Origin of the sequence: Sphingopyxis sp. P1IMeth2 (genome assembly GCF_900185685.1) — a bacterium.
In the GTDB taxonomy this organism is placed as follows: domain Bacteria; phylum Pseudomonadota; class Alphaproteobacteria; order Sphingomonadales; family Sphingomonadaceae; genus Sphingopyxis; species Sphingopyxis terrae_A.
Map to the genome: position 1 here is coordinate 958,616 of NZ_FYAT01000001.1, position 114,366 is coordinate 1,072,981.

A 114,366-nucleotide genomic window follows, 5' to 3' on the forward strand; every position below is an offset into this window, starting at 1 on the left:
GATATTGGGTCCGTCGATGGGAATGCGGTCGATGCCGCTGGCGGAATTGTTCAACCGCAGCCTGATGCCTTTCGTCCTCATATACGGATTTTATGCCTTGGCGCTCGGCCTGCGGCTTAGCGAGAATGCGGTTCGGGACAGCGCGAGACGCTTGGTCGAGGCGCGCAGCGCGGCTCAAGGCGCTGAACTCGCCGCCCTGCGATTCCAGCTCAACCCGCATTTCCTGTTCAATACTCTCAATTCCATTTCATCGCTCATTGTCACGAATGCGTCGGCGGAAGCTGACCGATTGACGATGCGGCTGTCCGACTTCCTGCGCCTGACCTTCGAGGCCGACCCCGAGGCCGAGGTGACGCTGGTCGAAGAATGGGCGATCGCGCAGGCCTATCTGGATATTGAAGCGGCTCGCTTTCCCGGGCGGCTGCAGGTGACGTTCGACTGCGAGAGCGCTCTTCTCGACGCGCACGTGCCGACATTTCTTTTGCAGCCGATTGTCGAAAATGCCGTCAAGCACGCGGTGCAGACTTCGCGCCGGCTGGTTACGCTCAGTGTCCGTTGCCGTCAGGTGGACGACCGGCTGCATTTGATGGTCGAGGACGATGGGGGCAGAGCGGCCGCCCTCCCATCCGAAGATAGAGAAGGGAGCGGATCGGGGCTGCGAAACGTGCGGGGCAGGATGGCGGCCTTTTATGGCGACGATGCCGCGGTCAATATCTGCGCGAGCGACAGAGGGTTCGCTGTGGAGCTGACCCTTCCGCTGCGGCGGGCAATGAAAAGGGCGACGGCGTGATGCGTATATTGCTGGTCGATGATGAACCTCTTGCTGCCGCGCGGCTGCGCGTGGCGCTCGATAAGATGGACGATGTCGAGGTTGTCGGAAGCGCCTCCGATGGCGAGGAAGCAGGGCGTCAGATCGCGCAGCTCGATCCCGATATGGTCCTGCTCGATATACAGATGCCCGAAGTCAGCGGGATGGAGCTGGCACATCGCCTGGCCGATGCGCCGCGCCGGCCCGAACTTGTGTTCGTTACGGCCTTCAACGATTTCGCAATGGAAGCTTTCAACGTCGACGCGGTCGACTATCTTCTCAAGCCAGTCAGCTTTGACAGGTTGCGAATGGCGATCGATCGCGTCCGCCGTCGCCGCGCTCTGCCGGATCCCGACGCCTTCGTGCGAGCGGATCCCGCCGGGACGGATCGGGGTGATGGGGGCCAAGCTGGCTATGACGATGGAATATGGGTCCCTGGACGGGGAGGCGCGGTGCGTGTGCCTATCGAGGCGATCGACCGGATCGAAGCGGCGCGCGATTATGTGCTGCTCAACACGGCGACCAAATGCTATATTTTGCGGGCGCGAATGACCGAAATCGAACAGCGTATCGACCCGAAGATCATGATCCGGATCCATCGCTCGCATATGGTCCGCATTGATAGTGTCGTGGGTATCGAGCGGCCCGGCAAAGGGGTGTTGCGCCTGCTTCTGAACGATGGCGCCGCGCTTCAGGTCGGATCCAACTTCCAATCCAACGTCGTCCGGGCCCTGCGGCTTTAGCGCTTGACCTTGGTCCCGCGACAATGCTTGTCGCGGGGCGAACGGGGCTGGTCGCAGCGCGGTTTACGTCGCGGCGAAAGTAAGGCCGGTTGGGGGAATGGCGCATGTCACCCCATTCCGAAGCGGCGTTGGATTATTCACTCGTACGCTGTCCTTTTCCGTCCTGCCGCTTGTCGTCGCATACGCTTTAGCCGCGGAGCCCGGCGCCGATCCTGTCGATCGGATGATCGCGACTGAGCTCAGTTTTGCGGCCGACGCGCAGCGGATCGGCATCGCACCAGCGTTCCGCCGCCATGCCGCGCCCGATGGCATATTGATGCGGCCCGACCCGGCGCCAGCGCTCGAAGTCCTGCAAGGCAATGTCGATACGCCGGATGTGCGTCTCGAATGGAAACCTGCAATCGCGGGCATGTCGCTCTCGGGCGACCTTGGCTTCACCACCGGACCTTATCGTCTGTTCCAGGGTGCCGAGGTCATGAACGGCGACACGCTGACCGTCTGGGTGCGTGGCGCTGATGGCCGGTGGGGCTGGCTTCTCGATCATGGGCTGCTGCCGATCAAGGCGTCTGCGCCGGCCGGTCTGCCGGGTGAGGTCGCAATTATGCGCCAAGGGCAGCCCGGCCCTCGTCGACGACCGTCGGGTGTGATCGATGCCGATGCGGCGCTGAATGCGGAAGTCATCGCGCAGGGGACTGCGGTAATTCCTGGCCATCTCGCAGACGACGGATTCGTCTTACGGCTGCAGCGAGGAAGGGTTCCAAAAGCGGCGGCCGTCGACGCCGTCGGAGATAATCTGCGCGTCTCCACAGCTCAAAGATTCGGTATGCGGGTTTCGCGCGCCGAGGATTTGGCAACCACATATGGTCGATTGACCTTCGATGGCGCGCAACCTTCGCGCAACTATGTCCGCATCTGGCGCCACGACGTGAGCGGTTGGCAATTGCTGGTCGACCTCATCAACTGATTTCCCTCCCCGGGAAAGAAGGGTGCGCAGCTTGCCGCGACGGTGATCCGCGCACCCTTCATCTGTTCCTGCTTGAATTTGCGCCGGAATTTTCATCGCTGGCTCGTCCGGATCGGTCGCAAAAGCGCGGCCTGCACCCTTCGCTTCATCCTAGCGGCACGGCGAGCGCCTCGCGCGCGTCCAGCTTCAATGCAATCGAACCGAAGGATGTTTCCAGTGAACCGTATCAATTCCGCCGCCCTTTCTCCTCGCCGCGGCAGCGCAGCAATCCGCGGCCGGGCCGCGCTTCTGCTCGGCGGCGCGCTCGTCCCCCTGATGATGGCGGCGTCTGCCCGGGCGCAGGATCAGACGGTCGTTCTGGAAGAGGGGCAGGCCCCGGTCGCGGTCGAGCTGGGCGCGGGCAACGACCGGGTCGTCGTCGACATCTCGCGCGTCAATGCCGACACCGGCGTCCTCGACCTGACCGGCCTGACGACCGGCCCGCTTACCGATGCGGGGGGGCGCGACACGGTGTGGCTCCGTGCAAATTCCAGCCAGACGCAGAATGTCGTGTTCACCGAACCGAAGGGCAATACGACGCAGCAGTTCGTGCGCGCGGATTCGGCGACGGGCACGCCATTCGACGGCGGAACGGTTTATGAAGCGTCGGGGAATGACACGGTCCTCACGCTCGAAAATCGCTCGCGCTCGCCCATTCCCAGCGATCCGTCGAAGCTTCCCGACAACGCATTTATGAACCTGCGTCACGGGCCGCTTCAATTTGCCGGTGACGGCACGATCGTGCTGACCTTTTCGGTGGCGGCGGCCGATCAGCCCAAGGAAACACAGCAGGCGATCCGCGTCCTGTCGGGGTCGACGTCGCAGGACCAGGGAGCTGGGGGCGACGGCAAGCTCTCGCTCATTATCGAGGGCGACGTTGGTGGTGGAAGCACCTTCAGGGGTCTGATCGACGTGACCAACGCCGAATCGCTGCGGCTGAGGAATAATTCGCGCGTCCAGATTCTGGAAGGCACCGCGATTGTCGGCGGCAATGCGGATATCTTTCTCGAAGCCAATACCTGGGTCAATTCGACCAATGCGGCTTTCCCGAACGTGACGCTGATCAAAAGCTCGGGCCGGGTCTTCAATTCGACGAAGATCAGCGTGGGCGGGCAATCTGGCAATTCGGATGCCTCCGGCGTCGGGGTCCGGCTGGACGACGGGAAGCTTTATAATATCCTGACCGAGAATAGCAGTGGAACGGGCGCGGCCAGTGGCGGTTTTGGCAACATCATCGGTGGCACCAGCGGCGTTCTCGCCGCCAACGGCGACAATTATATCGAAAATGTCGGCGACATCAGCGCCAATACCGGCGCCGCGGTCGAAAGCCTGCGCGGCACGATGGTGCTTCGCAATACCGTATGGAACTTCTCGAAAGGCGGCACCCGCGCCGGAACGATCACTGGCGGCACGGTCGACGGCCGCCGCATCGCCGTTCAGGGCGGCGATGGCACCGACATGGTGGTCAATTCGGGCACGATCACCGGCGACGTCGATCTTGGTAATCGCGAAGACATGTTCCTCTATACCGGTGCGACCAATGGCGTGACCGGCACGATCGAGGGCGGCGAAGGTCTCGACGGCTATGGCCGTTCCTTTGCCGCAAGTGCGACCAACACGCTGTCGAACGACATTCTCGGCAACGGCAACAGCGGCTTCGAAATGCACGGGATCGAAGCATCGGGCGCCGATACCATCGTCACCGTCGCGGCGTCGCAGACGCTCGACGCCGGGCTGATGCTCGTCGGCGATGGCTCGGTCGTCAACTCAGCGAAGATCAATGCTGATGGTTTCGGCGTCTATCTGCGCGACATTGCCAACGTGACGCGCGGTATGCGCTTTACCAACAATGCCGATGTGGTCAGCACCAAGGGCGTCTATGGCCGGGCAGGCGTCACCAGCTTCCTCAACACCGCGCTGATCCGCGCGACCGACGGCGATGGCGTTTTCTTCAATGTCGGCGACCTCGGCAGCTCGGTGAAAACGCTGGAGTTCCGCAACGAGGGAACGATCGAAACGACATCGGACTATGATCATGCGGTGGGGATGCAGTTCGATGCCTCGAACTCCGATGGTCCGCTTGCCAACGTCGTGAACACGGGGACGATCCGCAACAGCGGCGCGCAAGAAACATTCTATGATTACGAGCAATACGGCGTCCGCCTCTATGACATCAGCTATGAGGTCGACAACAGCCTGCGCTTCCGCAACGAAGGATTGGTTGAAACGACCGGTCGCGGAGTGAGCGGCGTTTCGCTCGACAGTGCCCACAATGAGGTGGTGAACAGCGGTACAATCCGGGTCGACGGGATGGGTGGACGAGGCGTCCTTATCGTATCGCGCCTTGATCCCGATCAGCCGATGCTGGTGTCGTCATTGGTCAACAGCGGCCTGATTTCGGCCAATGGCGGCGCATGGACGAATTCGGATGATGGCACCGTCCGTTTCAACGCGGCCGTCCTTATCGGGCTGAATGGCGACACCGCCAAGGGACGTGTCATCAACAGCGGCACCATCGAGGCGATGGGCGCCGGCTCCAGCGCCGTTATCGTCGGCGGCGACGGGGCGGCAGGCGCGGCCTTCGAGCTTGAAAATGACGGAACAATTCGCGGGCACGCGGAAACATTGTTCCGCGAGGATCAGGGCGTAGCCGAGGCCTATCGCCGCCTGGCCGGCGCCGTTCACACTGTGGGCACGACCGACAGCATCACCAATCGCAACCTGATTCAGGGCAATGTCGATCTGGGCGATTATGACGACCAGTTCCGCAATTATGGCAAACTCGATGGCGATCTGCGGCTTGGCGAAGGCGACGACACCTATGTGTTCGGCGGCGGCAGCAGCCTGACCGGGTCGGCCTATGGCGGCGACGGGAACGATATCATCGCGGTTGATCTCACCGGCGACATCGCGAAGCGCATCAATGCAGGCCAGTTCTTCGGGTTCGAGGCGCTGACCCGGCTGCAGGGCACCGCAGGGTCGGGCAAGGTGTCGATCTTTGGCAATATCGACTCCGATTCGCTGCAGCTTGCCAATATCGCCGTGCACGTCGATGCCGGGGACAGCGTTTCGTCGGCGAGCGGCAACAGCGGCTATACCTTCACCGGAACCGACCAGGACGAACAGATCGTCAACGCCGGAACGATCGCGGGCGGCGTGTCGATGGGCGGCGGTAACGACAGCCTCGAAAACAGCGGCACGATCGGCTGGGACGTCGACATGGGGGCGGGTGACGACGTCGTCACCAATTCGGGCCGGATCGAGGGGAATGTGAACCTCGGCGACGGCGACGATCGCTATATCGCATCGGGCGGCGGGATCGTGACCGGCGACATCGACGGCGGCGCCGGCAACAACACCTTCGTCTTCCGCTTGGAAGGAAGCGAGGGAGAAATTCCGGGATCGGTCCTGAATTTCAGCTCGTTCGGCGCCTATGGTCCGGGCACGCTGACGGTCAACCTCGACAAGGGACAGAGCTATACCAATCTCGAACTGCTCGAAGGGGCGGATCTGGTCCTCACGGGTTCGAACGGCTCGGTCGAAAATGTCATCGGCGATGACAGCGCCCAGAATGTGACGATCGACGGCGCGTTGACCGGCGGCGTTTCACTGGGCGGCGGCGACGATGTTCTGACGCTGAACCTGGGCGGTGAGCTGTCGGGCGCGCTCGATGGCGGGGCCGGCACCGACACGCTCAATCTCAAGCTGACTGCGGCCTCGACGGTCAACGACCTGTTCAATTTCGAAGTGGTGAATGTCGCCGGCAGCGCGTCGTTGACGCTCGCGGGCACGCTGGGTGCGGGCCAGTCGATCAATTTCGACGAGGCGGACAATCTTTTCATCGTCGATACGGAGGCGACCTTCAACGGACGCGCTGATGGCGGTGCCGGCACCGATACGATCGAAATCAACACCGGCGCCGAGAGCAACCGCACGATCATCGCGGGGCAGCTGGTCTCGTTCGAGCGTCTGATCACCGGCGGCGACGGCACGCTGGCCCTGAACGGCGAGAGCTACAGCTTCGAGTCGGTCGACATCGCCGGCAACCTCAGCATCGGCGACGGCGCGTCGCTGTCATCGGCCAGCGGCGTCAATTTCAGCGAAGGCAATAACAAGCTGACGCTCGAAGGCACAGGCAATGTGAGCAGCCTTGTCGACGGCGGCGACGGCACCGACACGCTGGCGTTCAAACTGGCGCAGGGTCAGACGCGCAATCTGAGCTCGACCGGCAATGTCACCGGCTTCGAACAGCTTGCCGCCGAAGGCGCGGGCATGCTCAACATCGACCAGAGCACCGACGGCTATCGGCGGTTGCTGCTCGGCGACGGCGCGACGGTGTCGCTGGCCAACGAAGATGGCGGTAACGCCAGCATTGCCGAAGGCGTCACCTTCAGCGGCGATATCGGCGGCAACAATGGTGCGAACACGCTGACGCTGAAGGCCGGCGCCACGGTCGACGGCAGCGTCTATATGAACGGCGGCAACGACGTCGTCACCAACGCGGGCACGATCGATGGCGATCTCGATCTTGGCGATGGCGACGATCGCTATATCGCACGCGGCGGCGGCACCGTGACCGGAACGATCGACGGCGGCGCGGGGAACAACACCTTCGTGTTCAATCTCGACGGCGGCAACGGCTCGATCCCCGGCTCGGTGGTCAACTTCGACTCGTTCGGCGCTTATGGCCCGGGCACGCTGACGGTCAATCTCGACGCGGGGCAGACCTACAACAATCTCGAACTGCTCGAAAATGCCAATCTGGTGCTCACCGGCAGCAATGGTTCGGTTCGCAACGTGATTGGCGACGACAGCGCGCAATCCGTGACCATCGAGGGCGCGCTGACGGGCGGCGTTTCGCTTGGCGGCGGCGACGACACGCTGACGATGCAGCTTTCGGGACTGCTTGAAGGCGCGCTCGATGGCGGGGCAGGCACCGACACGCTCAACCTCAACCTGACCGGTGCATCGTCGATCGCGGGCATGTACGGCTTTGAAATCGCGAATGTGTCGGGCGCATCGCCGCTTACCCTGACTGGCGATCTGGGTGCGGGCCAGCAGGTCAACTTCACCGGCGATATCGATAATGAGCTGATCATCGGCGAAGGCGTGAAGTTCGAAGGCACTGTCAACGGCGGCGCGGGTCGCGATCTGCTCCGCGTCCAGTCGGGCGCGGCCGATAGCCGCACGGTGGTCGCGTCGCAGATCATCTCGTTCGAGGATCTGGTGTCCGAAGGCGAGGGGACGCTGGCGCTAACGGGCGGCAGTTACAGTTTTGAAACGGTGAATGTGAAGGGCGGGCATTTCGAACTTGGCGAGGACACCCACCTTACCGCGTCGGGCGTGATCTTCGACGATGCCGACAACCGTTTCACCCTGGGCAGCGGCGCGACCGTCGCGGGCGTTGTGGCCGGCGGCGAAGGCAATGACACGCTGGCGCTGATCCAGAATGCCGGCACGACACGCCTGCTCAGCAGCCTGCAGCAGAGCGGGTTCGAGCGGCTGGAAGCGTCCGGTGCGGGCGAGCTGCGCATCGACGAGGACGCCGCCCACACCGGCGGCGTGTTCCTGAACAACGGCACCGTCAATATACTGGCGGGCAAGCAATTGATCGCTGATGTTACGGGCGGCGCGGGGGCGGACACGCTGATCGTCGCCGGGTCGATCGAGGGCAATGTCGATCTGGGCGACGGCGACGACACGCTCACCCTGACCGGTCTCGACGGCATCTCGGGCACCGTCACGGGCGGCGCCGGCACCGATCGCCTGCGTTTCGACACCAGCGGTACCTATGCCTCGCCGACCGCGTTCGACGGATCGAATTATAGCAGCTTCGAAAAGTTCGACGTCGCGGGCGGCGTGGTCTCGATCGCGGGCACCGGCAGCTGGGACAATGTCAGCATCACCGGCGGACGCCTGATCGGTCAGGCCGGCAGCGTCATCTCCTCGAGCAGCGCGATCGAGGTGGCCCATGGCGCGACCTTTGGCTCGGCGGGTATCGTGAACGCCGACATCAATGTGGCGGGCACGCTCTCGCCGGGCGCATCGCCGGGGACGATGACCGTCAACGGCAATGTCAACTTCGCGGCGGGTTCCAACCTGCTCATCGAAGTCTCGCCGACGGTCAGCGACCTGCTCAACATCTCGGGCAAGCTGACCATCGCGAACGGCGCCGCGATCGACATCACCGGCGTACTGCAGGGGACGCCGGGCAACACGCTCGACCTTGTCGTGGCGCAGGGCGGTATCACCGGCCGCTTCACGACGATCAACAAATCGGCGGACGTCTTCGGCTTCGTCGTCCAGAATGGCAACAAGCTCCAGATTCAGAGCGAGTTCCTCAACGACGATGCCTATCCGACCAACATCCACGCCAGTGTCGATTATGCCAACGAGGTGCTGCGCGGCGGTTATGGCGTGCAAGCCTTCACGGCCGGGCTGCCAGTGCTCGTCGACGCGCAAGGCGTCGTCAACCAGGCGGCGTTCCGCCAGCTCACGCCCGAAGCCTATGGCTCGGCGCTGCAACTCGGGATCGAGAACAGCCTGTCGCTGGTCGATGGGGCTCAAAGCGCCAAGGCGGCCAAGGCTGGGCATAGCGGGCTATACAGCTTTGGCCAGTTCCTCACTGGAAGTGCCGACGTCAATGCCAGCGGCGGCAACACTGGCGCCTCGCACAGTCATCTGACCCGCACCGGCTTCTTCGGCGGCGTCGGCTACGGCTTCGGGGAAGATGCGCAGGTCGGCCTGTTCTTCGGCGGCCTGAACAGCGATCAGACGATCGGTGGCCTGGGTGCGAAGACCGATATGGATGCGCTGGCTGGCGGTGTCTTTGCCGACGCGGCGCTGGGCGGCTTTGGCATCCATGGGCTGCTGGCGGTCAGCGGCGGCAAGGCCGAGACCCATCGCCGGCTGTTGGTGACCGACAGCGAGGCGAAGGCGAAATACGACCTTAATAGCTGGGTGGTCGATCTGGGCGTCGACTATCAGGTGCAGCTGGGTTCGTGGTCGATCGCACCCAAATTGGGCGTGACCTATGTCCGCACCAGCCGCGGCGCGGCGGTCGAGCAGGGGGCCGGTGATTTCGGTCTTACCATCGACAAGGGCAGCAGGAGCAGCCTCTTCGGTGAGGCGGCTGTCAATGTGTCCGGCCGCTTCCAGACCGGGGGCATCGGCATCACGCCCTATGCCCAGCTGGGCGTGCGCCAGATGCTGAGCGATGGCGACGTCCTGGTCTCGGGCCAATTCACCGGCGCCGGCAGCGCGATCGTGGTGAACGGCATCGAGCGCGAGAAGACCGCGATGCGCGTCGCCGTCGGCCTTGGTCTCGACTTCACCGACAGTGTCCGCGTCCAGGCCGGATATGCCGGGGAATTCGCGGGCACGAAGCGCAATAGCGTCATGGGAGGCCTCACGGTCCGCTTCTGACGTCTCTCCCCTTGGGGATTAGTCCCACCCCAAGCGGGTACGATAGCACGGTCTGGATGAAAATCCGGACCGTGCCATTGGCGTTTGAGCGGGTTCATTCATCAAGGTTGCTGATCGCGATGTCGGTTTTACCATAGCGGGCGTCGCGGCAGGAACCGACCAAAGACCAGAGGATATGCGCGATGCGGATTTCGGGCAGCACGAGCCGGCGTAAGAGCAAAAGGGTGCCGCGCACGCTCGCGCTCCTCCTTGCAGCCGCCGTCGGCACCTGGGCCACCCCAGCGCTTTCCGCGCCCCGTCCCGATCCGATAGACTTGATCGTCGGCCGGCAAATGGAATTGAACCACATTCCCGGCGTGGCGGTCGCGGTCGTCGAGCAGGGGCGGATCGTGAAGATCGCGGCCTATGGCACCGCCAATCTTGAATGGTATGCGCCGGTCGGGCTCGACACGCGGTTCCAGCTCGCTTCGGCAACCAAGATGTTTACCGGCATGCTGCTGATGCGGCTCGCCGAACAGGGCAAGCTCGGTCTCGACGACCCCGTGACGCGCTGGCTTCCGGACGCGCCTGCCAGTTGGTCAGCCATCCGCGTCAGGCAATTGGCCGATCACACATCGGGGCTGGCTGAGCAACGCGGCGCGACGCGCGATGCGACGCTTGAGAGCATTCTCACCACCACGATGGCCGCGCCGCTCGCTTATGTCCCGGGGAGCGAGGCGCGATATGGATTTACAGATTTTGCGGTGCTGCGCGTCATATTGGAGAAAGCGGGCGGCGACAGCTTGCCGCGGCTTTTGCACAAGCAGTTGTTCGAGCCGCTGGATATGCGCGCAACGGCGTTCGCCAATGCGAGTGACGACGGCACCGTGCGCATCGGCGACCTGCTGCCGCGACGCGCCCAGATCTATGGCCTGCGCGACGACAGGCTGACGACGAGCGATTTCTTCTTTGCACCGCAAGGATATGGCGCGGGCGGCCTCTATTCTTCAATCGAAGACCTCTCCAAGCTGTTCGCAGGTCTCGATGCTGGGCGCGTGCTGAAACCCGAAAGCATCCGTGAGCTCGAGAAAGCGGCGACGTTGACCAACGGCCGCCGCGCGCCTTTCGGCCTGGGCTGGATCGCGCGCCCCTATCGCGGCGTCACGCTGGCGGGGCATAGCGGTGGGCCGGCGCTTGCCGACATCTGGCGCATCGAGGATCGCAAGCTGACGGTCATCGTGCTGACGAACCAGCAGGTCCTGCACCCGCTGATCGCAGAGGCGATCATCGACACCTTGTTGCCGCCATTGGCGCCGGAACCCGTAATCGCGGATGATCGCCCGGCGATCGCGGCAAATATTCGCGTCGCGGTGACAAAGGCCGCAGCGGGCGATACCGGCGCGGCGGCGGCGTTCGCTCCGACCGGGCAGGATGCCGCATCGAGTATCGTCTCGCCATTCGCGCGCGCGATGCTGCGCGGCATGGGCCCGCTGCGAACGGTGGAATTGCTGGAGGTCAAAGCGGACGGTGAGCGGCGGTACAGGCTCGCGTTCCAATATAAGGCGGTCGTCTGGACCGCATCCGCCGCTGCCGATGGAAGGCTGACGCGCTTTCGGCCCGAATAGACTGGCGAATTTATCTGCGCACCCGGCGATTGATCAGAAAGACGTCGTTCCGGGCAAGACTATCGCCGCTAATTACGTGCAAAAAAAGGGGGGAGGCGATAAACGCCGCCCCCCAGCTGCTGGGTACCGAACTCCTAGAAGTCGAGTTTGGCGCCGATGCGGAAGTAGCGGCCCATGATGTTCGGGCCCGCCCACGCCGGGTTGTAACCGTAAATGCCATAGGCCGCGTTCGGATCGAACGGCGCCGTGGTGTCGAACAGATTCAGGACATTGGCATAGAGGGTGAATTTGTCGTTCACTTTTTGCGACGCGGTCAGATCGACGTTCCAGATCGACTTCGACTTGCACATCACCGGGCTTCCATCGGGATAGGCCGCTGCACCCGCATCTACCGCGCTTGCGCAATCGCCCGGCGTCGCGCCGAAATCGACTTGCGAGACGTGATAGCCGGCGGTGTAGTAAGCCGTTACCGAAACCGTCGTATTGCCGAACGCCAGCGTGTTCTGCCACGTGGCGCGCCACTTGGGCGAACCTGAGCAGGACGTCGTGTTGCAGGGGCTGAGCGTCCCCTCGAACTTTTGCGGATCCTGGGCTTCGCCCGTCAGCGGATCGACCAGCGTCAGATGGTTCCTGTCGAGATAGGACGCCTCGAACGCGCTCGTCAGGCGCAGATTGTCGGTCAGGTCGAACCGTGCGTTGACGCCAAGATCGACACCCTGAAGTTCCTGCCGGTTGGCATTGGCATAAGAGGCAAGGATGGTGCCGATGTGCGGCAGCGCGCTGGGGTTTGCTTGGTCGACAACGCCGGGAGTCACGGTGAAGCCCGGAATATTCACTACCCCGTTGTTGGCATAATAGGCAGCGATGACCGGGCCGATGTTGCTGACGCCGACGATCTGGTCGCGGACCTTGATCCGCCACAAATCGATCGTGAAACTCAGGTTCGGAATCGGCTCGAAAATTGCGCCAAGGGTGATATTTTCGGACCGTTCCGGGGACAGTTTCGGATTGCCGACGTTGGTCAGGCCCACCGAAAACGGCGAGGTGGCATAGGCGTTGTTGCCATGCGCGGCGCAGAATGCCGCATAGGTCGCACAGAAGGTGCCGCCGCCCTGCGATACGAAGCCGGTGGTCGGAGTACCGAAGGATTCGTTGAAGCTCGGAATGCGGAAGCCCTTTGACCAGGTGCCGCGCAGAGCGATCTGCGGGATCGGCGTGACCTTGACGCCCACCTTCGGCGAGAAATTGCTCTGTCCGGTGGAATAGCTGTCGTAGCGTCCCGACAGATTGACTTCGAGCTGATCGAGGATCGGCGCATTGATTTCCCCGAAGCCGGAGAAGACGTTGCGGCTGCCCGATGTGCCGACGGCATTGATCACATAATAGCGATCATAGGGATGGGCGTCGTTCTGCGGATTGGCGCTGGGCGCATCGATCGATTCATGACGATAGGCCAAGCCCAAAGCAGCTTCGAGCGTGCCGCCCGGCAATTCGAACAGCGAACGGGTGAGGTTGGCGGTGGCCTGCCACAGGTTCGATTCCGATCGCGTGATGTTCGTCGGCATGACATAATCCCACACCGCCTGCGAATTGGCTTCGGGATTGGCAAAGTTGAATGTCCCGCGCGCAACGACGTCCATGATCCGCTGCGGAATCGCATAGCCGTTCTGGACGCGGGTGAGCTGTACGTTAGACGCCGTGAATTCTGCCGAATAGCGCCAGCTGTCCCCGAAGGAACCCGACAGGCCGATCGCACCGCGCAGAGAACGCCCGGACGTCTCGTCAGTTGTTGGACGATCCGGCATGAACTGGATCTGGGCAGTCTGCCCCGCGCCCGCATAGGGGTTGTAAGGATTGAGCACACCATTGGTGGCGTTGCACCCGGTTCCCACGCCGTTGAGCGTGCCGACCCCCGTGGGGCAGACATAGACGGGCGCGATCACATTATAGACAACCGCGCCGCTGCGTGGAACGGTCGGACGATCGGTCCAGCTGCGCGGTGCCGACGATGAGAAGGTATTGGTCTGATAGAAATTGCCCTGCGCGTAAAGCTGATGATCCTCGCCGAGGTTCGCTGTAAAGCGCGCGGTGAATCCATAGCGTTCAATATCGGGCTGCAGCATCGAATATTGGCCCGTCGGATTATAGGTGCAGACACGGCCGTCGGCCGGCGCCGTCACCGCTTCGTCGACCTGCGCGGGTGTCACCTGGATGGTGTCCCAACGTCCGCATCCCGCCGCCGGATTCAGATAGGCGAAGCGGCCGGAGCCGATGCTTGCCCCGTCGGTCGTCACGGGACGAACGGCGGCTACGCCCGGAACGGCCGAGAAGCCGTTGAAGTAGCCGTCGGGGCTTACGCCATTCGGATTGAGGTTGGGCAGGCAGGAGCCCGCCGCGTTGCAGATTCTGCTCCAGTCGGAGGTGTTGTAGGGATAGCCGCGGTCGCGGGCCCATAGCGCATCCTGCTTCAGATATTCGCCGCTGACATAGACGTTGAAGCCCTGATCAGCGAGGCTGCCATAGCCATAGGTCGCGTCGAACCGGACCTCGCCCGCGTCGCCGCGCTGCGAAACCCCGGCCGATCCATTGGCATGCAGGCCCTCGATCTGCTTTTTGGTGATGACGTTGATGACGCCGGCGACCGCGTCAGCGCCATAGGTCGATGACGCTCCGTCGCGCAGGACTTCTATGCGCTCGATGACGGCGTTCGGAATCGTGTTGAGATCGACGAAATTGCGCTGGCCGTCGTCCGCGAGCGGATAAGGCGCCATTCGCAGTCCGTCGAACACACTGAGCGTCGATTGGACGGTCAGTCCGCGAAGCGCTACGGCATTGGCCCCGGCGGCAAAATTGTTCCCCGAGTTCCAGCCCTGCGTCATCGTGCCCGCATTGCCTGCGGTGACGCGCTGAAGGGCTTCGGCGACGGTGTTGAAACCGCGCTGCTCGAGCGTTGTCGACGAGAGCACTGTAACCGGCGAGGGTGTTTCGGTGTTGGCGCGGCGAAACAGTGAACCCGTGACGACGATTTCTTCGCCCGTCTCTGCCGCCTCGCCGACGCCGACAAGCTGCTCGGTTTGGGGCGATGGTGTATCGGCCGCCGGCTGGCTCTGGGCATAGGCTGGCGCCACAAAAAACAAGCTGCTCGCCGGCAACAGAACGCAAGCAGCGCTTGAGCTGCCCAGCAAGCTGGCCATCATCATATTTCGTTTTTTCATAAGTTGCCCTTTTTCCCCGCCCTCCACCTGCGCACCTCTGAGCGTCGAGTGTTGGCGGGCCTCCTGAGTTGATGGCGCGGAAGGGGGCAGGGAGCATCGACAACCCAACCCCGGGCAGCTTGGCGCAATCGCCTTGCCGTACCGCGCCCGTTTGCGGCAGGCCGCAGCGCGATTGGTAGGTCACGCCCGGCGAGGCACTCTATGAAAGCGACGGAAGTCGCCCGCGGTGCGACGGAGCCGTCTTTTGGGGTTCTGAGTTAAAGTCGGCAGTCGCGCGGCGGATTGAACGCCCTGGCGAGGCGCGGCGACTGAGCCGCTCTCACGCCCGGCCTGGCCGGGCGGGATACCCACTAATGGGCATATATATGCCCCTGGCATGGAATTGGCCTTTGCCGCTCCAGCCTCGAATCTGCTGGCTTGCGGGGAGGTGGCATGGCAGCGGCGAAAGAGGAAACGCATCGGCGACCGCGCCTCGACTTTCCCGGCTATGCCCAGGAATTTCTTCGTCGCAGCCCGGATTATTGCAGCCAGTACGCCCGCCTGATCGCGCAGCGCGACGCGCGGCCCGGGTCGCAGGAGGTGATGGCCCGGCGATGGGGACTCAGCTTTCCCGCTCGACCCCCGCGTGCCGGCCGTCGACGCGCCGGCCTTCTGGGACGCGGCGCTCTGCCCCTATGTCGTCATCCTCGATGCGGCGTCTCCCGGCATCCCGGCCACGCCGCGCTTCGATCCGGCCTGCTGGCCGCAACCTGCGCACCGGTATAGCGGGCCCGAGGGGACGCACCTGGTCCTCGGCGGCGGTGCATCATTTTACCGGGTCTGGCTGCGCGGCGCTCGGCGGGATGGCCCGCTCGCCGCTATCGTCCCCTTCGATGCGATGACCGCGATGCGCCTCGCCGCTCTAAGCGATTTCGACCGGTGGCGGCGCGGCGCATCCGCGCCTGCCGCGGTCCCGCGTCCGACTGCTTACCAGGCGCTTCGGCTCGACCTTCTCCTCTCGATCCTCGACCTGCGGCAGGCCACCAGGGCCACGAGCCACGCCATCGCCAGTCGGCTCGTTTACCCTCGGCTGGCGACCGGCCGCGGCGCGGTATGGAAGGCATCGCCCGAGCGCCGACGCACCCAGCGCCTGATCCGCGAGGCTGAGGCGCTCGCAGCCGGCGGCTACCGCGCTCTGCTGTCGGGCCGTGCGGTGCGACAAAAATAGCCGCAGAATTCAGCCGCTCCCCCCAGCCTCATGCTTCACGCCATGAGCCGACACCGCCCGCCGGCCAGCGCTCTTCGATCCGGCGTCTGAAAGGAGCTTACCATGGCAACCCGCCACCCGCCGCGCTTTCTCACGACCCCCGAAGCCGCAAAACGCGTCGGCCTTTCGAATCGCACGATGGAGAAGCACCGCTGCTACGGAACCGGACCGGTCTTCCGCAAGGTTGGGGGGCGTGTGCTCTATGTGATCGAAGAACTCGACGCCTGGGTCGACCTTGGCCGCCGCACATCGACCTTCGATCCCGGCATCAGCACGGTATATCCCGCGCGGAAGCGATCGCGCTGATGTGCGGGCCTCCTTCTTTTCCATGTTCGATCCTGCTGTCGGACCGGAGGCGCGCGAACCGCGCGATGCTTGGCTCGAGCGCCGCGGCGGCGACGCTGTTCGGCGCGCTCTTTACCGCCATTTGCTGGCTGGAACCGGCGCCGCGTCTCCTCTGGAATGCAAGCGCCAGCGCGGCGGTAGGCCTCTACTGGATCCATGTCGGCGCAGCGCCCGAAACCGGCGACCTTGTCGCGATCGTGCCGCCGCCCGAGCTTGCGCGCTTCCTCGGCGCGCGCGGATATCTGCCGCCGGATGTGCCGCTTCTCAAGCGCGTCGCCGGACGCCCCGGCGCGCTCGTCTGCCGATCGGGCACCTTCGTGACGATCGACGGGGTGGGCGTCGCCCGCGCGCTGGCGCGCGACCGGGCGAACCGGCCGCTCCCCATCTGGACCGGATGCCGCGCCGTCGCGCATGGCGAGATATTCCTGATCAACGCAGCGCGCGACAGTCTCGACAGCCGCTATTTCGGGCCGATCCCCGTCTCCGGGCTGATCGGCACGGCGCAGCCGCTCGTCACCCGCGGTACATCGATCGACCCGCGCGCCGGCGCTCCTCGCGACTCCATCCCGCCCATCTTCCAATTTGGGGAAGCAATATCGAGCAGCTTCGAGCCATTCGGCCGCCGGCGCGACGCGAGCAAGGCCGCCGCGCGTTCCTTGCTTGCGCGCGGCGCCGCCGATCGATGACCGGCTCCACGCATCTTCGCGGTATCATTCTTGCGCGCGCCTTGGGCCGCGCCGCTCACGCGGGTGCCGCCGCAGCCGCGCTTGCCGCGCCAGTGCCGAGCATCGCGGCGGCAGCCGAAGCGCCGCTGCCTGTGCATCCTTACGCGGCCTCGGTGTCCGATGCGGCGCGGCGCTTCGGCATCCCCGAGGAATGGATCTGGCGCGTCATGCATGCCGAAAGCCGCGGCAACCCGCGCGCCGTCTCGCGAGCGGGCGCGAGGGGCCTGATGCAGATCATGCCCGCGACATGGGCGATGCTGACGGAAAGGCATCGTCTCGGGCCCGACCCCTTCGACGCCCGCGCCAATATCCACGCCGGCGCGGCTTATCTGCGCGCGATGTGGGATCGCTATCACGACCTTCGGTTGATGCTCGCCGCCTACAATGCGGGTCCCGGGCGCGTCGACGCCTATGTCGCCGGGCGCCGGCAATTGCCCGCCGAAACCCTCGCCTATGTCGCAGCGATTGCGCCCGACCTCGAAGCCGGCTCGCGCGCTCGCCGCGCCGAAGCTCGGCTCCCCCCAGCGCCCGGTTGGCGCGGCGCCGATATTTTCGCTGTCCTCACGAGGGGCTTGGAGAATGACCCCGGCGCTGCATCGTCGCCCGGTTCGGACGCGCCGGGGGACGATGGCCGCGCGCCTGGCGCCGGTCCCGATCGGCTTTTCCCGCTGCGGTCACGAAAGGCTCGGTGATGGCCGATCGCGCAATCCACTCGCATTCGCGCGCGTCAATTCACCCGGTATTGGCGCGGCGCTCCTGCCGCCCTGGCGCTGCCCGTCGCAGCGCGCAGGGCGGCAAGACCGACGAAGCCATAGCCGCCGAGATCTATGGGGCCGATGACCGGCAACGGGCGGCAGCAAGGGAGCGGTCATGAGCGAGCCCTACGACCGGCGGCTCCATGCCGAGACGCTACGCCGTCATCTTCGCTTCAGCCAGGCGCGGCGTTTCAAACGGCACATCGCCATCATGCTTTCGTCGATCGCGCTTGGCGGCCTGGCCGCGCCCTATCTGATGCTCGATCCGCATATCGTGCAGGATACCGGCACCCATTATCATGCGAAAATCTTGTCATGGTTTGCCGGCAGCCGAGGCGACCCCGGGATCGTGATCCATTACGAAGGGAGAGACTATCTGACCCCGGCTCGCACCGTCGCGGCCGACCCCTATTTTGTCCGACGGGCCAGTATCACCAAATCTTTCATCCTGCGCGGCAGCCTGCTCGGCTTTCTCGCATGGCTGGCGGGCCTCTCTCTCCTTCGTGACATCGCGGCGCGGCACCGCGAGGGGGCGCTTCGGGATCATGTGCTTGGCGGCACCAAGGTCGCCAGCGAGACAGAGCTTGCGAAACAGGCGCGGGCCGAAGCCGGCACGCATCCGCTGGCTATCGGTCGCATCCCCTTTCCCCGCCGCCTCGAAACCCGGCACATGGCGATGGTCGGCACGACCGGCAGCGGCAAGACGACGGTGCTGCGCCAGCTGCTTGACGGGATCGCGGCGCGCGGCGAAGCGGCGCTGGTCTATGATACCAGCGGCGAGTTCATTGCCCATTATTACCGCCCCGAGTGCGGCGACATCATTCTCAACCCGTTCGATGCCCGCTGCGCCTATTGGTCGCCCTTCGCCGAGATCGCGCACCCCGCCGACGCCGATCGCATCGCGCACCAGCTCATCGCCGAGGCCAGTGACAAGGCCAAGGACGTCTGGCTTGAAACCAGCCGCATCCTCGTCGCCAACATGATCCGCGAACTGTGGAAAGAGGAAAGATGCACCCTCCTCGATCTTCTCGAAGCACTGAAGACGCTCGACAAGGACGACCTCAAGAGCTGGCTGAAGGAAACTTCGTCGGCCCGCACCTTCTCCGACGACGCCGACCGAGCCACCGGTAGCGTGCTTTTCATGCTTACCAAGGCCGCGAACCTGATCCAGTTCCTGCGCATGCCCGAGGAGGGCGAGGCGCCCTTCGCCTTTCGCGAATTCATCGCTGGCCTTGACGATCGGAAGGGCGCGAAGCCCTGGATCTTCGTGCCCCGGAAGGAGGAACATTTTTCGGCGCTGAAGCCCTTGCTCGCCTGCTGGCTCGAATGCGCCGCGAGCGCCATGCTCGCGCTGCCTCCGTCGCCGGTTCGCCGTGTCTGGTTCCTGCTCGATGAGCTGGCCGACCTGCCGCGCGTCGATAATCTCACGCGCCTGCTGCCCGAAGGGCGCAAGTTCGGGGCGGCGGTCGTGCTGACCTTCCAGGCTATCGGGCAGATGCGTCATCGCTACGGCGACGATCTTGCCGAATCCATGCTCGGCTGTTGCAACACCAAGCTTTTCCTCCAGGTGACCGACGGCGAGTCCCGGCGCTGGGCGAGCGAGACGATCGGCACCTGCGAGGTCGAGGTTCGCACCATGACAAATGCGCTGGGCGACGGCGATGACAAGCCGCGGATGACGCTTGGCCGGCAGCGCCAGACCCGGCCCGCGGTCTTCGAAAGCGAACTCCGCCTTGCGCGCCATCAGGGCTATTTGCTGTTCCCCGATGGCTTCCCCGTCGCGCGCATCGGGCTTACCGCCGATCATATCGCGAAGCGCGGCAAGCCGCGCCAACCGGCGTTCGTCGAGGCCCATGCGCAGGCCACGCTTTGGCATCAATCGCTGGAGAAGGCGCCTGCCGAACAGTCCGGCAGGGGCGAGCCCGCACCGGCCGAGAAGGCGAAGCCTGCAAGGAAGCTGCCGCCGCCCGCCGCAAGTCATGGACCACTCTGATAGCGACGCCGGTATCGGCGCTAACCAGCTCGGCGCAGGCGAGCAGCTCTCATGAAGCCGGTGCGGGGTTCCCAAATGGGGGCGTGGCTGGCGCCGGTTGCGGCGGCTCCTGCGGGCGGTCGATACGATGCCCGCGCCGCCGCATTGGATCGGCGCGGCGACCGTCTGCAAGGTAAGGATCAAGCTCGGGACGGTCGTCACTAGAGCAACAGCTACGGGGCGCCTCCTATCAATCTTCGCCACCCGCAAAATAGGCCACCAGCCGGTTTCCGAGGTCGGGTGCCAGCCGGATGAAGTTACGCCTTCCGTCGGCCTGGTCAGGCTCGCGCGTCACCAGTCCCATATCGCAAAGTCGCTGAAGCAGCCTCAGCGCGCTGCTCATCGGCAGCCCCGAGCCGATACAGAGCGAACTGGTCGACACGGGCTTTCCCTCCGCCTCATGAATGAACAGGTCGATGAGCATGTCCCATGCCGGTTCGCCGAAGAGCTCCCGCGCCCCCACCAGCTGGCGCCGTAGCAGCCGGCGCCGCGATGTCCGCTGGGCATTGGCGAGCGCCCGGCCCGCATCGGGGGCGCTCGACCAGTCGCCGCCCTCGTCACGGAGGATGATCTTGGGTGAAAGCCGCGCGCCTGCGGACGAGCCGCCTGCCAGGATCATCCGGTGGTCGCTCGCGGTGACGACGATATGCTCGAGAAGTTCGACATCGAGCAGGCTGCCGATCTCCGCCAGCCGCTCGGTAGCCGCAACATCGCATTCGCTCGGCGCGGAATTTCCGCTCGGATGGTTGTGGACGAGAATGATCGCGGCGGCACCGAGTTCGAATGCCCGATAAAATATGGTGCGCGGATAGAAGGCAAGCTGCCGGACCGTTCCATGATGCAATTGTTCATCGGCGATCAGATGGCGCGATGCATCGAGGAACAAGACGCGTAGCGTCTCGTCGGCCAGCGCCCCCATCGATACGCGCAGATATTGCAGCAGATGCGGGTCGACCGGATCGATCGCACGGCGGGCAAAATCACTGCGCATGGCCTCCAGCGAAAGCGCACGCGCGGCGACGAACATCGCCGTGACCTGGCTGTTCTCCCCCAGCGTGCGCGCCAGCGCTTCGGGAGGGCGCGCGAGCAGCCGCGCGAGCGAGCCATGCTTTGTCAGCAGCTTTTCGGCTAGGGCGGCGCTGTTGTCGGGGTCGACGGCCGCGATGAACTCAGCCAGCATGGCTCGCTGATGCCGCGTGCCAGCCGACGCTGGTGCCGCCAGGTTGCGAGGATGAGGATGGCCGGTACCGGCCATGAGGTCGCCACCTGCATCGCGAGATATGCCGCCGGATGCATCCCCGCGCTCAACAGGCGGCTCGTATGGGCCAGCAGCGGCATCAGATGCAAAACGGCGATGCAGAGCGGCCAGAAACGATGCGCCAGGAGCGCAAGTGCGACCGTGGAGCCGGCTCCAAAAAGGTCGATGACGAGATGACCTGTGTCGAGCGACACGAAATTCGGCGGAATGAAAAGGTGGAGTAGTTTGTCCAAGCCCACCATTGTCAGTGCGATCGCTGCCATCACCCGTTCCGGCCCCCCGCCTTTCCAGACGGCATAACCGGCGGCAATGGCCAAGAAAGCTAGAAACAGGGCGACACGCACGCTGCAAAACTTTCATGGCCATTGCTCGAGGTCAACCGGGGTCAGGCCGCAGCGCCCTGCACCCTGGTTCCGGCCTGTGCCACCGACGGGCATTCATGCAGATCATAGCCCGCGGTCTCGCGCCCGATCTCGGCGAGCGCGCCATGAACCCGCAGGATGTCGCCGCTGGCGTCGACCAGAGCGATCTGCGCCTTCAACAGTCGCCGGATCGTCGCCTGACCCTTCGTCGCCGGGACGCCAACGACATCCCGGCGGGCGGCCACCGCGCTCGTCATCAGCGTCGACACCGCGATGAGTGCCTCGTCGAGCCTGAACTCGGCCGCTGGCACGTCGCGCGCCAGGCGCGCGGCCGAAATTGCAATTTCCTTGGACATGACTTCTCCTCAGCCGGAAGCATGAACCCCGGCGCCTTGCTGTACGGGATGAAAGAATCAGCCGGAGATCAGCCGTGTCAGCGTTTCGCCGATCGTCACGCCCGCCAATATGAGCAGGACCAGAGCAACAAACATTGCCGCCATGATCCAGGCCCTGCTCAGGCGGGGGTGATCGTGCCTCCAGAGACCCTTGGTCGGAGCATCGGCAACATCAGCCCGCTCGGTGAGCGATGCGCTGTGTGCCAGCGCCAATGCAGCCGACTCTCCGTCCGGAAAATCGGATGGCAGCAGTTCGGCCTGCGGGGCTAGTATGACCGCGTCACATGATATTCGATCATAGGTCTGTTTGAGGCGCGCATAGCGAACCGCCGCCGCAGCCCGGCTGTCTGCTCCCATGATGCGCCGCGCGGTCGTGAGCCTCAAATCGACGGCCTGCTTCGAGATATTGAGGTGCCGCGCTATCTGCTTCGAGGTCTGATGCGCAAGCAGCAGATCGAGACAAGCACGCTGCTTGTCCGTGAGCCGCGCCCAGCACGCGGCATCGTCGGACGGATGCGACCCCGAATCAGTCATAATTACACTCTTGTCAAAATGGAGCGCGGCACAAGCCCCACGCCGCGATTCGGCGGCTGCTGGCGGCCGCTTCGCTTCGGGGCGCCTACGCCAGCGCCTGTCTTTCTACGCCACAGTACGCCGCGCGCATTGCGCTGTTGATTTTGCGCCTTTCATGCGTCTCTTACTCGACCCCGCCGCGCCGGGCGCCCTTGTCCGGCCAGCTGGAACGGGGTTGCAATGGGCACAGATTCTGCCGGGCTCGAAGCACAGCAACGCAGCGCGCGCATGCTGCGCACCGCGATGGGCGCAGCGATTGCCGAATGGCTTGGCGACCCCGAGGTTGCCGAAATCATGCTCAATCCCGATGGCCGGCTCTGGGTCGACCGGCTCGGCCAGGGAATCGGCGACAGCGGCGAACGGCTGAGCTTCGCCGATGGCGAGCGCATCATCCGTCTCGTCGCGCATCATGTCGGCGCCGAGGTGCACGGCGCGGCGCCCCGTGTCTCGGCCGAGCTTCCCGACGGCGGCGAGCGCTTCGAGGGATTGCTGCCGCCGGTCGTCACGGCGCCCGCATTTGCGATCCGCAAGCCGGCGGTCGCGGTCTTCACGCTCGGCGACTATGTCGCCTCGGGCATCATGCCCGCAGATGCGGCGGATGTCCTGCGCACCGCGGTGCGCGGCCGGCTCAACATATTGGTCGCAGGCGGCACCGGCACTGGCAAGACCACGCTCACCAACGCGCTGCTTGCCGAGATTTCAGGCAGCAATGACCGGATCGTCCTGATCGAGGACACGCGCGAGCTGCAATGCAACGCGCCGAACCTCGTCGCGATGAGGACGAAGGACGGAGCCGCGTCGCTTTCCGACCTTGTCCGTTCGTCGCTGCGCCTTCGCCCTGACCGTATCCCCATCGGCGAGGTGCGCGGGGCCGAGGCGCTCGATCTCCTCAAGGCCTGGGGGACCGGACATCCCGGCGGCATCGGCACGATCCATGCCGGGAGCGCGCTCGGCGCGCTGCGCCGCATGGAGCAGCTCATCCTGGAGGCGGTGGTTACGGTGCCGCGGGTCCTGCTGTCCGAGACGATCAACCTTGTCGCCGTCCTCACGCGAGACGGCAGCGGCCGCCGCCTATCCGAGCTCGCGCGCGTCGACGGGATCGATGCCGCGTCCGGCGATTACCGCCTCATCCCGCTTGTCACTCACGAAGGAGAATCCCGATGACCCATGCCCTTCGGCATGGCGCGCGCTGCGCCATGCTTGGTTCAGCCGCGCTGTTTGTCTCGCTTGCCATGTCCGCACCGGCCTGGGCGGGCGGTTCGTCGATGCCCTGGGAAGCACCGCTGCAGTCGATCCTCGAGAGCATCGAGGGACCGGTCGCCAAGATCATCGCGGTCATCATCATCATCGTGACCGGGCTCAGCCTCGCCTTCGGCGACACCTCGGGCGGCTTCCGCCGGCTCGTCCAGATCGTGTTCGGTCTGTCGATCGCCTTCGCAGCATCGAGTTTCTTCCTCTCCTTCTTCTCCTTTGGCGGCGGGGCGCTCGTCTGATGGGCGGGGAAGGAGAGGTGCCCGGATATTTCGCGCCCGTTCACCGGGCGCTGGCCGAGCCCATCCTGCTCGGCGGCGCCCCGCGCAGCCTGGCGATCGTCAACGGTACGCTCGCGGGTGCCGTGGGCCTCGGGCTGCGGCTCTGGGTCGTCGGCCTCGCGATCTGGGCGGTCGGGCACGGCCTCGCGGTCTGGACCGCGCGCCGCGACCCCCAATTCGTCGACGTCGCCCGTCGTCATCTCAAATATCCCGTCTGGATGCGCCCATGATGAACCTTGCCGAATATCGATCGAAATCCGCCCGCCTCGCCGATTTTCTCCCTTGGGTCTGCCTGGTGGCGGAGGGCGTGGTGCTGAACAAGGACGGCGCCTTCCAGCGCACGGCGCGCTTTCGCGGGCCCGACCTCGACAGCGCCACGCCCGCCGAACTCGTCGCGGTCACTGCGCGGCTCAACGGCGCGCTGCGGCGACTGGGCTCGGGCTGGGCGGTGTTTATCGAGGCGCAGCGCGTCCCGGCCCTGTCCTATCCGGTGTCCGAGTTTCCCGATGCTGTATCCGAGCTGGTCGATGCCGAGCGCCGCGAACAATTTCGCGAGGAAGGGGCGCATTTTGAAAGCTTCTATTATCTGACCCTCTTGTGGATGCCGCCCGCCGAGGAGGCGGCGCGGGCCGAGGCCTGGCTTTACGAGGGGCGTGCCAAGTCCGGGGTCGATCCCAAGGAACTGCTCGCAAGCTTCATCGATCGCACGTCGCGCATCCTCCATCTCGCCGAGACCTTCATGCCCGCGGCCGAATGGCTCGATGACGGCGAGACGCTGACCTATCTGCACAGCTGCGTTTCGACCAAGGTCCAGCGCGTCCGCGTTCCCGAAACCCCGGCCTATCTCGATGCACTGCTTGCCGACGAAGCGCTTGTCGGCGGGCTCGAGCCACGGCTCGGCGATCATCACCTGCGCACGCTCACCATCACCGGCTTGCCGAGCGTCACCTTTCCCGGGCTGCTCGACGAACTCAACCGCCAGGCCTTCGGCTATCGCTGGTCGTCGCGCGCGATCATGCTCGACAAGAGCGATGCGACCAAATTGCTGACCAGGATCCGGCGGCAATGGTTCGCGAAGCGCAAATCGGTCGCTGCGATCCTCAAGGAGGTGATGACCAACGAGGCCTCGGTGCTGATGGACAGCGATGCCTCGAACAAGGCGGCCGACGCCGACATGGCGTTGCAGGAACTTGGCGCCGACGAAGCGGGCATCGCCTATGTCACCGCGACGATCACCGTCTGGGACCGCGATCCCGCGCTCGCTGCCGAAAAGCTGCGGCTGGTCGAGAAGATCGTCCAGAGCCGCGATTTCACCTGCACGGTCGAAGGCGTGAACGCGCTCGAGGCCTGGTTCGGGAGCCTCCCCGGCCATGTCTATGCCAATGTCCGCCAGCCCCCGATCTCCACTCTCAATCTCGCGCACCTGATCCCGCTTTCCGCCGTGTGGGCGGGGGCGGAACGGGACGAGCATTTCGGGGACGCCCCCTTGCTTTACGCCAAGACGGAAGGCTCGACGCCGTTCCGTTTTTCGCTGCACGTCGGCGACGTCGGCCACTGCCTCGTCGTCGGCCCCACGGGCGCCGGCAAGTCGGTGCTCCTCGCGCTGATGGCGCTGCAGTTCCGGCGTTATAAAGGCAGCCAGATCTTCGCCTTCGATTATGGCGGTTCGATCCGCGCCGCCGCGCTCGCAATGGGCGGTGACTGGCAGGATCTTGGCGGCGCGCTCCACGACGCCGACAGCAGCGGGGCTGTCGCGCTCCAGCCGCTGGCGCGGATCGACGAGGCAGCCGAGCGCGCCTGGGCCGCCGGGTGGCTCGCGGCGCTGCTCGTGGGCGAAGGCGTGAAAGTCGATCCTTCGGCCAAGGCGCATATCTGGTCGGCGCTGACGTCGCTCGCCACGGCGCCTGCCTGCGAACGGACCCTCACCGGCCTTGCGGTGCTGCTCCAGTCGCAGGAGCTCAAGCTCGCGCTCGCGCCCTATCTCGTCGGAGGGCCCTGGGGCCAGCTGCTCGACGCCGAGGCCGAGCATCTGGGGAATGCGCGCGTGCAGGCGCTCGAAACCGAAGGCCTGGTCGGCGCCTCTTCTGCGGCGACGGTGCTCTCCTATCTCTTTCACCGCATCGAGGGGAAACTCGACGGCTCGCCGACGCTGATCATCATCGATGAGGGCTGGCTCATTCTCGATCAAACGGCCTTCGCGGCGCAGCTGCGCGAATGGCTCAAGACGCTGCGCAAGAAGAATGCGAGCGTGATCTTCGCAACGCAGAGCCTCGCCGACATCGAAGGGTCGAGCATTGCGCCGGCGATCATCGAAAGCTGCCCCACACGCATCTTCCTGCCGAATGATCGCGCCGCCGAACCGCAGATCGCGCGGGTCTATGAGCGCTTCGGGCTCAACGACCGGCAGATCGAGATTTTGAGCCGGGCGACGCCGAAGCGCGACTATTATTGCCAGTCGCGTCGCGGCAACCGGCTGTTCGAGCTCGGCCTTGGCGAGGTCGCGCTCGCCTTCACCGCCGCCTCCTCGAAGTCCGACCAGGTCCGCATCGGCGAACTCATCGCCGCGCACGGCCGGCAGCAGTTCGCGGCGGCGTGGCTGCGCCGCCGCGGCCTCCCATGGGCCGCCGATCTTCTCGGCAACCTCGAAATCGCAGCCCCCTGAAGGAGAGATCTGATGACGATGTCTATCTATCGCAGCGCGGCATTTGCGGGCCTGCTCGCGATTGTCATCTTGCCAGCGGGGTCGGTCATTGCGCCGGCGAGCGCGCAGATCGGCGGGATCGTTCATGACCCGCGCAATTATGCCCAGAATATCCTGATCGCAGCCCGCACGCTCGAGCAGATCAACAACCAGATCAAGCAGCTCCAGAACCAGGCAACCTCGCTCGTCAACGAGGCGCGCAATCTTCAAAGCCTGCCGACATCGACGCTGCGGGAGCTGCAGGACCAGGTCGATCGCACCCGCGCGCTACTCGGCGAAGCTGAGCGCATCGCCTTCGATGTCGGCGATATCCAGAACGCTTTCGGCGCGCGCTACAAGGGCTCGGCGCTTTCAGGACCGCAGGCGGCGATGGTCGCCAATGCGGAGGCTCGCTGGGCCGACAGCGTCGCCGCCTTCCAGGATGCGATGAAAGTGCAGGCGGGCGTCGTCACCAATATGGGCGCCGCGCGCCAGTCGATCGGGACCCTGGTCACCGCGAGCCAGACGGCGACCGGTGCGCTCCAGGCGGCGCAAGCGGGCAACCAGCTGCTCGCGCTCCAGTCGCAGCAGCTCGGCGATCTCACCGCCGCAATCGCGGCACAGGGGCGCGCCGAAATGCTGGATGCCGCGCGCGCTGCGGCCGCGGAGGCCGAAGGCCGCGAACGCTTCCGCCGCTTTCGCAAGGGCCATTGAGATGGGCCGGGCGGGCAGGCTCATCGCCGGAGCAATCGCCGGCGGCATGGCGCTGGGGCTCGCACTTCTGGCTGCGCTCGGTCCACCCGCGCCCCCAGCGTCCGTTCCCCCGCAGATCTTCGCAGCGGACGCACGGCCGGGTCTTGGCGTGACGCTGCGCCGCTGCCGCACCGTCACGGTCGCCGACGACGCATGCGAGGCAGCATGGGAAGCCAAGCGGCGCCACTTCTTCGGCCAGGAAAGGCGTGCGCGATGAACGATACCGGGGTCATCGACCAGTTTCTGTCGGTCTTTTCCACTTACATCGACAGCGGCTTCGGCCTGCTGGGCGGCGAGGTCGGCTTCCTCTCCTCGACACTGATCGTCATCGATGTGACGATCGCCGCGCTCTTCTGGGCGTGGGGCGCCGACGAGGATGTCCTCCAGCGCCTCGTCAAGAAGACGCTCTACATCGGCGTCTTCGCCTTCATCATCGGCAACTTCCAGAGCCTGGCGACGATCATGCTCGAAAGCTTTGCAGGCCTTGGTCTCGAGGCGAGCGGCGGGGCGATGGCGATCGGCGACTTCATGCGCCCCGGCGTCGTCGCTGCCACGGGGCTCGACGCGGCCCAGCCCTTGCTCGACGCAACCGCCGATCTTCTGGGACCGGTCGGGGTCTTCACCAATTTCGTCCAGATCATGATCCTGCTCGTCGCCTGGGTGATCGTCGTTCTCGCTTTCTTCATTCTCGCGGTTCAGGTCTTCGTCACCATATTGGAATTCAAGCTCGTCACCCTCGCGGGCTTCGTGCTCATCCCCTTCGCTTTCTTCGGGCGCACCGCCTTCATGGCCGAGCGGGTGCTCGGACATATCATTTCCTCGGGGATCAAGGTGCTCGTGCTTGCGGTGATCACCGGCATCGGGACGACGCTATTCGATCGTTTCCTCAACGCAGGCATCGGGCCCGAGCCCGACATCGAGCAGGCGATGGCGCTCGCGCTCGGGGCGCTGACGCTCCTCGGGCTCGGCATTTTCGGCCCCGGCATTGCCAATGGCATCGTCGCAGGCGGACCGCAGCTCGGCGCCGGCGCAGCGGCAGCGACCACCGTCGGGGCGGGCGCGACCCTTGCCGCGGGTGCTGCCGGCGCGACGCTGGCGGGCGGCGCAGCCGCAGCGGCGGCGCGGAGTGCGGCTGCTGCGGGCGCTCGAGGTGCCGGAAGCGCCTCGGCCGCCTATGCGGCGGGAACGGAAGGAAAGCGCGGGGCGAGGGCAATCGGGTCCGGCCTTGCCAATGTTGCCGGCACCGCCGCGAGCCGCGCCAGCTCGCCGCGACCCGGCACGTCGGACAAGACCCGCGCGAGCAGCGCCGACGCACCGCCTGCATGGGCCGCCGCCATGCGCCGCCGCCAGATGGTGGCGCAGGGCGCCGCCCTCGCGGCGCACAGTCTGAAGGGCGGGGACAGCCACGGCGGCGGCGGGGTCCCAGACATCAGCGAAAAGGACTGATCGATCATGTTCAAGAGACCGCATAATCATTACGGCCGCGCCCCCGAGCCGGTCACCCCCTACCAGCGCGCGGCGCAGGTCTGGGACGAGAGGATCGGCTCGGCGCGCGTCCAGGCGAAAAATTGGCGGCTGGCCTTCTTTGGCTGTCTCGCCTTGTCGGGCGGCCTTGCCGCAGGACTTGTCTGGCAGTCGGCGCGCGGGACGGTCACCCCCTGGGTGGTCGAGGTGGACAAGTTTGGCGAAGCGAGGGCGATTGCCCCAGCCGACGCCGACTGGACGCCGGCGGACCCGCAGATCGCCTTTCACCTCGCGCGCTTCATCGAGCATGTGCGCAGCATTCCCGCCGATCCGGTGGTTCTGCGCAAACACTGGCTTTCCGCTTATGATTTCACGAGTGCGACCGGGGCGCAGGCACTCAATGATTACGCCCGCAACAATGATCCGTTCGCCGAGGTCGGCAAGCTCCAGGTCTCGGTCGATGTCTCGAGCGTGATCCGCGCGTCGAAGAACAGCTTCCGCATCGCCTGGTCCGAACGCCGCTATCAGGACGGCAGCCTCGTCGAGACCTCGCGATGGTCAGCGATCCTGACCGTGACCCTGACGCCCCCGCGCACGCCAGAGGCGCTGCGCCGCAACCCCGTCGGAGTCTTCGTGTCCGCTATTTCATGGTCCAAGGAGCTTGATCAATGATCAGAATTTCCGCCATTTCGCTGGCTCTCGCGCTGGCGATCCCGACCGCTTGGGCGAGCGAGCCCGCCGACCCCCGGCAGCAGGTCGGGCGCGCCAACGCGAACGCGCGCGTGGAGCCCGACCGGCAGGCTTTCCGAAACGCGATCCAGCAATATGCATGGACCGATGGCGCGCTCTACCAGGTCTATGCCGCGCCGGGGCAGATCACCGATATCGTGCTGCAGGAAGGCGAGCAGCTGGTCGGACCCGGGCCGGTCGCCGCGGGCGATACGGTGCGCTGGATCATCGGCGACACGGTGAGCGGCACCGGCGCGAGGCGCCGCGTTCATTTGCTCGTAAAGCCGGTGCGCTCCGACATCACGACCAACATGATCATCAACACCGACCGGCGGACCTACCATGTCGAGCTGCGCGCGACGCCGTCCGCCTATATGGCGTCGGTCTCATGGACCTATCCCGCCGACGAACTGCTGGCGGTGAAGCGCGCCGAAGCGGAGGCGGCTCGGTCTGCGCCGGTTGCTGCCGGCATCGCGCTGCCGTCGCTCAGCTTCGCCTATAAATTGTCGGGTGATCGCGTGCCGTGGCGCCCGGTACGCGTCTTCGATGACGGCCGGCAGACATTCGTCGAGTTCGGCGAGAGCATTGCGGCGGGTGACATGCCGCCGCTCTTCATCCTGGACGAAAAGGATCAGGCGGAGCTCGTCAACTACCGGGTCGAAGGCCGCTATATCGTCGTCGATCGCCTGTTCGAGCGCGCCGAGCTGCGGCTCGGCGCTGGGCGGGCCGCTAAATCCGTTCGCATCAAGCGCGGACGGAGCGCGTCATGACCGGCAGCCAGCGGCAGATCCCGGCGGCGGACTTGCCAGATCCAGACCCCGCTGCCGCCGAACCCTTTCGGCTTGCCGCCGACCCGCCGCGCGTCATGCGCCTGTCGCGAAAGGCGCTGGTGATCGCGGGCGGCGCGGCGGGCGCCGCGATCGGCGGCGCGCTTCTCTACGCGCTTAGGCCGACCGCACATGAGACGCCGGAAAATCTTTACGATGCGGCGGCCAGCAGCCGCTCCGAGACCGTAACCGGGGCGCCGAAAGATTATACTGTCATGCCGAAGCTCGGGCCTCATCTGTCCGGCGATCTCGGGCGGTCGATCATATCGGCGCAGCGCGATGGAAAGTCGCTACCCGAGCCGGCGACAGGACCGGTAGAGCCGCCTCCCGATGCAGGTCAGCAGGCGCTTCAGCGGACACAGCAAGAACGAGAGACGGCGCGGTCAAGTCGTCTTTTCGGCGCTGCGACGGGGACTTCGGCTCCCGTGCCTGGATCGACGGGGCTCGCGGAACCGGATGTTTCATCAATTGCGCCCGCGGGAAGAACCGGGTTCCTTGCGCCGCGCGCGGAACATGCCGAAAGTGCTGAGCGGATCCGCACCCCGGCTTCGCCTTATATATTGCAGGCGGGCAGCGTCATTCCGGCCGCATTGATCACCGGCATCCATTCGGATCTGCCGGGTCAGATCACCGCGCAGGTTACCCAGAACATCTTCGATAGCCCGACGGGACGCCATCTGCTCATCCCGCAGGGGGCGAGGCTAATCGGCACCTATGACAGCGAGGTCGCGCCCGGCCAGAGCCGGGTCCTTCTCGCATGGGATCGGCTGATCCTTCCGGGCGGGCGCTCGATCATGCTCGATCGCCAGCCGGGCGCCGACGCGGCCGGGATGTCGGGGCTCGCCGATCGAACCGACCATCATTGGGGCAGGATGCTGCGAGCGGCCTTCGTTTCGACCTTGCTGGGGGCTGGTGCCGAACTTGGATCGGGCCGAGATGATGAACTGGTCCGGGCGGTCCGCGAGGGCGCACAGGACAGCTTCGGCCAGACCGGGCGCAGGCTCGTCGAGCGCGAGCTCGCAATCGCGCCGACCATCCGGATACGGCCGGGCTTTGGCTTCCGCGTGATCGTGACCCGCGATCTTATGTTCGAGCCAATGGAGGAGGGTCGATGAGGCGGCTGCGGCTCGGCTCCGTCGCCGCGGAAAGGCCGTTGAGGCTTTCGGATCTGCAGTCGGCCCGATCCAAAATTAATTTGAGTGTGAAAAATCGCCTGTTTCGGGCATCGACGATGCGATCGAGGCTTCGGAACGGGCGGGATGGCTGGCGAACAAAAGATTCTGATCGTTGACGATCACCAGATCACGCAGGCCGGCTTGCGGATGCTATTTCAGGCCTATCCCGAATATATCGTCGTGGGTGCCCTCGATCGCGGCGCTACGGTGGCGGCCTTCGTCCAGTCGCAGCCAGTCGATCTGGTCATCCTGGACCTCAACATACCCGATGTGAAAGGCATCAACATCCTTGCTGAGATCGTTGGTTCGCGCGACATGACGGTGATCATCCTGACGGGCGAAAATGCTTATGGCGAGGTAGAATATGCGCTGAAACTCGGCGCTCGAGCCGTGGTGAGCAAAGCGGATCCGGCCGAAGAAGTCATCGCTGCTTGCGAGGCGGCGCTCGCAGGCGAGCTCTATATTTCTCCGCACATGCGGGACGCGCTCGGTCGCTATCGCCAGCCCCCCGTCACCCTTTCTTCACGGCAAATGGCGATTCTTCATTACCTGGCCCAGGGCGAGAGCAACAAGGAAATTGCCTACCGACTGTCAATCGCGCAGCCGACTGTCTCTTTTCACATCGCCGAACTCCGGCGCAAGCTCGAGGTGGCCAACAACCGCAAGATCGTCGAACGCGCGCAGGAGCTAAACATTCTCTGATCTCGCTGCAAAAACGGGGTGGCCAAGCAACTCGCGGCAAATTGGCTTGATGATCATCAAGCCGACCTGATTTCTCAGCCGGCTGCGCGTGACCGTTGTGTCGTCATAGCTCAAGGCGATTATCTGCCGCTTCGCGACGGTCGCGGCGGCCAGCCCGGTTTCGAACGCTGCGCGCTGGTCAAAGTCGAGAAGTTGCCAGTCTGGAAGGCCTGCCTGGATCGTCTCTGCGTCGCACGGCGTCACCTCCGGCCAAGCGCAGGGCAGAAGAATTCGGATAAGGGTTCCGCTCGAATCCGAAGACAGGATTTCCAGCGAACCCGACAGACGTTCGATGAGCCGCTTGGCGGACCGAAATCCCGAGCCGGTGCCGCCCACATCTGCATGCCCGCGCAGCCGCCCCGTGTCGTCGCCGTTCAGCGCGTGCAAGATCGCCGGGGACATGCCCCGGCCGCTGTCGCGGATATGGATTGCCGCGCCGCTCGCTTCCGTACCGATAGTCAGGCTGGCGCCACCGCGCTCGGTATAATGATAGCAATTGCTGAGCAGGTTTGCCAGCGCGCGCATCAGCAGAGGCTTGTCGGACACCAGGGTCACCTCTCCTTCGACTTGAACGGTCAGTGTCAGCTTTTTGCCCGCAAAGGGGGTGCGGAACATCATGGCCAGCGGCTCGACGAGCGCCTGCGCCCGAAAGCTTGACAGCGCGAGGAAGTCGGTGTCGTCCCCGACGATATTGGCACCCGAGATCGTCGTCGAGACGATCTCGTTCAGATAGTCGGCAGAGCTTTGCAGCATGGCCGTCAATTCGCCATGCGCACTCGCGCCATCGCCGCGCTTCAGCACGCCGATCGCGCTGTTGAGCGCGAGGATTACCTGGCGGCTGTCATGCCCCGAGGCGTGCAAAAGAGCGTTCTGGCTGTTGACCGTCTCAAGCGCGAAGGCTTTTTCCTTGGCCAGTCGCGCCGCTTGCTCGCTAATCGCCACGCGTTCTTCCATCGAGCGAGCATAGTTGGAGTCAGCCTCTAGCTTGTCGCCTTGAATCTTCTTGAGATTGAGCCCGAGAGCAAGTGTTACCATCAGCGATTCGAAGAGCCCCACGGGCCCCGAAAGATGCCAGTTGATCGGTAGCCACGAGAAAATCCCCATCGAAGCCACGGCGGCATAGATGATGAAAGCGGCGAGGCTGCCCCAGCCGACAAACAGCGGCCAGAGCTGACGCCCCAGTTGCTTCATGGCGGCGAAGCCGATGAAGGGCAGGAACAACGCCACCGCGACCGCGACAAACCAGCCGCCGATGTGGAGAGCACTGCGCAGGCCCGGTGGATAGAGCCAAAGCCCGGGCTGGAGCAGCATGATCGCAAGCGCCGCGCCGATCAGGGTGCGAAGCACAAGATCGCGCTTCGGAAAGCGCTGCCGGGTGCCGACGAAGCTGCGGCCGAACTGAGCCATGGCGGCAGCGAAGCCGCATTTGAAGATCTCCTCAATGGCGACCCCAAGGAGCGGGTTGTCGGCGAGGAAGAAGATGGTGAAATAGCCCTCCGAATGGACGGTGTTGAGGGCGAAAAAGGCCTGCGCGATCGCGAGCCAGATGAATTCGCGGTGACCGGTGATCGAGAAGAAGAGAAAATTGAGCAGGATCAGCACGACAACCGCTATCACGACGCCCGACACCATTGCGATATTTTCGCGTCTCGCCTTGAAGAAGCTGCCGTAGGTTTCGATCCTCAGCGGCATGTAAGTCGAGTTTTCGGACAGAAAGTCGATGACGAGGATTTTCTCCTGGCCCGGATCGAGCACCAATTCGCTGCTGAACGCCTGATAGGTTCGCAAGTTGCGGCTCGCTGAAGCGGCGTCGGCACCATCGACAGTCAGATCGAAGCGTCCGTCCTGAACCTCGTAGAGCCGAAAATATTTGAGCGAACCGCGCCCGGTCGTGAATATCCATGCCGCACTCTTGTCCCCGGCATTACGCACGCGAAGAAGGGCCGTAGTCTTGGTTCCCGGCGGGCCGAAATGGGTCGCCTGTCCGCGGATCGGCACGAGCGGCGAGCCGAGCAGACGGTCAAGGCCGATTGCCGCCGGATCGCCGAGATTCCTGGCATAGCGGACATATGGGGTGAGCGATGGCGCGTCCTTTTCCGCCTGCAAATCGAGAAGCGGGAGCTCGGCTGCGCGCGCTTCGGTAAACCCGAAAGCGGCAAGCAGCGCGAGCAGGTGGAGGATGGCGCGAAATCGGTGTGGCATGATTGACGTTCGTCGCCATCTGTTAAGTCAAAGTCAAATTTCATTGAAATCAATGTGGTGGCGTGTCGCCGCGGTTTTCCGCGCCTGGCAAGACGAACGTCCCTCACGAAACCGGCGACCCTAAAAAACATTGGGTAGACGCTCGCTCCCGCGGTCCCCTAGCTGGCCTCGTAAAGGTCGAAGGCGAGGCGTCATTCGGCCATGCGGGGCGCATGAACATGGTGGAGGGTTATACACGGTGACGCTGCGCGTCCGCCGGCACCCCTTCGCGCACTATGGTGAACCAAGGGGAATTCCAGATGGTATCGAATAATTCAAAATCGCGCCTGCTCGCGACGAGCGCGATCGCCGGACTTTCGATCCTGCAACTGGGCGCTGCCGCCCATGCGCAGGAACAGACCCCCGCTTTCGGCGTACATGTGGACCAACCCGGGACGGTCGAGATCAATGTCGGCGAGGACGAGGAAATCGTTGGTAACGACATCGGTATCTACGCGGATAATGGCACAGTCATCGTCGACAATGCCGGGACGATCCGCGGCAACGGCTTTTCGCCTGCGGGGCTGGACAGCCGGCCAGCCGGTGGCATCGTCATCGCGCAGCCGGGATCGGTCATTACCAACAGCGGTGAAATCAGCGGCGCCGCAAACGGCATTGCCACTTCCTATTTCTTCAGCGAAGACGCAAACGACGACGCATTGCCGCCCGAAGCGCGCGCCGCCGACACAATCGTCGTCAACACCGGCCTGATCAGCGGCGAAGCTGGCGCGGGCGTCTCGCTCGTCGGCGGCGGCAGCGTCACCAACGATGGCACCATCCGCGGCGCCAATGGCGCGCCGGGCAGCGGGATCAACGGCATCGGCGTCGCGATCGCCGAATTTCCCGACCGGATCGCCGAGGGGGTTGCGGGCGTCGGATCGATCGTCAACAACAGCGACGGCGTGATCGAGGGGCAGACGTTCGGGGTGGTCCTGTCGGGCGGCGGAACGATCGAAAACAGCGGCATCATCCGCACCACGGGGCAGTTTAATCCGGCCATTCCGGGTGCCCAGACGCCGATCGCCATCGTGATGGGAGCGACGCCGGCCCAGGAAGGCCGCAGCGCGACGTTGACCAACACGGGTCTGGTGCAGGGTTTCCTTGGCATCGTCGCGACGGGGTCGCTCGAAACCGTCACGATCGAAAACAGCGGCACCATCAACGGACAGGTACTGGGTATTCTGGGCTCATCGGCCGGGGCGCTTGTCATCGACAATACCGAGGACGGCCAGATTCTGGCCGGGGGCAATGCGGTTACGGCCGGACCCAGTACGCTGACCCTCACCAACGCCGGGCTGATCCAGAGCCAGAGCCAGATCGGCGTCAACATCCAGAGCGCCGATGCCGTCATCAACAACAGCGGCACGATCAGCGGCAAGACCTTTGGAATTACGACGAACGCGCTTCAGACCGCGCCGGGCGTGTCGGTGCATGATGCCGTCAATACCGCGGTAACCAACAGCGGGCTTATCCGCGGCGAGACCGACGATGGTGTCCGCCTGATCGGTGGCGGCAGCGTCACCAACAGCGGCACGATCGAAGGCGTCGCCAGCACGCCCTCGACGCTCGCCGACGGCGTGTCGATGTTCAGTTTTGCCGGGCAGGATCTGTCGGGGGTCACGGCCATCGGTACGATCGCGAATAGCGAGGACGGCACGATCCGGGGCGATCGCTTCGGCGCGATCATTTCGGGCGGGGGCGTCGTCGAGAATGAAGGGCTGATCAACGGCAATACGGGCGGCCTCTTTATTCAGACCAATACCGTGGAGGAAACGGGCAAAACCGCGTCGGTGACGAACAGCGGGACGATTTCGGGTGGCAATGCCATCACCTTCGGCGGCAACCTCGAATCGTCCGAACTCGTTAACAGCGGCAGTCTCGTGGGGACGACGGGTTATGCTGTCGCCAACGGCTCGTACGGCCGCCTCTCGATAATCAATTCCGAAGACGGAATGATCGAGGGTGCAACGATCGGCGTCCACGACGACGAAGGAGGCATTGATCTGGTCAACGCGGGTACGATCCGCGGCAATGGCAATTACGACGGCTTCGACGCGTCGCCCCATGCCGGCGTCACCCTCGCGGGGGCTCCATCGACGATCGACAACAGCGGCACCATCTCGGGCGCCGGCGCCGGTATCACCACGGCCTATTATTTCAACCCCGAAACCGGACAGCTTGAGGGTCGCGCGACCGATACCGAGATCGTCAACAGCGGCACGATCGCAGGCGAGAGCAACGACGGCGTCCGCCTGATCGGCGGCGGCAGCGTGACCAATTCGGGCACGATCAGCGGCGCCGGCCGCGTCGACGCCGACGGCGTCTCGATGTATGGCTATGCCGACCAGGCGAACGAGGATTATGCGGCTAGCGTGACCAATCAGGACGGCGGCTCGATCGCCGGGCAGCGCTTCGGCATCATCCTGTCGGGCGGCGGTTCGGTCGATAACGCGGGCGAGATCGTCGGCGTCGTCGGCGGCATGTTCATCCAGGGGACCGCACTCAATAGCGCGCCGGGCGAGGATCGCAGCGGGCTGACGGCCAGCGTCGTCAACAGCGGGCTGATCCACGGCACGGGAGACCTGGGCGGCAGCGGCGGCGACGGCTATGGCGTGGGCTTTGGCAGCGACATGTCGAGCGCCACGCTCGAAAACAGCGGCACGATCCTCAGCGACTTCGGTGCCGCGGTTTCGCAAGGATCGCGTGCCGACGCCATCGTTACCAATCTGGAAGGCGGAACGATCGAGGGCGCGACGTCGGGCATCTATTCCAATGCGACCGGGACGCTCGCGGTGGACAATGCCGGGACGATCCGCGGCAACGGCAGCTACGACGGCTTCGCCGCCGCGCCCGACGCCGGGATCACGATCACGACCGCAGCGTCGAGCGTGAAGAACAGCGGCACCATCTCGGGCGCGGGCGCAGGGATCACCACCGCCTATCAATTCGATGACGATATTGGCGATCTGGTCGGCATCGCGATCGGAACCACGGTCGAGAACAGCGGCACGATCAGCGGAGAATCGAACGATGGCGTCCGTCTGATCGGCGGCGGCACCGTAACCAACAGCGGCACCATTACCGGTGCGGGGGCTTCCTTTGCCGATGGCGTGTCGATGTACGCCTATGACGGACAGGATGGCGAGAGCTTTGCGGCCAATGTCGTCAACAGCGCGAGCGGAACGATCGGTGGCGACCGGTTCGGTATCATCCTGTCGGGCGGCGGCACCGTCGACAATGCGGGCACGATCACCGGCACCACCGGCGGCGTCCTCATTCAGAGCGACCTTGCCGATACGCCCGGCCTGCTCGGCAATTTCATCAACAGCGGGACGATCACCAGCACCGATGGCGCGGCGATCATTGCCCATGTCCAGTCGAACGTCACCAATGCGGGCACGCTGAGCGGCGGAAATGGCGTCGCAATCCAGCTCGATGCGTATGACGATGTGGTGACGCTGAAGACCGGGAGCGCCGTCGATGGCCTGATCGATGCCGGGGCGGGCGAAGACAATCTGGTGCTCGATGGCGACATCCTTGAACTGACCGAGGCGCAGCAACTGACTGCGGTATCGGGTTTTGAAGCGCTGACGGTCGCTGCGGGCTATTGGTCGACCAGCGGCATGGTCGGCGAATTCGGCAACGTCGTGATCGATGAAGGCGCTGCGTTGCAGGTCAATGAAGTGGTTGGCGAAGACGGCGCGGAATCGCCCATCCTTACCCCGGCGGTGACGACCAACGGCTTGCTCGTGCTCAACTTCGGCGACGATGAGACCGTCTCGAACCTTGACGAACTGACGATCAGCGGCAGCGGCAAGCTGCAGTTGATCGGCGATGCGGTCTTTACCGTCGATACCGATACGGTGGCGCACACCGGCGGGACGATCGTGTCGAACGGCGGCCTTGTCCTCACCGGCCTGCTTCAGGGCGATGTGAAGACCGAGGGCGACGGCTTTTTCGAACTCGGCGCGGGCGGCACCGAAGGCAGCTTCGCCGGCGACATCGTCAACGACGGGCGTTTCGTTTTCAACCGTTCGGACGACTACGACTTCCTCGGCGCCTTTTCGGGTAGCGGCACGCTCGACAAGCTGGGTGATGGCACGCTGACCTTCATGGGTGACTATGGCTTCCAGGGCGTGACCAACATCTTCGGAGGCGCGGTGCGGATCGGCGGGACGATCGACCCCGGTACCGACTTCAATCTGGGTGAAGGCGGGTCGCTCGACATCACCGGAAAGGACCAGACGATCGGCGGCCTTGCTGGCGAGAGCGGCGCCCAAGTCGAGCTTGGCGACAATCAACTGACCGTCGATCAGGACGACAACAGCGAATTTGCCGGCACCATTTCGGGAAGCGGCGGCTTCGTCAAATCGGGCGACGGCACGCTCAACCTGTCGGGCGACAGCGATTATACCGGCCCGACGACCGTCGATGGCGGCAAGCTTGCCGTCAACGGATCGATCGTCTCCGACGTCACCGTCAATGCGGGCGGCGCGCTGGGCGGCAACGGCAGCGTCGGCACGACGACGATCAATGGCGACGGCAAGTTGACGCCGGGCAATTCGATCGGGCGCCTTACCGTCAACGGCGATCTCAATTTCGCAGCCGGTTCGGTCTATGAGGTGGAGGTCAATGCCGCGGGTGCGGGTGACCGCGTCGATGCGACGGGCCTCGTCACCATCGACAGCGATGCGAGCGTGGCCGTGCTTGCAGAGGACGGCGACTATAACGGCCGCACCGACTATGTGATCCTGACGGGTGCGGGCGGGATCGACGGCACCTTCGGTTCGGTGACCAGCGACCTGGCCTTCCTCGATCCGCTGCTGCGTTACGGCGCCAATTCGGTGACGCTGTCGCTCTATCGAAACGACGTCGATTTCGCCGACGTGGCGATCGGCTTCAACCAGGCCAGCGTTGCCGCGGCGGTCCAGTCGCGCGGCATCGACGATCCGCTGTTCGAAGCGGTGGTCAACCAGAATGCCGCCGGCGCGCAGGCCGCCTTTGGTGATCTCTCAGGTGAAATTCTTGCCAGCACGCTCAGCGGGCTGACCGACGATAGCCGGCACCTGCGCAATGCGTTGTACAGCATGTCGGGTCCGGCCGAGGCCGGCCTCTTCCTCTGGGGTTCGGCCTTCGGCGGCTGGGGCGATTTCGATGCCAAGGGTGGACGCTTTGGCATGGATACCGACCACAAGGGCTTCGTTACCGGCTTCGGCTATGGCGGCAACGGCTTCGCGGCGGCAATCTCAGCAGGGATCGGCGACAGCGATTTCCGTCTCGGCGGCCGCAACGACCATGCACAGGCGGACAGCAAATATCTGGCCGCGCATGTCAGCTATGGCACGGGTGAGGGCGCTCGCGCCGCCGCCGGCCTTGCCTATGGTTGGCACGATATCGACACCAGTCGTTCGATCAGCGTCGCGACGCTGGCGCAGACGCTGACGTCGAAGCGCGATGCGGACACGATGCAGATCTTCGGCGAACTTGGTTATGACGTGCGGACGGGCAACCTTGCACTGACGCCCTTCTTCCGTCTCGCCCATGTCCGCACCAAGAGCGACGCCTTTGCCGAAGCCGGCGGCAATGCCGCGCTTTCGATCGCGGCGGCGAAGCAGGAAACGACCTTCGTCAGCCTGGGCGGCCGCGCACGGTTCAACATCGGTGAGGGCTTCCAGCCCTATGTGTCGGCCGCGTGGAACCGGGCTTCGGGCGACCGCGGTGCGCCGGTGGCCGCGGCCTTCACCACCGGGGGCGGCAGCTTCGCCCTGATCGGCACGCCGATCCCGAAGAATTCGGCCGAGATCGAAGCGGGCTTCGATTACAGCGCGGGCAATTTCCGGATCGGCGCCGCCTATAGCGGCACGCTGGCCGGCGATCGCAACACCCATGGCGCACGCGTGACCGCGCGGATCGCCTTCTGATCATTCTACCCCGATCAAAGGCAACATGCAGCTGGGGCCGGAGCAGGGTCAAAATGCTCCGGCCCCGATTGACAATAGACGATATTCGAAGCTCGTCGCGACCCCGAGCGGAGAATGGGTTCACGGCAGTGATTGTCGGGAATCCGAAAGGGCTCGCCCTCGGGCGAGCCCTTTCTTTGTTGAAAGGAGCTGGGTCTGGTGCCGCCTAGCGCGAAACAGCATGTCGCCGGCGAGCCGTTACGCTGGACAAATCCTACCGGCGGATCCGGTCGCCATGACGGCGAAGCGGTTTCTGTGCAGCGCTCAAAGCCGCCTGGCCGCAAATCGCCAACTCGAGCCGAATAGCAGCGGGACGGCAACGCTCCCGATTTCGGTCGTTCAGCTGCTCCATCAATGATGCCAGAACCCGCCGTTGGCTCGCTAGAACCGGGCAATATGATGACTGGAACCAGCTTGGCCATTGGTGGTCGAAACCTGCGCTAAAGGCCCGGTTTCACGCTGGCATTGCCATAACCTCATGCCTTCAGGCAAAAATATCGTGTCGCCAGGGAACCGGGCGGCGGACATCGGGGTATTCCCGGCGAGCTTCAAAACGATAAGGGTTTGAGTGCTTTCCACCGGGCCGCGCTCTCGCGCGGTCCGGACTATCTTCGGCAATTCTTGCGTTAAAGTTGGCGTCGTCCGACGTCCGCATCGACCGGCGCGAGCGGTTTTATATTCGCATCGCAGAAGGCTCCGAGATCGTCGGTGCGGCGGCTTGTGATGGTCATTCCCTGATCGACCCGGCGTAGGCGATATCCGTCCGAACAGAGGTAGCTTGTCCTGCATTTGGCTTTGCGAGACCCGCTTTTCACGAGCGGCCGCCCGGATACCGAAAGGCAGTGGTCGGCCGCCGGGATTGGTGGCTCGAATAGGACCGCGACTGTCTTATCTGGAGCGGGTTCGATTACTGCCTCGATGCCGGCGAAGGCGTCGACGATCGCCTTCGCATGCGCCAAAGCCGATCGGTGAGGCTCGACGACAAAAGAAAAGGGGCCGGTTTGCACCGGCCCCCTTCGTATTTCCGTATCGCCGCCGCGATCAACTCGGGATGATCTGGAGGTCCAGATGGTCCGAATCGAAGCCGTTCTCGCCCGGAACCGCGGCGATCGGCCGTTCGCGGATTCGCGGGCCGGTTGCGCGGCTCAGCACTGCCTGGCCTGAACCGTTGAGCAGGATTTCGTCGCTGCCGGCGATGATGCGCGTCCCGACGAGAGTGCCCGGTGCATAGCTGACGATCAGCTCATAGCCCGTGGGCGCGTTGCAATATTCGCGGAACGAGCCGAGCGACACCGCGTCGCCCTCGATCGCGCCGAAGCCGGTCAGTTGATGATTGACGGTGCAATTGACCGCCACCGTCGCAAACAGGTTAAAGCCGTACGAGGCGGCCAGCGCCGTCGTCGGTACTGCCACGAGCGCGGCGCCCGCGAGAGCAATCGAAAGTTTCCGTTTCATTCGCCACCCTTTCCGCCCGAATTGGCCGAAGTGTTGGATGGTGATTAGCCGCTCACATCTAATATTCAGTTAAGTGCCCACGCGAACAGGCGCCGGAAACTGGCGCTTTCTGCGCATGAAGATCGGAAATTTAAGTGCTTAGCGCGCGGTGACGGAGATCGAGATCACGTCGCTGTAGGTCCCGGCACGGCGATCGCTGACATCGCCAATGATGAACTGGATCGGCAGCGAATCGCGGCGGTAGCCATTGCCGGTCGGCCCCGACAGGCGGCTGGTGCCGGCCAGATTCACCGCGGTTCCGCCCACCGCGATTGTATAGGGCACCGTCCAGTCGCTGGCGCCGAGGCGCAGCTTGCCCGAATTGGCCGATGTCACCTGCAGATCATATTGACCGGTGCTGCTGACGCGCAGCTGCAGCGGCACGGGCGCGACCCCGGTACGCAGATCGCCGAGGTCGACGACGGCGTGGCCGTCGCTCATCGAATAGGCGCCCGACAGGCCCATGCGCGCCGACGGCAGCACCTCGAGGCCGAGAACGACCTGCGTCCCGCCGAGCGACCGGAAGCTGCGGTCCTGCGCCTCGATGCTGACGTCCTGGGTGAAGGTGCCCGAATCGCGGACGTCTTCGGGATTGGCGACGAGCTTGTAGAGAAGCGTCTTCGATTCATTGGGGGCCAGCACCAGCTCGCGCTGCGAAGGCGTGCGCAGCGAGCGGCCGGCGCGCGGCGTCACATCCTGCGAATCGGTGAGGTTGACGAGCGCATAGCCGATGCGCTTGCCCGTCCCCTTCGACAGGCCGAACGGCGGCTGCGACAGGTCGAACAGCGGCGCAAAGCGGCATTCGGACCCGCCGTCATTGATATAGGTGACGCTGAACGTCCCTTCGGGCAGCGAGCCGCCATAGGGATCGTAGCCGGAGATCATCCAGCTCGTCGGCGCGGCGTTCATCCGCACCATGCAATCGGTCGGACGCGCCGAATTGGCCGACTGGGCAAAGGCGGGAGCGGCCATCAGCGTGGCGGCGAGCAAAAGCGATGCGCGAAGCATGGAAGCCTCCTATTTGAACGAGCCCGACTTCACGGTACCGAGATTGACGAGACCGGTCGTATCGGCCGGAACGGTAAATTCGAATGCCTTGTCGACCGTGCCGTTGGGACCATAGGTTTCGACAAGATAGCGGCGGCCGGGCAGCAGGTTCGATACCGCAAAGCGCCCGACCGAGTTGGTGAAGAAAGGCGTCGGCTGCGGATTGTCGCCTTCCTTGACGTCGAGCAGCGTGACGCGCCCACCGATCAGCGACACGGGCTTTTCGACCGTGAGCATCAGCGTGCCCATTGCGCTTGCAAAAGCGTCGGTGCCGACACGCGCGGCATAGCCGCTCTTGTACGGCGGGTGGACGCGGAACACGCCGGGCCCGGTGTCATACCCCGGTGGCGGATCCTGCACATCATACTGCACCGATTGTGTGGAATATGAGCCGAGGAAATTATGCACCGCCGCACCGAGCGGACCGCTGCGCGCGATATAGTTGTTCTGCGCGAGCGACTGGCCGACGACTACATCGCGCTTGCCGAGATTCTCATGCGCCTTGAGCAGCATGAAGCTGTCGTTGATGCGACGACCCAGCCCGACCATACCGCCAGTATAGGCGATCGTTGTGCCGACGCGCAGTGTCGTGGCGTTGATGTCGGCGATGCTCGATAAGCCGGGACCGAAAGTTGCGTGGCTGAGCGTGGCGTCGAAGCGGTTGGCCGAGTAGCTGACGTAACCGACCGCCTGCGCAGAATTGTCTTGACGAGTGAGGACACCGCCAAAGCCGACGCTGTTTAGCTGGTTAAGCCCGCTCTGGTTGTAGGACAACTCCGCGAGATTATTGCGGCTTTGATACCGCGCCTCTGCACGTCGGCGATAATCTGGTTGGAAAACTAGCCCGACCAGAACGCTAAATCCCGTTGCGCTAGAGGATGTTTGGAACTTGGTATATTCAACGCCAGCGCGAAAAGTCCATTCCGGGTTGAACCGATAATAGCCGTTCGTGGCAATTCGGTAACTGTCTCCGCGGGTGCCTCGTCCCTTGATATAGGAAGCGGTTGAGCTGGTCAGGAATTTTTGGCTGAATTGATGCGTGTATTGCGCTGAAGCAGTGACCGACGCCGAGTTGATCCCCTCAATATTACTTACGGTGGAGAAATCCGGGGACGTGTAGTCCACCCGCAAGGTCAAGCTATCAGACAAGCCGCCCCGATCGAAATAATGTTCGTAGCTCGCTCCACCAGTAAAGCCCACGCCGGCTACCTTCGAGTGGCTTCCAGCGGCATCGAGCAATATACGTCCGCCGTTGCCGAGGACGAATTGGGTTTGGCCCGTCAGCGTCTGAACGTCTTTGCTCACTTGGAGACCGACACCGACCGCTGGGGCATTAAAAAACGCCTTGCGATAGAAACCCGAAAAAACGACCGGGCCCTTGTAATCGGGCGCGTAGCCGAACCTTTTGCTCATTGGCCCGAGATAGGCGCCATATTCATAGTCGCCTGGATCCAGATCAATCGGATCCAGATATTGCTGATACGAAAGATTTTGGACCGCACCGCTGTTGTCGGTGACCTGAATTTCGATGTCGTTGCTTCCCGCAACAAGCGGCAAGGAACTGAAGTCGTAACGTCCAGGTTGAAGTCGCAGCTCGCGATAAAGCGAGCCGTTGCGCAGGAAACGCACGGTCGATTCACGCTGAAGAATCAGTTGCCGATCAGCTTGCAGGATCGCGGAGCGAAAAGTGTTGAAGCGCCGCTTCTGACGTAGAACGCCAATGCCGCCCATCTGCGTATAAGCTTGTTGGCCGCGAATTTCGACATCGAGATCGCCAATGAACCAGCGCCGATACTGTTCGGGTTGATCATAGACAAGACGCGCATAATTACGCTGAAACTTGTAGCTTTCGCCATTCAGCGTAAACTGTTGGCCCAGTTGGGCGTCGCCTTCGAACACGACCGGCCCGACGCGCACCGCCCCGTCGAAATTTATCGTTGGGGGATCGGCGTGTTTGCTGCCTTCCCAAATATAGGTCTGGATGAGGCTGAGATTCAGAAAGGCCGAAAAGCTTTCCGGCTGCAAGGTGATATCATCGAGATCGTCTTTGGGGGGAGCAAACAGGTCCACTGTCGAGCGCTGGTCAGCCCCAACCTGCACAACGACGACCGCCAATGTGCTGGGATCGTAGGTGAGGCCAACCCCGGTACCGCTGAGATCTTCCGGGCCAAATTGCGTCTTGCCTGCCAAATGCTCGGTCAATTGAGCATGTGCCTCATCATTAAGGATCGGCTTCAGCAATTTGAGAAATGTCGACGTTTCCAGCAGAAACCGGTCGTCCGCAGTCAGCCGCATCGGAATGTCGCCGAGGCTGCGATTGAGGAAGGTCAGCGGCACCGTCATGTCGATGTCGCGGTCGTAGGGATTGATGTCGGGCCGTCCGTATGGCCCCATCGGCACCTGCGGCAGGCCGAGATCGGGCTCGGTCGGCGTCGGGGCTGGCGTCGGTGTCGGCGCGCCGGGCAGCGGGATGCTGGTCGGCGGCGTGCTCGGTGCTGGAGTGGGCGCGGGCGCCGGCGCTGGCTGGGCCGTTCCCGGCCGCTGGGGCAGGGGAATCGAAACTTGCGCGGCGGCGGAGCTGGCCCAAAGGGCCGCCGAAGCGACCGAGCAAAGCGCCGCACGCATCCTCATTTTGCGAAAGTCAGCTTGATCGGGCCGGGGCCGAAGCCGGGGACCGGCAGGTTGAAGGTGCGCTCGCCCTGCGCCGGAACATAGCCGGTGCCGACAACGCGTGCCAATTCTTCGGGTGACACATCGACGCGCAGGAACTTGCCGTCCCGGTCGGTGCCTTCGAGGTGCCAGCCGAAATTCGACATCATAGCGTGCCGGCGGCCGTCGTTGCGTAGCACCACCTCGACCCCGTCCTGAAGCGGCGGCTGTTCGGTCGCACCGGGCGGCGCGGGCGGCTGATAATTGACCTGGCGCACCGATGCAGCCTTGACGTCGGGCTTGGCGCCCGGCGGTGCAACGACGACGAGCGCGCGCATATTATAGAGTACCTGTACCTGCGCCGAGGCGGCGTCCTTGCTGCCGGGTTCGAAAGCGACGGGAAGCTGTTCGACCGAAACATAATAGGCTTGCGACGTTGCAAGCTGGGGGTCGCCCACCCATTGCAGACGGATCACCTGGCGCCCGCCAGGCGGCAACGCGCCCTGCGGCGGGAAGATCAGAAACTGATCGTCGGCCGGGGTTTCGGTGATCTTGCCGTCCTTGTCGATTTCCATGCGAAAGACGCGCGTCTGGAAAGCGAGCTTGCCGGCATTGATATTCTGGACTTCGATGCGGGCCACAGCATTGGTGCCCTGCGTCTCCATTTCGACGACCATCGGCGAAACGCGCATCGCATAAGCCGTGGGGACAAGAATGAACAGCGCGGCAATCGCCGCCAGCAGCGCCTTCGACTGACGCTTCAGCACGGACATGATAGCCATGATTCCCCTTCCCCCCTGAATTTCACAGAATAATTGCATTCATTCATGAAGAAAGGGGAAAGATTGCTCTTCCCCCTTTCCCTGATTTTACGCTGAGGCTTAGAGCGCCTGGAGCGTCAGCGTGGTCGTCCCGGTGTAGTTGCCAGCGACCAGGCCCTTGCTCGTGACGGCAGGAGCGGTGAAATTGATCGTCATCGCCGAACGCCACGCGCCCTGTTCGATGGTACCTTCACCGTCTGCGTCGGTCGAGGTGACGACAAGGCTCTGCGGCGAGCCGTTCGCGACGACGTCCTTGGCAACACCGGTCCAAGCCGCAGTCACGGCGTAGGGGATGTTGTTCTGGAACTGCAGGTTGTCGTAGCCGCTGCTGTCCTGGTTCACCAGGCCAAGCGGGTTATTCTTGGCGATCTTCACTTCATTGTTGAAGTTGCAGCCAGCCGTCAGCGTTTCGATGTTGGCGACAGCCGGGCCGACCATTTCGAAAGCGTTGTTGACGTTTTCGTTGTTGCCGGTGCGGACACCGATCACGCCGAAGTCGATTTGCGTCGCGCTGCCGTTGTTGCCGGCATAGAACGAGCAGTCCTTGTTCACCGAACCCGACAGGCTGAATTCGACGTTGACGGTCGGGGTCGCGGTTTCGCTATCGCTCGGCGCATCGGCGACGGCGGTGTAACGCGTGCCCACCTGGAGGGCGATACCAGCTTCGCCAAGGGCTTGGCCGACGTTGACGTTCACGGGCGGCAGAAACGGGAACGGGTTAATGTTAACCGGCTGGGGATTGGTGATCGTATAATTGACCGGAGCCGAAAAATTGATCGGGCCGACATTGACGTTGACCGTGCCTGTACCCGCGTAGTGACGCTGGTTGGTCTGCGCAGCGGCCGGCGAAGCAACGCCGACAAGCGCGATGGCGGCAATAGCGCCGGTAAGAATCTTCTTCATAACCTTCTTCCCTCATTTTTGAACCGCGCCCCCGTCGCGGGGAGACGGCTGTTCATATGCACCGGCTGGTCGGAGAGCCGAGGGGATCGGTGCCACCCCCAGGGCCTGATCCGTCCGCGAAGTCGCCCCTCGCGAAGGAATCTCGTCAGGTCGGAGAAACGGTGATCGTGATCGTCTCCGAATAATCGCCTGCCAGCAGCATCCCGGCCTCGCCCGTGGGCTGACCCAGTTCGACCGCCAGCGTCATGCCGTCGGTGGCGATCCCGCCGTTGCTGGAAATCACGCCGCCGGCCTGAAGCTGGGCGCTGCTGAAACTTTTGCTGATCGTCTGCGACGACGGAAAACGCACCGGCATCTGCACCGCCACATTATACGGCAGTTTGCCGCCATAGGGGCCTTGGCCGTTCGGCATGGTGGTGTGGGTCAGCGCGCCGTTGGCGCCTTTGATCGTCATCGTGAAGGGGACATTGCAGTCAAAGGCGACGCGCGTCTGAGCGCCCAACCCGCGACGTTCGAGGTTGCCGAAATTCATGTCGGCAATGTTCCCCATGGCGCAGTGCTGGCGAATCGACCCGCTGACCGCGATGTCGATCGACCGGGCGTTCTCGATTTCGCCCGCGAAGGCGGGCGAAGCGAATGCAAACGCAGCAAGCGCGATAAGCAGCGGACGCATGGCTCTCCCCTCAAAAAAACCTAGAACGGCTTTCGACCGGCTCATTGGCGGTCTCGGGCACGGGATGCCCGGGGAAGTCGCGACCCGACTAACCCCCCTTTCCGTTAAGAGGGATTTAATACGATGGTTCAGTTAGATGTGAACCCTCAAAATGGCATCTTGGCAAGATTCGACATTGCCGATGCCATTGGAAGGATTGAGAATTACCGGATTTGCGGGGATTTCGAGGGTTAATCCGAAAATCGGCTCTGCGGATCACCTTTGCGGCCGTCCTGATATGAAACAGCGGCGGTTAACTTCTTAACAAAAAAGTGAACGACATTTGACGCCGTATCGGTGCTCTTCTGCGCCGCGGCGGGGCAAGCGTGCGGTGAGTCGCGGCAACAAAGCGCGGCTTTCGGCCGTTTCTGTCGGTCGCCATTCCGGTTTGCGGGGTGCAAGAACAGAAAGTCGCCATGTCCAGCCTGCCCCGGCGTGCATCCGCGCCCCGAAGTCCCGCGGGACCGTCCGCCGGCCCCTTCGCCCGCGTCCCCGGCTCGCCCCAGTTGCCGCACGAATCGGATGAGACGAGCGTGCGCATTAACCCCTCGCTTACCCTGCGCTGCGACAAGCAGCCGCCTATGGTCATTCACGGAACGATGGTTGAGCCCCCCGCGGGCGAAGGGCAGCAACGGGCGGATCGCCTGCGTCTCAATCTTGCGGTGGCGGGCGCGGTGGCGCCCGGTCAGGGCACCGAGGTTATCGTCCACAATCTGTCGGTCAGCGGCGTGCTGATCGAAACCGCCGCCGATCTTACGATGGGACAGGATATAACGATCGCCTTGCCCGAGGCCGGCGACGTCGTCGCCGCGGTCGTTTGGCAGAGCGAGCGGCTCTATGGCTGCCGCTTTCGCCAGCCGCTGCCGCGCGCGGCGCTCAGCGCGGCGCGGCTGCGCAATCCGCTCCCCTCCGATTTCGATCCCGCCGACCGGGCTGAAGCCGACGCCGCTGCCGATGCTGAGGAGACGCTCGGCGCGCGGCTGCGGCGGCTGCGGCAGGCGCGCGGGCTGAGCCTCGCGGGGCTCGCCCAGGCGGCCGGTCTCAGCAAGCCGAGTATCTGGGCGTGGGAAAATGGCACCACCGCCCCGCGCCGCACGAGCCTGCTCGCGCTGGCGCGTGCGCTCGATGTTCCCGAGCAGCAGCTGAGCGGTGTCGCCGCGATGGTCGGCCTGCGCGCCTCGGCGCGTGCCGAGGCGGATGCCGAGAGCGACATGCTGAAAATGGAAATTGCCGCGGCACGCCGCCGCATCGCGCTCGCCGCGGGTGTCGATGCCGACAGCGTGCGGATCATGATCGAACTGTAACGCTGCCGCGGGCGGCTCAGGCTTACGCATCGGGTGCCCCGCCCTCTTCCTCGCGGCGCAACCGGCGCGCCAGCCGCTCGTTGCGGATCGCCGCCTCGCGCAGCCGCCGCGCCAGAAACGGGTCGTCGCTCGCGTCGGCCTTAAGCCGCGCGACCCGGGCGAGTTGCTCGTAATAAATGGCGTCGCGAATCGGTTCCACGCCGCCTCGTTAGCATGATCGCCGCCCGCGCCAGCAGCGACCGCCCTCGTAACTGTCGCCTTTTGGGACAGGGATCGATCTAGGCTGCCGTGTCGGGGCGCCAGCCGCGATAGAAGGTTTCGACCGCGGCCTCGACGTCGGCCTGCAGCCGCTCGACATCGTCGGGGTCGGTCATGCCTAGGATCGCGAACTGATAGAGTCCCGACTGGCAGAGGCCCGAAAAATGCTGGACGGCGCGCATCGGATCGCCGGGGCGCAGTTCGCCGCGCGCCATCTTCGCCGCCACCCAGTCGGCGGCGCGCGCCTTGCCCCTGCGCGGCCCGCGATCATAGAATGTCTTAGACAGGTGCGGAAAACGCTCGGCCTCGCCGACGACCAGGCGAAACAGCGACAGTAGGGGCGTCGCGGTCAATTTGGTCATCAGCACATTGCCGAACCGGCGCAGCACGTCGGGCACCGGCTCGTCGAGCGGCAGGTCGATGGCCAGCGCGTCGCCATAGCGTTCGACAATATCGTCGACCACGGCTTCGAACAAATCCTCCTTCGACGGAAAATAGGTCCACAGCGTGGTTTTCGAGCCGCCGACCTTGCTGGCGATTGAGGACATGGTGGTGCCGGCATAGCCATTGGCAAAGAAGAGTTCGCGCGCGGCATCGACGAACGCCTTGCGGCGCGCGGTCGCGGCGTCATCCATCACAACCGTACTGTCTGGTATCATTTCCGTTGACAAGCCATCCTCCGAAGTCCAATGGCGCATGATACCAGCTAGTATCGTTGGAAGCCATGCCCCGATCATTTTTCCTCTCCACCGTGGTTTTCGGCCTGTTGGCGGGCTGTGCGAGCGTCCCCGATCTTGGGCAGAAGCCCGCGCCGGTCGCCGCCGCGGCGCTCGATTCGCAGGCGACACTTGCCGATCAGGCGGGCGCCTGGCCGGTCGAGGGGTGGTGGCAGCGCTTCGGCGACCCGCAGCTCGATGCGCTGATCGATGAAGGACTGGCGGGATCGCCCGACATTGCGGCGGCGGCAGCGCGGGTCCGCGCCGCCGAGGCGCTGGCGCAGCAGGCGGGGGCGGCGTTGCTCCCGCGCGCCGGCATCCAGGGCAGCGCAGGAGGCGTCCAGCAGAGCAAGAATATGGGAATCCCGCCGGCTTTCGTGCCCGACGGTATTCAGGATACCGGCAGCATTGCCGCGACCTTCGGCTTCGATCTCGACCTCTGGGGCAAGAACCGCGCGGCGCTGGCGGCGGCCACGTCCGAAGCCGAAGCGGCGCGCGTCGATGCTGCGCAGGCGCGGCTGATGCTGACGACCGGGATTGCCACCGCCTACGCTGATCTGGCGGGCTATTATGCCGATCTCGACGTCGCGCAGGACGCGATCCGTATCCGCGGCGCGAGCGCCGACCTGTCGGTGAAGCGCACCGCCGCCGGGCTCGACAATCAGGCGACGCAGCGGCAGGCCGAAAGCCGCGCCGCCTCTGCGCGCGGCGATGTCGCCGCGATCGAGGAGGCGATCGCGCTCACCCGCAACCGCCTTGCCGCCCTGCTCGGCGCCGGACCCGATCGCGGCCGGAGCATCGCGCGTCCGGCGCTCGCCGCGCCGTCGCTCGCACTGCCGCCGCAGGCGGGGATCGACCTGGTCGGCCGCCGGCCCGACATCGTCGCGGCCCGGCTGCGGGCCGAGGCGGCGGCGAAGCGCATCGACGTCGCGCGTGCCGCCTTTTATCCGAACATCAACCTGTCGGCGCTCGTCGGGCTCCAGTCGCTCGGGCTGTCAAACCTGTTCAAGACCGGGTCCGAATATGGCAATGGCGGCGCCGCGATCAGCCTGCCGATCTTCGAGGGCGGGCGGCTGCAGGGCCAGTATCGCGGGGCGCGGGCCGATTATGACGGCGCCGTCGCCAACTACGACCGCACGCTCGTCGCCGCGCTGCGCGATGTCGCCGACATCGTCGCCAGCCGTGACGCCATAGCGCGCCAACTTGCCGACCGGCGCGACGCGCTGAAGGCCGCGGCCGACGCCGCCAACCTTGCCGGGATGCGCTACCGTGCCGGCCTTTCCAACCAGCTTGCGCAGCTCACCGCGGAGGACAGCCAGGTCGCGCTCGCGCGCGCGGTCGCCGACCTCGAAGCGCGCCGGCTTTCGCTCGACATTGCCCTGATCCGTGCCCTGGGCGGCGGATTTACGGCCGCATCGCCAACAGGAGACAAGCAATGACCGATACTCCCGCGGTCGACAGCGAAACCCCCGCCGCCGCCGAGGGGCGCCCGGCGACGCGCCGCAAGGCGCTGCGCATCCTTGCGCTCGTCGTGGTGACGATCGCGGCGCTGTGGGGCATCTGGTATTTCCTGACGCAGGCCGGGCGCGTGTCGACCGACAACGCCTATGTCGGCGCCGATTCGGCCGCGGTTACCGCGCTCGTCTCCGGCCCGGTCAAAGAGGTGCGCGTCAGCGGTACCCAGGCGGTGAAGAAGGGCGATATCCTCGTCATCCTCGACGATGCCGATCAGCGCATCGCGCTTGCCGATGCCGAAGCCGCGCTGCGGCAGGCGCGCCAGCGCTATGGCCAGGCGAGCGCCAATGCCGATGCCGCGCGAGCGCGCGTTTCGGCGCGCGGCGCCGATATCGCGCAGGCCCGCGCGCGGCTGCGCGACGCCGATGCGGCGGTGGCGAAAGCGCGTGCCGAACTCGCGCGCCGCGAAGGCCTTGCCGGAACGGGTGCGGTGTCGGGCGAAGAATTGACCGCGGCGCGCACCGCCTTTGCATCCGCCAGCGCGACGCGTGATCTTGCTGCGGCGGCGATCGCTTCGGCCGAAGCGACGCGCGGTTCGGCGAGCGGCGATCTTGGTGCCGCCGAAGCGGTGGTGCGCGGCACGACGATCGAGACCGCCCCCGATGTTGCCGCGGCGCAGGCGCGGCTCGAGAAGGCGCAACTCGATCTTGAGCGCACGATCATCCGCGCGCCCGTCGCCGGCATCGTCACCAATCGTCAGGTCCAGGTCGGCCAGCGGATCGCGGCTGGCGCACCGATCATGGTGATCGTTCCGATCGCCACCGCCTATGTCGACGCCAATTACAAGGAAAGCCAGTTCCGCAAGATCCGCATCGGCCAGCCGGTCGAGCTCACCTCTGACTATTATGGCGGCGATGTCGTCTATCACGGCAAGGTGATCGGGATTGCGGGCGGCACGGGCGCCGCCTTTTCGCTGATCCCCGCCCAGAATGCGACGGGCAATTGGGTGAAGGTTGTGCAGCGCCTGCCGGTGCGCATCGCGCTCGATCCCAAAGAATTGCAGGCCCATCCGCTTCGCGTCGGCCTGTCGATGGAAGCGACGATCGACACGCGCGGAAAGTGAGCTGAACGATGGCCAGCGCCGCCGCATCCGCTGCATCGACACCGGCCGGGCCGCAGCCGCTGAGCGGCGTCAAGCTGCTCGCCGCGGCCTTCGCGCTTGCGCTCGCCAATTTCGTCGTCGTGCTCGATTCGACGATCGCCAATGTGTCGGTTCCCCACATCGCGGGCGGCCTTGCCGTATCGCCGACGCAGGGAACCTGGGTGATCACCAGCTACGCCGTCGCCGACGCGATCAGCGTCCCGCTCACCGGGTGGCTCGCCGCGCGGTTCGGCACAGTGCGCTGGTTCATCGTGTCGATCGTCGGCTTCGGCATCTTCTCCTTCCTGTGCGGCATTTCGCGCACGCTCGACGCGCTGATCCTGTTCCGCGTCCTGCAGGGGCTCGCGGGCGGGCCGCTGATGCCGCTGTCGCAGATATTGCTGCTGCGCATCTTTCCGAAGGAAAAGGCCGGTGTCGGGCTCGCGATCTGGTCGATGACGACAACGACGGCCCCGATTCTGGGGCCGATTCTGGGCGGACTGATCAGCGACAATTGGAGCTGGCCCTGGATTTTCTTCATCAACCTGCCCGTCGTCGCGGTCTGTGCCTTCGGCGTCGGCAGCATGCTCGGCGCGTTCGAGACGAAGAAGGCGAAGATGCGGATCGACATCGTCGGCCTCATCCTGCTCGTCCTGTCGGTCGGGTCGTTCCAGGTCATGCTCGACACCGGGCGCGAGCACGACTGGTTCGGATCGGCATGGATCGTCATGCTGGCGATCGTCGCCGCGATCAGCTTCGCCGCCTTTCTGATCTGGGAGCTGACCGACGCCAATCCGGTGGTCAATGTCCGGGTCTTCCGCTTTCGCGGCTTCAGCTTCGCGACCGTTGCCATCTCGCTAGGCTTCGGGGCCTTTTTCTCGCAGGTCGTGCTGACGCCGCTATGGTTGCAGCAGGTGGCGGGTTACACCGCGACCGAAACCGGCTTCATCGTCGCGTGGATCGGCTGTTTCGCGGTGCTCTTCTCGCCATTGGCGGCGGGGCTGCTGACCAAGATCGACGTGCGGATCACCGTCTGCGCGGGCATCTTGTGGATGGCGCTGATGTCGATCCTGCGCGCGCGCTGGAATACCGACGTCGATTATTGGAGCCTCGCTTTGCCGCATCTGCTGCAGGGGATGGGCATGCCCTTCTTCTTCGTCGGGCTGACCGCGCTGGCGCTGAGCTCGGTACCGGCGAAGGATCAGACCTCGGCGGCCGGCCTGATGAGCTTCCTGCGCACGCTGAGCGGCGCGATCGGCACAGCCATCGCGACAACGGCGTGGGACGATGCAAGCCGCGTATCGCGCGCCGAACTGGTGCCCGCGCTCAACGGCGCGGCCGAGACGATGGACAAGATGCAGAATGCCGGGCTGACGACCGAACAGGCGCGCGCCGCGCTCGACCGGATCGTTGATGTCCAGGCCTCGACGCTCGGTGTGCTGCATATCTTCCTCGCAGCGGGGACGGTCTTCGTCATCGCAGCAGCGGCGGTGTGGCTGATCCCGCGGCCCAAGACGATCTCGATGGGCGCTTCGCACTAGCTCCGATCGGGCTTCGCACCGGCGGACAGCCGTGCTAGGCGCGCGCCCATGCTGACGATCAACAATCTGACCGTGCGACTGGGCGGCCGCACCATTCTTGACCGCGCGAGCGCCAGCCTGCCGCCGAAAAGCCGCACCGGGCTGATCGGTCGCAACGGTGCGGGCAAGTCGACGCTGATGAAAGTGATGATTGGCGAACTCGAAGCCGACGACGGCGGGATCGAAATGCCGCGCAAGACGCGTCTCGGCTATATCGCGCAGGAAGCGCCGAGCGGCAGCGCGACGCCGTTCGAAACCGTGCTCGCCGCCGATGCCGAACGCGCCGACCTGCTCGAACGATCAGAGATCGAATCCGACCCCGACCGGCTCGCCGATATTCACGAGCGACTGATCGCGATCGACGCCTATACCGCGCCAGCGCGCGCCGCGCGCATCCTGATCGGTCTCGGCTTCGAAGAGGATATGCAGGGGCGCCCGCTCGACAGCTTTTCGGGCGGGTGGAAAATGCGCGTCGCGCTTGCCGCGCTGCTCTTTTCGAACCCCGACCTGCTGCTGCTCGACGAACCGTCGAACCACCTCGACCTCGAAGCGACGATGTGGCTCGAAAGCTTCCTGCGCGCCTATCCGGGGCAACTTGTCGTGATCAGCCATGAACGCGATCTGCTCAATAATGTCGTCGACCATATTCTGCATCTGGAAGGCGGGAAGGTGACGCTCTACGCCGGCGGCTATGACGCGTTCGAGCGCCAGCGCGCCGAACGCGCGGCGCAGCTTGCGGCGGCGAAGGCGGCGCAGGACGCGCAGCGCGCCAAATTGCAGGACTATATCGCCCGCAACAGCGCGCGCGCCTCGACCGCGAAGCAGGCGCAGTCGCGCGCCAAGCAACTCGCCCGTATGCAGCCGATTGCGGCGATTGCCGACGATCCGAGCCTGGTGTTCGATTTCCCGAGCCCCGGCGACGAACTCAAGCCGCCGCTGATCACGCTCGACCTTGCCAGCGTCGGCTATACGCCCGGCGCGCCGGTGTTGCGCCGCCTGAACCTGCGTATCGATCCCGACGACCGCATCGCGCTGCTCGGCCGCAACGGCAACGGCAAGACGACGCTGGCGCGCCTGCTCGCGGCTCAGTTGAAGCCCGAAGAGGGCGGCATGGCGGTCGCCGGCAAGATGCGCGTCGGCTATTTCACCCAATATCAGGTCGAGGAACTCGACGGCGCCGATACCCCGCTCGGTCATATGACGCGCGTGATGGCGGGCAAGACCCCCGGCGCAGTGCGCGCGCAACTGGGACGCTTCGGCTTTTCGGGTAACAGGGCGACGACCGAGGTCGGCAAGCTGTCGGGCGGCGAGCGGGCGCGGCTCGCGCTCGCGCTGATCACGCGCGAGGCGCCGCACCTGTTGATCCTCGACGAACCGACCAACCACCTCGACGTCGATGCGCGCGAGGCGCTGGTGCAGGCGCTGAACGGCTTCGAGGGCGCGGTGCTGATCGTCAGCCACGACCGCCATATGCTCGAACTCTCGGCCGACCGGCTGGTCCTCGTTGATGACGGAACGGCGCGCGATTTCGACGGCAGCATGGACGATTATGTCGCGTTCATTCTCGGCAAGTCGCCGTCGGGCGACGATGCGAAGGCCGCGCCCGCGAAGCCGAAGGATGCAAAGGCGGCGCGGCAGGAAGCGGCAAAAGCCCGCGAAGCCCAGGCGGCATTACGCAAGACCGCCAAGGATCATGAGGCGCGCGCGGCCAAGCTCGCGCAGCAGGTCAGCGCGATTGACCGCGCAATGTTCGACCCCGCGAGCGCCGAGCCGGCGCTTGCCAAGCTGACGATGGGTGATCTCGCGCAGCGCCGCGGCAAGCTCGCATCCGAGCTGGAACGCGTCGAGGCGGCATGGATGAGCGCGCTCGAGGCGATTGAGGAAGCGGCGTAGTCGCTGCGACGAGAAGCGTCGCCCGAGCGCAGGCGACGGTCTATCTGAAGCGCCCCGGCATTGACTCGCGGTCCGCGATCCATCATAATAGTTTCAATTGAAACCACATTAAGGGACTGACCATGGCCGACCTGTTCGACAATCCGCTGGGCCTCGACGGCTTCGAATTCGTCGAATTTTCGGCGCCCGAAAAGGGCATGCTCGAACCGGTGTTCGAACGCATGGGTTTCACGCGTATCGCGCGGCACCGCTCGAAGGATGTGGCGCTTTGGCGGCAGGGCGACATCAACCTGATTGCCAATTACGAACCCAAATCGCCCGCGGCCTATTTCGCCGCCGAGCATGGCCCGTCGGCGTGCGGCATGGGCTGGCGTTGCCGCGACGCGGCGAAAGCCTATGCCGAGGCGATTGCGCGCGGGGCCGAGCCGGTCGAGGGCAAGACCGGCCCGATGGAACTGCGCCTGCCCGCGATCCGCGGCATCGGCGGCTCGATCATCTATCTGATCGACCGCTATGGCGACGGGCTGAACATCTATGACATCGACTTCGTCTATGAAGATGGCGTCGACCGCTATCCCGAAGGGGCGGGGCTGAAGGTGATCGATCACCTGACGCACAATGTCTATGGCGGGCGCATGGCGCATTGGGCGGCCTTTTACGAACGCATCGCGGGCTTCCGCGAAATCCGCTATTTCGACATCAAGGGCGAATATACCGGTCTGACCTCGAAGGCGATGACCGCCCCCGACGGCAAGATCCGCATTCCGCTGAACGAAGAAGGCGCGGGCGGTGGCGGCCAGATCGAGGAATATCTGCGCGCCTATAATGGCGAGGGCATCCAGCATATCGCCTTCAGCTGCGACGATCTCTACGCGTCGTGGGACAAGCTCAAGGCGCTCGGCAATCCCTTCGCGCCGTCGCCGCCCGCAACCTATTACGAGATGCTCGCCGACCGCTTGCCCGGCCATGGCGAGCCGGTTGATGACCTCAAATCGCGCGGTATCCTGCTCGACGGATCGACGACCGAGGGCGATCCCCGCCTGCTGCTCCAGATTTTCGGGCAGACCGTGATCGGCCCCGTTTTCTTCGAGTTCATCCAGCGCAAGAAGGATGAAGGCTTCGGCGAGGGCAATTTCACCGCGCTGTTCAAGTCGATGGAACTGGACCAGATCCGCCGCGGCGCGCTCAATGTCGAGGAGCCCGCCGAATGACGAGTCCGATCAAATTGGGCGGCGTCCACCACGCCGCCTATCGCTGCAAGGACGCGAAGGAGACGGTCGAATGGTATGAGGCCATGCTCGGCATGACCTATACCACCGCCTTTGCCGAGGATCATGTGCCCTCAACCGGCGAATATGATCCGTACATGCACGTCTTTCTCGACGCGGGGAACGGCAATATCCTTGCATTTTTTGAGCTGCCGAACCAGCCCGACATGGGCCGCGACGAAAATACGCCCAAGTGGGTCCAGCACCTCGCCTTCAAGGTCGGCAGTTATGACGAGCTGGTCGGCGCCAAGGCGCATCTCCAAGCGAATGGCGTCGATGTGCTCGGTCCGACGCATCACGGCATCTTCAAGTCGATCTATTTCTTCGACCCCAATGGCCACCGCGTCGAACTGGCGTGCGACATCGGCACCGACGAACAATATGCCGAACTCGCGCGCGTCGCGCCGCTGATGCTCGAAGAATGGAGCCGGACGAAAAAGGCCCCGCGCCACGCCGACTGGCTGCATCAGGCCGCGAACGAGTAGTCTAATCTAAAAGGGCCCGTCATTGCTTCGCTTTGCTCGCAATGACGAAGATATTTGATTACTCCCGACCCAGCCCCATGCTTTCCAGCGTCGCATGGCTGCACTTGTCGGCGGTCTTGCTGCCGTCACCCGACAGCGCGCTCGCAGCGATGAAACCCCCGACAACGAGGATGATGAAGCCGCCCGCGACCCAGGCGAGATATCTGTCGATGAACGCCTTGATCGGCGCCCCGAACAGCCGGAACAACAGGCCCACCAGCATGAAGGAAAAGGCGCGGCTCGCGAGGCTTGCCCACAGGAAGGTGACGAAGTTCATGTGGATGAAGCCGGCGGTGATCGTCAGCAGCTTGAAGGGAATCGGCGTCGCCCCCTTCACCAGGATGATCTCGGCGCCATAGTCGCGCAGATAGCAGGCAGCGGCAGGAAAACTCTCGGTCAGATGGAGCACGCCGAGCAGCCACAGTCCGACGCTTTCGTACAGGAAGAAGCCAATCCCGTAGCCGAGCACCCCGCCTGCGACCGAGGCGAGCGTGCAGATCAGCGCATAGCGCACGGCCTTCTTGGGCTCGGCGAGGCACATCAGCCCCAGCATCGGATGCGGCGGGATAGGAAAGAAGCTCGCCTCGACGAACGACACCAACGCCAGCCAATATTCGGCGTGCGGATGCGCCGACTTCTCCATCGTCCAACCATAAAGGCGCTGGATCATCGACTTGTTGCGGGGGATGGCGGTCATGCTGGTCCTTGGTTGCGGATCAGGACGATCCCGGCTTCCCTATGCCGTTCGCGGTGCCCGAAGTCGAGACAGGAGCACGCTTCCTTCATCTCTCGTCAATTCGGCCTTCGCCCGGATGACGGTTCGAAAATCAGCGTCAGTGCCGGAAATGCCGCATCCCCGTGAACACCATCGCCAGGCCGGCTTCGTTCGCCGCGGCGATCACCTCGTCGTCGCGGATCGAGCCGCCCGGCTGGATGACGCAGGTGGCGCCTGCTTCGACCGCGGCGAGCAGCCCGTCGGCGAAGGGGAAGAAGGCGTCGCTCGCGACCGCACTGCCGACGGTGCGCGGCGTCGCCCAGCCGTGGCTCTCGGCCGCTTCACGCGCCTTGATCGCGGCGATGCGCGCGCTGTCGCGGCGGTTCATCTGTCCCGCGCCGATGCCAGCGGTCGATCCGCCCTTGGCATAGACGATGGCGTTCGACTTCACGTGCTTGGCGACGGTCCAGGCGAAGAGCGCGTCGGCCAGCTCCTCGTCGGTCGGCGCGCGGTCGGTCACGACTTTCAGGTCATCGCGTGTGATGCGGCCATTGTCGCGCGTCTGCGCCAGCCAGCCGCCGGCGATCGCCTTCATCACCAGCCCGCCGCGCGCCGGGTCGGGCAGGTCGCCGGTGAGCAGCAGGCGGAGGTTCTTCTTCTTTGCGAACACCGCGCGCGCGTCGGCGTCGGCATCGGGCGCGCAGACAACTTCGGTGAAGATGCTGCTGATCGCCTCGGCCGTCGCGCCGTCGAGCTTGCGGTTGACCGCGATGATGCCGCCGAAGGCCGAGACGTCGTCGCATTTCAGCGCGGCGTCATAAGCCTCGGTCAGCGTGGCTGCGGTGGCCACTCCGCAGGGATTGGCGTGCTTGACGATGACGCAGGTCGGGTCGGCGTCGCGGAATTCGGCGACAAGTTCGAGCGCTGCGTCGGCGTCGTTGAGATTATTGTAGCTAAGCTCCTTGCCCTGCACCTGCTCGGCCTGCGCGACGCCGCGCGCCGACGGGCCGACAGGGAGGTAGAGCGCCGCCTTCTGGTGCGGATTTTCGCCATAGCGCAGTTCGCCCGACAGCCTGGTCGTGAGCGGCAGCGTGTCGGGAAAAAGCTTGCCCTGATCGGCGAAGGCGAACCATTGCGCGATCATGCTGTCATAGGTGGCGGTGTGTGCAAAGGCGGTCGCGGCGAGCCGCTTGCGCAAGCCGAGCGTCGTCGCGCCGCCATTGGCGTCCATCTCGGCGATTACCGCCGCATAATCCTCGGGCTCGGTGACGATGCCGACAAAGGCGTGGTTCTTCGCTGACGAGCGCACCATCGCGGGCCCGCCGATGTCGATATTCTCGATGATCGTATCGCGGTCTGCGCCGCTCATCACCGTCTGAAGGAAAGGGTAGAGGTTGACGACGACAAGGTCGATGCCGCCGATGCCATGCGCCTTCATCGATGCGACATGCGCGGCATCGTCGCGCACCGCCAGGATGCCGCCGTGTACCGTCGGATGCAGCGTCTTGACGCGGCCGTCCATCATCTCGGGAAAGCCGGTGAGGTCAGAGACGTCGAGCACGTCATGCCCCGCATCGCGCAGCGCCTTAGCGGTGCCGCCGGTCGAAACCAGCTCGACGCCGTGGCGTACGAGCGCCGCGGCAAGATCGGCGAGGCCCGCCTTGTCGCTGACGGAAAGGAGCGCGCGGCGGACGGGAACGAGATCGGTCATGGGAAGGGCGGCCTTTGCAAGACGGGAAAGACGCGGCCCCCCTAGGCGGGTGCGGGCATTTGGGCAAGGGCCGTCGCCCCCGCTTTCGCGGGGGCGACGTTTCCGATTACAGTCCCAGCGCCGCCGCGATCCGGTCCCAGCGCACCAGCTTGAAATTCTGCGCCGCGGGTGCATTGTCGCCGTCCTGCGCCAGGAACAGGCCGCCGGGATAGGCCGCGCCGAAATTGCCCGCGACCGCTTCGATGCCGTCGGTCTCGCTGGTCGCGCCATAGCGTCCCGCCGAAATGGCGAAGCGGCCGACATAGTCCATCCCGGGCAGGCGGAAGACCGCATAGGCGTTGTCGCCCTGGCTCGATGCGATCAGATAGCGCTGCCCCTTGTGGTCGATCGTCGCTAGCCCCTCGACGTCGGCGACGAGCCGCTGGTTGTCGACGGGCGCGACGATCTTCGCATCGACGCCGCTCGCGTTCGGCGTCAGCCGCCAGATGCCAGCGTCCTCTTCACCGACATACAGCGTGTCGCCGTCGAAGACGCAGCCTTCGGACTGGGTCGGTATCTTATGCTCCCACTGCACGGCGAAGGCGGGTTCGGCCCCCTCGGCGAGCTTCAGCGTGCCGACGCGCACCGTGCCGTCCTTGATAATGAGGGCTGCCGTCACCGGCTCGCCGGGCGCGCTGCGCTTGAGGCAGAGGCCATAGGCTTCGCCGGGGCCCGCCGAGGCGCGGCCGAGGCTGGCCAGCGCGGGCTTGGCACCGTCGAGCGCGAAGACCGCGAGATGCGCGTTCACGCCGTCGTTACGGTCGCTCGCGACGACGATATTGCCGGCGACATCGACATTGTTGACGCGCCCGCCTTCCAGAAAGGCGAGGTCGCGGCCGGCAAGGTCATAAAGGTGCAGCCCCGCCTTCTTGTCGGTCGCGATGATCAGCGCGCGGCCCGGATCGGCCGGATCGACCCAGATCGCCGGATCGTCGGCGGCGTCGGCCTTCGCCGTGCCGACGGGGGCGGTTTCGCCGTCGGCGGTGACCGCGACCGGCGGCAGGCCGTGGATCGCCGCACCCTGCTGCGCGGCGCATCCGCCGAGCAGGGCGGCAAAGCCGATCGAAGCGGCGAGCTGCCGCGGGCGCAAAGACATCATCGAAATTCCCCTGTCATGCCGATCAAGCGGCCCGGTCATTTGCCGCGCGCGACGCAGGCGCCGCCGTCGGGCCCGACGGTGCCGCTGCACCGCCGCGCCGCGATCGTCGGTTCATCGATTTCGCGCAGGATATTGGCGCCATCGGCGCGGCGTTCGAGCGTGAAACCGTCATACAGGCGGCCCGACGCGGTGAAGGTCCGGAAGGTAAGCCGCCGCGGTTCGACATCGACGATCTGATAGAGTTCGGTCGCCTCGGCGACCTTGTCGGGTTGCCATGGGGTGCGGTCGTTGAGCGCGTACATCTTCGATCCGGTGACCGAGACCAGATAGACCGGCCCCTGCACGCTGCCGTCGGCGCGCGCCCTGGCGCTGGCCTCGCGACCGGCTTCGGACGTCAGGCGGCTGTAGCAATGGTCGTGTCCCTGCAGGACGAGATCGACCTTGCGCGCGTCGAACACCGGCTTCCAGGCCGCCTTGATTTCCTTGGTGTCGTTGGGCCGGGCACAGGTGAAGACCGGCTGGTGGAACAGCACGACATTCCAGTTGGCCCTGCTCGATGCCAGCGCGGCATCGAGCCAGCGCGTCTGCGCCGCCACCGTGCCGAGGTCGAGGGCGGAGGTGCCGTCGAGGACGATGAAGCGCACGCCCTGATAATCGACAAAATAGGTCGTCGCCTTGACCGGATCGGCGCCGTTCAACGGCAACGCGAACTGCGCGGGCCAATAGGGACCGAGCCGGCGGCTTTCGCTGCCGTCAGGCGCGAGATCGTCGACATATTCATGATTGCCGGTCGCGGGCAGCTGCGGGACAATCGCGTAATTATAGCCGCCCGCCTGGTTCCATTCGCCCCATTCGTCGTCATGGTCGAGGTCGTCGCGCTGGCCGACGAGATCGCCGGCGTGGAGGACGAGGCGAATGTCGCCATTGGCGTGGAACGCCTGCCGGATGACGCGGCTGGCATAGGTCAGGATGCCGTTCTGGACATCGCCCAGATACAGAAAGCGGAAGGGTTTGGCTTCGGCCGCCGCGGTACGGAACTGGTACCATTCGCTCCATCCCGCCGCGCCCTTCACCCGGTAGGCATAGACGGTGTTGGGCGTGAGCCCGGTAAAGCGCAGCTGATGATAGAGCGCCGGCCCGTAGCTGCTGTCGACCCGCACCGCGGTGCCGGTCACGAGCCGGGCCTTTTCCTCGAGCGTCGGCCCGTCGACCGACACCGCGATCTGGGCCTGGGACTCGGCCTGTGCGGTGTCGGTGCGATAGGCGACCGCCATCTCGCGCGCCGGATCGGAGCCGGGCGTGAGGACGATGCGGTCGGGCAGGTTGCGCGGCGCATAGGGCAGGCCGGGGGAACGGGGCAGGGTGCCGCCGGCGGCGGACGCCCCCGCCGCGGCGGGGATGGCGCCGATCGCGGCGAGCGCGATCGGCAGGATCCAGCGGTTGCGGCGGCGCCGCGCTCCCGTCGACATGGCCTCGCCCTCCTCAGAAATTGGCCTTGACGCCGAATTTGAACGTCGAGCCATATTCTTCATATTGGAGCAGCCGCTGGCTGCTCGCATAATTCTGATAGGCGAAATATTTGGCGTTGTTGATGTTCACCCATTCGCCATAGAGGCGGACATTGTCGGTGAGCTTGAACTTGACCGACAGGTCGAGCTGGAAGTGGTTGTCGACATAGCGGTCGGTTTCCGCATCGCCGCCGATTTCGTCGAGATATTTGTCGCGGTAGGTGCCCGCCAGCCGGATGTCGATCGGCCCCTTTTCATAGCCGAGCACGAGGTTGAAGGTGTTGCGCGAATTCGACGGCAGCGCGATGCTGCGGCCGTCGAACAGCTTCGCCTTCGACCAGGTGTAAGTGTAATTGGCCTGTGCCAACAGCCCGTCGAAGGGTGCAGGCAGCATGTCGAACACCTGGCTGTAGCTTGCTTCGAGCCCGGCGACCTCGGCCTTGTCGCCGTTCACCGGGATGATCGCCTCGCTGAAGGCGGTGCCGCGATACACGCCGTTATAGGGCGCGTCGCTGTCCTCGAAGAAGCCGTCGACAATGAAATTGTCGATCGACTTGTAGAAGCCGCCGATGCTCAGCGCGGCGTTGCGGCCGAAATAATATTCGGCGCCCGCGTCGAGATTCCACGCCTTGTAGGGCAGCAGGTCGGGGTTGCCGAATTCGGCCTCGTCATCCTCGTTGATCGTGAAGCGCGGCGCGAGCTTCGACAGCTTCGGACGCACGATGCTGCGCGAGCCCGCCAGGCGCAGCACGAGATCCTGCTGCGGCTGGAAGCGGATCGTCATGCTGGGCAGCCAGTCGGTATAGTTGCGGCGGTAGGACACCGGCGTGACGAACACGTCGGACCCGTCGTCGGCGACGAGGTTGCCGTTGAGCACATTCTTGGTTCGTTCGACGCGGACGCCGCCGATCACGCGCAGCGTGTCGCTGTCCCAGCGGCCGAGCAGATAGCCCGCCAGAATATCCTCGCTGACCGAATAGTCGCTGCTGTTCGACCCGAGGTCGGACTCATATTGGTCGACCTCGAAATTGCCGAGATTGGCATTGTAGAAGGCGGCCGGACCGGTCTTGCTCGCCACGGGGCCGATATCGGTGAGGCGATAGGTCTGCTGGCCCAGCACGTCGGCGAGGGTGAAGTCGCCGTTATAATCGCCATAATAAATGAGGTTGAAATTATAGCTCTTGTCGCGCCAGCGCGATTTGATGCCGCCCTGGATCGTGAAGTCGCCCTTGTCGCCGGCGAAGGTGCGGGCGAGGTCGGCCTTGACCGCATATTCCTCGTCCTGGCTGTCCGACAGGTCGGTGAGTTCGAGGCGGTTGAAGCCATATTCGGTGGGATCGTTGAACAGCGCGGCGCCGGCGGTGACGCTGTAGAGCGGCACGCGCGGATTGCTGTAATCCATGTTCACATCGACGCCATCGTCGTTGAAGCGGGCGCGGAAGCGCAGCGGGTCGATCGAGAAATCCTCGCGCTCGCTCGATTTGGCCCAGCTTGCCGACCAGTTGAATTTCCACACGCCGGTGTCGGTGTCGCTGCCGACGACGATGGTGCGGATGCGCTGACGCTCGAACCGGTCCTTGAGGTCGCGGCGGACTTCGATGCGGCCGTCGGCATCGGTGAAGAAGGCGCTGTTCGCGTCGCCCGAGGCGGGATCTTCGTTAAAGATGATCGTCGTGCGGCGGCGATATTCATGATCGTCGAACTGGCTGAAATTGCCGCGGATATAGGCCTTGGTGGTGTCCGACGCGCGCCAGTCGAACGACAGCGCGCCGCTGATCCGCTCGCGGGTGACGTCATAGTCGCGATATTCGATTTCGGGGGCGAAGGCGACGCCGTCGGCTTCTTTCCAGAAGTCGCCGGCTTCGACATTGTCGGTTTCGAACTTGCGCTTGTAATAGCTGATACTGCCCGCGATGCCGAAATTGTCGCCGACCCGCGTCGCGAAATCGAGGCTGCCTTTGGGGGTCAGCTTGCCCGAATAATCATTGTAGCTGCCCTCGATACGCGCCGAATAGAGGTCGCGCTGGCGGTCGAACGCGCTGGTCGTGTGAATCTCGATCGAGGCGCCGATCGTGTCGGCATCCATGTCGGCGGTCAGCGATTTCTTGATCTCGATCGATTCGATCGTGTCCGACGAAATGACGTCGAGCGCCACCGAACGGACATCGCTTTCGGGTGCCGGCAGGCGCACGCCGTTGAGCGACGAGGCGTTGAGTTCGGGATCGAGCCCGCGCACCGAGACGAAGCGGCCTTCGCCCTGGTCGTTCAGAATGTTGACGCCCGGCAGGCGGCGCAGCGATTCGGCGACATTCTGGTCGGGGAACTGACCGATCGCGTCGCGCGTCAGGACGCTTTCGACGCCGTCAGCGGCTTTCTGGCGCGACAGCGCGCTGGCCTGGTTCGCGGCCTATCCGACGACGAGGATGTCGTTCGCGCCGCCGAGGCTGAAATTGACCGTGACGCTGCCGGTTGCGGGCACGTCGATCGTGCTGCGTACGGGCTCGGCGCCGACGTAGCGCGCCTCGAGCGTGTAGGTACCGGCGGGCACGTCGCCGAAACGGAAGCTGCCGTCGCGGCCAGCTTCGGCAACGCGGCCCAGTTCGACGATGCGAACCTCAGCGCTCTGCAGCGCGCGCGTGTCTGTGGCGTCGGTGACGATGCCGACGATGTCGGAAGCGAAGGCGCTCGCCGGAGCGAGCATGGCCGCGGCCAGGCCGGTGCCAAGAAGGATGCGCGAACGGCAACTGCGAATCAGTGTCATGGAAAGAGCCCCTGTCCAGATGGCCGCCGGCGCCCTGTGCCGGCGGATCGAGGGGGCCTGTGACAATCGCCCATGACGGCTGTGTTACGTCGATGTCACACGAGTGAAACAAGCGGGGGTGCGGCTATGCTAAACCGCTGGAAAATCCGTTTAAAATTCGGCCTAGGATTTTTTCCCCCCGCTGCTGCGCGCGGCATGGGCGGTCAGCCGATATGCTTGAAGATCCAGCCGATGCTGGCACCGCCGGCGGGCGCGGCACCCGTTACGACGAGTTGCTCGGTCGGATGCGGCCGGCCGTCGCCGTCGACCCACAGGCTTTCCTCGATCGCGAGCTGGCCTTCGGAGGTGCGGAACTGCCACAGCGGGCCGCCCGCGATGCGCAGCAGCGCACCGAGCTTGTCGGCGGTCAGACTGGCCGAGATATTGCGGCCGAGGTGAAAACGCAGCGTGAAGGCCTTGTCGCCCTTGCGCCGGCTGCGCGGGGCGGGGAGCAGCATGTCCTCACCGCGCAGCTCGCGGCCGTTGGGCGAAAGGATCAGCAGGCGGCGGTGGATCAGACCGTGGCGGCGAACATAGCCATCATGCCCCATCTCGACCCGGCTGCCCTGCGGCGTTTCGCGCCGGTCGAGCTCGACTTCGGTCACGCCGCGGCCAAGCGTCCCGTTGGGCAGGATCGCGGTCGAATTGCTGTCGGCGATGGTCAGCGTCGAATGGGCGGCGGTGGTGCGCAGCCCGCGCGCCAGGTCGGCGGGAATCGTCGCGCCGGTCAGCGCTGCGCCGCCGCAATTGACGACGATGCGTTCGTCGCCATCCGAAAGCTCGAACGCCAGCGTCGAGGCGCAGCCCGCTTCGGTAACCCGCGCGATTGGGGGCGGCGCGGCGTCGGCCAATACGACCACCTTGTTCGCAACCAGGCGCTGATAGCCCCAGTCGCGCGCCTGTTTGAGCGGCCGGGTGCGCACACCGCTTGCCGCGACGACCGCTTCGATAACCGCTGCCGGCGTCGCGCCGCTGCCCTGCCAATTGCCCATGCCGCCGTCGCTGTGGACGAGCCCGAGCAGCGCTGGCACGGTGCGCGCAAGCACTTCCTGCAGGAAGGGCGGCACCTCCATCCGGCGCATGTCGTAAATGCGCGCGAGCATCGACAGCGCCATGATCGCGTCGAGCTGTGCCTGCGGCGAACGCGCGATATTGCCGCCGTCGGCATAGAAGCTGGTCTCGAGAACCTTGCGCAGCCCTGCTTCGCCGAACACCTGGCGCGGCTCGCCGCCCGGCATCAGCAGCGATGCAGCGACGATGCCGATCCAGGCAACAAGCTGGCCGGTGCCGGGGCGCGTCTTGTCGGCGACGCGATCGAGGTGGCGCGCCGCGCGCGCGAGATGGTTGAGTACGGCGGAACGATAGACGAGATCGCTCGACGACAGGATCAGCGGCGCGTGCGCGGCCCAGAACAGGATGCGCCAGCCGGCATTGTCGGCGCGCCATGCGGGTTCGCTTACCGTTTCGCCGTGCGCGGCGAGCCATTGGCGGACGAGCGCTTCGGCGATCGGGGCGCCGTCGGCGCGCGTCCCGGTGGCGGCAAGATCGCGCAGCCAGGCAAAACTGTGCAGATAATCGGCGAAGGCCGGGGCGACCGGGAGCGCCGCGAAATCAATCTCCCTTATCGGCAGCTTGAGTCCGCGGTGGAGGAAATGGCCGGCGCGGATCGCCATGCCGGCGCGCGTGTCGCCGGGAACCGGATCGGCCGGAACGCCCAGCAGCTTGAGCGGGAAACGCCCCTTCAGCCGCAGCGCATGGAGCGGGGTGCGCCAGGTCAGGCGGGTGAAATGATTGGCGATGCGGTCGCCCAGCGAAAGGCCCTTGTCGGCGGGCAGGCGGATCAGCCGTTTGCCGGGTTCGATGCTGTCGTCGAGCGGCGCGACGGGGTCGCCCGTTTCGGGCATCGGATCGACGGGAGCAGAGGTCAACGGTCTCCCTTCCATCGATCAGCCGCGCAGGCGCTTGATATTGTCGGCGTAGGCCGCGGGACCGCCCTTGAAGGTTGCGGTGCCGGCGACCAGGACGTCGGCCCCCGCCGCGATGGCAAGCGGGGCAGTTGCGGCGTCGATGCCGCCATCGACTTCCAGCCGGATGTCGCGGCCCGATTTGTCGATCATCTTGCGCACCGCCTCGATCTTGCGAAGCTGGCTCGAAATGAAGCTTTGCCCTCCGAAACCCGGATTGACGCTCATCACGAGGACGAGGTCGATGTCGTCGATCAGATAGTCGAGCATCTTCGCCGGGGTCGCGGGATTGAGCGACACGCCCGCCTGCTTGCCCAGCGACTTGATGTGCTGGACGCTGCGATGGATGTGCGGACCGGCTTCGGGATGGACGGTGATGATGTCGGCGCCCGCCGCGGCGAAGGCGTCGAGGAAATTATCGACCGGCGAGATCATCAGATGAACGTCGAAAGGCAAAGTCGAATGGGGACGCAGCGCTTTTACCACCATCGGTCCGATGGTAAGATTGGGCACGAAATGCCCGTCCATCACGTCGATATGGACCCAGTCGGCGCCCGCCGCCTCGATGCGGCGCACCTCTTCGCCCAGCTGCGCGAAGTCGGCGCTGAGGATCGAAGGGGCGATGCGGACGGAGGATGGATCGGCGGTCATGACGACCGCCCTTAACCATCAAGCGGTATGGGGGCAAGGCGCTGGACGTCGCCGCTAGGCGGAGACTGTCGATAATCGGTCGGGGCGGACAGCGCGGCTATTTTTTCCGTCGCTTGTCGTCGCGCTTTTCGGCGGCGCGATTGCTCCAGCGCCATTTCCAGCCGCCCTCGGTGCGGGCCTGGTAGATGGGCATGGGCGCGAGCGCTGCGAGGACAACGACGATGGTCATCGCGACCGGCTGGTTGCGCAGCGCCATCGACAGCCCGGCGATCAGCGCGATGTGGAGCGCCATGAAGACCCACCCCTGCCACGCGATCGGCAGGCCGGTGCCATAACCGCGGTTCTTGGCGCGGAACCAGGGCTTCTTGTCGAGGAAGAGGTGAAGCATGATCGGGCCTCCTTCAGTGGCTGTTCGCGCGCACGAAATGGACGATGTCGGCGACGAGCGAACGATCGATCGCCAGACTCGGATCGGTGTAGGTCGCCATATTGGCGGCGCGGTCGCTGGCGCTCGCCTGCTTCAGCACATGGGTCATCCCCTTGATCACCGACAGTGTCGCGTCGTGGCGCGCGGCCTTCAGCTTTTCGGCATCGGCGAGGGGAATTTGCAAGTCGGCGCTGCCCGCGACGATCAGCACCGGCTTGGTGGTGGCGGCCAGCATCGCGGCGGGATCGTGCCCGATCAGGTCGATGAGATAATCCTGCACCGCCGGATTGAAGAGACCGCGGGCGAGCGCCGGGTGCATTGCGCTCACATCGACATGCTCGCCCTTCGCCAGTCGGTCGAGCGCGCCGTTGGCGTCGGACAGGATCGGCGCGTTGGCCGGATTGGCAGCAAGCTGTTCGCGCAGCACCACGTCGAAGGGGCGTCCCATCGCCGATATCAGGATCAGGCCGCAGACATGCGGATCGGCTTCGGCCGCGATGGCGACCAGCCCGCCTTCGCTGTGCCCGGCCACCCAGATGCAGTGCTGGCCGGTTCGCTCGGTCAGGCTACGCGCCCATGCGCCGACGTCGGCAGCATAGGCGGCGATCGTCACCTTATTCGCATCGGTGACCGCCGCCTCGCTGCCGAACATGCCGCGCTTGTCGATGCGCGCCGCGGAGATGCCCTTTTGCGCCAGCGCCTCGGCAAGCAGGCGGTAGCTTGCCGAGGTGATGCCGAGCGGGCTGTTGCCGTCGCGGTCGGTCGGCCCCGATCCGGGGACGATCAAGACGACGGGTGCGCTCGCCTTCTCGGCGCTCAGCAATGTGCCGGCGAGCGGGCCGTCGGGGCCCGGCGCGCTGATTTCGCTGGCGACCGGGCTTGCCCCGGCAGGCGCGGCGGTGGGCAGCAGGGCAGCGGCGAGGGCCGCAGCGGCGATCCTATTTTTCATCAGGGGACTCCGTCGCGCGCGTATCGGCTACCGCCGGCGGGCGACCGCGGCGGGGCTTTTCGCTCGCCTTCACGGCAACGCCGCGGCGAGCGAGCGCTTCGCGCAGCAGCATTTCGATCTCGGCATTGGCGCTACGCAATTCGGCCGCCGCCAACCGCTCGATCGCCGCATAAAGGGCGGGATCGACGCGGAGGGCAAAGGCTTTCCTGGCAGCTGTTGACATCGTTTTTGGGCTCAGTAGAGCGACCCGGCGTTGACGACCGGCTGCGTGTCGCGCTCACCGCACAGGACGACCATCAGGTTCGATACCATCGCGGCGCGGCGTTCGTCGTCGAGGTCGACGACCTGCTTTTCGGACAATTGCTGCAACGCCATCTCGACCATCGACACCGCGCCTTCGACCAGCTTGGCGCGGGCAGCGACCACCGCCTCGGCCTGCTGGCGGCGCAGCATGGCGCCGGCGATCTCGGGGGCGTAGGCAAGGTGCGTCAGCCCGCATTCGTCGACGGTGATTCCCGCGACGTCGAGCCGCTCGATCAACGCCTTTCGCAGTTCGACGCCCACCTCGTCATGGTTGCCGCGCAGCGTGATCTCGTCATGCGTGTGATCGTCATAGGGATAGCGCGATCCGATCGCGCGCACCGCCGCTTCGATCTGCGCGAGGACGAATTCCTTGTAATCGTCGACGTCGAACAGCGCCTGCGCGGTGTCGGTAACGCGCCAGACGACCTGCGCCGCCATCTCGATCGGGTTGCCTCGCAGGTCATTGACCTTGATCTTGTCCGAAATCACATTGTTCGCGCGCACCGCGATCTTCTTGCGGGTCAGCCACGGCAACACCCAGCGCAGCCCGCTTTCGCGGTCGGTGCCCTTGTAACTGCCGAACAGCTGGATCGCCGCCGCCTCATTGGGATTGATCAGGTAAAAGCCGCACAGGATCAGGGTGCCGACGACGCCGCTTGCGACAACAACGCCCCATTTCCAGTTCCAGTCAACCGTTTCGCCATTGATGTTGGCCACCGCCGCCCAGATCGCGATGCCGACCAGCACCAGCCAGACCAGCAGCATCAGATAGCCGCTCTGTGTCGCAGCCCGCGTTTCACGGCTGCGGTTCAGTGCCGGCGCAGTTCCGTCTCCCATCTTGCCCTCCGAATCATCCGATATAAAGATGATATCATATTTATATCGGATTCGGTGGCCGTCAACAGGAATCGGCTGGAGCTGGTCTATCGGCGCTGGTGGAAGGCCTCCGATCGTCTCTGTTGTGGACAGCGGACAAAAGAAAGGGGGCACGGCGGCCCCCTTTGCTCCCCGGGTTTCGTTTGATTATTCGCCGGTCGGGAACCCGCGGCGTTCGAGCAGCGCCTTCACGTCGGGGTCGCGGCCACGGAAAGCGCGATAGGCTTCGGCGCGGTCGGTCTCGTTGCCCGTCATCAACAGGATGGTCCGGAACTTGTCGGCGACGCTGCGGTCCCACGGCCCGCCCGCTTCCATGAAGGCAGCCCAGGTGTCGGCGTCCATCGTTTCCGACCAGAGATAGCTGTAATAGCCCGCCGAATAGGCGTCGGAACTGAACAGATGACCGAACTGCGGCAAACGGTGCCGCATGACGATTTCCTTGGGCATGCCGATTTCGGCCAGCGTTTCGCGTTCGAAAGCATCGACGTCGGTCACCGGCACCTTGCGGTCGTGCAGCTTCATGTCGACGATCGCGCTCGCCAGATATTCGACCGTCTCGAACCCCTGGTTGAACTTGCTCGACGCGATGATCTTGTCGACCAGCGCCTGCGGCATCGGCTCGCCCGTCTTGTAGTGCGTGGCGAATTTCGACAGCACTTCGGGCGTCATCAGCCAGTTCTCGTTCACCTGGCTCGGATATTCGACGAAGTCGCGCGGCACCCCGGCAAGCGCCGGATAATAGACGTGCTGCAACAGATAATGGATGCCGTGCCCGAATTCGTGGAACAGCGTCGTCGCATCGTCGAGGCTGACGAGCGTCGGCTCGCCGTTTGCGCCTTCGGTGAAATTATTGTTGTTCGACGCGAGGACATTGCGTTCGCCGCCCAGCCCCTGTTCGCTGCGATAGGTGGTCATCCAAGCGCCCGAACGCTTGCCGTCGCGCGCAAAATTGTCGAGGTAGAGGACCCCGACATTCTTGCCGGTCTTGAGGTTATAGACCTCGAACGTCTTCACCTTTGGATCGAAGACCGGGATCGTGCCGGTGTTTTCGCGGAAGCCCAGATCATAGAGCTGCCCCGCCGACCAGAACATCGCATCGCGCAGCTTGTCGAGCTGGAGGTACGGTTTCACCTCGCTTTCATCGAGGTCGTATTTCGCCTTGCGGACCTTCTCCGCATAGAAGCGATAATCCCACGGCTCGATGGTGATCTTCGGCCCCTTGCCCGCCTTTGCCTCGGCATCGGCGATCGCCTGCATGTCGGCTACCTCTTCATGCACGCGCGCGACCGCGGCGGGCCACACCTTCATCATCAGCGCCATCGCGTTCGCGGGCGTCTTGGCCATCGTGTCGGCCATGCGATAATCGGCATGGGTCGGAAAGCCGAGCAGTTCGGCGCGCGCCTGGCGCAGCTTCAGTATTTCGGCGATCGTCGCATTGGTGTCGTTGGCATCGCCATTGTCGCCGCGATTGACGAAGGCGCGCCACACCTTCTCGCGAAGCGCGCGATTGGTCGCATTTTGGAGCACCGGCTGCGCCGACGAGCGGGTGTTCTTGATCGCCCACTGGCCGGGCTTGCCCTGCGCCTCGGCCGCAGCGGCCAGCGAAGCTACGAAGCCCGCGGGCAGCCCGTCGAGTTCGGCCTTGTCGGTGACGAAGGTGTAAAGCTTTTCATCGCCGAGCAACTTCGACGAAAAGGTCGAGAACAGCCCTTCCAGCTTGGCGTTCATATCGACCAGCTTCGCCTTGTCGGCGGGGGACAGATTGGCGCCGTCGCGCACCATCTCGTCATAGCTGCGCTCGACAATGCGAATCTGCTGGGAGTTGAGCCCGCTCGTCAGCCGCGTGTCATACACCGCCTTGTAGCGCGCGAAGAGTTTGGGATCGAGGAACAGCTCGGTATAGAATTTGGTGAGCTTCGGGCTCCATTCGGCGTCTATATCTTCGACGCGGTCGTTCGACTTGTTCGACGTCTGCACGCCCCACATCGCAAAGACGCGGTCCATCGTTTCGCCGGCAAGCTGCATCGGGACATGCGTGTTTTCGAAAGTCGGCGCGGCGGGATTGTCGATGACCGCCTGCACCTCGGCCTTCACCTCGGCCATCCCTTTTTCAAAGGCGTCGGGGAACAGGTCGGGGTCCAGCTTGTCCCACGGCGGCACCCCTTCATAGGGACCGGTCCACGGGGCAAGCAGCGGGTTCGCGTCGGCCGGGGTGGAAGCGGGCGCCTTGGCGGCGGGTTCGGCGGCAATACTCATCTGGCTATAACCCATCATCAGCGCCGTCGATGCAAGCAGCATCGACAAATGACGGAGAGGGCGGGGCGCGATACGCGGCATCTGTGATCTCCCGGGGGTTTTGGTTTCGGACGAAACTATGTCGGTAGGTGCCTTAACCCGATAGGGCGGCAGCGCGCAAGCCGAGGAGGCCAGGCCCCGGCGGAGCTCCAGTTGTTGCAGGAATGTTCGGATGGGTGTGGGGCGGACTTAACGATCGAGAGGCAAGGACCGACGGTTTCGTCTGGCTAATAAGCTTTCGTATGACCCTCGCTTTGATGGTTGGGCCCAAAAATCTTCGCCAGCAGGGCGATCCTGGCGGCCTCATTGGAAGCAACGACGTGACAATCGTCTGAATCGCCGGCCACTGCTGTGTAACCAATACCGCCGAGTTTAAAATCGGAGGCTTTCGCGAACACCATATTCTTGACGCTACCCATTTCCACACCGAGGGTTTCCTTCAAATATTCGAGAAAGCGTGGATAATTACGAACGTCAAAGCGGAGAAACATGACATATCGCTTCTCGCCGCTGGCGAATGTGAATGTCTCTGCCAAAGGCTCCGGCACGTCAAAATCCTTCCGGGCGGCTGGCTATATTCTGACGCTCAGTCATGCGCACCGCAACCGGTCACTTCCCGCCATACCGCGCCCGTCGAACTCACCCGCCAAAGCACGGCTGGACGATCCCTGGCACATCGACGCGGAAGGTGAAGAGGCCGCCGGCGTGCGGCTGGGCCGCGCGCGCGTCGTCGGACAGGTCTTTGCCCGCGCTGGTGACGAAGGCGGTGCACAGGTCGGCGCCGCCCAGCGCGATCATCGAGGGGCGCTGGACGGGCATCTCGACCGTCTGGAGAATCTCGCCCGCGGGCGACAGGCGCACGACGCGCCAGCCGTCCCACAGCGCCGACCAGTAACAGCCCTCGGCATCGACCGTTCCGCCGTCAGGGCGGCCCTTGCCCTGCTCGAACTGGTGGAACAGCCGGCCGTCTCCAAGCGCGCCGGTCGCGGGGTCGACCGCATAGGCGTGCAGCGCATGCGTTGGCGTGTCGGCATGATAAAAGGTGCGGCCGTCGGGGCTGAAGGCCGCGCCGTTGCTCGTCAGCAGCCCGCCGAGCATCGGAGGCAGAGTCCCGTCGGGGTCGAGGCGAAACAGCATTGCGCCCGGGTTGGACTTGTCGCGCGTCACGCTGCCGATCCAGAAGCGGCCCGCGGCATCGACGCACCCGTCGTTGAAGCGCTGTTCGGCTATGCCCGCCAGCACCGCCGGACCGAAGGGGCGCGGGGCCTCGCCCCACGCGTCGATCAGCGCGCAGCCGTCCTTGAGGCCCATGACCAGCCCGCCGCCCGCGCGCGGCGCGACGCAGCCGACGGGCTGGTCGAGCTGCATCGTTTCGGTCGCGCCAGTCGCGGGATCGGTGCGATGGATGCGATGCGCATCGATATCGACCCAGTAAAGGCGTGCTTCGGGGGCGTGCCAGCGCGGCGATTCGCCGAGCAGCGCCTGCGCATCGAGAAGGAGATCGACCATCGCAGCGGCTTAGCGCGGCGCGGCGGCGCTGCCCAGCGCCCGCAAACCTATTCGGTGCCCGATTCGATTATGGAACAGCCGCCTCGGCGCAAATTCCGTTCATCGTCACTGACTTGATGCGGGGTCGTTTCTCGCCGCGCGGGGCGCATGGGTCCGGTATCCGGTCCGGGGCGACAAGACGGTGGGCGGCTTCGCGTGCGTTTTATGCCGTAACGGCATTTCTACTTGACGTGGACGTAAACGTAAGGTCCATTAGCAAGCGAAGGACGTGCCCCGGCGCGGCCCCGTTTCGCGCACCGGCTCCCCGAAATCGTCCGGACGCGCTCAGGGAAAGGAAGAAGGATGTCGCTCGATAATCTGTCGCGCACCGCTTACACCGACGATCATGAGGCGTTCCGCGCGACGGTGCGCCAGTTCCTCGAAAAAGAAGTCGCGCCCAATCAAGCGAAATGGGCTGAGGACGGCATCGTGCCGAAGGATTTGTGGCCCAAGGCGGGCGAGCTGGGCCTGCTGTGCCCCACCGTTCCCGAAGAATATGGCGGGCTGGGCCTCGACTTCGGCTATAATGCGATCGTCGACGAGGAAAGCGCCTATTATGGCCGCGTCACCACCGGCTTTTCGCTCCAGTCCGATATCGTCACCAACTATATCGTCCGATACGGCAGCGAAGAGCAGAAGAAGCATTGGCTGCCCAAGATGGTGTCGGGCGAAGTGGTCACCGCGATCGCGATGACCGAGCCGGGTACCGGCAGCGACCTTCAGGGCATGCGCACGACCGCAAAGAAGGATGGCAATCATTATGTCATCAACGGGTCGAAAACATATATCACCAACGGCCAGAACGCCGACCTGGTCCTGGTCTGCGTCAAGACCGACACCGAGGTGCAGCCTGCGTGGAAGGGGGTGTCGATCGTGCTCGTCGAGGCCGATCGCGACGGTTTCCAGCGCGGCCGTAACCTCGACAAGATCGGGCAGGACGAAGCCGACACGTCGGAGCTTTTCTTCAACGACGTCCGCGTCCCCATCACTAACTGTCTCGGCGAAGAGGGACAGGGGTTCATCTATCTGATGAGCGAACTGCCGCAGGAACGCCTGTCGATCGCCGTGTCGGCGCAGGCCTCGGCGCAGCGCGCGTTCGACGATACTGTCGAATATACGCGCGACCGCAAGGCGTTCGGCAAGCCGATCCTCGATTTCCAGAACAGCCGCTTCGTCCTCGCCGATCTGAAGGCGAAGCTGCAGGTCGGCTGGGCGCACCTCGACTGGGCGCTCGCGCGACATCTGAAGAAGGAACTCACCCCCGAAGAGGGCGCTGCGGCGAAGCTGTGGCACACCGATCTTCAGTGGGAAGTGATGGACAAGTGTCTCCAGCTGTTCGGCGGCGCGGGTTATATGAACGAATATCCGATCGCCCGCGCCTGGCGCGCGGCGCGCGTGACGCGCATCTTTGGCGGCACGAACGAGATCATGAAGGAACTGATCGGGCGCAAGCTTTAATCCCGTCGCCCCCGCCTTCGCAGGGGCGGCGACAATCGGAAAGGAACTCTCCATGGCCACAGCCTATATCGTAGATGCCGTCCGCACCGCCGGCGGTCGCCGCGGCGGCAAGCTCGCCGGTGTTCACCCTGTCGACCTCGGCGCCGCGGTCTATGACGCGATCGCCGACCGCAACGACTTCGACACGTCGAAGATCGACGATGTCATCACCGGTTGCGTCAGCCAGGGCGGCGAGCAGACGATGGACCTCGGCCGCAATGCCGTGCTCGCCTCGAAGCTTCCCGATTCGATCCCCGCGGTGACGATCGACCGGCAGTGCGGATCGTCGCAGCAGGCGATGATGTTCGCCGCGCAGGCGGTGATGTCGGGCACGCAGGATATCGTCCTCGCCAGCGGCATCGAAAGCATGACGCGCGTACCGATGGGCAGCGTCGCGACGCTGTTCATGAAGGAAGGGCTCGGCAATTATAAGTCGCCGCGGCTCGAGGAAAAATATCCCGGCATCATGTTCAGCCAGTTCATGGGTGCCGAGATGATCGTCAAGAAGCACGGCTTCACCAAGGACGACCTCGATGCCTTCGCGCTCGAAAGCCATCGCCGCGCCCGCGTCGCGACCGAGGCGGGGCTGTTCGGCAATGAAATCGTCGGGATCGAGGTGGAGACGCCCGAAGGGCCGCAGCGCCACACGGTCGACGAGGGGATCCGCTTCGACGCGACGCTCGAAAGCATTGCCGGGGTGAAGATCCTGCAGGAAGGCGGCACCATCACCGCGGCGACCAGCTCGCAGATCTGCGACGGCGCGTCGGCCGCGCTGATCGTGTCGGAACAGGCGCTCAAGGATCATGGGCTGACCCCGCGCGCGCGCATCCATCATATTTCGGTGACCGCGGGCGACCCCATCATCATGCTCGAAGAGCCGCTGTTCGCGACCGAAAAGGCGCTCAAGAAGGCGGGTCTGCGGATCGAGGACATCGACGCCTATGAAGTGAACGAGGCGTTCGCGCCGGTACCGCTCGCCTGGCTCAAATATCTTGGCGCGGACCATGCGCGGCTCAACCAGCATGGCGGCGCGATCGCGCTCGGCCACCCGCTTGGCGCCTCGGGAACCAAGCTGATGGCGACGCTGCTCGGCGTGCTCGACGCCACCGGCGGCAAATATGGTCTTCAGACGATGTGCGAAGGCGGCGGCCAGGCCAATGTCACCATCGTCGAGCGGCTCTAACGATCTTGTGCTCCGGCGGAAGCCGGAGCCCAGGGCGGCCTGACGCGGGCGTCAGTTGTTCACGCTCTGGGTTCCGGCTTTCGCCGGAACACGCATTTTTCAGGGAAAGGACATGACATGAAACTCGATTCCACCGTATCCGCCGTCGTCACCGGCGGCGCTTCGGGCCTTGGTGCCGCCACCGCGCGCGCACTTGCCGCGAAGGGCGTCAAGGTCGCGATCTTCGATTTGCAGGCCGAAAAGGGCGAGGCGCTTGCTGCCGAACTCGGCGGCGTTTTCTGCGAATGCAATGTCACCGACGATGCGTCGGTCGACGCCGCCTTCGAAAAGGCGCGCGCCGCGATCGGTCAGGAGCGTATCCTTGTGAACTGCGCCGGCACCGGCAATGCGATCAAGACCGCCAGCCGGTCGAAAGAAGACGGCAGCATCAAGCATTTCCCGCTCGATGCCTTCAACTGGATCATCCAGATCAACCTAGTCGGCACCTTCCGCTGCATCGCCAAGTCGGCGGCGGGCATGATGACGCTCGACCCGATGGAAGATGGCGAACGCGGCGCGATCGTCAACACCGCGAGCGTCGCGGCCGAGGACGGCCAGATCGGTCAGGCAGCCTATTCGGCATCGAAGGGCGGCGTCGTCGGCATGACCCTGCCGATCGCGCGCGACCTTGCGGCGGAAAGCATCCGCGTCAACACGATCCTGCCGGGCATCTTCGACACCCCGCTGCTCGGCGCCGCGCCGCAGAATGTCCGCGATGCGCTCGCGGCCTCGGTCCTCAATCCGAAGCGCCTCGGCAACCCGGCCGAATATGCGGGTCTCGCGCTGACCATGATCGAAAACGGCTATTTCAACGGCGAGGACGTGCGCCTCGACGGCGGCATCCGCATGGGTCCGCGCTGACATGCCGAAACCGGAAAGCTGGCGGCTCGATGCCGCCAGCTACCCTGTCCACCTCGATCTGCAGACGCGGTTCCAGGACATGGACATCAACGGTCACCTCAACAATGTGGCCTTCGCGGCACTGTTTGAAAGCGGCCGCGTGCTACTGAACCGCGAAATCCGTCCTTGGGAGGAGCGCCCGGCGAACGAGCGCACGATGGTCGCCGCGGTCGAGATCAACTATCTGGGTGAGGGAAATTTTCCCGACCCGGTCGAAATTGCGACCGGCATCGGCCGCCTCGGCACGTCGAGCTGGACGATCGTACAGGCGATGTTCCAGAACGGTCGCTGCATCGCGACCTGTGATACGGTCGTGGTGTGCCGCACCGACGGCGCCGCCAAGCCGCTGCGCGCCGAAATGGTAAGGGAACTGGAAGCGAAGCTGGCGCGGCCGGGTTGAGCTTTCGTCATTGCGAGGAACCAACGGCGACGTGGTAATCTCCCGGCTTTCGCCGGGGTGGCAATGACGGCGCTCTAAAGTGTCGGGTCCGCCTCGGGCACCGAGCGGATCAGATCGCGGGCGAACCCGATCAGGCCGATCTGGCGGCGGCGCTTCAGCCGCTCGGCGCGCAGGATCGCCTTCACTTCCTCGAAGCAGCCTTCGATATCGTCATTGATCAGCACATAGTCATAGCCGTCCCAGTGACTGATCTCGTTCGCCGCGCGTGCCATCCGCGCCGCGATCACTTCGTCGCTGTCGGTGTTGCGCGCGCGCAGCCGGCGTTCGAGCTCCTCCATCGTCGGCGGCAGGATGAACACCCGCACCACATCGGGGCCCGCTTCCTGATAGAGCTGCTGCGCGCCCTGCCAGTCGATATCGAACAGCACGTCCTTGCCGGCTGCGAGCAGTTCCTCGACGCGGTCGCGAGGGGTACCGTAGCGATGGCCGAAGACATGCGCCCATTCGAGAAACTCGCCATCAGCGGCCATCTGCTTGAACGTGTCGACGTCGACGAAATGATAATCGACCCCATCCTGCTCGCCGGGACGCATCGGCCGCGTGGTGGCGGAGATTGACAGCGCAATGTCGTGGTCGCCCGCGAGCATCTTTTTGGAGATGGTGGTCTTGCCTGCACCCGAGGGCGAGGAGAGGACGAACAGGACGCCGCGGCGGTTGAGGTGGACGCTTTCAGCCATGGGCGCTAATTGCCCGAGCGAGGGCGGCGGTCAAGCGGGAAGGAATACAGGGATGCGGGGAATGTCGCGCACGGGTTGGCTGGTCGCGGCGGGGCTGCTCGGCCTGCTGGCCGCGATCCTGATCGCGATGGGGCGCCCGCCGATCTGCCCCTGCGGCACGATCAGCCTTTGGCACGGCACCGTCCAATCAAACCAGAACAGCCAGCAGATTTCGGACTGGTACAGCTTCAGCCATATCATCCACGGCTTCATCTTTTACGGCCTGTCGCGCTGGCTGATGCCGCGCGCGCCGCTGTGGGCCGCGCTCGCCGTAGCGATCGGGATCGAAGGCGCATGGGAGATATTGGAAAATTCGTCGGTTATCATCGACCGCTACCGCGAGGTCACCATGGCCTATGGCTATGCGGGCGATTCGGTACTCAATTCGGTCAGCGACGCCGGTTTCATGATCTTGGGATTTCTGGCCGCCAGCCGGATGCGCTGGTGGACGACCGTCACGCTCGCGCTCGCCTTCGAACTCTTCACCCTGTGGGCGATCCGCGACAATCTGACGCTCAACATACTCATGCTGGTCACACCGATCGAGGCGGTGAAGGAGTGGCAGGCGGGCGGATAGCGCTCGCTGCTCGGTGCACGCTGCTCAGTGGGTGGCGGGGCGCGGCGCCTTTTCGTCCACCGGAATCGCAGGCGGCAGGGCGTCGCCCAGATCCTGGCCGTCGGTGTGGACGATCCCCGCATAGGGATCGACGACGCCCTCCTGCGCGAGCGCGCTGTCGGCGCGATGCGCGGCCTCGGCGGCATGCCGCGCTTCGGCGCGGTCGGCCCATTTCTTGGTAAGATAGGCCGCCGCAGCGGTCGCGGCGAGCGCCGCATAGCGCTGCGGGAACATCCGCCGCGCGACGAACAGCGTCCCGGCGCCGATCACGGCGCCCGCCATCGTATGATTGCCTTTCCTGCGGCCGATCGCGCTCCCGATCACGCCGCCGATGATCCGTCCCATCATCTTCATATCCTTCCTCCCCCTATCAATCCCCGGCAGGCGATTCGGGTTCCGGGCCGAGCATGTGCCGCGGGTTGACGACGCGGTCGAAGGTCGCAGCGTCGACATAGCCGAGGTCGAGCGCCGCCGCGCGCAAGGTCGATCCCGTCTCATGCGCATGTTTGGCGATCTTCGCGGCCTTGTCATAGCCGATTTCGGGCGCCAGCGCCGTCACCAGCATCAGCGATCGGTCGACCAGTTCGGCAATGCGCGCGCGATTGGGCTCGATTCCCTCGACGCAGCGCACCGCAAAGCCTTCCATCCCCGTCGCGAGCAGATCGATCGAGCGCATCACATTGGCGCCGATCAGCGGCTTGAACACGTTTAGTTCAAGATGCCCCTGCATCCCGCCGACGGTTACCGCCTGATGATTGCCGATCACCTGCGCCGCCACCATCGTCAGCATTTCGCACTGGGTCGGATTGACCTTGCCCGGCATGATCGAGCTGCCGGGTTCGTTCGCTGGCAGGTCGATCTCGCCCAGGCCGGCGCGCGGCCCCGATCCCAGCAGGCGTATGTCGTTGGCGATCTTGGTCAGCGCGACTGCGAGCGTGTTGAGCCGGCCCGACAGATCAACCAGCACGTCGTGGCTCGCCAGCGCCTCGAACTTGTTGGGTGCGCTCTTGAAGCCAAGCCCGGTGATCGCCGCCAGTTCGGCCGCGATATCCTCGGCAAAACCCGCCGGGGCATTGAGCCCGGTGCCGACCGCGGTCCCGCCCTGCGCAAGCCGGGTGATGGCATGGTCGACCATCGGTTCGGTGCGCGTCCGGCACAGGCGGAGCTGCGCATAATAGCCCGAAAACTCCTGGCCCAGCGTCAGTGGAGTGGCGTCCTGCAAATGGGTGCGGCCGATCTTGACGATATCGTCCCACGCCTTCGCCTTCACAAGCAGCGCGTCCATCAAACGGTCGAGCGCGGGCATCAGCCGGTGCGTCATCGCCAGTGTCGCGGCGACATGCATCGCGGTCGGGAAGCTGTCGTTCGACGATTGGCTGCGGTTGACGTCGTCATTGGGATGCACGGGCGATTTGCCGCCGCGCTGGCCCGATAGCATCTCATTGGCGCGCCCGGCAATCACCTCGTTGACATTCATGTTCGACTGGGTGCCGCTGCCGGTCTGCCAGATGACGAGCGGGAACTGGTCGTCATGCTTCCCGTCGGCGACCTCGCGCGCCGCCGCTTCGATCGCGTCGGCCTTTTCGGCGGACAGGCCGCGCCGACGGTTCACCCGCGCCGCCGCCTGCTTGACCAGCGCGAGCGCATGAACGATCTCGATCGGCATCCGCTCGCGCGCGCCGAAAGGGAAATTCTCGATCGAACGCTGCGTCTGCGCGCCCCAATAGGCGTTCGCCGGGACCGCGATCTCGCCGATGCTGTCGCTCTCGATCCGCGTGCCGCTCATCCTATCAATATCCTCGTCACCGCCACCGCGCCGGCCCAGATCAGCGCGACCATGCCCAGAAACTGCCAATAGCCGCCTTCGCCAATCCGTCGCCGGAACCAGGCTGCGGCTGCCCAGACGATCAGCAGCGCCGGGGTCAGGATTAGCAGGCTGAAGCGCAGCAGCCCGTCGACGATCGCATCGCCGACGCCGCTTTCGAACCGGGCATAGCCCTCGACACCCCACCAGAAGGCGGCGGTCAACACCAGCATCCCTGCGAGTGCCCAATATTGCCAGAAGCGGCTGGGGGGCCAGTTGGGGCCCGCCATCCTATCGTTTCTTGCCGAAATCCACCGTCACGACATTCGATCCGTCCTCGACCGCAACATCGGGGCGGTCATTATCGGCTTCGTCATGCGGCTCGGGCTGCTCCAGCTCGTCTTCGCTGACCTGGAACTGCAGGCCGAAATCGACCGACGGATCGACGAAGGCGGTGATCGCGGCATAGGGGATCACCAGCGTCGAGGGCGTCTGGTTGAACGACAGGCCGACGCTGAAAAGATCCTCTTCGACCTTCAGGTCCCAGAAGCGGTTCTGGAGGACGATCGTCATTTCGTCGGGGAATTTGGCAACCAGATGCGCGGGGATCGATACACCCGGCGCCTGCGTCTTGAAGGTGATGTAGAAATGATGCTCGCCGGGCAGATGGTCCGATCCCTCGACTTGCGAGAGCACGCGGCCGACCACGGCGCGCAGCGCGTCCTGCACGATTTCGTCATAGGGAATCAGGCTGTCGCGAACGTCATCACTCATGGCGGTGGGGGATGAACGGACGACGGGCGCGGGTCAAGGGGGGTCTGTGGGGCAGAGTCGCCTTGCAACGCGAAAATTAGGCTCTAAGGGGCATGCCATGCGAACCGCCACCGTCCAGCGCACGACCAAGGAAACGGATATCGCGATCGCCGTCAACCTCGACGGCACCGGCGACTATTCGGTGTCCACCGGAATCGGTTTCCTCGACCATATGGTCGAACAATTGTCGCGCCATTCGCTGATCGACATTTCGATGACCGTGAAGGGCGATCTGCACATCGACCAGCATCATACGGTCGAGGACTCGGCGCTCGCGCTCGGCGAGGCCGTGGCGAAGGCGCTCGGCGACAAGCGCGGTATCGCCCGCTACGGCGAAGCCCATGCGCCGATGGATGAAACGCTGACTCGCTGCATCCTCGATATTTCGGGGCGCCCGCACTGCGTTTGGAAATCGGCCTTCTCGCAGCCGCGGCTCGGCGAGATGGATACCGAGCTGTTTCCGCACTGGTTTCACAGCTTTGCCCAGACCGCCGGGATCACGCTCCACATCGAAACGCTTTATGGCGAGAACAACCACCATATCGCGGAGAGCATGTACAAGGCGCTGGCCCGCGCGCTGCGTGCAGCCGTGGAGATCGATCCGCGCAAGGGCGACGCGATTCCGTCGACCAAGGGTGTCCTTTAGGGGCCGTCCATGAGCGCCATTGCCCTGATCGACTATGGCGCGGGCAATCTTCGCTCGGTGCATAATGCGCTCGTCGCGGCGGGCGCGGACGATGTTGTCGTCACCGCCGATCCCGATGTCGTGGGACAAGCCGACCGCATCGTGCTGCCGGGTGTGGGGGCCTTTGCCGCGTGCATGAACGGATTGGCGGCAATTCCCGGGCTGATCGAGGCGCTGGAGCAGCGCGTTCGCGGCGAGGGCGCGCCCTTCCTCGGCATCTGCGTCGGGATGCAATTGCTCGCCGACGCGGGTGAGGAGCATGGGCGGCACGAAGGGCTCGGCTGGATCGGCGGAACGGTGCGCGCCTTCACGCCGGCGCCGGGACTGCGCATCCCGCACATGGGCTGGAACGATGTCGTGCCAAGTTTCGCGCATCCGGTGCTGGCTGCGGGCGAGGCCTATTATCTGCACGGCTATCATTTCGCCGACGCGGCGCATGTCGCGGCGACGAGCAGTCACGGCGGCCCTTTCACCGCCGCGGTGGCGAAGGACAATATCGTCGGCGTGCAGTTTCACCCCGAAAAGAGCCAGGCCTATGGCCTCGCGACCCTCGAAAGATTCCTCGCATGGCGCCCCTGATCATCTTCCCCGCGATCGACCTCAAGGGCGGGCAGGTGGTGCGGCTCGCCGAAGGCGATATGGCGCGCGCAACCGTCTATGGCGACGATCCGGCGGCGCAGGCGCGGCTGTTCGCGGACGCGGGCGCCAGCCATTTGCACGTCGTCGATCTCGACGGCGCCTTCGCCGGTGAAAGCGTCAACGGCGCGGCGGTCGAAAGCATCGTCGCGGCCTTTCCGGGCAGGGTGCAGGTCGGCGGCGGTATCCGCGATCGCGCGGGCGTCGATCGCTGGCTCGCGCTCGGGGTAGAGCGCGTCATCATTGGCACCGCGGCGCTCAAAGACCCCGATTTCGTCAAATCGGCCGCGCGCGATCTTCCGGGCCGGATCATCGTCGGCGTCGATGCGCGCGATGGCATGGTCGCGACCGAAGGCTGGGCCGACGTCTCCGACGTGCGCGTCGAGGATCTGGCGCGGCGCTTCGAAGATGCCGGCGTTGCTGCGCTGCTGTTCACCGACGTCGGGCGCGACGGGCTGCTCAAGGGCTGCAACGTCGCCGCGACCGTGGCGCTGGCGCGCGCGGTCGCCATCCCGGTGATCGCGAGCGGCGGCGTTGCGGATATTGGCGACATCCATGCGCTGCGCCCGCGCGTCGCCGACGGGATCGAAGGCGTGATTACCGGCCGCGCGCTCTATGACGGCCGCCTCGACCTCGCCGAAGCGATCGCGGCGGGGCGGGCATGACCGTCCGCGTCCGCGTGATCCCGTGCCTCGACGTCGCTGATGGGCGCGTCGTGAAGGGCGTCAATTTCGTCGACCTGCGCGACGCCGGCGATCCGGTCGAAGCCGCGCGCGCCTATGACGCGGCGGGCGCCGACGAGCTTTGCTTCCTCGACATTTCCGCGAGCCACCAAGGGCGCGGCACGCTGCTCGACATGGTCGCACGCACCGCCGAAGTCTGCTTCATGCCGCTCACCGTCGGCGGCGGCGTGCGCAGCGCCGACGATGCGCGCGCGCTGCTCCTAGCGGGCGCCGACAAGGTCGCGGTGAACAGCGCCGCGGTGGCGCGCCCCGAACTTGTCGCCGACATCGCCGACCGTTTCGGCAGCCAGTGCGCGGTCGGCAGCATCGACGCGCGCCGCGTCGCAGACGGGCGGTGGGAAATCTTCACCCATGGCGGACGCACCCCGACGGGGATCGATGCACTTGCCCATGCGGTGCGCCTTGCCGAACTGGGCGCGGGCGAATTGCTCGTCACCAGCATGGACCGCGACGGGACCAAGGACGGCTATGACCTCGCGCTCACCCGCGCGATTGCCGATGCGGTGTCGGTACCGGTGATCGCATCGGGCGGTGTCGGCAATCTCGACCATCTGGTCGCCGGCGTGATCGAAGGCGGCGCGAGCGCGGTGCTCGCGGCCAGCATCTTCCATTTCGGCGAAGCGACGATCGCCGAGGCGCATGCGCGGCTCGCCGCCGCAGGGCTGCCGGTGCGCGCGCATTGATGTCCTGAAGGACTGGCGCTGAGGCCAAGCGGCTGCAATAGAAAGCCGATGACAGCCAAGCTCCGCCTCGCCGACCGTATCAACGACCTGCTTCCGATCCTCGGTTTCGGTACCGCGATCGCCAGCCTGGCGATACCGCTCAATCCCTTTTTGGTCGGGGTTATCCTCGCCGGGTCGGTGATCGCCGCGGTCCATCATGCCGAAGTCGTCGCGCACCGCGTCGGCGAACCCTTCGGGACGCTGATCCTCGCGCTGGCGGTGACGGTGATCGAGGTGGGGCTGATCCTGACACTGATGCAGGCCGAGCCCGAAAAGGCGGCGACGCTAGCGCGCGACACGGTGTTCGCGGCGGTAATGGTGATCATCAACCTGCTGATGGGGCTTTGTCTGCTCAGCGGCGCGATCCGCCATCATGAACAACGGTTCCAGCGCACCGGAATGGGCGCTGCGCTGGCGACGCTCACCGTGTTGACGGTGGTGACGCTGGTGCTCCCCAATTTCACCTCGAGCGCGCCGGGGCCGCGCTATTCGGCGACGCAACTCGGCTTCGTCGCGGTGGTGTCGCTCATCCTCTATGCAACCTTCGCGCTCGTCCAGACCGTGCGCCACCGCCATTATTTCCTGCCCGATGGCGAAGCGCAGGACGAACCCGACGCCCACGCCGCCCCGCCATCGGCGCAGCGGATGTGGCTGTCGCTCGCCCTGCTCGTCGCGTGCCTGTTCGGGGTCGTGCTGCTGGCGAAAGCGCTGTCTCCGGTGATCGGCGCGCTGCTCGCCGAAGCGGGCGCGCCGCCGGCGGTGCTCGGCGTTCTGATCGCGGCGCTGATCCTCGCCCCCGAAGGACTGGCAGCAGTACGCGCGGCAAAGGCCGATCGGCTGCAAACCAGCCTCAACCTTGCGCTCGGATCGGCGCTGGCGACGATTGGACTGACCATCCCGGCGGTCGCGATCCTGTCGATCGCCACCGACATGCCGATCAGCCTGGGCCTCGATGCCAAATCGACGGTGCTGTTGTTCCTGTCGCTGATCGTCGCGTCACAGACGCTGGCGAACGGGCGAACGACCGTGCTGCAGGGCACGATCCACCTGATGCTGTTCGCAATCTATCTGTTCACGACCTTCGTGCCGTAAGCGGTTCCGTCGCCCCCGCCTTCGCGGAGGTGACGATTTTGGCGGTCACGTCTTGCGAATGAACACCGTACCCGCCGAATAACCGGCGCCGAACGAACAGATCAGCCCAGTATCGCCGGCCTGCATATCTTCGTGGTTCAGGTGATAGGCGATGATCGACCCGGCGCTTGAGGTATTGCCATAGGTGTCGAGCACCGTCGGGCTTTCGTCGGCGCTTGCCTCATGCCCCAGCACCTTGTGCGCGATCAGGCGGTTCATATTGGTGTTCGCCTGATGCAGCCACAGACGGCGCATGTCGGCGCCTTGCAGGCCGAGTTTCTCCATTTCCTCGACGATCATGGCGGCAACCATCGGCACCACTTCCTTGAACACCTTGCGGCCTTCCTGGACGAACAGTTTGTCGGTCTTCGGTCCCGACTGGTCGATGGCGCCGTGGGCGCGGTTCAGAAAGCCGAAATTGTTGCGGATATTGTTGGAGAAAACGGTCTTCAGCCGCGTACCCAATATGTCCCAATGCCCCGCCGGCGCGATGGCCTTGTCCTCGACGAGAATCGCGGTGGCGACGTCGCCGAAGATGAAATGGCTGTCGCGGTCGCGCCAATTGAGGTGCCCCGAACAGATTTCAGGGTTCACGACCAGCACGCTCCTTGCATGCCCCGCACGAATATAGTCGGCCGCGGTCTGGATGCCAAAGGTCGCCGAGGAGCAGGCGACATTCATGTCGAAGGCAAAGCCGTCGATGCCCAAAGCCTGCTGAATCTCGATCGCCATTGCGGGATAGGCGCGCTGCATGTTCGACGCCGCGCACAGCACCGCATCGACGTCGGCGGCATCGCGGCCGGCGCGCGCCAGCGCGTCCTTTGCGGCCGCCACGCCGATCTCGGCGAGGATCGACAGCTCGTCATTGGTCCGCTCGGCAAGCCGCGGTGCCATATGCTCGGGGTCCAGGATGCCCGCCTTGTCGACGACGTAGCGCGATCCGATGCCGCTCGCCTTTTCGATGAAATCGACGCTCGATTCAGCGAGTTCGTCGATCTCGCCCGCTGCGATCGCCGCGGCATTTTCCCTATTGTGCAGCGCAACATACCGGTTAAAACTGGCGACAAGTTCTTCGTTGGTGATGCGTTCGGCGGGGGTGAAGAGGCCGGTGGCGGAAATGACCGGCTGCGGTGCGTGCGACATTGTTGTCCCTGCGTGTCTTATGGTCTGATGACACGCTGATTAGGCCCGGTCGCGGCGCGGCGCAACGCCCCACAAGCGAAGCTGAACGCGCGCCGACGTCATGGTTAACCGGCCACTAACCATTTCAGTGGCAGACTGTTCGATGCAAGCCTCCGGGGGGACGGCTCCCCGGGGTGCGCAAGCGGGAGCATGACCATGGCGACGCGTTCGGGACCGGCATCCGGCGATTTGTCCCTCGCCGAAATCAAGGAATTTGCGGGCTTCGCTGCAGGGACGCAGCGCTATATTCGCCGCTCGCTCGATATCGGGCTCGAGCGTGACGATGCAATCGAACGCTGGTCGCGCGACATGGTCGAAGAAGCGGCAATCCGCGTTCAAGCCCGCGTCTATCAGCGGCTATGCGACATTCGCACCCATATTCCGGAGGACAGCGGACTCGACGCGCTCGAAGGCTTCATGGCGCCGCTCGTCGCGGTATCGGCCTTCGATCTGGGGCAGGATCGCCTGCCCACCTTCGCCGCCTATCGCTTTCTCTATGAACGTCTGCTCGGCGCGCACGCGCGCCCATGGCTGCCCGGCGCCTTCTGCGCCGCGGCATCGCTGCCGCACCTGCACCCAGACAAGCGCAAGCTGCTGCTCCAGTCGATCAGCGAAGCCGCCGCCACCGCGCCCGGCTGGTCGGCGCGCGAACCGAGTTTCTATCCCGAATGGGTCGAAAAGATCGACGTGACGAAGCCGGCGAATTGAACGGCGCGGCCTATTCGCTGATCCACAGATTATGGCTGTCGATGCGCAGCCGGGTGATGTCGCGCAGCGCTTCGGTGCGGGCGATCGTTTCGGCCCGGAACGACGCGTGCGTCTGGCGCTCTCCGAGCAGGACGTCGGCGAGATCGATCGCATCCAGATCCTGCCCGCGGCGAAGCTTGGCGAGCGCCGCCATCTGCGCCGCGCGCGCCTGATCGGCGCGCTGCCACGCCGAATAAGCCGCGGCAGCGCGCGCGAGGTCGCCGTCGGCCATTTCCTGCACATCGAAGCGGACAGCGCTGAGCTGCGCCGCCGCGGCCTGCGCCTCGGACGCCGCGCGCGCCGCCATGGCGCCGCGGTGATTGCCGCCGATCGGGATCGTTACGGTCAGACCCGCGCCCCGTTCGGCGCCGCTGCGTTCGCTGAACAGCCGGAGGCCGACGGTGGGATCGGGAATCCGGTCCTGCCGCCCGCGTTCGGCGAGTGCACCAAAGCGCCGCGCCTCGGCATCGGCGGCAGCGATTTCGTGGCTGCGTTCGATGACCTGATCGCGCATCTGCGACGCCCCGGCTGAATCGAAGGTCGGCGTGGCGAGCGTCGGTGCCTCGGCGGGCAGGGCGATACCCGGAAATTGTGCGGCAAGCCGGGCCCGTGCCAGATCGGCGCGCCCCGCCGATTGGGCCGCGAGCAGGCGCGCCTCCGCCAGCGCGGCTTCGGCCTGATCGGCCTCAAGCTGCGGGGCGTCGCGCAGATCGACCCGTCGGCGCACGATCCGGACCAGCGTTGCATAATTTTCGACGCCCTGCGCATCGACGACGGCCTCGGCGTTGGCACCGACCCAGTCCCACCACAGCGCGTTGAGCAACAACGCGGCCTGATGCCGAGCATCTTCGAAATGATTGGTGGCGGCCTCGACGCCCAGCGCGCCGGCCTTGCGGTCCAGCCGCGCCTTGCCCGGCATACGAACCGGACGCGCGAGGATCGCGTCATATTCGTTGAAGCGCCCCTCGCGGTCGATGCTGCGGCTGACATAGCTGCCGGTGACGCTGAACTCATAGGGTCCGGCTTCGAGCGCGCGCTTCTCTGCCGCCGCGACATCGACACGGGCTCTCGCCGCAATGACCGAGGGGTGGGCGTCGAGCGCCTCGCGCACCACGGCTTCGGGCAACAGTCCCGGCTCGGCGGCGGCAGGCGACGTCAGGGCCAGACTGGCGGCAAGGAACAGAAGGCGGGTCATGCAGGGGCTCCGGCAGGATGATCCTGATCGCCCGCGCCGCGCTCGGCAGCGCTTTCGCCGAAGCGCTCGTACAGGATGGGCAGCAGGATGAGTGTGAGCAGCGTCGCCGTCACCAGTCCGCCGATGACGACGATGGCAAGTGGGCGCTGGATTTCCGACCCCGGACCGGACGCGAAGAGCAGCGGGACGAGGCCGAAGGCGGCGATGCTCGCGGTCATCAGCACCGGGCGCAGACGCCGCGCGGCGCCCTCGCGCACCGCCTGGTGCAGCGGGACGCCGCGTTCGCGCAGCTGACGGAAATAGCTGACCATGACGAGCCCGTTGAGCACCGCGATGCCGAGCAGCGCGATGAAGCCGACCGAGGCGGGAACCGACAGATATTCGCCCGATAGTGCGAGCGCGATCATCCCGCCCACCGCCGCAAAGGGTATGTTGACGAGGATCAGCGCCGCCGCGCGCAGCGAGCGCAGCGTCAGATAAAGAACGACGAAGATCATCAGCACCGCGATCGGCAGCACGATCATCAGGCGTGCGGCCGCCCGCTGCTGATTCTCGAACTGGCCGCCCCAGACGATACGATAGCCGGGCGGCAGTTTCACATGCTTGCCGATATCCGCCTTAGCCTCCTCGACGTAGCCGACAAGGTCGCGGCCGCTGACGAAGGCCTGCACGAGCGCGAAGCGAGATCCATTTTCATGTTCGAGCTTCACCGGCCCCGCGACCTGTGCGATCGCCGCGACATCGCTGGTGCGAAGAAGAGTCCCGGCGGGGGTGCGATAGAGACGGTCGGTGTAGCTTTGCGCGTCCATGCCGTCGCCGCCTTCGCCGCGAATAACCACGGGAATCCGGCGCGCGCCTTCGGCGATCGTGCCGGCGCGGACGCCCTCGACATCGGCGCGCATCATGTCCTGCAGCATGTCGACGGGCATTCCCGCCCGCCCTGCGGCCATACGATCGATGTCGATCTGCAGATAATCGACGCTGTCGTTGGCGACCGTCATCGCCTCGCTCGTCCCGCGGATCGTTTCGAGCCGGCCCTGGATCGCGCCCGCGAGCCGCGCCAGTTCCTTAAGGTCGGGGCCGAACAATTTGATCGCCAGATCGCCGCGCGCACCGGTGAGCATTTCGGAAACGCGCATCTCGATCGGCTGGGTGAAGCTGGGATCGATCCCCGGAAAATCGGCGAGCACGGCCCGAATCCGGTCGTTGAGCCAATCCTTGTCGGCAACGCGCCATTCGGACCGCGGCTTCAGCTTAAGAAAGCTGTCGGTTTCATTGGGGCTCATCGGGTCGAGGCCGAGCTCGTCGCTGCCGACGCGCGCGATCACACTGGTAACTTCGGGCACCTGTTCGAGGATTGCGCGCTGCACCTTCATGTCGCCCGCGGCGCTATGCTCGATATTGATGCTTGGCAGCTTGGTGAGCTGAACGATCGTCGACCCCTCGTCCATCGTCGGCAGAAAGGTCTTGCCCGTCACCGTATAAGCGACCCCGGCGAGCAGCAGGCCGATCGCGGAAATCCCGGCGACGGTCCGGCGGTGGGCAAAGGCCCATTCGAGCGCCCGCGCGTGACGCGGCGCCAGGAAACGCATCAGGCGCGGTTCGCGGTGGCCGTCCTGCTGCTTCAGGATGAAATAGGCGAGCACCGGCACCAGCGTCAGCGACAGGACCAGCGCCGAAAGCAGCGCGAGCACGATGGTCAGCGCGACGGGCGCGAACAGCTTGCCCTCCAGCCCCTCGAGCGTGAGCAGCGGCAGGAACACGAGCGCGATGATGAGGAGCCCCGAGGCGACCGGCATCGCGACTTCGGACGCGGCGACGAACACAGCATGCAACTTGCCCATCCGGCGATGCCTGGGATCGGACAAGCGCTCGACGACATTTTCGACGACGACAACGGCGCCGTCGACCAATATGCCGACCGCGATGGCAAGCCCGCCGAGGCTCATCAGATTGGCGGTGAGTCCGATCGCCCGCATGAAGATGAAGGTCAGCAGCGCCGCCATCGGCAGAGCGAGTGCGACGATGACCGACGCGCGGACATCGCCCAGAAACAGGAGTAGCAGGATGACGACGAGGATCGTCGCTTCGATCAGCGCCTTCTCGACCGTCCCGACCGCGCGTTCGATGAGGTCGGACCGGTCGTAGAAGACGTCGACGCGCATCCCGCGCGGCAGGCTGGGCTGGATTTCCGCGAGCCGCGCCTTGACCCCGTCGACGACCTTCGACGCGTCGGCGCCGCGCAGCGCGATGATCAGCCCCTCGACCGCCTCGCCCTTGCCGTCCTTCGTGACGGCGCCATAGCGCGTCAGATGCCCGGCGCGCACCGCCGCGACGTCGCCGACGCGCACGATACCGCCATCCCGCGAGCGCACCACGACCGAGGCGAGATCGTCGAGCGTGCGGATAGCGCCGACCGAGCGCACGATCAGCGCTTCGTCGCCGATCTTGAGCCGACCGGCTCCGTCGTTGCGATTGCTCGCCTCGATCGTCGCCCGCAGATCCTCGACGCTCAGCCCCGCCGCCGCCAGCGCGCCATTGTCCGGGCGCACCTCGAAGGTTTCGGCGAAGCCGCCGAGCGCGTTGACATCGGCAACGCCGGGAACGGTGCGCAGCGCCGGGCGGATGATCCAGTCGAGTACCCGCCGCTTTTCGGTCAGATCCTGTGGCCCTTCGAGCGTGAACATATACATGTCGGACAGCGGGGTAGAGATCGGCGCCATCCCGCCCTCGACCGTCGCCGGCAGGTCGCCCGCGACATTCGACAGCCGCTCGGCGACCTGGCTGCGCGCCCAATAGATGTCGGTGCCGTCCTTGAAATCGATCGTGATGTCGGCGATCGCATATTTGGCTACCGAGCGCAGGTTCGCCTGATCGGGGATGCCCAGCATCTCCATCTCGATCGGCGTGATGACGCGGCTCTCGACCTCCTCGGGGGTCATTCCCGGCGCCTTCAGGATGATCTTGACCTGCGTCGAGCTGATGTCCGGAAAGGCATCGATCGGCAGATTGGCGAAGGACCAGGCCCCGATGCCGCCCAGCAGCAGCGCGGCACCGATGACGGCAAGGCGCAGCGCGAGCGCCTTTTCGACGAGTTTGCCGAGCATCCTATTCGCCGCCCAGCACGGCCTTGAGTTCGGCGATTGCCGAGGTTGCGACGCGTTCGCCGGGCTTCAGTCCGGCGGTTATCGTCACGCTGGCGCCGACGCGGCTGGCGACGGTGACGGGGCGCAGCGCGAATCCGTCCGCCCCCTTCACGAAAACCGCATCCCTGTCGCCGACCCGTGTCAGCGCGGCGGAAGGGATGCTCGCACCGGCGACGGGCTGAACGCCGCCGAGGATCGCGACGACCGACTTGCCGCTGACTAGTGCGGGCGCGGCGTCGAGGCGCGCCTTTGCCGTCAGCGCGCGCGTCGTAGGGTCGATCGAGCCGCCGACCGCGATGACGCGGCCCGTGGCGGGCGCGGTGCCGGGCATTCGGACTTCGACGGGGGTGCCCGGATGAACGGCGCCCGCGAGCCGTTCGGGGATTTGCAGATCGAGCATCAGCCGCGCCGTGTTTTCGACGATGAACGGCGCGCTGAGGCCACCCACCGGACCGCCCGCCTGCACATTGACGGCTGCGATCCGGCCGCCGATCGGCGCGCGCAGCGTCATCATACCGCTGCCGTCGGCATTGGCCTGCGCGAGAATGCGGCGGTTTTCGGCGACATTGACCTCAGCCTCGCGCAGCGCGGCGCGCGCCTCGTCGGCGCGGGCGCCCGCGACAATGCCTTCCTTGGCGAGCTGGCCGGTGCGGCCCGCGGCGGCGCGCGCAACTTCCAGCTGCGCCTGCGCGCGCGCCAGCGCCGCGCCATATTGGACAGGCTCGGCGGCGCGGATGCTGGCGAGCGGCTGACCGGCCGTTACCGCCTCGCCCTCGACAACAAACAGCCGTACTGCGATCCCGTCGAATGGCGCGGTCACCGCGACCCGCGCATCGGGGGGCAGCGATACGGTCGCAGGGACCGCGCCAAGCTCGGCACTGCTGGCGGCCGCCGCGACTGCGGTCGCGATGCCGAGCTTCTCGATCTGTCGGGCGGTCAGCTTGCCCGGCGCGATGGCCGTTTCGCCGCCGTCGGGCGCAGGCGGGGGCGCCTCCTTCGACCACCAGAGGGTTGCGGCCCCCGCCGCAAGGGCGAGCGCGGTCGATGCGGCGATAAGGGCTTTCCTGTCCATGGCTGCCGTCTGCCAAGCGAGTCTGACGCCAGCCTGACATTTTGTCAGTGTCGCGTCAGGCAATTGCGCTAGGACCATCACACCGGGATGAAGACGATGAGATCATCCCTACAAGGACAAGATGCCGATGCGCGTATTGCTGGTCGAAGACGATCCCGAACTGCGCCGCCGCCTGACCGAGCGGCTGGTGGCGGCGGGGATTGCCGTCGACAGCGCCGCGTCGGCGGGCGACGCCCGCGACTGGCCCGACATCGACATGCTGGGCGCGGTGATCCTCGATCTGGGACTGCCCGACGGCGACGGGATCGATGTGCTGCGCTACTGGCGCGGCGCCGCGCGGACGGTGCCGATCCTGATCCTGACCGCGCGGGGCAACTGGCGTGAAAAGGTCGAGGGGCTGAACAGCGGCGCCGATGATTTCATCGTCAAGCCGGTGCGGTTCGAAGAGCTGCTGGCGCGGCTGCATGCGCTGTGGCGGCGTGGACGCGGGCGCGGCAGCAACGCGCTGACGGTCGGCCCGCTTTCGCTCGACCCCGTCGCGTCCACCGCGACGCTGCACGGCGAAGCGCTGACGCTCAGTCGCAAGGAGTTCGCGCTGCTGCACCTCTTCATGCGGCGTCCCGAACATATCTTGTCGCAAGCCGACATCCTCGATCAGCTTTACGCACTCGAAGCCGAGCGCGACCGCAACGCGGTGGAGGCGCATATCAGCCGGCTGCGCCGCAAGATCGGACGCGACGCTATTCGCACCGTGCGCGGCCTGGGATATCGGCTCGAATTGTGACCCGACTCTTTTCCAGCCTGCGCGCGCGCTTTCTGGCCGCCATCCTGATCTGGGTGGCGCTGGGCATCGGCGCGTTGTGGTTTTCGTCGGTGCGGCTGTTCAGCAGCCATGTCGAACAGCAATATCATGAAGAGCTGGAGGTTCATGTCCGCGAGCTCGCCGAGCTGACCGTGCTCGATGCGGCGGGCAACCCCCGCCTGTCGCGGCCGCTGTCCGATCCGCGCTATGCGGTGCCGCTGTCCGGATTTTACTGGCAGATCGGGCGCCCCGGCTATCGCTCGCTGAAGTCGCCCTCTATGACGCGCGGCGCGCTCGACGAGGATGTCGCGCACAGCCCGGACATCCTGCACCGCGTCGAAAACGGCCCAACGGGGCCCACGATCACCTATGGCTTCGAGCGCGCCGTGCCGGGCGGCGCCCCGCTGCATTTCGTCATCGCCACCGACGAGCGCCTGCTGCGCGCCGTAATCGCGAGCTTTACCCGCGAGCTCAGTCTGTGGCTCAGCCTGCTCGCGCTCGCGCTTCTGGCAAGCGGCCTTGCGATCATCACGCTCGGCTTCCGGCCGTTCAACCGGCTGGCCGCGCGGATCGCGGCGCTGCGCCGCGGGCAGGCCGATCACATCGAGGGGTTGTTTCCTGACGAAATCCGCCAGCTCGTCGATCCGTTGAACAGCTATCTGGCGCGCAACGCCGAGATCGTGGAACGCGGGCGTGTCGCCGCGGGCGCGCTGGCGCACTCGCTGCGCACCCCGCTCGCCGTCGTCACCGACGAGGCCGAACGGCTTCAACAGCGCGGCACCGAAAGCGCTGCGGCCGACGTCTTCCTGTCCGAAAGCGAGACAATGCAGCGCCAGATCGACTATCATCTGTCGCGCGTCCGGTCGGGCGGGTCGCATGCGGGGGTGGTCGGCGGCGTGCGGCTCGCCGCGATCCTGCCGCCGCTGATCGCCGCGATGGAACGCTGCCATCCGGGCAAGCGCTTCGCGGCGACCGCCGCGGCGCTCGATCCCGCTGCCCCTTCGCTTCCCATGGATGCCGAGGATCTGAGCGAGATATTGTCGAACCTGCTCGACAATGCCGGAAAATGGGCGCGATCGGGCATCACGATCGACTATCGTTTCGCCGGCGCCGCGCGCCGCATTGCCATTACCGACGACGGGCCGGGCGTTCCGCCCGATCAGCGCGATGCTATGTTCGGCATCGGCGCGCGCGGCGCTGGCCCCGGCGCCGGATCGGGCCTTGGCCTTGCCATCGCGCGCGATGTGGCGCGCGACTATGGGGGCGATGTAGCGCTCGATCGCGCACCGTCGGGCGGCACGGTCGCTACGCTCCGCATCGGCGATTGGCCCGGGGGCGACATGTAACGAACGACTGTCCGGCGGCCGTCCCTTTTCTTTCGCCGCCGTTTCGCCGATCAGATTGCGCAAAGGGGGCGCTTCGGGAGCCAAAAGGAAATTGACTTGGATGTGACCAAATCGCCGCGACCATATCGCGCAGCCCGGCGGCCACGCCGATGACGATTTCGCTCGGGCCGCTCGCGCTTGCCGCCGACCGCCTGCTCGCGGTCGCGCTGGTCTGGCTGTTTCTGGCGGGCGGCAGCCTGATCGCGGCGCGCGGCGATATGCGCGCGGCGACAGCGAGCTGGATCGCCGTCATCGTGGGGCTGCTCGTGGCGCGCGCCGCCTATGTGGTGCGCCACGCCGATGCCTATGCACCCGAACCCTGGTCGATCCTTGCGGTCTGGCAGGGTGGTTTCCTGCCCTGGGCCGGGATCGCTGCGGCGGGGGTGGCGGTGGCCGTCTGGCTCCGCCGCTCGCGCTCGACAGCGCTGTTGCTTGGCGTGCTCGCCGGGCTGGCGGCGGTTCATGCGGTCGCGGCGCCGGCGCTCGAACCCGCGCCGCGCCCGCTCGCGCGGGGGCTGATGCTCACCGACATGGAGGGGGGCGCGATCGCGCTCGATACGCTGCGCGGGAAGCCGATGGTCATCAACCTGTGGGCGACATGGTGCCCGCCGTGCCAGCGCGAACTGCCGATGCTCGCCGAGGTTGCGGCGACATCGCGCGTGCCCATCCTGCTGGTCAATCAGGGGCAGGACAGCGCGACCGTCGCCGCCTATCTGGCCGAGCGCAAGGTGACGGGCACGCACGTCTATCTCGACCATAGCGGGCGGACGGGCGATGCCGCGGGCGGGCTAGTGCTGCCGACGACCCTGTTCGTCGATGCCAAGGGCCGGATTGTCCGCCGTCACAGCGGCGAAATATCGCGCGCCGCACTCGCCGACGGGCTGGCGCTGATCGCGCGGCGCTAAGGCTCAGGCGGCGGTCACCAGCCAGGCGCGCGCGCCGAGGCGAACCCCCGCTTCGGGATCATGATGCTCGCCATAGACGCGCTCCAGATCGGCGCGCGCCACTGCCATCACATCGGCGCCCGCCTCGCTCAGCACGCGCGCAGCGGACATCGATCCGAGCGCAAAGTCGGCGGCCTCCGCCGGGGTGCGCCCCGGCCCGCCGATCGCCTGATCGCCGCGCCAGTCGTCGATGTCGACCTGGGCAAAGCCGGCATCGGCGAGCAGGCCGCGCAGATAGTCGATATCCTCGAAGGCGAAGGGCCCCGGAGCGCGCGGCGTCGCGGGCGGTACGTCGACGTGCGCGCGGATCACCCCCATCACCGCCATCATCCAGACATTGTCGCGTGGCGGTCCCCAGACCGCGAGGTCGAAGCGCGCGCCGGGCACGAGCTGCGTTCGCAAGTGGCGAAAGGCGGCGACGGGATCGGTGAAAAACATGCTGCCGAAACGCGAGACGAGCCGGTCATAAGGTGCTGCCGGCAGCACCGCGCTCGCCGCATCGCCGCAGAAAAAGCGCAGCGCGGGAAAGTCGGCGCCGGCCCGCGCGCGCGCCGCGACGATCAGGTCGGGCGAGATGTCGAGCCCGAGCACTGCTCCCCGCGGTCCGACGCGCGCCGCGATCGCGCGGCTCGTCGCGCCGCCCCCGCACCCCAGATCGACGATGCGCTCGCCCGCCGCGATCGCTGCGCGATCGAGCAGCGCGGTGCCGATCGGTTCCAGCATCGCTTCGAAATGGTCGACATTGCGCAACCAGCGCTGCCCCATCTCGCCCGACCAGTCGTCCGCGAACACCGATGTCTTGTCGCCCGTCATCGCCGCCTCCCGTCGCATCGATCGCGCCTGCCTCCCGCAAGCCCCGCGCGGCGTCAAGCGATGATCCGCGCCGCGCAGACATTTATTAGCCTTTCCGCGCTATTCGCGCAGGCGAGAGGGGCAGAATTTGCTGCATGCGCATTTCTTCAAGCGCGCCGACCGACACGCGCAAATGGCGCCGCCGCATTCGGCGCGCGCGATCGATCTTGCGCGCTGGGACGGCAGCGCCTGGCTGGCCGAAGAATGGCGCGCGCTCGAACCCCATGGCCGCTGGCCGACCCAGAGTCACGCCTTCGCCGCCGCGCTGACCCCGTTGATCGAAGGGCAGCGCCGCAAGCTGCTCGGACTGCGCGCCGGCCGCACGATTTCGGCGCTCCTGCCGCTGTGCCGCGACGCGGGCGCGATCGGCCGCTGGCGCATCGCGGGATCGCGCGAACTGTTCGAGCCGGGCGATCTGCTTGCGGCGCGGCCCGATGATGCCGCCCCGATCGCGGGCGCGCTCGCGCGGTTGCACCAGCCGCTCTCCTTCGACCGGATTTCCGCCGACTCGCCGCTGCTGCCGGCGCTGCGCCGCGCGATGCACGGGCGCGGCCTGCTGTCGGTGCGCCCGGCGATGCCCTGCCCGCTGATCGTGCTCGACGAAAGCTGGCGCGATCCCGAAAGCCACTTCAATTCGGGCCGCCGGTCCGATTTCCGGCGCGCGGCCCGGCGCGCCGAGGCGCTGGGGCCGGTCACGTTCGAGACGCTGGCGCCGGGCCTGCAGGATTTCGACGCGCTGTTCGACGAAGCGATCGGGGTCGAGGCGAAGAGCTGGAAGCTGGAGGCGGGAAGCGCGATCGCGGTCGACCGCCGCCGCGAGACCTTCTTCCGCCGCTTTTTTCGCGATGCCGCCGCCGAGGGCCGGTTCCGGCTGTCCTTCATGCGGATCGGCGGCGAAGCGGTGGCGATGCAATTGGCGCTGGTCAGCGACGATCGATACTGGCTGTTCAAGATTGGCCACGACGACCGCTTCGGCAAATGCTCGCCGGGGACGCTGCTGATGCTCCACACGCTGCGCTGGGCGGCGGGCGAGGGCCTGCGCAGCTACGAACTGCTCGGCGAGGCCGAGGGCTGGATCACCCGCTTCTGGACGCAGGAACAGCGCGCGTGCGTGCGCGTGCGCACCTATCCGGCAAGCGTGTCGGGGGCGCTGGCGCTCGCCGCCGACGGCGCCCATTGGGTGTGGCAACGCCTGGTCCGGCGCAGCACATGAAGGATAGGCCGCTCTGGCGCTGGCTGCGCGCGCGGCGCTATGCACTGCCGCAGCAGGCGGGCAGCTGGCTTCCGGTTCCCGACGCCGCGGCGGGCTCACGGGTCGCCCGGCGGCTGTCGCGCGGCGGTATCGCGGTGACGATCGGCTATTTTCAGGGCGATGCCGATGACGCCGACGCCATCGTGGCTGCTTACGGCCGGATCGCCGCCACTCCGCTGCCGCCGGGAAGCTATTTGTCGGTCAAGGCGCCGCCGCTGGGCTTTTGTCCGCAGCGGCTGCGCCGGATTGCCGAGGTGGGCGCGGCCGCGGGGCTGCCGGTGCTGCTTGATGCCCATGCCCCCGCCGATGCCGACGCGACATTGGATGCGCTTGCCGCCCTGCTGCCCGACTTTCCGGACAGCGGCATCGCCTTGCCCGCGCGCTGGCGGCGCAGCGCCGCAGATGCCGCGCGCCTGTCCGGGACATCGGCGCGTATCCGGGTGGTGAAGGGCGAATGGGCCGATCCGCTTTGCGATGCGGCGGATGGCGATGCCGCCTATCGGACGCTGATCGACGCTCTCGCCGGGCGCGCGGCACCCGTAGCGGTGGCGACGCACAAGCCTGCGCTGGCTGCTGCCGCGCTCGACCGGTTGCTTGCGGCGGGAACCCCGTGCGAGCTTGAACAATTGCGCGGGCTGCCCGGGCGCCGCACCCTCGTCGCCGCGCGGACGCGCGGGGTCGGCACGCGCCTCTACGTCCCGCTCGGTCCCGGCTGGTGGCCCTATGCGATCAACAAGGCGCTTGCGCGGCCGCATCTGCCCTTATGGTATCTGCGCGACCGGATCGGGCTTGCCGATCGCTGAAACAAAATGGGGCGGCCCGTTTCGGTGCCGCCCCAGTTGTGCGTCCGTCCGGGGAGAGGGAGAGAGGACGGACCGGAGATGGTGTCGTGGCTTATTCGATCAGCGCGATGCAACCTGGCTGTCGGTCGCTTCATCGACGCCGGCAACCTTGAGCGCGGCGCGGAACTGCTTGGCGGCGGCGCGTTCGTTGCCCGCTTCGCACAGCTTCTTGCCGGTGGCGACGAAGCGCTTCGCGCTGGCCTGCTTGCCACCCTGGGCGCTGTCGGCGGCGGTGTTCGCCTGGTCGGCAAGGCCGGTGCAGCGATAATCGGCGCTGCCCTGCGCATAGGCCGGCGACGTCGAAGCGATCAGGCCGCCGAAGGCGAGCGCCGAACCGGCGACGATCGCGAAAGCGGTGGGAAAGCGGCGAAAAGAGGAGAACTGATTGGTCATGGGAGAGGTTTCCTTTCGTTTCGTTGTGCAACCTTTTTAGGCGCGCTTGCGCACTTAGATAATCCTCTATAATCTGCAAGTGCCTTGAAGCAGGATTTAACAATCCCCCATGGGGCGCTCGACGGGATCGAAGCTTTCCTGCGTGTCGCGGAAAGGCGGAGCTTTTCCGCCGCGGCAGCTGATCTGGGCGTATCTCCCTCGGCGATCAGCCAGACGATCAAGACGCTGGAAGCGCGCGTCGGCGCGCCTTTGTTCATGCGGACGACGCGTAGCGTCGGGCTGACGCAGGCGGGCGAAATGTTCCTCGAACGCGCCGCGCCTGCCTTTGCCGGGCTGGCCGACGCCTATGAAGCGGCGCGCAACCTGGGCAACCGTCCGGCGGGGCGGCTGCGCATCAACCTGATGCGCGGCGCGGTGCAGCCGATGTTCGAGCCGATCATCGCGGGTTTCGTCGACGCCTATCCCGAGATCGAGCTGGAAATCTATGCCGACGACGCGCTCGCCGACCTGAGCGCCGGGGGCTTCGACGCCGGCGTCCGGATGGGTGAATCGCTCGATGCCGATGTGATCGCTATTCGCCTCACCGGCCCGTTTCGCTTCGTCGCGGCCGCTTCGCCTGCCTATCTCGACCGCTTCGGGCGTCCCGAAAGGCCCGAAGATCTGAAAGATCATCGCTGCATCCGCTTCCGCTTGGCGACGGGGGCGCTGATGCCGTGGACCTTTGCGCAGGGGAACCGCGAATTCGAGGTCGGGGTGACCGGACCGGTGATCGTCAACGACTGGATCGCCGCGCTGGTCGCGATGCGTACCGGCGTCGCGATCGGGATGATGGCCGAGCCGATGGCGAAGAAGATGGTCGAAACGGGCGAGCTCGAACTGGTGCTCACCGACTATGCCGACGCGACCAGCGGGCTGTTCCTCTATTACCCCAGCCGCAAGCAAGTGATGCCCAAGCTGCGCGCCTTCATCGACTATGTCCGCGAATATCTGCCCGACCAGATAGGCGCCTGATCGGCCGCTGGACGCACAAATAATATCCTTCGCTGCGCGCAGAAAATTTATGCTGGTCAAGCCGTGCAAATCGCGGCAGCTAGTTCTCAACTAAAAAAGTTGGGAAGAATCATGCTCGATCTGTCGACCTTCGATTTCGCGGCGCTGTTGCCCTTCATCCTGATCGGCTTCGCCGCGCAGCTCGTCGACGGCGCGCTCGGCATGGCGTTCGGGGTGATCTGCAATACCTTGCTCGTCGCCGTGATGGGCGTGCCGCCTGCCACTGCATCGGCGCGCATCCATGTCGTCGAGGTATTCACGACCGCAGTGTCGGGGATCAGCCATCTGTTCCACCGCAATATCGAATGGGGCCTCTTCTTCCGCCTGCTCATCCCGGGCCTGATCGGCGGGGTGTCCGGCGCCTATCTGCTGACCTCGATCGACGGTGCGATCGTCAAGCCGATCGTCCTCGCCTATCTCGTCGCCGTCGGCGTGTGGCTGCTGATCCGCGGGCTGCTCTATCCGCCGAAAATTCGCAAGCCGACGGTGATTGCGCCGCTCGGCCTCGTCGGCGGCTTCCTCGATGCGGCGGGCGGGGGCGGCTGGGGGCCTGTCGTGACCTCCAACCTGCTCGTCCAGGGCGCCGAACCGCGCAAGGTGATCGGCACGGTCAACAGCGTCGAATTTTTCCTGACGCTCGCGGTGTCGGCAACCTTCATCTGGCACCTCGGCCTCGACGATGTCGCAGGCGCGACGCTCGGGCTGCTGATCGGCGGCGTCTGCGCCGCCCCGATCGGCGCCTTCATGGCCAAGCGCATCGCCCCCAAGCTGATGCTCGTACTCGTCGGCATCGTCCTGACCGCGACGAGCTGCTTCGGACTATATCGCGCGTTGATGTAAGGGCCGCGGGCAATCGACCGGACGATCTAGATGCGCCGATAGCGAAAATACCAGACCTCGTGCCCCTGCGCGCGCGCCTTGGCTTCGTAGCGGGTTTCGGGCCAGCCGCCGGGGCGCACCAGAAAATCCTGTGCGCTTTGCGCCAGCCATTCGAACTGGTGGCGGTGGCGCCGCATCACCATCAGCGCGTGGGCAAGGTAGACCGGATGGTCGGTGCCGAAGCGAAATTCGCCGCCGGGTTTCAGCTTGGCGGCGATCAGGTCGAGCGGGCCGTCGTTCATCATCCGCCGTTTGGCATGGCGCGCCTTGGGCCACGGGTCGGGGTGGAGCAAATAGGCGAAGCTCAGCGCCCCGTCGGGGATGCGGCGCAGCACCTCGAGCGCGTCGCCATGGTGGATACGGACATTGGCGAGCGGCAGGCTCCGGCCATGGTCGCCCGACACATGCACCAGCGCCTGCGCGACGCCGTTGAGGAAGGGCTCGGCGCCGATGAAGCCGTGGTCAGGCAACATGTCGGCGCGCCCCGCCATATGTTCGCCGCCGCCGAAACCGATCTCGAAGTGCAGCGGACGCCCGGCTCCTTCGGCGTCGCCGAACAGCAATGACGCGGTGACCGGCCCTTCGGCCGGAACCGCGATCTGCGGCAGCAGCGTGTCGATCAGATCCTGTTGCCCCGCGCGCAGGGCTTTGCCCTTCGCGCGCCCGTAAAGGCGGTTGAGCGTTGTCGGATCGCCGGATTTATAAGCCGTCATGCCGCGCGCGTTAGCCGCCTCGGGCCGAGGCGGCAAGCGCCGCGGCGGCATCAGCCAGCGAACGCAGCTTTCAGCTTGTCGGTGAGGTCGGTGCGTTCCCACGGGAAGGCATCGCCCGACGCCTGGCGACCGAAATGGCCATAGGCGGCGGTCTGGCGATAGATCGGCTTGTTGAGGCCGAGGTGGGTGCGGATGCCCTTCGGCGTCAGGCGGACGAGCTGCGGCAGCAGCTGCTCGAGCGCCGCCTCGGTCACGCCTTCCGCCGCCGTGCCGTGCAGATCGACATAGACCGACAGCGGCTCGGCGACGCCGATCGCGTAGCTAAGCTGGATCGTGCAGCGGCGGGCAAGGCCCGCGGCGACGATATTCTTGGCGAGGTAGCGCGTGACATAGGCCGCCGAGCGGTCGACTTTGGTCGGGTCCTTGCCGCTGAACGCGCCGCCACCGTGCGGGCTTGCGCCGCCATAGGTGTCGACGATGATCTTGCGGCCGGTCAGGCCGGCGTCGCCGTCTGGCCCGCCAATCTCGAAACGTCCCGTCGGGTTGATGTGATAGACGGTGTTCGCGGTCAGCAATTCGGCCGGCAGCACGTCGGCGATCACGCCGAGCACATATTTGCGCAGCTCCTGATATTTCGCCTCGTCGCCTTCGCCGCCGTGGAAGAAATAGCCCGGCGCATGCTGCGTCGAAACGACGATCGCGGTCGCCTCGACCGGGCGTTCGTTGGCATAGCGCAGCGTGACCTGGCTCTTCGCATCGGGTTCGAGGAAGGGGGCGATGCCCGCCTTGCGGTCGGCCGCCATGCGTTCGAGAATCTTGTGTGCATAGTCGAGCGTCGCGGGCATCAGGTCGGGGGTTTCGTCGGACGCATAGCCGAACATGATCCCCTGGTCGCCCGCACCTTCATCCTTGTCGGCGCTTTCGTCGACGCCCTGCGCGATATGCGCCGACTGGCCGTGCAGATTATTTTCGAAGCGGAACTGGTTCCAGTGGAAGCCGGCCTGTTCATAGCCGATGTCCTTGACCGTGTTCCGGACGGTCGCTTCGATCTCGTCGAGCGCGCCCGGCGCCCATTCACCGTCTTCGAACACGCCCTTGCAGCGGATCTCACCCGCCAGCACGACGAGCTGCGTCGTCGTCAGCGTTTCGCACGCAACACGCGCTTCGGGGTCCTTCGCCAGGAACAGGTCGACGATCGAATCGCTGATCTGATCGGCCACCTTGTCGGGATGTCCTTCGGACACGCTTTCGGAGGTGAAGAGGAAGCTGTTGCGCATGGGGAGCCTTTTGGAATCGAATATAAAGGAAACTTTATGTCGCCCCGCTGTTAGCGCCCGCGCCGCCGAAAGGCAATGGCGAGTGCGAGCAGCAGCAGGGCAAAGCCGACGGGCAGCATGTTGCCATAACGCGCGAACAGGGTTGGCGCTTGCGCCTTTGGAATGAAGGCATCGATGCGGCCGGCGGCGTGCATCGGCAGCGCTTCGACGATCCGGCCGTCGGCGTCGATCACCGCGCTGATCCCCGTCGGCGTTGCGCGGATCACCGCCAGCCCTTCCTCGATCGCGCGCAGCCGCGCCTGCGCCAGATGCTGCGGCGGACCCCAGGCACCGAACCAGGCATCGTTCGACGGATTGAAGATGTAATCGGGGCGGTGGGCGCGGTCGACGACCTCGCCCGAGAAGATGATTTCGTAACAGATTTGCAGCCCCGCCTTGCCGAAGGCGCCCAGGTCGAGCGTGTGAGGTCCGGGACCGGGCCAGAAATCAAGATCGCCGGGAGCGAGGCGCGACAGGCCGATCGCCGAAAGCAGCGGCCGCATCGGCAGATATTCGCCGTAGGGCACCAGATGCGACTTGTCATACCGCGGGCCGAGCGTCCCATCGGCATGGACCGTCATCACCGCGTTGCGCGCGCCCACGGCCTGCCCCGTGCGGTCGAACTCCAGCTTGAGCGCGCCGAGCAGCATCAGGTCGCCGGGGTTCATCAGCGCGGTCAGCCGCCCACGCGCCTCGGCGGGCGAGCGGTCGTAATAGACCGCGGGATAACCGGTCTCGAGATAGTCGGGTATCGCCGCTTCGGGCCACAGGATCAGCCGCGGCGCGTCCGACCGGGGCGTCGTCAGCCGCGCGAGCTTGGCGAAATTGGCGTCGGCCTTGTCGCCTTCCCACTTGTCCTGCTGTCCGACATTGGGCTGGACGACGGTGATGGGAATTGCTTGCCCCGCTTTGGCTGGCGCTCTTCCCAAGTCGTCTAGCTGCGCCATGTGCGTCAACGGTATCGTGAGTGCAAACAGGGCGAAAAGTGCCCCGCCCAATATGACCGACGGGAAGGTGCCGCCGCGAAAGGACGGCATCAGGGCTCGCCACCAGCGCGGCAACCAATGAACTGCTTGGAGTAATAGAAAGCCGGCCAGCAAAATGACGATGGCCGACACGCCATAAGTTCCGATAAACCGCACCGGCGACAGAAGCGGGGTAACTGGCACCAGGATGACGCTCAGCGGATTCCACGCAAAGCCTGTGAAAACCCAGCTCCGCAGCCACTCGGCCAGCGTCCACAGCCCCGCGAAGGCGAAGATGAAGGAGAGCGTCGTCCCCGCCCCTTCGGCTGCCTTGCCGGCGCTCAGGGCAGGCTTGGCGGGGGCGGCGAACCATTGGATGGTCCACGCCCCCCAAGCCGCCAGCGCTGGGTAAATCGCAAGATACAGCGACAGCAGTGCCACCGCGATCCACCCCAGCCATGCGGGCATCGCCGCCTGATAGGTGAAGGCGGTCGCAATCCAGTTGAGCCCTAGCGCGAAATGGCCGACCCCGAAGCCCCAGCCGATCCCGAAGGCACGCGCGCCCCGCGGACTCCGCGCGACGAGCAGCATCCATCCCGCGAGCGCAAGCAGCGTCAGCGGCCAGAGATTCAGCGGCGCAAAACCGGTTGCGGAAATCAGACCGAGCAACAGCGCGAGCCCTTTGGGCCAGCGGTCGGCGATCGAAGCGATGCGGGTGGGGAGGCCGGTCACGCGCGCTGCTTTAGCGGGCGGCCGCGTCGCCCACAATCGTCACAGCATATATTTCATCTTGATCGACTGGCGCATGTCGCCGGTGACGGCAAAGCTCGCCGATTTGAACTTCGGCGGCCCCATGCGGATCGCCGGGTCGCGCGAAAAGCCGAAGCCTTCTTTCGGCAGGAACAGCGCCATGTCCATCTTGTTGTTGCCATTCTCGTCATGGACCACCGCGATGGCATAGGTTCCGGCGGCGACCCCACGGATTTTGAAATCGCTGGCGTCGGCCGCCTTTACCGCCATCTGCACCGACGCCTTGTCCTTGCTGCAGTCGGGAAAGGCCTTCGGGTTGGCGGTCAGGCAGACAAGAATCTGTCCCTTGACGTTGCGCAGGCCGGTAATGCTGACTTCAACCGTCGGGCCGGTCATCGGAGCGTGAGGCGGCGCGGTCGCCGCGACCGGCAGCGGCACGAGCGCCGCCAAAGCTGCCCAGCCCGATATCGGTGCCGCATGCCTTATCCCAGAAGCGGAAGTAAAGACCATAATTCCCCCGATAGGCAGCGTGATGCTGCTCATGGTGTGTCGCGGTTATCAGCCAGCGCCCTGCTGGTCCATGAACGAGTGCGCGCGGGAACATCTCCCACCCCATATGATTGCCGACCCCCATCAGCGTCATGATCGCGAGCACGAGACCCAGCACCGCGACATGGATGGGAACGACAAAGACCAGCGCCGGAATGACGATCGCGCCGGTGATAGCTTCCCACGGGTGAAAGCTCATCGCCGCCCATGCGGTTGGCGGCCGGCTCTGGTGATGCACGGCATGCGCGATGCGGAACAGCCGCGGCTGGTGCATCCAGCGATGCGTCCAATAGAACCATGTGTCGTGAAGCAGCAGATAGACGAAGAGGCTGACCGGCAGATACCAGAGGGGAAAGGCGTGGACGTCGGTGTAGATGCGCGTCCAGCCTCGCGCCTGCCATCCCCAGGCGACGATGCCCGCCGGAATGCCGTAAATCGCTGCGCTGGCAAGGCTCCAGCCGATTTCGCGCCGCATCTGCGTCTCGAGCCCGCGATAGAGACCGGGATGCTTGAGCCGCGTTGCGAGCGCAAATCCTCCGCTGCTCAGCAGATAGCGTCCGCCGACGATCAAGGTCATCGCAAGCGCCGACAGCGCGATGGCGAGCGCGGCGCTCATGCGGGCGCGCTCGCGGTGCCGTCGCCGAGCGGGCGCTGCATATAGACGGTGTCGAGCCAGCGCCCATGCTTCCAGCCCATGCCGGCGAGGCGCCCCGCATGGACAAAACCCGCCGCCGTATGGAGCGCGATCGAGGCAGGCTCGGCGCCGCCGATCACCGCGACCATCGTGCGGAAGCCCGATACTTCGGCGGCGTCGAGCAGCGCGGCGAGCAAGGCTCGGCCGACCCCGCGTCCCTGCTGCGCCGGGGCCACGTAAATGCTGTCCTCGCACGCCCAAGCATAGGCGGCGCGCGGGCGGAACTGGCTGGCATAGGCATAGCCCAGGGGCCCGCCGTCGGCCGCCTCGGCGACCAGAAAGGGCCAGCCCTTTGCGCGATGCTCCGAAATCAGCGCCGCGGTGGCGAGCGTGCTGCGCGGCTCGGTGTCGTAGCTGGCGGTTCCGTGCGCGACATGGTGCGCGTAGATTGCGGCGATGGCCCTGGCATCGTCGGGGGTCGCGGAGCGGATGACGGGAACGAGCGCTGCCATGCGAAAGCGATAGCCGCTCGCCGCCAGCCTCGCTAGGGCTGCTGGATGAACGGCGCCGATTCCGACTCTTGCGACATTGCCATCGTCGGCGGCGGGCTCGCCGGCGGGCTGGCAACGCTCGCGCTGGCGCGGCGGCGCCCCGATCTCGACGTGCGGCTGATCGAGCCGGGGCCGGTCGGCGGCAATCATCTCTGGTCCTTTTTCGACGGCGACGTCGCGGCGCGCGACCGCTGGCTGATCGAGCCGCTGATCGCGCATCGCTGGAGCGGCTATGACATTGCCTTTCCCGCCTACCGCCGGGCGATTGCCATGCCCTACAACAGCATCGACAGCGAAACGCTGGCGGAGGCGGTCGCCGCGCTGCTGCCGCCCGAACGGCTGATCGCGAAGGCGGCGACGCGGCTCGCGCCGCAATCGGTGCTGCTGGGGGGCGGCGACCGGCTCGCCGCGCGCCACGTCATCGACGCGCGCGGGATCGGCGACCTCACGGGGGTCGATTGCGGCTGGCAGAAATTCGTCGGGCAGGCTCTGCGCGTGGCGGGTGGACACGGCCTCACTCAGCCCGTGGTGATGGATGCGACGGTCGATCAGATCGGCGGCTATCGCTTTGTCTACTGTCTGCCTTTCGATGCCGAGACCGTCTTCGTCGAGGACACCTATTATGGCGACGATGCCGACCTTGACGTCGGCGCGGTTCGCGCGCGGATCGCCGATTATGCGGCGGCGCGCGGGTGGACGGTCAGTGCAGTCGCGCGCGAGGAAACCGGATGGCTGCCCGTCGTCATGGCGGGCGATTTCGACGCGATCTGGCCGCGGGACGATGCCGTGGCGCGTATTGGCGTGCGCGCGGGTCGCTTTCACGCGACGACCGGCTATTCGCTGCCCGACGCGGTGCGCGCCGCGGCGGCGCTTCCCGCGCTCGTCGATCGCGCCGATCTGGGCGCGCGGCTGCGCGCCGATGCGGCGACCGCGTGGCGGCGTCAGCGCTTTTACCGCATGCTCGGCGCGATGCTGTTCCGCGCGGCGGAACCGGCCGAGCGCTATCGCATCTTCCAGCGCTTCTATCGCCTGTCGCCGGCACTCATCGCGCGCTTCTACGCCGGCGCGTCGAGCGGTGCCGACCGGCTGCGTCTCTTGTCGGGCCGCCCGCCGGTGCCTATCGGACGGGCAATCAGGGCGATCGGGAGTTTCGACTGGCTATGACGCGAAGGGCCATCGTTATCGGTGCGGGGTTCGGCGGGCTTGCGCTCGCGATCCGGCTCCAGTCGGCGGGCATCGCGACCACGGTCGTCGAAGCGCGCGACAAGCCCGGCGGGCGCGCCTATCATTGGAAGCGCGAAGGGTTCACGTTCGACGCGGGGCCGACCGTCATCACCGACCCGCCCTGCCTCAATGAACTCTGGGCGCTCAGTGGTCAGGACATGGCGGCCGACGTCGATCTTGTGCCTGTCACCCCCTTTTACCGGCTGAACTGGCCCGACGGCACCAACTTCGACTATTCGAACGACGAGGCGGCGCTGCGCGCCGAAATCGCGAAGCTCGATCCCGCCGATGTCGCGGGGTACGAGCGTTTTCTCGATTATTCGCGCGGGGTTTATGAAGAAGGCTATGTGAAGCTCGGCTCGGTCGCCTTCCTCGATTTCGCCGCGATGCTGCGCGCGGCGCCCGCGCTTGCGAAATATCAGGCATGGCGCAGCGTCTATTCGATCGTATCCTCTTATGTGAAGGACGAACGGCTGCGGCAGGCGCTGTCGTTCCACACGCTGCTTGTCGGCGGTAATCCGATGACGACCAGCAGCATCTATGCGCTGATCCACACCATCGAAAAGGACGGCGGCGTGTGGTTCGCGCGCGGCGGCACCAACGCGCTGGTCGCGGCGATGGTGCGATTGTTCGAGCGGCTGGGCGGGGTGCTGCGGCTGGACGATCCAGTGACGCGGATCGAGACGCAGGACGATCGCGCGACCGGGGTGGTGACCGCCGGCGGCTGGCAGGGTGCGGCCGATATGGTCGCGTGCAACGGCGACCTGATGCACAGCTATAGAGATCTTCTCGACCATTCGCGCGGGGCAAAGGTCGCCAAAAGCCTGGCGCGCAAGCGCTGGTCGCCATCGCTCTTCGTCATCCATTTCGGCGCGAAGGGCGACTATCCGGACGTCGCGCACCACAGCATCCTCTTCGGCCCGCGCTACAAGGGGCTGCTCGACGACATCTATGGCGGGAGGGTGCCCGACGATTTCTCGCTCTACCTCCATCATCCCAGCATCACCGATCCCGGCATGGCGCCGCCCGGCCATTCGACCTTCTACGCACTCGCCCCGGTCGCGCATCTCGGAAAGGCGAAGGCCGACTGGGACGGCGATTTCGGCGCGCGTTTTGCCGACGCGATCCTCGAAGAGGTCGAGCGCCGCGTCGCGCCCGGACTCCGCGCCAATCTTGTCACGCGCTTTCACTATACGCCCGCCGATTTCGGCCGCGATCTGTCGGCGCATCTTGGCAGCGCCTTCAGCCTCGAACCCGTGCTATGGCAGAGCGCGTGGTTTCGCGCCCATAATCGCGACGATATGATTTCGAACCTTTACTTCGTCGGCGCCGGGACGCATCCGGGCGCCGGTATTCCAGGTGTCGTCGGCAGCGCGAAGGCGACCGCCCAATTGATGTTGGAAGAATGATGAAACGCATTGCCGTCTATTGTGGGTCCGCAACCCCCGAAGACCCGATCTATATGGAAACCGCGCGCCACGTCGGCCGGACGCTGGCGAGTCGCGGAATCGGGGTCGTCTATGGCGGGGGCCGGCTCGGGCTGATGGGTGCGGTCGCCGACAGCGCCCTGGAAGCCGGCGGCGAGGTGATCGGGGTGATCCCGGATGCGCTCGTTGGGACCGAGGTCGCGCATCGCGGCTGCACCGAACTGCACGTCGTTTCGGGTATGCACGAACGCAAGAAGATGTTCACCGACCTGTCGGACGGCTTTCTGACCATCCCCGGCGGCGTCGGGACGATGGACGAATTGTGGGAAGCGATCAGCTGGGCGCAACTCGGCTATCATGCCAAGCCGGTCGGGCTGCTCAACGCGGCGGGTTTCTATAACGATTTGATCGCCTTCAATCGCCGGATGATCGACGTCGGCTTCATCCGGCCCGCGCACGCCGGGATCATGATTGTCGATGCGGGAATCGACGAACTGCTCGACAAGATGGCCGCTTACCAGCCGCACGAGCCGATCTTCGCGATGAAGGCCGACGATCTGTAATGACCGCGGCCGGGGGCTATGATGCGGCGGCCCTGCACCGCTTTGCGCACGACAGCATCGCGCGCGGGTCGAAGAGCTTTGCGCTCGCCAGCCGGCTGTTCGACCGGCGGACACGCGAACGGGTGCTGCTGCTCTATGCCTGGTGCCGCGCCGCCGACGATCTGACCGACGGGCAGGATCATGGCGGCACCATGCGCGCGGGGCACGACCCGGTGGCGGCGGTCGCGCGCATCCGCGACCTGACCGATCGCGCCTTTGCCGGCGACCCCACAGGCGACCCCGCCTTCGACGCGCTCGGCCTGTTGCTGACCGAGGTCGCGATCCCGCGCGCGGTGATCGACGACATCGTCGCGGGCTTCGAACTCGACGCCGCCGACTGGCGCCCGCGCAGCGAGGCCGATCTGTTGCGCTATTGCTATCATGTCGCGGGCGCGGTCGGCGTCGCGATGGCGCTCGTCATGGGGGTCGATCCGACGGATGAAACGACGCTCGACCGTGCGTCCGACCTCGGCATAGCATTCCAGCTCGCCAATATCGCACGCGACATTGCCGAAGATGCGGCGGCCGACCGCTGCTATCTGCCGGTCGACTGGCTGGTCGAGCTGGATATTCCGCCGGGTCAGCATATGCATCCCGCCTTTCGTCCGCGTCTTGCCGTGATGGCGAAATGGCTCGCCGAAATGGCCGGGGAATATGAAGCGTCGGCGCGCTGGGGGGCGCGCAAGCTGCCGCCGCGCAGCCGCTGGGCGGTGCTTGCGGCCGCAGGCATCTATGGCGACATCGCGCGGGCGGTGCGGCGCCGCGGCGATCATGCGTGGGACCATCGCACCGCGACGACGCGCGCCGCGAAATTCGGCTGGGTGGCGCGCGCCGGCTGGTCGGTGCTGCGCCGCCCGCCGCTGCGGCGCATTGCCCGCGACGGGTTGTGGACCCGCCCGCGGATAGCCGGCGGCGCGGAGACGGCGCAGTGAGCCAGCTCGAGTGGCTGGCCGCCGCGCTCGTCCTGATCAACGTCGCGCTGGTCGCGATGCGCAAGGTGTGGAACTATCCTTTCGCGCTCGCTGCCGTCACCCTCTATGCCTTCGTCTTCTACGAAGCGAAGCTGTACAGCGACATGCTGCTCCAGGGATTTTTCTTCGTCCTCAATCTTTACGGCTGGCTCAGTTGGGTTCGCGCGCACGACGACAGCGGCGTGCCCGTCGGATGGATGCCCGGCCGCGATCGCTGGCGATGGGGCGCCGCTGTCGGGGTGGCCTGGGTCGCGTGGAGCTCGGCGATGCACCGCTACACCGACGCCGCGGCGCCGTGGATCGACGGCGGCATCGCGATGCTCAGCATCGCGGCGCAATGGCTGCTCGCGCGGCGCCGGGTCGAAAGCTGGTGGCTGTGGATTCTCGTCGATCTGATCGCGGTGCCGCTGTTCGCTTGGCGCGGCCTTTATGCGACCAGCGCGGTCTATGTCGTCCTGCTGGGACTGTCGATCGACGGGCTGATCCAGTGGCGCCGCGCCGCCGCAGCGCCCGCGGCGATGCCTGCATGACGCGCCATATCGGCCTCCACGGCGCCGAATCGACCGGCAAGTCGAAGCTGGCGCCGCGTCTTGCCGCGCGTCTGGGCGGCGTGGTCATCCCCGAATATGGTCGCACCTATTGCGAGGCGAACGGCACCGATCTCGATGCCGGCGACCTGCTCGCCATCTTTCACGGCCATGTCGCCGCGACGAAGCTTGCCCTCGCGCAAGTCCCGGCGTGGGTGATCTCGGACACCGATCCGCTGATGACGCAGGCGTGGGCGATCATGCTGCTCGGCCGGCGCCTGCCCGAAATCGACGCCTGGAGTGATGTCGCCGACTTCTACCTCGTCCCCGCGCTCGACCTGCCGTGGCGCGAGGACGGCACACGGCTGTTCGGAAGCGACCTTGCACGGCGGCAGTTCATGGACGTCGCGATCGCCGAACTCGACCGCCGCCGTCTGCCTTGGGCCTGGGTCGAAGGCGATGGCGACGCTCGCCTCGAAAGTGCGCTCGCCGCGATCGCGGCGGCGGGGCTCGATCGATAGGTCGCGCACGAAAAAGCCCGCCTTCGGTGCGAAGGCGGGCTTTTGCAGAAACGCCTTTGGCGGTTACTTCTTTTCGGGCGGCGCCACGGTGATGCGCACCCGTTCGCCCGAATTGCCGGGGAAGTTGGTGAACATCGCCTCGACAAGATTGGGAACGATCTGCGTCAGGTCATTATCGCGTGACTGCGCCTGTGCATGGCCTTCGAACAGTCGATAGCCGTCGGCGGCGCGGCTGATCTGCAGATTGAGGTCGCTGGTGTAGACGGTGAAGCTTTCGACGTCATTATAGCCCCAGCTCGGGCCGAAGCCGCCCCACATGAAGGGGTCGCGCCAGCCGTAGATATAGCGGCGCCCGCGGGGGCCGCGCACTATCACGGGCGGCGAATAGAAGCCGCGGCCGTAATAGCCGCCGTACCAGGGATTGCCGAAGCCGGGCGAGGAGACGACGCGTTCGCGCCCCTTGTCGATGCCATAATCCATGCGAACGACCATGTCGGCCTTTTCGCCGGGGGCGGCGGGACGATAGCCATAGCGCGTCAGTTCACCCGCGACGAGCGTCGCATATTGATTGAACTCGATCCCGCCCTGCAGCGCCGGGTCATTCGCCTCGATCGCGAAGCTCTGCCCCTGCGGTGCAGGAAGCTGGGTCTGGAAGCGCGCGACATCGGCGCGGAAGGGCGTGGCGGCAC

The 114,366-nt window shown here is 65.4% G+C and carries 99 protein-coding genes and 2 pseudogenes (2 of these 101 only partly in view); 54 read left to right on the forward strand and 47 right to left on the reverse strand.

Annotated features, from left to right (window positions below):
* The 4 genes from P1IM2_RS04565 to P1IM2_RS04580 all read left to right on the forward strand — a co-directional run.
* A protein-coding gene (locus P1IM2_RS04565; RefSeq protein ID WP_186401555.1) for a sensor histidine kinase crosses the window boundary here: on the forward strand, positions 1 to 790 show its 3' portion. It extends 254 nt beyond the left edge of the window; the window shows 790 of its 1,044 coding nt (coding positions 255-1,044); the start codon falls outside the window, past its left edge; it ends in the stop codon at positions 788 to 790.
* Complete coding sequence (locus P1IM2_RS04570) at positions 790 to 1,551, forward strand: LytR/AlgR family response regulator transcription factor (RefSeq protein WP_260833920.1); 762 nt, start codon at positions 790 to 792, stop codon at positions 1,549 to 1,551. The genes P1IM2_RS04565 and P1IM2_RS04570 overlap by 1 nt, the downstream gene beginning before the upstream one ends.
* Positions 1,552 to 1,648: 97 nt before the next feature.
* Complete coding sequence (locus tag P1IM2_RS04575) at positions 1,649 to 2,515, forward strand: hypothetical protein (protein ID WP_186401557.1); 867 nt, start codon at positions 1,649 to 1,651, stop codon at positions 2,513 to 2,515.
* 216 nt (positions 2,516 to 2,731) lie between these two features.
* Positions 2,732 to 9,979: an autotransporter outer membrane beta-barrel domain-containing protein gene (locus P1IM2_RS04580; protein WP_186401558.1), complete on the forward strand. Its 7,248-nt coding sequence runs from the start codon at positions 2,732 to 2,734 to the stop codon at positions 9,977 to 9,979.
* Positions 9,980 to 10,073: 94 nt separating this feature from the next.
* Here the strand turns inward: P1IM2_RS04580 and P1IM2_RS04585 are convergent, their stop codons facing one another.
* Positions 10,074 to 10,214 carry a hypothetical protein gene (locus P1IM2_RS04585; protein WP_186401559.1) on the reverse strand — a complete coding sequence of 47 codons (141 nt, stop codon included), beginning with the start codon at positions 10,212 to 10,214 and terminating at the stop codon, positions 10,074 to 10,076.
* Here P1IM2_RS04585 and P1IM2_RS04590 point away from each other — a divergent pair.
* Complete coding sequence (locus P1IM2_RS04590; RefSeq protein WP_260833906.1) at positions 10,162 to 11,583, forward strand: serine hydrolase; 1,422 nt, start codon at positions 10,162 to 10,164, stop codon at positions 11,581 to 11,583. The two genes, P1IM2_RS04585 and P1IM2_RS04590, sit on opposite strands and share 53 nt — an antisense overlap.
* A gap of 134 nt (positions 11,584 to 11,717) precedes the next feature.
* On the opposite strand, the gene P1IM2_RS04595 is transcribed toward P1IM2_RS04590, so the two are convergent.
* Complete coding sequence (locus P1IM2_RS04595) at positions 11,718 to 14,711, reverse strand: TonB-dependent siderophore receptor (protein ID WP_186401561.1); 2,994 nt, start codon at positions 14,709 to 14,711, stop codon at positions 11,718 to 11,720.
* Between the two features lie 519 nt (positions 14,712 to 15,230).
* Between P1IM2_RS04595 and P1IM2_RS19040 the strand changes: the two are divergent.
* From P1IM2_RS19040 to P1IM2_RS04620, 6 genes and pseudogenes are all read left to right on the forward strand, one after another.
* Positions 15,231 to 15,398: pseudogene (locus tag P1IM2_RS19040) on the forward strand (transcriptional regulator domain-containing protein); the annotation flags it as partial.
* A gap of 25 nt (positions 15,399 to 15,423) precedes the next feature.
* Entirely contained in the window at positions 15,424 to 16,005 is a 582-nt protein-coding gene (locus tag P1IM2_RS18850) for a DUF2285 domain-containing protein (RefSeq protein WP_260833907.1), read from the forward strand.
* A gap of 102 nt (positions 16,006 to 16,107) precedes the next feature.
* Positions 16,108 to 16,350 (forward strand): helix-turn-helix transcriptional regulator, encoded by a 243-nt coding sequence (locus tag P1IM2_RS04605; protein WP_062901505.1) that lies wholly within the window; start codon positions 16,108 to 16,110, stop codon positions 16,348 to 16,350.
* Positions 16,351 to 16,415: 65 nt separating this feature from the next.
* Positions 16,416 to 17,075, forward strand: coding sequence for a S26 family signal peptidase (locus tag P1IM2_RS04610; protein WP_186401562.1), 660 nt, complete (start codon positions 16,416 to 16,418; stop codon positions 17,073 to 17,075).
* Positions 17,072 to 17,806 (forward strand): lytic transglycosylase domain-containing protein, encoded by a 735-nt coding sequence (locus tag P1IM2_RS04615; RefSeq protein ID WP_186401563.1) that lies wholly within the window; start codon positions 17,072 to 17,074, stop codon positions 17,804 to 17,806. Before P1IM2_RS04610 ends, P1IM2_RS04615 begins: the two co-directional genes overlap by 4 nt.
* Before the next feature lie 178 nt (positions 17,807 to 17,984).
* Positions 17,985 to 19,862: a type IV secretion system DNA-binding domain-containing protein gene (locus tag P1IM2_RS04620; protein WP_186401564.1), complete on the forward strand. Its 1,878-nt coding sequence runs from the start codon at positions 17,985 to 17,987 to the stop codon at positions 19,860 to 19,862.
* A 229-nt stretch (positions 19,863 to 20,091) separates the two neighbouring features.
* Here P1IM2_RS04620 and P1IM2_RS04625 read toward each other — a convergent pair whose 3' ends face one another.
* The 4 genes from P1IM2_RS04625 to P1IM2_RS04640 all read right to left on the reverse strand — a co-directional run bounded on the left by P1IM2_RS04625 (position 20,092) and on the right by P1IM2_RS04640 (position 22,450).
* The gene (locus P1IM2_RS04625) at positions 20,092 to 21,081 is read right to left on the reverse strand and encodes a JAB domain-containing protein (RefSeq protein ID WP_186401565.1); all 990 of its coding nucleotides are present in this window, start codon (positions 21,079 to 21,081) and stop codon (positions 20,092 to 20,094) included.
* Complete coding sequence (locus P1IM2_RS04630) at positions 21,030 to 21,476, reverse strand: hypothetical protein (RefSeq protein ID WP_062901508.1); 447 nt, start codon at positions 21,474 to 21,476, stop codon at positions 21,030 to 21,032. The genes P1IM2_RS04625 and P1IM2_RS04630 overlap by 52 nt, the downstream gene beginning before the upstream one ends.
* A gap of 68 nt (positions 21,477 to 21,544) precedes the next feature.
* On the reverse strand, positions 21,545 to 21,877 hold the full coding sequence (locus tag P1IM2_RS04635) for a hypothetical protein (protein WP_186401566.1): 333 nt from the start codon (positions 21,875 to 21,877) through the stop codon (positions 21,545 to 21,547).
* A gap of 57 nt (positions 21,878 to 21,934) precedes the next feature.
* A complete protein-coding gene (locus tag P1IM2_RS04640) occupies positions 21,935 to 22,450 on the reverse strand; it encodes a LuxR C-terminal-related transcriptional regulator (protein ID WP_062901510.1) in 516 nt (171 codons plus the stop codon).
* A 267-nt stretch (positions 22,451 to 22,717) separates the two neighbouring features.
* On the opposite strand from P1IM2_RS04640, the gene trbB reads away from it, so the two are divergent.
* The 11 genes from trbB to P1IM2_RS04695 all read left to right on the forward strand — a co-directional run bounded on the left by trbB (position 22,718) and on the right by P1IM2_RS04695 (position 32,351).
* A complete protein-coding gene (gene trbB, locus P1IM2_RS04645) occupies positions 22,718 to 23,653 on the forward strand; it encodes a P-type conjugative transfer ATPase TrbB (protein WP_186401672.1) in 936 nt (311 codons plus the stop codon).
* A complete protein-coding gene (locus P1IM2_RS04650) occupies positions 23,650 to 23,982 on the forward strand; it encodes a TrbC/VirB2 family protein (protein ID WP_062901512.1) in 333 nt (110 codons plus the stop codon). The genes trbB and P1IM2_RS04650 overlap by 4 nt, the downstream gene beginning before the upstream one ends.
* Positions 23,982 to 24,251 carry a VirB3 family type IV secretion system protein gene (locus P1IM2_RS04655; protein WP_186401567.1) on the forward strand — a complete coding sequence of 90 codons (270 nt, stop codon included), beginning with the start codon at positions 23,982 to 23,984 and terminating at the stop codon, positions 24,249 to 24,251. The genes P1IM2_RS04650 and P1IM2_RS04655 overlap by 1 nt, the downstream gene beginning before the upstream one ends.
* Positions 24,248 to 26,683, forward strand: a complete 2,436-nt coding sequence (gene trbE / locus P1IM2_RS04660; RefSeq protein ID WP_186401568.1) for a conjugal transfer protein TrbE — start codon at positions 24,248 to 24,250, stop codon at positions 26,681 to 26,683. The genes P1IM2_RS04655 and trbE overlap by 4 nt, the downstream gene beginning before the upstream one ends.
* A gap of 12 nt (positions 26,684 to 26,695) precedes the next feature.
* A complete protein-coding gene (trbJ, locus tag P1IM2_RS04665; protein ID WP_186401569.1) occupies positions 26,696 to 27,415 on the forward strand; it encodes a P-type conjugative transfer protein TrbJ in 720 nt (239 codons plus the stop codon).
* Positions 27,416 to 27,461: 46 nt separating this feature from the next.
* Positions 27,462 to 27,671, forward strand: a complete 210-nt coding sequence (trbK-alt, locus tag P1IM2_RS04670; RefSeq protein ID WP_254535930.1) for a putative entry exclusion protein TrbK-alt — start codon at positions 27,462 to 27,464, stop codon at positions 27,669 to 27,671.
* Positions 27,668 to 28,900 (forward strand): P-type conjugative transfer protein TrbL, encoded by a 1,233-nt coding sequence (gene trbL / locus P1IM2_RS04675; RefSeq protein ID WP_186401571.1) that lies wholly within the window; start codon positions 27,668 to 27,670, stop codon positions 28,898 to 28,900. Before trbK-alt ends, trbL begins: the two co-directional genes overlap by 4 nt.
* A gap of 6 nt (positions 28,901 to 28,906) precedes the next feature.
* Complete coding sequence (gene trbF, locus P1IM2_RS04680) at positions 28,907 to 29,590, forward strand: conjugal transfer protein TrbF (RefSeq protein ID WP_186401572.1); 684 nt, start codon at positions 28,907 to 28,909, stop codon at positions 29,588 to 29,590.
* Positions 29,587 to 30,417, forward strand: coding sequence for a P-type conjugative transfer protein TrbG (trbG, locus tag P1IM2_RS04685; protein ID WP_082819877.1), 831 nt, complete (start codon positions 29,587 to 29,589; stop codon positions 30,415 to 30,417). Before trbF ends, trbG begins: the two co-directional genes overlap by 4 nt.
* Positions 30,414 to 31,589, forward strand: a complete 1,176-nt coding sequence (locus P1IM2_RS04690) for a TrbI/VirB10 family protein (protein ID WP_186401573.1) — start codon at positions 30,414 to 30,416, stop codon at positions 31,587 to 31,589. The genes trbG and P1IM2_RS04690 overlap by 4 nt, the downstream gene beginning before the upstream one ends.
* Before the next feature lie 144 nt (positions 31,590 to 31,733).
* A complete protein-coding gene (locus P1IM2_RS04695) occupies positions 31,734 to 32,351 on the forward strand; it encodes a response regulator transcription factor (protein WP_186401574.1) in 618 nt (205 codons plus the stop codon).
* Here the strand turns inward: P1IM2_RS04695 and P1IM2_RS04700 are convergent.
* Complete coding sequence (locus tag P1IM2_RS04700) at positions 32,337 to 34,592, reverse strand: sensor histidine kinase (protein WP_186401575.1); 2,256 nt, start codon at positions 34,590 to 34,592, stop codon at positions 32,337 to 32,339. The genes P1IM2_RS04695 and P1IM2_RS04700 overlap by 15 nt on opposite strands.
* A 299-nt stretch (positions 34,593 to 34,891) precedes the next feature.
* On the opposite strand from P1IM2_RS04700, the gene P1IM2_RS04705 reads away from it, so the two are divergent.
* Positions 34,892 to 40,552 (forward strand): autotransporter outer membrane beta-barrel domain-containing protein, encoded by a 5,661-nt coding sequence (locus P1IM2_RS04705; RefSeq protein WP_186401576.1) that lies wholly within the window; start codon positions 34,892 to 34,894, stop codon positions 40,550 to 40,552.
* Positions 40,553 to 41,632: 1,080 nt separating this feature from the next.
* Here P1IM2_RS04705 and P1IM2_RS04710 read toward each other — a convergent pair.
* From P1IM2_RS04710 to P1IM2_RS04735, 6 genes are all read right to left on the reverse strand, one after another.
* The gene (locus P1IM2_RS04710) at positions 41,633 to 42,046 is read right to left on the reverse strand and encodes a hypothetical protein (protein WP_062901525.1); all 414 of its coding nucleotides are present in this window, start codon (positions 42,044 to 42,046) and stop codon (positions 41,633 to 41,635) included.
* A gap of 138 nt (positions 42,047 to 42,184) precedes the next feature.
* On the reverse strand, positions 42,185 to 43,093 hold the full coding sequence (locus tag P1IM2_RS18855; protein ID WP_062901526.1) for a hypothetical protein: 909 nt from the start codon (positions 43,091 to 43,093) through the stop codon (positions 42,185 to 42,187).
* 9 nt (positions 43,094 to 43,102) lie between these two features.
* On the reverse strand, positions 43,103 to 45,757 hold the full coding sequence (locus P1IM2_RS04720; protein WP_260833908.1) for a fimbria/pilus outer membrane usher protein: 2,655 nt from the start codon (positions 45,755 to 45,757) through the stop codon (positions 43,103 to 43,105).
* A 2-nt stretch (positions 45,758 to 45,759) separates the two neighbouring features.
* Complete coding sequence (locus P1IM2_RS04725; protein ID WP_186401577.1) at positions 45,760 to 46,563, reverse strand: molecular chaperone; 804 nt, start codon at positions 46,561 to 46,563, stop codon at positions 45,760 to 45,762.
* Positions 46,564 to 46,662: 99 nt separating this feature from the next.
* The gene (locus P1IM2_RS04730) at positions 46,663 to 47,505 is read right to left on the reverse strand and encodes a hypothetical protein (protein ID WP_186401578.1); all 843 of its coding nucleotides are present in this window, start codon (positions 47,503 to 47,505) and stop codon (positions 46,663 to 46,665) included.
* Positions 47,506 to 47,650: 145 nt separating this feature from the next.
* Positions 47,651 to 48,178: a hypothetical protein gene (locus P1IM2_RS04735; protein ID WP_186401579.1), complete on the reverse strand. Its 528-nt coding sequence runs from the start codon at positions 48,176 to 48,178 to the stop codon at positions 47,651 to 47,653.
* A 638-nt stretch (positions 48,179 to 48,816) separates the two neighbouring features.
* Between P1IM2_RS04735 and P1IM2_RS04740 the strand changes: the two genes are divergently transcribed.
* Positions 48,817 to 49,521, forward strand: a complete 705-nt coding sequence (locus tag P1IM2_RS04740) for a helix-turn-helix domain-containing protein (protein WP_186401580.1) — start codon at positions 48,817 to 48,819, stop codon at positions 49,519 to 49,521.
* Positions 49,522 to 49,543: 22 nt separating this feature from the next.
* Here the strand turns inward: P1IM2_RS04740 and P1IM2_RS04745 are convergent, their stop codons facing one another.
* Complete coding sequence (locus tag P1IM2_RS04745) at positions 49,544 to 49,720, reverse strand: hypothetical protein (RefSeq protein WP_186401581.1); 177 nt, start codon at positions 49,718 to 49,720, stop codon at positions 49,544 to 49,546.
* A gap of 79 nt (positions 49,721 to 49,799) precedes the next feature.
* Complete coding sequence (locus P1IM2_RS04750; protein WP_062901532.1) at positions 49,800 to 50,414, reverse strand: TetR/AcrR family transcriptional regulator; 615 nt, start codon at positions 50,412 to 50,414, stop codon at positions 49,800 to 49,802.
* Between the two features lie 89 nt (positions 50,415 to 50,503).
* Between P1IM2_RS04750 and P1IM2_RS04755 the strand changes: the two genes are divergently transcribed.
* The 6 genes from P1IM2_RS04755 (at position 50,504) to P1IM2_RS04780 (ending at position 58,317) form a co-directional block, all read left to right on the forward strand.
* On the forward strand, positions 50,504 to 51,934 hold the full coding sequence (locus P1IM2_RS04755) for an efflux transporter outer membrane subunit (protein ID WP_062901533.1): 1,431 nt from the start codon (positions 50,504 to 50,506) through the stop codon (positions 51,932 to 51,934).
* Positions 51,931 to 53,073, forward strand: a complete 1,143-nt coding sequence (locus P1IM2_RS04760; RefSeq protein WP_062901534.1) for an efflux RND transporter periplasmic adaptor subunit — start codon at positions 51,931 to 51,933, stop codon at positions 53,071 to 53,073. The genes P1IM2_RS04755 and P1IM2_RS04760 overlap by 4 nt, the downstream gene beginning before the upstream one ends.
* Before the next feature lie 8 nt (positions 53,074 to 53,081).
* On the forward strand, positions 53,082 to 54,632 hold the full coding sequence (locus P1IM2_RS04765; protein WP_186401582.1) for a DHA2 family efflux MFS transporter permease subunit: 1,551 nt from the start codon (positions 53,082 to 53,084) through the stop codon (positions 54,630 to 54,632).
* Between the two features lie 48 nt (positions 54,633 to 54,680).
* Positions 54,681 to 56,564, forward strand: coding sequence for an ABC-F family ATP-binding cassette domain-containing protein (locus P1IM2_RS04770; protein WP_186401583.1), 1,884 nt, complete (start codon positions 54,681 to 54,683; stop codon positions 56,562 to 56,564).
* Positions 56,565 to 56,686: 122 nt separating this feature from the next.
* A complete protein-coding gene (gene hppD, locus P1IM2_RS04775) occupies positions 56,687 to 57,775 on the forward strand; it encodes a 4-hydroxyphenylpyruvate dioxygenase (protein ID WP_186401584.1) in 1,089 nt (362 codons plus the stop codon).
* Positions 57,772 to 58,317: a VOC family protein gene (locus P1IM2_RS04780; RefSeq protein WP_062901538.1), complete on the forward strand. Its 546-nt coding sequence runs from the start codon at positions 57,772 to 57,774 to the stop codon at positions 58,315 to 58,317. Before hppD ends, P1IM2_RS04780 begins: the two co-directional genes overlap by 4 nt.
* Positions 58,318 to 58,375: 58 nt before the next feature.
* Here the strand turns inward: P1IM2_RS04780 and P1IM2_RS04785 are convergent, their stop codons facing one another.
* From P1IM2_RS04785 to P1IM2_RS04850, 14 genes and pseudogenes are all read right to left on the reverse strand, one after another.
* Complete coding sequence (locus P1IM2_RS04785; RefSeq protein WP_186401674.1) at positions 58,376 to 59,026, reverse strand: YqaA family protein; 651 nt, start codon at positions 59,024 to 59,026, stop codon at positions 58,376 to 58,378.
* Between the two features lie 163 nt (positions 59,027 to 59,189).
* The gene (gene purH, locus P1IM2_RS04790) at positions 59,190 to 60,782 is read right to left on the reverse strand and encodes a bifunctional phosphoribosylaminoimidazolecarboxamide formyltransferase/IMP cyclohydrolase (RefSeq protein WP_186401585.1); all 1,593 of its coding nucleotides are present in this window, start codon (positions 60,780 to 60,782) and stop codon (positions 59,190 to 59,192) included.
* Between the two features lie 106 nt (positions 60,783 to 60,888).
* Complete coding sequence (locus P1IM2_RS04795; protein WP_186401586.1) at positions 60,889 to 61,920, reverse strand: phytase; 1,032 nt, start codon at positions 61,918 to 61,920, stop codon at positions 60,889 to 60,891.
* Between the two features lie 35 nt (positions 61,921 to 61,955).
* Positions 61,956 to 63,389, reverse strand: coding sequence for a purple acid phosphatase family protein (locus P1IM2_RS04800; protein WP_234178399.1), 1,434 nt, complete (start codon positions 63,387 to 63,389; stop codon positions 61,956 to 61,958).
* Between the two features lie 13 nt (positions 63,390 to 63,402).
* A pseudogene (locus P1IM2_RS04805) lies at positions 63,403 to 66,189 on the reverse strand (TonB-dependent receptor).
* A 203-nt stretch (positions 66,190 to 66,392) separates the two neighbouring features.
* Positions 66,393 to 68,132, reverse strand: coding sequence for a heparinase II/III family protein (locus tag P1IM2_RS04810; protein WP_186401676.1), 1,740 nt, complete (start codon positions 68,130 to 68,132; stop codon positions 66,393 to 66,395).
* A 42-nt stretch (positions 68,133 to 68,174) separates the two neighbouring features.
* Positions 68,175 to 68,843, reverse strand: a complete 669-nt coding sequence (gene rpe, locus P1IM2_RS04815) for a ribulose-phosphate 3-epimerase (protein WP_058812314.1) — start codon at positions 68,841 to 68,843, stop codon at positions 68,175 to 68,177.
* A gap of 97 nt (positions 68,844 to 68,940) precedes the next feature.
* Positions 68,941 to 69,231: a hypothetical protein gene (locus P1IM2_RS04820; RefSeq protein ID WP_186401587.1), complete on the reverse strand. Its 291-nt coding sequence runs from the start codon at positions 69,229 to 69,231 to the stop codon at positions 68,941 to 68,943.
* Between the two features lie 13 nt (positions 69,232 to 69,244).
* Positions 69,245 to 70,219 carry an alpha/beta hydrolase gene (locus P1IM2_RS04825; protein WP_186401588.1) on the reverse strand — a complete coding sequence of 325 codons (975 nt, stop codon included), beginning with the start codon at positions 70,217 to 70,219 and terminating at the stop codon, positions 69,245 to 69,247.
* Positions 70,209 to 70,442, reverse strand: coding sequence for a hypothetical protein (locus P1IM2_RS04830; RefSeq protein WP_062901546.1), 234 nt, complete (start codon positions 70,440 to 70,442; stop codon positions 70,209 to 70,211). Before P1IM2_RS04830 ends, P1IM2_RS04825 begins: the two co-directional genes overlap by 11 nt.
* A gap of 11 nt (positions 70,443 to 70,453) precedes the next feature.
* Positions 70,454 to 71,359, reverse strand: a complete 906-nt coding sequence (locus tag P1IM2_RS04835) for an SPFH domain-containing protein (RefSeq protein ID WP_186401589.1) — start codon at positions 71,357 to 71,359, stop codon at positions 70,454 to 70,456.
* A gap of 186 nt (positions 71,360 to 71,545) precedes the next feature.
* A complete protein-coding gene (locus P1IM2_RS04840; RefSeq protein WP_186401590.1) occupies positions 71,546 to 73,735 on the reverse strand; it encodes a M3 family metallopeptidase in 2,190 nt (729 codons plus the stop codon).
* Between the two features lie 185 nt (positions 73,736 to 73,920).
* Positions 73,921 to 74,241, reverse strand: coding sequence for a hypothetical protein (locus tag P1IM2_RS04845; RefSeq protein ID WP_186401591.1), 321 nt, complete (start codon positions 74,239 to 74,241; stop codon positions 73,921 to 73,923).
* 91 nt (positions 74,242 to 74,332) lie between these two features.
* A complete protein-coding gene (locus P1IM2_RS04850; RefSeq protein ID WP_186401592.1) occupies positions 74,333 to 75,202 on the reverse strand; it encodes an SMP-30/gluconolactonase/LRE family protein in 870 nt (289 codons plus the stop codon).
* 342 nt (positions 75,203 to 75,544) lie between these two features.
* Here P1IM2_RS04850 and P1IM2_RS04855 point away from each other — a divergent pair, with 342 nt between their 5' ends.
* The 4 genes from P1IM2_RS04855 (at position 75,545) to P1IM2_RS04870 (ending at position 79,260) form a co-directional block, all read left to right on the forward strand.
* Positions 75,545 to 76,699 (forward strand): acyl-CoA dehydrogenase family protein, encoded by a 1,155-nt coding sequence (locus P1IM2_RS04855; protein ID WP_003041771.1) that lies wholly within the window; start codon positions 75,545 to 75,547, stop codon positions 76,697 to 76,699.
* Between the two features lie 52 nt (positions 76,700 to 76,751).
* Entirely contained in the window at positions 76,752 to 77,921 is a 1,170-nt protein-coding gene (locus P1IM2_RS04860) for an acetyl-CoA C-acetyltransferase (protein ID WP_003041773.1), read from the forward strand.
* 117 nt (positions 77,922 to 78,038) lie between these two features.
* Positions 78,039 to 78,821, forward strand: a complete 783-nt coding sequence (locus tag P1IM2_RS04865) for an SDR family NAD(P)-dependent oxidoreductase (RefSeq protein WP_058812323.1) — start codon at positions 78,039 to 78,041, stop codon at positions 78,819 to 78,821.
* Position 78,822: 1 nt separating this feature from the next.
* Positions 78,823 to 79,260, forward strand: coding sequence for an acyl-CoA thioesterase (locus tag P1IM2_RS04870; RefSeq protein WP_062901552.1), 438 nt, complete (start codon positions 78,823 to 78,825; stop codon positions 79,258 to 79,260).
* A 74-nt stretch (positions 79,261 to 79,334) separates the two neighbouring features.
* On the opposite strand, the gene gmk is transcribed toward P1IM2_RS04870, so the two are convergent.
* Positions 79,335 to 79,997: a guanylate kinase gene (gene gmk, locus P1IM2_RS04875; protein ID WP_186401593.1), complete on the reverse strand. Its 663-nt coding sequence runs from the start codon at positions 79,995 to 79,997 to the stop codon at positions 79,335 to 79,337.
* Between the two features lie 61 nt (positions 79,998 to 80,058).
* Between gmk and P1IM2_RS04880 the strand changes: the two genes are divergently transcribed.
* Positions 80,059 to 80,613: a DUF2585 domain-containing protein gene (locus tag P1IM2_RS04880; protein ID WP_186401594.1), complete on the forward strand. Its 555-nt coding sequence runs from the start codon at positions 80,059 to 80,061 to the stop codon at positions 80,611 to 80,613.
* 24 nt (positions 80,614 to 80,637) lie between these two features.
* Here the strand turns inward: P1IM2_RS04880 and P1IM2_RS04885 are convergent, their stop codons facing one another.
* The 4 genes from P1IM2_RS04885 to P1IM2_RS04900 are packed head-to-tail and all read right to left on the reverse strand — an operon-like array spanning position 80,638 to position 83,230.
* Positions 80,638 to 81,000: a hypothetical protein gene (locus tag P1IM2_RS04885; RefSeq protein ID WP_254535719.1), complete on the reverse strand. Its 363-nt coding sequence runs from the start codon at positions 80,998 to 81,000 to the stop codon at positions 80,638 to 80,640.
* 22 nt (positions 81,001 to 81,022) lie between these two features.
* Positions 81,023 to 82,438, reverse strand: coding sequence for a class II fumarate hydratase (fumC, locus tag P1IM2_RS04890; protein WP_186401596.1), 1,416 nt, complete (start codon positions 82,436 to 82,438; stop codon positions 81,023 to 81,025).
* Positions 82,435 to 82,746, reverse strand: a complete 312-nt coding sequence (locus tag P1IM2_RS04895) for a hypothetical protein (RefSeq protein WP_062901557.1) — start codon at positions 82,744 to 82,746, stop codon at positions 82,435 to 82,437. Before P1IM2_RS04895 ends, fumC begins: the two co-directional genes overlap by 4 nt.
* A 1-nt stretch (position 82,747) precedes the next feature.
* A complete protein-coding gene (locus P1IM2_RS04900; protein ID WP_062901558.1) occupies positions 82,748 to 83,230 on the reverse strand; it encodes an SspB family protein in 483 nt (160 codons plus the stop codon).
* 97 nt (positions 83,231 to 83,327) lie between these two features.
* On the opposite strand from P1IM2_RS04900, the gene hisB reads away from it, so the two are divergent.
* The 5 genes from hisB to P1IM2_RS04925 are packed head-to-tail and all read left to right on the forward strand — an operon-like array spanning position 83,328 to position 87,147.
* Positions 83,328 to 83,915, forward strand: coding sequence for an imidazoleglycerol-phosphate dehydratase HisB (gene hisB, locus P1IM2_RS04905; protein WP_003041798.1), 588 nt, complete (start codon positions 83,328 to 83,330; stop codon positions 83,913 to 83,915).
* 9 nt (positions 83,916 to 83,924) lie between these two features.
* Complete coding sequence (gene hisH, locus P1IM2_RS04910) at positions 83,925 to 84,533, forward strand: imidazole glycerol phosphate synthase subunit HisH (protein WP_186401597.1); 609 nt, start codon at positions 83,925 to 83,927, stop codon at positions 84,531 to 84,533.
* A complete protein-coding gene (hisA, locus tag P1IM2_RS04915) occupies positions 84,521 to 85,255 on the forward strand; it encodes a 1-(5-phosphoribosyl)-5-[(5-phosphoribosylamino)methylideneamino]imidazole-4-carboxamide isomerase (RefSeq protein WP_062901560.1) in 735 nt (244 codons plus the stop codon). The genes hisH and hisA overlap by 13 nt, the downstream gene beginning before the upstream one ends.
* A complete protein-coding gene (hisF, locus tag P1IM2_RS04920; protein ID WP_186401598.1) occupies positions 85,252 to 86,016 on the forward strand; it encodes an imidazole glycerol phosphate synthase subunit HisF in 765 nt (254 codons plus the stop codon). The genes hisA and hisF overlap by 4 nt, the downstream gene beginning before the upstream one ends.
* Positions 86,017 to 86,064: 48 nt before the next feature.
* Positions 86,065 to 87,147 (forward strand): calcium:proton antiporter, encoded by a 1,083-nt coding sequence (locus tag P1IM2_RS04925; RefSeq protein WP_062901561.1) that lies wholly within the window; start codon positions 86,065 to 86,067, stop codon positions 87,145 to 87,147.
* A 45-nt stretch (positions 87,148 to 87,192) separates the two neighbouring features.
* Here P1IM2_RS04925 and P1IM2_RS04930 read toward each other — a convergent pair whose 3' ends face one another.
* On the reverse strand, positions 87,193 to 88,329 hold the full coding sequence (locus P1IM2_RS04930) for a beta-ketoacyl-ACP synthase III (RefSeq protein ID WP_186401599.1): 1,137 nt from the start codon (positions 88,327 to 88,329) through the stop codon (positions 87,193 to 87,195).
* 195 nt (positions 88,330 to 88,524) lie between these two features.
* Between P1IM2_RS04930 and P1IM2_RS04935 the strand changes: the two genes are divergently transcribed.
* The gene (locus P1IM2_RS04935; RefSeq protein ID WP_062901563.1) at positions 88,525 to 89,076 is read left to right on the forward strand and encodes a hypothetical protein; all 552 of its coding nucleotides are present in this window, start codon (positions 88,525 to 88,527) and stop codon (positions 89,074 to 89,076) included.
* Between the two features lie 10 nt (positions 89,077 to 89,086).
* On the opposite strand, the gene P1IM2_RS04940 is transcribed toward P1IM2_RS04935, so the two are convergent.
* The 3 genes from P1IM2_RS04940 to P1IM2_RS04950 are packed head-to-tail and all read right to left on the reverse strand — an operon-like array spanning position 89,087 to position 94,528.
* Entirely contained in the window at positions 89,087 to 90,310 is a 1,224-nt protein-coding gene (locus P1IM2_RS04940) for a TolC family protein (RefSeq protein ID WP_062901564.1), read from the reverse strand.
* Entirely contained in the window at positions 90,307 to 93,417 is a 3,111-nt protein-coding gene (locus P1IM2_RS04945; protein ID WP_186401600.1) for an efflux RND transporter permease subunit, read from the reverse strand. The genes P1IM2_RS04940 and P1IM2_RS04945 overlap by 4 nt, the downstream gene beginning before the upstream one ends.
* A gap of 1 nt (position 93,418) precedes the next feature.
* On the reverse strand, positions 93,419 to 94,528 hold the full coding sequence (locus P1IM2_RS04950; RefSeq protein ID WP_186401601.1) for an efflux RND transporter periplasmic adaptor subunit: 1,110 nt from the start codon (positions 94,526 to 94,528) through the stop codon (positions 93,419 to 93,421).
* A gap of 127 nt (positions 94,529 to 94,655) precedes the next feature.
* Here P1IM2_RS04950 and P1IM2_RS04955 point away from each other — a divergent pair, with 127 nt between their 5' ends.
* The 3 genes from P1IM2_RS04955 to P1IM2_RS04965 all read left to right on the forward strand — a co-directional run bounded on the left by P1IM2_RS04955 (position 94,656) and on the right by P1IM2_RS04965 (position 97,620).
* Positions 94,656 to 95,312 carry a response regulator transcription factor gene (locus P1IM2_RS04955; RefSeq protein WP_062903088.1) on the forward strand — a complete coding sequence of 219 codons (657 nt, stop codon included), beginning with the start codon at positions 94,656 to 94,658 and terminating at the stop codon, positions 95,310 to 95,312.
* Positions 95,309 to 96,676: a sensor histidine kinase gene (locus tag P1IM2_RS04960; protein WP_186401602.1), complete on the forward strand. Its 1,368-nt coding sequence runs from the start codon at positions 95,309 to 95,311 to the stop codon at positions 96,674 to 96,676. Before P1IM2_RS04955 ends, P1IM2_RS04960 begins: the two co-directional genes overlap by 4 nt.
* 149 nt (positions 96,677 to 96,825) lie before the next feature.
* Positions 96,826 to 97,620: a TlpA disulfide reductase family protein gene (locus P1IM2_RS04965; protein ID WP_186401603.1), complete on the forward strand. Its 795-nt coding sequence runs from the start codon at positions 96,826 to 96,828 to the stop codon at positions 97,618 to 97,620.
* 3 nt (positions 97,621 to 97,623) lie between these two features.
* Here the strand turns inward: P1IM2_RS04965 and P1IM2_RS04970 are convergent, their stop codons facing one another.
* Positions 97,624 to 98,472, reverse strand: a complete 849-nt coding sequence (locus tag P1IM2_RS04970) for a class I SAM-dependent methyltransferase (RefSeq protein WP_260833909.1) — start codon at positions 98,470 to 98,472, stop codon at positions 97,624 to 97,626.
* A gap of 172 nt (positions 98,473 to 98,644) precedes the next feature.
* Here P1IM2_RS04970 and P1IM2_RS04975 point away from each other — a divergent pair, with 172 nt between their 5' ends.
* Positions 98,645 to 99,724, forward strand: a complete 1,080-nt coding sequence (locus P1IM2_RS04975) for a GNAT family N-acetyltransferase (protein ID WP_260833910.1) — start codon at positions 98,645 to 98,647, stop codon at positions 99,722 to 99,724.
* Positions 99,721 to 100,566, forward strand: coding sequence for a proline dehydrogenase (locus P1IM2_RS04980; RefSeq protein WP_186401606.1), 846 nt, complete (start codon positions 99,721 to 99,723; stop codon positions 100,564 to 100,566). Before P1IM2_RS04975 ends, P1IM2_RS04980 begins: the two co-directional genes overlap by 4 nt.
* A gap of 99 nt (positions 100,567 to 100,665) precedes the next feature.
* On the opposite strand, the gene P1IM2_RS04985 is transcribed toward P1IM2_RS04980, so the two are convergent.
* Positions 100,666 to 100,998 (reverse strand): hypothetical protein, encoded by a 333-nt coding sequence (locus tag P1IM2_RS04985; RefSeq protein ID WP_186401607.1) that lies wholly within the window; start codon positions 100,996 to 100,998, stop codon positions 100,666 to 100,668.
* A gap of 84 nt (positions 100,999 to 101,082) precedes the next feature.
* Here P1IM2_RS04985 and P1IM2_RS04990 point away from each other — a divergent pair, with 84 nt between their 5' ends.
* Entirely contained in the window at positions 101,083 to 102,009 is a 927-nt protein-coding gene (locus tag P1IM2_RS04990; RefSeq protein ID WP_003041844.1) for a LysR family transcriptional regulator, read from the forward strand.
* A 111-nt stretch (positions 102,010 to 102,120) separates the two neighbouring features.
* Positions 102,121 to 102,888: a sulfite exporter TauE/SafE family protein gene (locus P1IM2_RS04995; RefSeq protein ID WP_062901573.1), complete on the forward strand. Its 768-nt coding sequence runs from the start codon at positions 102,121 to 102,123 to the stop codon at positions 102,886 to 102,888.
* Between the two features lie 26 nt (positions 102,889 to 102,914).
* Here the strand turns inward: P1IM2_RS04995 and P1IM2_RS05000 are convergent, their stop codons facing one another.
* The 6 genes from P1IM2_RS05000 to P1IM2_RS05025 are packed head-to-tail and all read right to left on the reverse strand — an operon-like array spanning position 102,915 to position 108,366.
* A complete protein-coding gene (locus P1IM2_RS05000; RefSeq protein WP_062903090.1) occupies positions 102,915 to 103,640 on the reverse strand; it encodes a tRNA (guanine(46)-N(7))-methyltransferase TrmB in 726 nt (241 codons plus the stop codon).
* A 50-nt stretch (positions 103,641 to 103,690) separates the two neighbouring features.
* Positions 103,691 to 104,917, reverse strand: a complete 1,227-nt coding sequence (gene metK, locus P1IM2_RS05005; protein WP_186401608.1) for a methionine adenosyltransferase — start codon at positions 104,915 to 104,917, stop codon at positions 103,691 to 103,693.
* 50 nt (positions 104,918 to 104,967) lie between these two features.
* Entirely contained in the window at positions 104,968 to 106,653 is a 1,686-nt protein-coding gene (gene lnt / locus P1IM2_RS05010; protein WP_186401609.1) for an apolipoprotein N-acyltransferase, read from the reverse strand.
* Positions 106,654 to 106,692: 39 nt separating this feature from the next.
* Positions 106,693 to 107,067: a DUF2141 domain-containing protein gene (locus P1IM2_RS05015; RefSeq protein WP_186401610.1), complete on the reverse strand. Its 375-nt coding sequence runs from the start codon at positions 107,065 to 107,067 to the stop codon at positions 106,693 to 106,695.
* On the reverse strand, positions 107,048 to 107,836 hold the full coding sequence (locus tag P1IM2_RS05020) for a sterol desaturase family protein (RefSeq protein WP_186401611.1): 789 nt from the start codon (positions 107,834 to 107,836) through the stop codon (positions 107,048 to 107,050). Before P1IM2_RS05020 ends, P1IM2_RS05015 begins: the two co-directional genes overlap by 20 nt.
* Positions 107,833 to 108,366 (reverse strand): GNAT family N-acetyltransferase, encoded by a 534-nt coding sequence (locus tag P1IM2_RS05025; RefSeq protein ID WP_186401612.1) that lies wholly within the window; start codon positions 108,364 to 108,366, stop codon positions 107,833 to 107,835. The genes P1IM2_RS05020 and P1IM2_RS05025 overlap by 4 nt, the downstream gene beginning before the upstream one ends.
* A 45-nt stretch (positions 108,367 to 108,411) precedes the next feature.
* Between P1IM2_RS05025 and crtY the strand changes: the two genes are divergently transcribed.
* Genes crtY through P1IM2_RS05055 form a run of 6 tightly spaced genes read left to right on the forward strand, consistent with a single transcriptional unit; the run spans position 108,412 to position 113,677 of the window.
* Positions 108,412 to 109,569 (forward strand): lycopene beta-cyclase CrtY, encoded by a 1,158-nt coding sequence (gene crtY / locus P1IM2_RS05030; RefSeq protein WP_186401613.1) that lies wholly within the window; start codon positions 108,412 to 108,414, stop codon positions 109,567 to 109,569.
* Complete coding sequence (locus P1IM2_RS05035) at positions 109,566 to 111,038, forward strand: phytoene desaturase (protein WP_186401614.1); 1,473 nt, start codon at positions 109,566 to 109,568, stop codon at positions 111,036 to 111,038. The genes crtY and P1IM2_RS05035 overlap by 4 nt, the downstream gene beginning before the upstream one ends.
* Positions 111,038 to 111,619: a TIGR00730 family Rossman fold protein gene (locus P1IM2_RS05040; RefSeq protein WP_003041684.1), complete on the forward strand. Its 582-nt coding sequence runs from the start codon at positions 111,038 to 111,040 to the stop codon at positions 111,617 to 111,619. Before P1IM2_RS05035 ends, P1IM2_RS05040 begins: the two co-directional genes overlap by 1 nt.
* A complete protein-coding gene (locus P1IM2_RS05045) occupies positions 111,619 to 112,590 on the forward strand; it encodes a phytoene/squalene synthase family protein (RefSeq protein ID WP_186401615.1) in 972 nt (323 codons plus the stop codon). Before P1IM2_RS05040 ends, P1IM2_RS05045 begins: the two co-directional genes overlap by 1 nt.
* Complete coding sequence (pnuC, locus tag P1IM2_RS05050) at positions 112,587 to 113,159, forward strand: nicotinamide riboside transporter PnuC (protein ID WP_186401616.1); 573 nt, start codon at positions 112,587 to 112,589, stop codon at positions 113,157 to 113,159. Before P1IM2_RS05045 ends, pnuC begins: the two co-directional genes overlap by 4 nt.
* A complete protein-coding gene (locus P1IM2_RS05055) occupies positions 113,156 to 113,677 on the forward strand; it encodes an AAA family ATPase (RefSeq protein WP_186401617.1) in 522 nt (173 codons plus the stop codon). The genes pnuC and P1IM2_RS05055 overlap by 4 nt, the downstream gene beginning before the upstream one ends.
* 63 nt (positions 113,678 to 113,740) lie before the next feature.
* Here the strand turns inward: P1IM2_RS05055 and P1IM2_RS05060 are convergent, their stop codons facing one another.
* Positions 113,741 to 114,366: the 3' portion of a DUF4136 domain-containing protein gene (locus tag P1IM2_RS05060; protein WP_082813247.1), read on the reverse strand. Its footprint extends 76 nt past the window's final position; the window shows 626 of its 702 coding nt (coding positions 77-702); the start codon falls outside the window, past its right edge — the gene reads right to left on this strand; its stop codon occupies positions 113,741 to 113,743.

Excerpts from the sequence above, each read along its gene's own strand:
- P1IM2_RS04570 (WP_260833920.1), top strand. The coding sequence starts at position 790 with ATGCGTATATTGCTGGTCGATGATGAACCTCTTGCTGCCGCGCGGCTG.
- P1IM2_RS04575 (WP_186401557.1), top strand. The coding sequence starts at position 1,649 with ATGGCGCATGTCACCCCATTCCGAAGCGGCGTTGGATTATTCACTCGT.
- P1IM2_RS04590 (WP_260833906.1), top strand. The coding sequence starts at position 10,162 with ATGCGGATTTCGGGCAGCACGAGCCGGCGTAAGAGCAAAAGGGTGCCG.
- P1IM2_RS04605 (WP_062901505.1), top strand. The coding sequence starts at position 16,108 with ATGGCAACCCGCCACCCGCCGCGCTTTCTCACGACCCCCGAAGCCGCA.
- P1IM2_RS04610 (WP_186401562.1), top strand. The coding sequence starts at position 16,416 with ATGCTTGGCTCGAGCGCCGCGGCGGCGACGCTGTTCGGCGCGCTCTTT.
- P1IM2_RS04615 (WP_186401563.1), top strand. The coding sequence starts at position 17,072 with ATGACCGGCTCCACGCATCTTCGCGGTATCATTCTTGCGCGCGCCTTG.
- P1IM2_RS04620 (WP_186401564.1), top strand. The coding sequence starts at position 17,985 with ATGAGCGAGCCCTACGACCGGCGGCTCCATGCCGAGACGCTACGCCGT.
- P1IM2_RS04625 (WP_186401565.1), bottom strand. The coding sequence starts at position 21,081 with ATGCTGGCTGAGTTCATCGCGGCCGTCGACCCCGACAACAGCGCCGCC.
- P1IM2_RS04635 (WP_186401566.1), bottom strand. The coding sequence starts at position 21,877 with ATGTCCAAGGAAATTGCAATTTCGGCCGCGCGCCTGGCGCGCGACGTG.
- P1IM2_RS04640 (WP_062901510.1), bottom strand. The coding sequence starts at position 22,450 with ATGACTGATTCGGGGTCGCATCCGTCCGACGATGCCGCGTGCTGGGCG.
- trbB (WP_186401672.1), top strand. The coding sequence starts at position 22,718 with ATGCTGCGCACCGCGATGGGCGCAGCGATTGCCGAATGGCTTGGCGAC.
- P1IM2_RS04650 (WP_062901512.1), top strand. The coding sequence starts at position 23,650 with ATGACCCATGCCCTTCGGCATGGCGCGCGCTGCGCCATGCTTGGTTCA.
- P1IM2_RS04655 (WP_186401567.1), top strand. The coding sequence starts at position 23,982 with ATGGGCGGGGAAGGAGAGGTGCCCGGATATTTCGCGCCCGTTCACCGG.
- trbE (WP_186401568.1), top strand. The coding sequence starts at position 24,248 with ATGATGAACCTTGCCGAATATCGATCGAAATCCGCCCGCCTCGCCGAT.
- trbJ (WP_186401569.1), top strand. The coding sequence starts at position 26,696 with ATGACGATGTCTATCTATCGCAGCGCGGCATTTGCGGGCCTGCTCGCG.
- trbK-alt (WP_254535930.1), top strand. The coding sequence starts at position 27,462 with ATGGCGCTGGGGCTCGCACTTCTGGCTGCGCTCGGTCCACCCGCGCCC.
- trbL (WP_186401571.1), top strand. The coding sequence starts at position 27,668 with ATGAACGATACCGGGGTCATCGACCAGTTTCTGTCGGTCTTTTCCACT.
- trbF (WP_186401572.1), top strand. The coding sequence starts at position 28,907 with ATGTTCAAGAGACCGCATAATCATTACGGCCGCGCCCCCGAGCCGGTC.
- trbG (WP_082819877.1), top strand. The coding sequence starts at position 29,587 with ATGATCAGAATTTCCGCCATTTCGCTGGCTCTCGCGCTGGCGATCCCG.
- P1IM2_RS04690 (WP_186401573.1), top strand. The coding sequence starts at position 30,414 with ATGACCGGCAGCCAGCGGCAGATCCCGGCGGCGGACTTGCCAGATCCA.
- P1IM2_RS04695 (WP_186401574.1), top strand. The coding sequence starts at position 31,734 with ATGGCTGGCGAACAAAAGATTCTGATCGTTGACGATCACCAGATCACG.
- P1IM2_RS04700 (WP_186401575.1), bottom strand. The coding sequence starts at position 34,592 with ATGCCACACCGATTTCGCGCCATCCTCCACCTGCTCGCGCTGCTTGCC.
- P1IM2_RS04705 (WP_186401576.1), top strand. The coding sequence starts at position 34,892 with ATGGTATCGAATAATTCAAAATCGCGCCTGCTCGCGACGAGCGCGATC.
- P1IM2_RS04710 (WP_062901525.1), bottom strand. The coding sequence starts at position 42,046 with ATGAAACGGAAACTTTCGATTGCTCTCGCGGGCGCCGCGCTCGTGGCA.
- P1IM2_RS18855 (WP_062901526.1), bottom strand. The coding sequence starts at position 43,093 with ATGCTTCGCGCATCGCTTTTGCTCGCCGCCACGCTGATGGCCGCTCCC.
- P1IM2_RS04720 (WP_260833908.1), bottom strand. The coding sequence starts at position 45,757 with ATGCGTGCGGCGCTTTGCTCGGTCGCTTCGGCGGCCCTTTGGGCCAGC.
- P1IM2_RS04725 (WP_186401577.1), bottom strand. The coding sequence starts at position 46,563 with ATGGCTATCATGTCCGTGCTGAAGCGTCAGTCGAAGGCGCTGCTGGCG.
- P1IM2_RS04730 (WP_186401578.1), bottom strand. The coding sequence starts at position 47,505 with ATGAAGAAGATTCTTACCGGCGCTATTGCCGCCATCGCGCTTGTCGGC.
- P1IM2_RS04735 (WP_186401579.1), bottom strand. The coding sequence starts at position 48,178 with ATGCGTCCGCTGCTTATCGCGCTTGCTGCGTTTGCATTCGCTTCGCCC.
- P1IM2_RS04740 (WP_186401580.1), top strand. The coding sequence starts at position 48,817 with ATGGTTGAGCCCCCCGCGGGCGAAGGGCAGCAACGGGCGGATCGCCTG.
- P1IM2_RS04750 (WP_062901532.1), bottom strand. The coding sequence starts at position 50,414 with ATGGATGACGCCGCGACCGCGCGCCGCAAGGCGTTCGTCGATGCCGCG.
- P1IM2_RS04755 (WP_062901533.1), top strand. The coding sequence starts at position 50,504 with ATGCCCCGATCATTTTTCCTCTCCACCGTGGTTTTCGGCCTGTTGGCG.
- P1IM2_RS04760 (WP_062901534.1), top strand. The coding sequence starts at position 51,931 with ATGACCGATACTCCCGCGGTCGACAGCGAAACCCCCGCCGCCGCCGAG.
- P1IM2_RS04765 (WP_186401582.1), top strand. The coding sequence starts at position 53,082 with ATGGCCAGCGCCGCCGCATCCGCTGCATCGACACCGGCCGGGCCGCAG.
- P1IM2_RS04770 (WP_186401583.1), top strand. The coding sequence starts at position 54,681 with ATGCTGACGATCAACAATCTGACCGTGCGACTGGGCGGCCGCACCATT.
- hppD (WP_186401584.1), top strand. The coding sequence starts at position 56,687 with ATGGCCGACCTGTTCGACAATCCGCTGGGCCTCGACGGCTTCGAATTC.
- P1IM2_RS04780 (WP_062901538.1), top strand. The coding sequence starts at position 57,772 with ATGACGAGTCCGATCAAATTGGGCGGCGTCCACCACGCCGCCTATCGC.
- P1IM2_RS04785 (WP_186401674.1), bottom strand. The coding sequence starts at position 59,026 with ATGATCCAGCGCCTTTATGGTTGGACGATGGAGAAGTCGGCGCATCCG.
- purH (WP_186401585.1), bottom strand. The coding sequence starts at position 60,782 with ATGACCGATCTCGTTCCCGTCCGCCGCGCGCTCCTTTCCGTCAGCGAC.
- P1IM2_RS04795 (WP_186401586.1), bottom strand. The coding sequence starts at position 61,920 with ATGATGTCTTTGCGCCCGCGGCAGCTCGCCGCTTCGATCGGCTTTGCC.
- P1IM2_RS04800 (WP_234178399.1), bottom strand. The coding sequence starts at position 63,389 with ATGTCGACGGGAGCGCGGCGCCGCCGCAACCGCTGGATCCTGCCGATC.
- P1IM2_RS04810 (WP_186401676.1), bottom strand. The coding sequence starts at position 68,132 with ATGCCCGAAACGGGCGACCCCGTCGCGCCGCTCGACGACAGCATCGAA.
- rpe (WP_058812314.1), bottom strand. The coding sequence starts at position 68,843 with ATGACCGCCGATCCATCCTCCGTCCGCATCGCCCCTTCGATCCTCAGC.
- P1IM2_RS04820 (WP_186401587.1), bottom strand. The coding sequence starts at position 69,231 with ATGCTTCACCTCTTCCTCGACAAGAAGCCCTGGTTCCGCGCCAAGAAC.
- P1IM2_RS04825 (WP_186401588.1), bottom strand. The coding sequence starts at position 70,219 with ATGAAAAATAGGATCGCCGCTGCGGCCCTCGCCGCTGCCCTGCTGCCC.
- P1IM2_RS04830 (WP_062901546.1), bottom strand. The coding sequence starts at position 70,442 with ATGTCAACAGCTGCCAGGAAAGCCTTTGCCCTCCGCGTCGATCCCGCC.
- P1IM2_RS04835 (WP_186401589.1), bottom strand. The coding sequence starts at position 71,359 with ATGGGAGACGGAACTGCGCCGGCACTGAACCGCAGCCGTGAAACGCGG.
- P1IM2_RS04840 (WP_186401590.1), bottom strand. The coding sequence starts at position 73,735 with ATGCCGCGTATCGCGCCCCGCCCTCTCCGTCATTTGTCGATGCTGCTT.
- P1IM2_RS04850 (WP_186401592.1), bottom strand. The coding sequence starts at position 75,202 with ATGGTCGATCTCCTTCTCGATGCGCAGGCGCTGCTCGGCGAATCGCCG.
- P1IM2_RS04855 (WP_003041771.1), top strand. The coding sequence starts at position 75,545 with ATGTCGCTCGATAATCTGTCGCGCACCGCTTACACCGACGATCATGAG.
- P1IM2_RS04860 (WP_003041773.1), top strand. The coding sequence starts at position 76,752 with ATGGCCACAGCCTATATCGTAGATGCCGTCCGCACCGCCGGCGGTCGC.
- P1IM2_RS04865 (WP_058812323.1), top strand. The coding sequence starts at position 78,039 with ATGAAACTCGATTCCACCGTATCCGCCGTCGTCACCGGCGGCGCTTCG.
- P1IM2_RS04870 (WP_062901552.1), top strand. The coding sequence starts at position 78,823 with ATGCCGAAACCGGAAAGCTGGCGGCTCGATGCCGCCAGCTACCCTGTC.
- gmk (WP_186401593.1), bottom strand. The coding sequence starts at position 79,997 with ATGGCTGAAAGCGTCCACCTCAACCGCCGCGGCGTCCTGTTCGTCCTC.
- P1IM2_RS04880 (WP_186401594.1), top strand. The coding sequence starts at position 80,059 with ATGTCGCGCACGGGTTGGCTGGTCGCGGCGGGGCTGCTCGGCCTGCTG.
- P1IM2_RS04885 (WP_254535719.1), bottom strand. The coding sequence starts at position 81,000 with ATGATGGGACGGATCATCGGCGGCGTGATCGGGAGCGCGATCGGCCGC.
- fumC (WP_186401596.1), bottom strand. The coding sequence starts at position 82,438 with ATGAGCGGCACGCGGATCGAGAGCGACAGCATCGGCGAGATCGCGGTC.
- P1IM2_RS04895 (WP_062901557.1), bottom strand. The coding sequence starts at position 82,746 with ATGGCGGGCCCCAACTGGCCCCCCAGCCGCTTCTGGCAATATTGGGCA.
- P1IM2_RS04900 (WP_062901558.1), bottom strand. The coding sequence starts at position 83,230 with ATGAGTGATGACGTTCGCGACAGCCTGATTCCCTATGACGAAATCGTG.
- hisB (WP_003041798.1), top strand. The coding sequence starts at position 83,328 with ATGCGAACCGCCACCGTCCAGCGCACGACCAAGGAAACGGATATCGCG.
- hisH (WP_186401597.1), top strand. The coding sequence starts at position 83,925 with ATGAGCGCCATTGCCCTGATCGACTATGGCGCGGGCAATCTTCGCTCG.
- hisA (WP_062901560.1), top strand. The coding sequence starts at position 84,521 with ATGGCGCCCCTGATCATCTTCCCCGCGATCGACCTCAAGGGCGGGCAG.
- hisF (WP_186401598.1), top strand. The coding sequence starts at position 85,252 with ATGACCGTCCGCGTCCGCGTGATCCCGTGCCTCGACGTCGCTGATGGG.
- P1IM2_RS04925 (WP_062901561.1), top strand. The coding sequence starts at position 86,065 with ATGACAGCCAAGCTCCGCCTCGCCGACCGTATCAACGACCTGCTTCCG.
- P1IM2_RS04930 (WP_186401599.1), bottom strand. The coding sequence starts at position 88,329 with ATGTCGCACGCACCGCAGCCGGTCATTTCCGCCACCGGCCTCTTCACC.
- P1IM2_RS04935 (WP_062901563.1), top strand. The coding sequence starts at position 88,525 with ATGGCGACGCGTTCGGGACCGGCATCCGGCGATTTGTCCCTCGCCGAA.
- P1IM2_RS04940 (WP_062901564.1), bottom strand. The coding sequence starts at position 90,310 with ATGACCCGCCTTCTGTTCCTTGCCGCCAGTCTGGCCCTGACGTCGCCT.
- P1IM2_RS04945 (WP_186401600.1), bottom strand. The coding sequence starts at position 93,417 with ATGCTCGGCAAACTCGTCGAAAAGGCGCTCGCGCTGCGCCTTGCCGTC.
- P1IM2_RS04950 (WP_186401601.1), bottom strand. The coding sequence starts at position 94,528 with ATGGACAGGAAAGCCCTTATCGCCGCATCGACCGCGCTCGCCCTTGCG.
- P1IM2_RS04955 (WP_062903088.1), top strand. The coding sequence starts at position 94,656 with ATGCGCGTATTGCTGGTCGAAGACGATCCCGAACTGCGCCGCCGCCTG.
- P1IM2_RS04965 (WP_186401603.1), top strand. The coding sequence starts at position 96,826 with ATGACGATTTCGCTCGGGCCGCTCGCGCTTGCCGCCGACCGCCTGCTC.
- P1IM2_RS04970 (WP_260833909.1), bottom strand. The coding sequence starts at position 98,472 with ATGACGGGCGACAAGACATCGGTGTTCGCGGACGACTGGTCGGGCGAG.
- P1IM2_RS04975 (WP_260833910.1), top strand. The coding sequence starts at position 98,645 with ATGGCGCCGCCGCATTCGGCGCGCGCGATCGATCTTGCGCGCTGGGAC.
- P1IM2_RS04980 (WP_186401606.1), top strand. The coding sequence starts at position 99,721 with ATGAAGGATAGGCCGCTCTGGCGCTGGCTGCGCGCGCGGCGCTATGCA.
- P1IM2_RS04985 (WP_186401607.1), bottom strand. The coding sequence starts at position 100,998 with ATGACCAATCAGTTCTCCTCTTTTCGCCGCTTTCCCACCGCTTTCGCG.
- P1IM2_RS04995 (WP_062901573.1), top strand. The coding sequence starts at position 102,121 with ATGCTCGATCTGTCGACCTTCGATTTCGCGGCGCTGTTGCCCTTCATC.
- P1IM2_RS05000 (WP_062903090.1), bottom strand. The coding sequence starts at position 103,640 with ATGACGGCTTATAAATCCGGCGATCCGACAACGCTCAACCGCCTTTAC.
- metK (WP_186401608.1), bottom strand. The coding sequence starts at position 104,917 with ATGCGCAACAGCTTCCTCTTCACCTCCGAAAGCGTGTCCGAAGGACAT.
- P1IM2_RS05015 (WP_186401610.1), bottom strand. The coding sequence starts at position 107,067 with ATGACCGGCCCGACGGTTGAAGTCAGCATTACCGGCCTGCGCAACGTC.
- P1IM2_RS05020 (WP_186401611.1), bottom strand. The coding sequence starts at position 107,836 with ATGAGCGCCGCGCTCGCCATCGCGCTGTCGGCGCTTGCGATGACCTTG.
- P1IM2_RS05025 (WP_186401612.1), bottom strand. The coding sequence starts at position 108,366 with ATGGCAGCGCTCGTTCCCGTCATCCGCTCCGCGACCCCCGACGATGCC.
- crtY (WP_186401613.1), top strand. The coding sequence starts at position 108,412 with ATGAACGGCGCCGATTCCGACTCTTGCGACATTGCCATCGTCGGCGGC.
- P1IM2_RS05035 (WP_186401614.1), top strand. The coding sequence starts at position 109,566 with ATGACGCGAAGGGCCATCGTTATCGGTGCGGGGTTCGGCGGGCTTGCG.
- P1IM2_RS05040 (WP_003041684.1), top strand. The coding sequence starts at position 111,038 with ATGAAACGCATTGCCGTCTATTGTGGGTCCGCAACCCCCGAAGACCCG.
- P1IM2_RS05045 (WP_186401615.1), top strand. The coding sequence starts at position 111,619 with ATGACCGCGGCCGGGGGCTATGATGCGGCGGCCCTGCACCGCTTTGCG.
- P1IM2_RS05055 (WP_186401617.1), top strand. The coding sequence starts at position 113,156 with ATGACGCGCCATATCGGCCTCCACGGCGCCGAATCGACCGGCAAGTCG.